The organism is Arthrobacter ipis, from assembly GCF_014694315.1.
Classification (GTDB): Bacteria; Actinomycetota; Actinomycetes; order Actinomycetales; family Micrococcaceae; genus Arthrobacter; species Arthrobacter ipis.
This window is the reverse complement of the sequence record NZ_JAAOXD010000009.1, coordinates 320575-415857: the sequence shown is the minus strand read 5'-3', so window position 1 is coordinate 415857 and position 95283 is coordinate 320575. Positions and strand designations below refer to the sequence as shown.

81 protein-coding genes and 4 pseudogenes are annotated in these 95283 nt (G+C 63.9%); 49 read left to right on the top strand and 36 right to left on the bottom strand.

From position 1 onward, the window contains the following. From G9E11_RS20645 to G9E11_RS21680, 7 genes and pseudogenes are all read left to right on the top strand, one after another. The coding region (locus G9E11_RS20645; protein WP_246469071.1) for a phosphopantetheine-binding protein at nucleotides 1-704 on the top strand (704 nt) is incomplete at its 5' end. Beyond that, entirely contained in the window at nucleotides 704-1711 is a 1008-nt protein-coding gene (locus tag G9E11_RS20640) for a TauD/TfdA family dioxygenase (protein WP_190609170.1), read from the top strand. The genes G9E11_RS20645 and G9E11_RS20640, both read left to right, overlap by 1 nt. Further along, nucleotides 1708-2775, top strand: coding sequence for a 2,3-diaminopropionate biosynthesis protein SbnB (gene sbnB / locus G9E11_RS20635; RefSeq protein WP_190609169.1), 1068 nt, complete (start codon nucleotides 1708-1710; stop codon nucleotides 2773-2775). Before G9E11_RS20640 ends, sbnB begins: the two co-directional genes overlap by 4 nt. A 39-nt stretch (nucleotides 2776-2814) precedes the next feature. Next, entirely contained in the window at nucleotides 2815-3336 is a 522-nt protein-coding gene (locus tag G9E11_RS20630) for a pyridoxal-phosphate dependent enzyme (RefSeq protein ID WP_190609168.1), read from the top strand. An 87-nt stretch (nucleotides 3337-3423) separates the two neighbouring features. Further along, on the top strand, nucleotides 3424-4593 hold the full coding sequence (locus tag G9E11_RS20625; RefSeq protein ID WP_190609167.1) for a LuxE/PaaK family acyltransferase: 1170 nt from the start codon (nucleotides 3424-3426) through the stop codon (nucleotides 4591-4593). Then, a complete protein-coding gene (locus G9E11_RS20620; protein ID WP_190609166.1) occupies nucleotides 4590-5219 on the top strand; it encodes a hypothetical protein in 630 nt (209 codons plus the stop codon). Before G9E11_RS20625 ends, G9E11_RS20620 begins: the two co-directional genes overlap by 4 nt. 1065 nt (nucleotides 5220-6284) lie before the next feature. After that, nucleotides 6285-7335, top strand: a pseudogene (locus G9E11_RS21680) (Rossmann-fold NAD(P)-binding domain-containing protein). A gap of 514 nt (nucleotides 7336-7849) precedes the next feature. Here the strand turns inward: G9E11_RS21680 and G9E11_RS20610 are convergent. After that, nucleotides 7850-8482: an MBL fold metallo-hydrolase gene (locus G9E11_RS20610; protein WP_190609165.1), complete on the bottom strand. Its 633-nt coding sequence runs from the start codon at nucleotides 8480-8482 to the stop codon at nucleotides 7850-7852. 811 nt (nucleotides 8483-9293) lie between these two features. On the opposite strand from G9E11_RS20610, the gene G9E11_RS21440 reads away from it, so the two are divergent. Both G9E11_RS21440 and G9E11_RS20605 read left to right on the top strand, forming a co-directional pair. Next, nucleotides 9294-9428: a hypothetical protein gene (locus G9E11_RS21440; protein WP_284691199.1), complete on the top strand. Its 135-nt coding sequence runs from the start codon at nucleotides 9294-9296 to the stop codon at nucleotides 9426-9428. 85 nt (nucleotides 9429-9513) lie between these two features. Further along, nucleotides 9514-9861 carry a hypothetical protein gene (locus G9E11_RS20605; RefSeq protein WP_190609164.1) on the top strand — a complete coding sequence of 116 codons (348 nt, stop codon included), beginning with the start codon at nucleotides 9514-9516 and terminating at the stop codon, nucleotides 9859-9861. Here the strand turns inward: G9E11_RS20605 and G9E11_RS20600 are convergent. Then, a complete protein-coding gene (locus G9E11_RS20600) occupies nucleotides 9858-10478 on the bottom strand; it encodes a hypothetical protein (RefSeq protein ID WP_190609163.1) in 621 nt (206 codons plus the stop codon). The genes G9E11_RS20605 and G9E11_RS20600 overlap by 4 nt on opposite strands. Before the next feature lie 145 nt (nucleotides 10479-10623). Between G9E11_RS20600 and G9E11_RS21340 the strand changes: the two genes are divergently transcribed. Both G9E11_RS21340 and G9E11_RS21335 read left to right on the top strand, forming a co-directional pair. Next, the gene (locus G9E11_RS21340; RefSeq protein ID WP_246469098.1) at nucleotides 10624-10854 is read left to right on the top strand and encodes a cysteine hydrolase family protein; all 231 of its coding nucleotides are present in this window, start codon (nucleotides 10624-10626) and stop codon (nucleotides 10852-10854) included. After that, entirely contained in the window at nucleotides 10773-11201 is a 429-nt protein-coding gene (locus tag G9E11_RS21335) for an isochorismatase family protein (protein WP_311764440.1), read from the top strand. Before G9E11_RS21340 ends, G9E11_RS21335 begins: the two co-directional genes overlap by 82 nt. Nucleotides 11202-11283: 82 nt before the next feature. Here G9E11_RS21335 and G9E11_RS20590 read toward each other — a convergent pair whose 3' ends face one another. Further along, on the bottom strand, nucleotides 11284-12876 hold the full coding sequence (locus G9E11_RS20590) for an IclR family transcriptional regulator (RefSeq protein ID WP_190609162.1): 1593 nt from the start codon (nucleotides 12874-12876) through the stop codon (nucleotides 11284-11286). A gap of 158 nt (nucleotides 12877-13034) precedes the next feature. Between G9E11_RS20590 and G9E11_RS20585 the strand changes: the two genes are divergently transcribed. Genes G9E11_RS20585 through G9E11_RS20575 form a run of 3 tightly spaced genes read left to right on the top strand, consistent with a single transcriptional unit; the run spans nucleotide 13035 to nucleotide 16024 of the window. Next, nucleotides 13035-14348, top strand: coding sequence for an MFS transporter (locus G9E11_RS20585; RefSeq protein ID WP_190609161.1), 1314 nt, complete (start codon nucleotides 13035-13037; stop codon nucleotides 14346-14348). Between the two features lie 10 nt (nucleotides 14349-14358). Then, nucleotides 14359-15348: a hydroxyacid dehydrogenase gene (locus G9E11_RS20580; RefSeq protein WP_190609160.1), complete on the top strand. Its 990-nt coding sequence runs from the start codon at nucleotides 14359-14361 to the stop codon at nucleotides 15346-15348. Nucleotides 15349-15382: 34 nt separating this feature from the next. After that, nucleotides 15383-16024 (top strand): RraA family protein, encoded by a 642-nt coding sequence (locus G9E11_RS20575; RefSeq protein ID WP_190609159.1) that lies wholly within the window; start codon nucleotides 15383-15385, stop codon nucleotides 16022-16024. 391 nt (nucleotides 16025-16415) lie between these two features. On the opposite strand, the gene G9E11_RS20570 is transcribed toward G9E11_RS20575, so the two are convergent. The 3 genes from G9E11_RS20570 to G9E11_RS20560 are packed head-to-tail and all read right to left on the bottom strand — an operon-like array spanning nucleotide 16416 to nucleotide 18454. After that, a complete protein-coding gene (locus G9E11_RS20570; protein WP_190609158.1) occupies nucleotides 16416-17183 on the bottom strand; it encodes an SCO1664 family protein in 768 nt (255 codons plus the stop codon). Beyond that, nucleotides 17183-17737: a DUF3090 domain-containing protein gene (locus tag G9E11_RS20565; protein WP_190609157.1), complete on the bottom strand. Its 555-nt coding sequence runs from the start codon at nucleotides 17735-17737 to the stop codon at nucleotides 17183-17185. The genes G9E11_RS20570 and G9E11_RS20565 overlap by 1 nt, the downstream gene beginning before the upstream one ends. A 24-nt stretch (nucleotides 17738-17761) precedes the next feature. Beyond that, on the bottom strand, nucleotides 17762-18454 hold the full coding sequence (locus G9E11_RS20560; RefSeq protein ID WP_190609156.1) for a histidine phosphatase family protein: 693 nt from the start codon (nucleotides 18452-18454) through the stop codon (nucleotides 17762-17764). A 128-nt stretch (nucleotides 18455-18582) separates the two neighbouring features. Here G9E11_RS20560 and G9E11_RS21675 point away from each other — a divergent pair. Further along, nucleotides 18583-18759, top strand: a pseudogene (locus G9E11_RS21675) (IS701 family transposase); the annotation flags it as partial. Nucleotides 18760-18924: 165 nt separating this feature from the next. Continuing rightward, nucleotides 18925-19262, top strand: a pseudogene (locus tag G9E11_RS20550) (integrase core domain-containing protein); the annotation flags it as partial. A gap of 46 nt (nucleotides 19263-19308) precedes the next feature. On the opposite strand, the gene G9E11_RS20545 reads toward G9E11_RS20550, so the two are convergent. Beyond that, on the bottom strand, nucleotides 19309-20724 hold the full coding sequence (locus G9E11_RS20545) for a ferredoxin reductase (protein WP_190609155.1): 1416 nt from the start codon (nucleotides 20722-20724) through the stop codon (nucleotides 19309-19311). After that, complete coding sequence (locus G9E11_RS20540) at nucleotides 20721-22022, bottom strand: aromatic ring-hydroxylating oxygenase subunit alpha (RefSeq protein WP_190609154.1); 1302 nt, start codon at nucleotides 22020-22022, stop codon at nucleotides 20721-20723. The genes G9E11_RS20545 and G9E11_RS20540 overlap by 4 nt, the downstream gene beginning before the upstream one ends. A 159-nt stretch (nucleotides 22023-22181) precedes the next feature. On the opposite strand from G9E11_RS20540, the gene G9E11_RS20535 reads away from it, so the two are divergent. Next, on the top strand, nucleotides 22182-23114 hold the full coding sequence (locus G9E11_RS20535; protein WP_190609153.1) for a LysR family transcriptional regulator: 933 nt from the start codon (nucleotides 22182-22184) through the stop codon (nucleotides 23112-23114). 1767 nt (nucleotides 23115-24881) lie between these two features. Here G9E11_RS20535 and G9E11_RS20530 read toward each other — a convergent pair. From G9E11_RS20530 to G9E11_RS20500, 7 genes are all read right to left on the bottom strand, one after another. Next, on the bottom strand, nucleotides 24882-25163 hold the full coding sequence (locus tag G9E11_RS20530) for a winged helix-turn-helix transcriptional regulator (RefSeq protein WP_190609152.1): 282 nt from the start codon (nucleotides 25161-25163) through the stop codon (nucleotides 24882-24884). Continuing rightward, entirely contained in the window at nucleotides 25160-25564 is a 405-nt protein-coding gene (locus tag G9E11_RS20525; protein WP_190609151.1) for a VOC family protein, read from the bottom strand. The genes G9E11_RS20530 and G9E11_RS20525 overlap by 4 nt, the downstream gene beginning before the upstream one ends. Nucleotides 25565-25839: 275 nt before the next feature. Next, the gene (locus G9E11_RS20520; RefSeq protein ID WP_190609150.1) at nucleotides 25840-26091 is read right to left on the bottom strand and encodes a hypothetical protein; all 252 of its coding nucleotides are present in this window, start codon (nucleotides 26089-26091) and stop codon (nucleotides 25840-25842) included. Between the two features lie 167 nt (nucleotides 26092-26258). After that, nucleotides 26259-27287 (bottom strand): 2-keto-3-deoxygluconate permease, encoded by a 1029-nt coding sequence (locus tag G9E11_RS20515; protein WP_190609149.1) that lies wholly within the window; start codon nucleotides 27285-27287, stop codon nucleotides 26259-26261. A 70-nt stretch (nucleotides 27288-27357) separates the two neighbouring features. Beyond that, nucleotides 27358-28401, bottom strand: a complete 1044-nt coding sequence (locus tag G9E11_RS20510; RefSeq protein ID WP_190609148.1) for a zinc-dependent alcohol dehydrogenase — start codon at nucleotides 28399-28401, stop codon at nucleotides 27358-27360. 55 nt (nucleotides 28402-28456) lie between these two features. Beyond that, nucleotides 28457-29755, bottom strand: coding sequence for a four-carbon acid sugar kinase family protein (locus G9E11_RS20505; RefSeq protein ID WP_190609147.1), 1299 nt, complete (start codon nucleotides 29753-29755; stop codon nucleotides 28457-28459). Between the two features lies 1 nt (nucleotide 29756). Continuing rightward, nucleotides 29757-31022 (bottom strand): RuBisCO large subunit C-terminal-like domain-containing protein, encoded by a 1266-nt coding sequence (locus tag G9E11_RS20500; RefSeq protein WP_190609146.1) that lies wholly within the window; start codon nucleotides 31020-31022, stop codon nucleotides 29757-29759. A 271-nt stretch (nucleotides 31023-31293) separates the two neighbouring features. Between G9E11_RS20500 and G9E11_RS20495 the strand changes: the two genes are divergently transcribed. Together G9E11_RS20495 and G9E11_RS20490 are read left to right on the top strand one after the other, a co-directional pair. Further along, nucleotides 31294-32160 (top strand): GntR family transcriptional regulator, encoded by an 867-nt coding sequence (locus G9E11_RS20495; protein ID WP_311764439.1) that lies wholly within the window; start codon nucleotides 31294-31296, stop codon nucleotides 32158-32160. A gap of 206 nt (nucleotides 32161-32366) precedes the next feature. Continuing rightward, a complete protein-coding gene (locus G9E11_RS20490) occupies nucleotides 32367-32768 on the top strand; it encodes a nuclear transport factor 2 family protein (RefSeq protein ID WP_190609145.1) in 402 nt (133 codons plus the stop codon). Between the two features lie 333 nt (nucleotides 32769-33101). On the opposite strand, the gene G9E11_RS20485 is transcribed toward G9E11_RS20490, so the two are convergent. Together G9E11_RS20485 and G9E11_RS20480 are read right to left on the bottom strand one after the other, a co-directional pair. Next, nucleotides 33102-35048 carry a transketolase gene (locus tag G9E11_RS20485; RefSeq protein ID WP_246469070.1) on the bottom strand — a complete coding sequence of 649 codons (1947 nt, stop codon included), beginning with the start codon at nucleotides 35046-35048 and terminating at the stop codon, nucleotides 33102-33104. Nucleotides 35049-35397: 349 nt separating this feature from the next. Further along, nucleotides 35398-36153, bottom strand: coding sequence for a class I SAM-dependent DNA methyltransferase (locus tag G9E11_RS20480; protein WP_190609144.1), 756 nt, complete (start codon nucleotides 36151-36153; stop codon nucleotides 35398-35400). Nucleotides 36154-36384: 231 nt separating this feature from the next. On the opposite strand from G9E11_RS20480, the gene G9E11_RS20475 reads away from it, so the two are divergent. Beyond that, entirely contained in the window at nucleotides 36385-36804 is a 420-nt protein-coding gene (locus tag G9E11_RS20475) for a DoxX family protein (protein ID WP_190609143.1), read from the top strand. A gap of 162 nt (nucleotides 36805-36966) precedes the next feature. Continuing rightward, nucleotides 36967-37305 (top strand): hypothetical protein, encoded by a 339-nt coding sequence (locus tag G9E11_RS20470; RefSeq protein WP_190609142.1) that lies wholly within the window; start codon nucleotides 36967-36969, stop codon nucleotides 37303-37305. On the opposite strand, the gene G9E11_RS20465 is transcribed toward G9E11_RS20470, so the two are convergent. The 5 genes from G9E11_RS20465 to catA form a co-directional block, all read right to left on the bottom strand. Then, entirely contained in the window at nucleotides 37295-38017 is a 723-nt protein-coding gene (locus G9E11_RS20465; protein ID WP_190609141.1) for an SDR family NAD(P)-dependent oxidoreductase, read from the bottom strand. The two genes, G9E11_RS20470 and G9E11_RS20465, sit on opposite strands and share 11 nt — an antisense overlap. Nucleotides 38018-39001: 984 nt before the next feature. Continuing rightward, nucleotides 39002-40282 (bottom strand): benzoate/H(+) symporter BenE family transporter, encoded by a 1281-nt coding sequence (locus G9E11_RS20460; RefSeq protein ID WP_190609140.1) that lies wholly within the window; start codon nucleotides 40280-40282, stop codon nucleotides 39002-39004. A gap of 138 nt (nucleotides 40283-40420) precedes the next feature. Continuing rightward, on the bottom strand, nucleotides 40421-40699 hold the full coding sequence (catC, locus tag G9E11_RS20455) for a muconolactone Delta-isomerase (protein ID WP_190609139.1): 279 nt from the start codon (nucleotides 40697-40699) through the stop codon (nucleotides 40421-40423). A gap of 25 nt (nucleotides 40700-40724) precedes the next feature. After that, nucleotides 40725-41825 (bottom strand): mandelate racemase/muconate lactonizing enzyme family protein, encoded by a 1101-nt coding sequence (locus tag G9E11_RS20450; protein ID WP_190609138.1) that lies wholly within the window; start codon nucleotides 41823-41825, stop codon nucleotides 40725-40727. A gap of 127 nt (nucleotides 41826-41952) precedes the next feature. Continuing rightward, entirely contained in the window at nucleotides 41953-42849 is an 897-nt protein-coding gene (gene catA / locus G9E11_RS20445; protein ID WP_190609137.1) for a catechol 1,2-dioxygenase, read from the bottom strand. Between the two features lie 319 nt (nucleotides 42850-43168). Between catA and benA the strand changes: the two genes are divergently transcribed. The 5 genes from benA (at nucleotide 43169) to G9E11_RS20420 (ending at nucleotide 50551) form a co-directional block, all read left to right on the top strand. After that, nucleotides 43169-44551, top strand: a complete 1383-nt coding sequence (gene benA, locus G9E11_RS20440) for a benzoate 1,2-dioxygenase large subunit (protein ID WP_190609136.1) — start codon at nucleotides 43169-43171, stop codon at nucleotides 44549-44551. 38 nt (nucleotides 44552-44589) lie between these two features. Continuing rightward, nucleotides 44590-45126 carry a benzoate 1,2-dioxygenase small subunit gene (benB, locus tag G9E11_RS20435; protein ID WP_190609135.1) on the top strand — a complete coding sequence of 179 codons (537 nt, stop codon included), beginning with the start codon at nucleotides 44590-44592 and terminating at the stop codon, nucleotides 45124-45126. Between the two features lie 130 nt (nucleotides 45127-45256). Beyond that, nucleotides 45257-46831, top strand: coding sequence for a benzoate 1,2-dioxygenase electron transfer component BenC (gene benC / locus G9E11_RS20430; protein ID WP_190609134.1), 1575 nt, complete (start codon nucleotides 45257-45259; stop codon nucleotides 46829-46831). Continuing rightward, a complete protein-coding gene (locus tag G9E11_RS20425; protein ID WP_190609133.1) occupies nucleotides 46831-47658 on the top strand; it encodes a 1,6-dihydroxycyclohexa-2,4-diene-1-carboxylate dehydrogenase in 828 nt (275 codons plus the stop codon). Before benC ends, G9E11_RS20425 begins: the two co-directional genes overlap by 1 nt. 61 nt (nucleotides 47659-47719) lie before the next feature. Continuing rightward, on the top strand, nucleotides 47720-50551 hold the full coding sequence (locus tag G9E11_RS20420; RefSeq protein WP_190609132.1) for an AAA family ATPase: 2832 nt from the start codon (nucleotides 47720-47722) through the stop codon (nucleotides 50549-50551). A gap of 27 nt (nucleotides 50552-50578) precedes the next feature. Here the strand turns inward: G9E11_RS20420 and G9E11_RS20415 are convergent, their stop codons facing one another. Continuing rightward, nucleotides 50579-51496 (bottom strand): LysR family transcriptional regulator, encoded by a 918-nt coding sequence (locus G9E11_RS20415; protein ID WP_190609131.1) that lies wholly within the window; start codon nucleotides 51494-51496, stop codon nucleotides 50579-50581. A 148-nt stretch (nucleotides 51497-51644) separates the two neighbouring features. After that, complete coding sequence (locus G9E11_RS20410; RefSeq protein ID WP_190609130.1) at nucleotides 51645-53036, bottom strand: MFS transporter; 1392 nt, start codon at nucleotides 53034-53036, stop codon at nucleotides 51645-51647. Between the two features lie 463 nt (nucleotides 53037-53499). Between G9E11_RS20410 and G9E11_RS20405 the strand changes: the two genes are divergently transcribed. Continuing rightward, a complete protein-coding gene (locus G9E11_RS20405; RefSeq protein ID WP_190609129.1) occupies nucleotides 53500-54198 on the top strand; it encodes a maleylpyruvate isomerase family mycothiol-dependent enzyme in 699 nt (232 codons plus the stop codon). Nucleotides 54199-54838: 640 nt separating this feature from the next. Here G9E11_RS20405 and G9E11_RS20400 read toward each other — a convergent pair. Continuing rightward, nucleotides 54839-55798 (bottom strand): 2-hydroxyacid dehydrogenase, encoded by a 960-nt coding sequence (locus G9E11_RS20400; protein ID WP_190609128.1) that lies wholly within the window; start codon nucleotides 55796-55798, stop codon nucleotides 54839-54841. Then, complete coding sequence (locus tag G9E11_RS20395; protein WP_190609127.1) at nucleotides 55795-56994, bottom strand: pyridoxal phosphate-dependent aminotransferase; 1200 nt, start codon at nucleotides 56992-56994, stop codon at nucleotides 55795-55797. Before G9E11_RS20395 ends, G9E11_RS20400 begins: the two co-directional genes overlap by 4 nt. A 172-nt stretch (nucleotides 56995-57166) precedes the next feature. On the opposite strand from G9E11_RS20395, the gene G9E11_RS20390 reads away from it, so the two are divergent. Beyond that, nucleotides 57167-57679 carry an RraA family protein gene (locus G9E11_RS20390; RefSeq protein ID WP_311764438.1) on the top strand — a complete coding sequence of 171 codons (513 nt, stop codon included), beginning with the start codon at nucleotides 57167-57169 and terminating at the stop codon, nucleotides 57677-57679. Here G9E11_RS20390 and G9E11_RS20385 read toward each other — a convergent pair. Both G9E11_RS20385 and G9E11_RS20380 read right to left on the bottom strand, forming a co-directional pair. Continuing rightward, nucleotides 57667-58254 carry a TMEM175 family protein gene (locus G9E11_RS20385; RefSeq protein WP_190609126.1) on the bottom strand — a complete coding sequence of 196 codons (588 nt, stop codon included), beginning with the start codon at nucleotides 58252-58254 and terminating at the stop codon, nucleotides 57667-57669. The two genes, G9E11_RS20390 and G9E11_RS20385, sit on opposite strands and share 13 nt — an antisense overlap. 154 nt (nucleotides 58255-58408) lie before the next feature. After that, nucleotides 58409-59998, bottom strand: a complete 1590-nt coding sequence (locus tag G9E11_RS20380) for an ATP-dependent DNA ligase (protein ID WP_190609125.1) — start codon at nucleotides 59996-59998, stop codon at nucleotides 58409-58411. A gap of 63 nt (nucleotides 59999-60061) precedes the next feature. Here G9E11_RS20380 and G9E11_RS20375 point away from each other — a divergent pair, with 63 nt between their 5' ends. Beyond that, nucleotides 60062-60664, top strand: a complete 603-nt coding sequence (locus G9E11_RS20375) for a dihydrofolate reductase family protein (RefSeq protein ID WP_190609124.1) — start codon at nucleotides 60062-60064, stop codon at nucleotides 60662-60664. 302 nt (nucleotides 60665-60966) lie between these two features. Here G9E11_RS20375 and G9E11_RS20370 read toward each other — a convergent pair whose 3' ends face one another. Then, entirely contained in the window at nucleotides 60967-61716 is a 750-nt protein-coding gene (locus tag G9E11_RS20370; RefSeq protein ID WP_190609123.1) for a dienelactone hydrolase family protein, read from the bottom strand. A 92-nt stretch (nucleotides 61717-61808) separates the two neighbouring features. Here G9E11_RS20370 and G9E11_RS21670 point away from each other — a divergent pair, with 92 nt between their 5' ends. Together G9E11_RS21670 and G9E11_RS20360 are read left to right on the top strand one after the other, a co-directional pair. Next, nucleotides 61809-62051: a recombinase family protein gene (locus G9E11_RS21670; RefSeq protein WP_190609220.1), complete on the top strand. Its 243-nt coding sequence runs from the start codon at nucleotides 61809-61811 to the stop codon at nucleotides 62049-62051. A gap of 59 nt (nucleotides 62052-62110) precedes the next feature. Next, nucleotides 62111-63034: a pseudouridine-5'-phosphate glycosidase gene (locus G9E11_RS20360; protein ID WP_190609122.1), complete on the top strand. Its 924-nt coding sequence runs from the start codon at nucleotides 62111-62113 to the stop codon at nucleotides 63032-63034. Between the two features lie 213 nt (nucleotides 63035-63247). Here G9E11_RS20360 and G9E11_RS20355 read toward each other — a convergent pair whose 3' ends face one another. Then, nucleotides 63248-64009, bottom strand: a complete 762-nt coding sequence (locus tag G9E11_RS20355) for a DUF429 domain-containing protein (protein WP_190609121.1) — start codon at nucleotides 64007-64009, stop codon at nucleotides 63248-63250. 209 nt (nucleotides 64010-64218) lie between these two features. Here G9E11_RS20355 and G9E11_RS20350 point away from each other — a divergent pair, with 209 nt between their 5' ends. Genes G9E11_RS20350 through G9E11_RS21325 form a run of 3 tightly spaced genes read left to right on the top strand, consistent with a single transcriptional unit; the run spans nucleotide 64219 to nucleotide 65892 of the window. Next, on the top strand, nucleotides 64219-64815 hold the full coding sequence (locus G9E11_RS20350) for a molybdopterin-dependent oxidoreductase (protein ID WP_311764437.1): 597 nt from the start codon (nucleotides 64219-64221) through the stop codon (nucleotides 64813-64815). 46 nt (nucleotides 64816-64861) lie between these two features. Beyond that, entirely contained in the window at nucleotides 64862-65563 is a 702-nt protein-coding gene (locus G9E11_RS20345) for a ferredoxin reductase (RefSeq protein ID WP_311764436.1), read from the top strand. Further along, nucleotides 65560-65892, top strand: coding sequence for a DUF6510 family protein (locus tag G9E11_RS21325; protein ID WP_311764435.1), 333 nt, complete (start codon nucleotides 65560-65562; stop codon nucleotides 65890-65892). The genes G9E11_RS20345 and G9E11_RS21325 overlap by 4 nt, the downstream gene beginning before the upstream one ends. A gap of 264 nt (nucleotides 65893-66156) precedes the next feature. On the opposite strand, the gene G9E11_RS20335 is transcribed toward G9E11_RS21325, so the two are convergent. Next, nucleotides 66157-67239 (bottom strand): SDR family oxidoreductase, encoded by a 1083-nt coding sequence (locus tag G9E11_RS20335; RefSeq protein WP_190609120.1) that lies wholly within the window; start codon nucleotides 67237-67239, stop codon nucleotides 66157-66159. A gap of 967 nt (nucleotides 67240-68206) precedes the next feature. Between G9E11_RS20335 and nhaA the strand changes: the two genes are divergently transcribed. After that, nucleotides 68207-69550, top strand: coding sequence for a Na+/H+ antiporter NhaA (nhaA, locus tag G9E11_RS20330; RefSeq protein ID WP_190609119.1), 1344 nt, complete (start codon nucleotides 68207-68209; stop codon nucleotides 69548-69550). A gap of 325 nt (nucleotides 69551-69875) precedes the next feature. Here nhaA and G9E11_RS20325 read toward each other — a convergent pair whose 3' ends face one another. The 3 genes from G9E11_RS20325 to G9E11_RS20315 all read right to left on the bottom strand — a co-directional run bounded on the left by G9E11_RS20325 (nucleotide 69876) and on the right by G9E11_RS20315 (nucleotide 74025). Beyond that, the gene (locus G9E11_RS20325; RefSeq protein WP_190609118.1) at nucleotides 69876-71261 is read right to left on the bottom strand and encodes an MFS transporter; all 1386 of its coding nucleotides are present in this window, start codon (nucleotides 71259-71261) and stop codon (nucleotides 69876-69878) included. An 81-nt stretch (nucleotides 71262-71342) separates the two neighbouring features. After that, the gene (locus G9E11_RS20320; protein ID WP_190609117.1) at nucleotides 71343-73298 is read right to left on the bottom strand and encodes an FAD-binding monooxygenase; all 1956 of its coding nucleotides are present in this window, start codon (nucleotides 73296-73298) and stop codon (nucleotides 71343-71345) included. Nucleotides 73299-73479: 181 nt separating this feature from the next. Next, nucleotides 73480-74025 (bottom strand): MarR family winged helix-turn-helix transcriptional regulator, encoded by a 546-nt coding sequence (locus tag G9E11_RS20315; protein ID WP_190609116.1) that lies wholly within the window; start codon nucleotides 74023-74025, stop codon nucleotides 73480-73482. Nucleotides 74026-74420: 395 nt separating this feature from the next. On the opposite strand from G9E11_RS20315, the pseudogene G9E11_RS20310 reads away from it, so the two are divergent. After that, a pseudogene (locus G9E11_RS20310) lies at nucleotides 74421-75185 on the top strand (MFS transporter); the annotation flags it as partial. A gap of 289 nt (nucleotides 75186-75474) precedes the next feature. On the opposite strand, the gene G9E11_RS20305 reads toward G9E11_RS20310, so the two are convergent. Further along, nucleotides 75475-76716 carry an amidohydrolase gene (locus G9E11_RS20305; protein WP_190609115.1) on the bottom strand — a complete coding sequence of 414 codons (1242 nt, stop codon included), beginning with the start codon at nucleotides 76714-76716 and terminating at the stop codon, nucleotides 75475-75477. A 132-nt stretch (nucleotides 76717-76848) separates the two neighbouring features. Beyond that, entirely contained in the window at nucleotides 76849-77874 is a 1026-nt protein-coding gene (locus G9E11_RS20300; protein WP_311764434.1) for a LacI family DNA-binding transcriptional regulator, read from the bottom strand. A gap of 235 nt (nucleotides 77875-78109) precedes the next feature. Between G9E11_RS20300 and G9E11_RS20295 the strand changes: the two genes are divergently transcribed. The 13 genes from G9E11_RS20295 (at nucleotide 78110) to uidB (ending at nucleotide 95160) form a co-directional block, all read left to right on the top strand. Then, nucleotides 78110-78958, top strand: a complete 849-nt coding sequence (locus G9E11_RS20295) for a sugar phosphate isomerase/epimerase family protein (protein WP_190609114.1) — start codon at nucleotides 78110-78112, stop codon at nucleotides 78956-78958. After that, nucleotides 78955-79965: a Gfo/Idh/MocA family protein gene (locus tag G9E11_RS20290; protein ID WP_190609113.1), complete on the top strand. Its 1011-nt coding sequence runs from the start codon at nucleotides 78955-78957 to the stop codon at nucleotides 79963-79965. The genes G9E11_RS20295 and G9E11_RS20290 overlap by 4 nt, the downstream gene beginning before the upstream one ends. A 204-nt stretch (nucleotides 79966-80169) precedes the next feature. Beyond that, nucleotides 80170-81693, top strand: coding sequence for an ABC transporter substrate-binding protein (locus G9E11_RS20285; RefSeq protein WP_190609112.1), 1524 nt, complete (start codon nucleotides 80170-80172; stop codon nucleotides 81691-81693). A 6-nt stretch (nucleotides 81694-81699) separates the two neighbouring features. After that, a complete protein-coding gene (locus G9E11_RS20280) occupies nucleotides 81700-82641 on the top strand; it encodes an ABC transporter permease (RefSeq protein WP_190609111.1) in 942 nt (313 codons plus the stop codon). Next, a complete protein-coding gene (locus tag G9E11_RS20275) occupies nucleotides 82638-84491 on the top strand; it encodes a dipeptide/oligopeptide/nickel ABC transporter permease/ATP-binding protein (RefSeq protein ID WP_190609110.1) in 1854 nt (617 codons plus the stop codon). The genes G9E11_RS20280 and G9E11_RS20275 overlap by 4 nt, the downstream gene beginning before the upstream one ends. A 5-nt stretch (nucleotides 84492-84496) precedes the next feature. Beyond that, on the top strand, nucleotides 84497-85372 hold the full coding sequence (locus tag G9E11_RS20270) for an ATP-binding cassette domain-containing protein (RefSeq protein WP_190609216.1): 876 nt from the start codon (nucleotides 84497-84499) through the stop codon (nucleotides 85370-85372). 28 nt (nucleotides 85373-85400) lie between these two features. Next, nucleotides 85401-86270, top strand: a complete 870-nt coding sequence (locus G9E11_RS20265; RefSeq protein WP_246469068.1) for a sugar phosphate isomerase/epimerase family protein — start codon at nucleotides 85401-85403, stop codon at nucleotides 86268-86270. A 59-nt stretch (nucleotides 86271-86329) separates the two neighbouring features. After that, nucleotides 86330-87496, top strand: coding sequence for a Gfo/Idh/MocA family protein (locus tag G9E11_RS20260; RefSeq protein WP_190609109.1), 1167 nt, complete (start codon nucleotides 86330-86332; stop codon nucleotides 87494-87496). 146 nt (nucleotides 87497-87642) lie between these two features. Then, on the top strand, nucleotides 87643-88704 hold the full coding sequence (locus tag G9E11_RS20255) for a LacI family DNA-binding transcriptional regulator (protein WP_190609108.1): 1062 nt from the start codon (nucleotides 87643-87645) through the stop codon (nucleotides 88702-88704). Between the two features lie 85 nt (nucleotides 88705-88789). Next, nucleotides 88790-90196, top strand: coding sequence for a glucuronate isomerase (uxaC, locus tag G9E11_RS20250; RefSeq protein ID WP_190609107.1), 1407 nt, complete (start codon nucleotides 88790-88792; stop codon nucleotides 90194-90196). Next, nucleotides 90193-91626 (top strand): mannitol dehydrogenase family protein, encoded by a 1434-nt coding sequence (locus tag G9E11_RS20245; RefSeq protein WP_190609106.1) that lies wholly within the window; start codon nucleotides 90193-90195, stop codon nucleotides 91624-91626. Before uxaC ends, G9E11_RS20245 begins: the two co-directional genes overlap by 4 nt. A gap of 214 nt (nucleotides 91627-91840) precedes the next feature. After that, nucleotides 91841-93664 (top strand): beta-glucuronidase, encoded by a 1824-nt coding sequence (gene uidA / locus G9E11_RS20240; RefSeq protein WP_190609105.1) that lies wholly within the window; start codon nucleotides 91841-91843, stop codon nucleotides 93662-93664. Between the two features lie 59 nt (nucleotides 93665-93723). Further along, on the top strand, nucleotides 93724-95160 hold the full coding sequence (gene uidB / locus G9E11_RS20235) for a glucuronide transporter (RefSeq protein ID WP_246469067.1): 1437 nt from the start codon (nucleotides 93724-93726) through the stop codon (nucleotides 95158-95160). Nucleotides 95161-95283 lie beyond the last annotated feature (123 nt).

Genomic DNA, 95283 nt, shown 5'->3' with positions numbered 1-95283 from the left:
GCAAGCTGGAGTACCTGGGCCGGCGGGACAACCAAGTCAAGATCTCCGGGTTCCGCATCGAGATCGGCGACATCGAGAACGCCCTGTTGCGGGTTCCCGGAGTCCGCGACGGCGCCGTCGTCGTCGGCGAGGGCGCCGGGCAGTCCAGGTTCCTGGTCGCGTTCTACTCCGGTACCCGGCCGCTCGAGGCCGATGACATCCGCAGCGCGATGGCTACCCGGGTACCGGGCTACATGGTTCCATCCGCGTACAGGTGGCAGGAGAACCTGCCCCTGACCGGCAACGGAAAGATCGACCGGAAGGCCCTGACCCGCATGGCGCGGGAGGTCCTCCCCGAGGCCGGCACCGCTACCGAAGCCCTCTCGGCCACCGAGCAGCGCCTCGCCCAGGCATGGGCGAGCGTGCTCGGCCTGCCGGCGGCCCGGATCGGCAGGCAGGACTCGTTCTTTGCACTGGGAGGGACCTCGCTGTCCGCGGTGAAGCTCGCCGTCCTGCTCAAGCGCGCAGTGTCGATCAAGGACATCATGCAGACGCCCATCCTGGCGGACCTGGCGGCCCTGCTCGAAGCCCCGTCCCTGGCGGACGCTGCCGTACCGCCCGCCCCGCGGCCGGCGGGAGCCCTCGCGGAGCCCGACTCCATGGCCCCGGTGGGAGGACCGGCCGGCCACTCCCACCCGCTACCCCTGAAACGAAAGGACCTCTGATGTCGACTCCTACACCCAGGACCCAGTTCGACGTCGAACGCCAAACCGGCCGGGCGCCGCTGCTCATCGTCGAGAACGGCCACGACCCCGCGCGGTGGGCCGAAGAGAACCGTGAGGCGCTGCGTGCGGCGGTGGATGAGCACGGCGCCGTCCTGGTCCGCGGCCTGGGCCTGCGCGATCCAGCCGAAGTGGCCGACGCCTTCCAGCAGCTGGCTCCAGGCGGGCTCATGCCGGACCGGGAAGCGTTCGCCGCAAGGCAGCCCTACCTGGACGGGGTGTACTCATCCCTCACCTGGCCCGCTAACCAGCCCATGTGCATGCACCACGAGCTCAGCTACGCGCTCGAGTTCCCCGGCCTGATGCTCTTCGCCTGTCTCCAGGCACCCAGCGTCGGTGGGGTGACCGGTGTGGCGGACGCCCACGCCGTGCTCGATGCCATACCCCCGGACATCGTCCGGCGCTTCGAAAACGAGGGGTGGCTGCTCGCCCGCAGCTACAACCAAGACATCGGGGCCACCTACGAGGAAGCGTTCGGCGTTTCGAACCGCGCCGACGTCGAGGAATACTGCCGCGCGCACGAAATCGAGTTCCAGTGGCAGAGCGACGGCGAGCTGCGCACCCGGCAACGGCGCCCCGCCGTGGTCCGGCACCCGGTAACCGGCCAGCGCTGCTGGTTCAACCAGGTCGCGTTCCTAAGCGAATGGACCATCGCGCCCGAGGTGCGGGAGTACCTGGTGGACGTCTACGGTCCCGACGGGCTGCCGTTCAACACCCGCTTCGGCAACGGCGAGCCGATCGGGGAGGACATCATCGCCCTCCTGAACGAGACCTACGAGACCCACACCCTCCGCACCCCGTGGGAGACCGGAGACCTCATGCTGGTCGACAACATCCGCATGGCGCACAGCCGCGAGGCCTATGAAGGACCCCGCGAAATCCTCGTCGGCATGGCCGAGCCGCGCAACATATTCGATCTCGAACCCCACGCCCAGGACGGTGCACGATGACAGCATTTGCCACTTCCCCAGCCACAACGGCCCTAGAGCCGAAGACGGTTCCCCCTTTCGCGGTCATTCCCGGGGCCCAGGTACAGCAGGTGCTCGAGGGACGGGAAAAGAAGGTCATCGAGCTGGTCGAGCAGACCTACCGCACGCACGCGGCCGGAGACTCGGTAAACCCCCCCTCCTACTTCCTGCGCTTCCCCGACCGGCCCACCTCCCGCATCATCGCCCTGCCCGCCTCGATCGGCGGACAGGTAGAGGTCGACGGCATCAAATGGGTCTCCAGCTTCCCGGACAATGTCGCCTCAGGCATACCCCGCGCCTCAGCGGTGCTGATCCTCAACGAAAAGACAACCGGGTACCCCCTGGCGTGCATGGAAGGCTCCATCATCAGCGCCTCCAGGACCGCTGCATCCGCCGCCGCGGCAGCCGACTGGCTCACCCGCGGACAAGGACGCCCACGAAGGATCGGGTTCTTCGGCGTCGGCCTCATAGCCCGCTACATCCACACCTTCCTGAACGCCGCCGACTGGTCATTCGACGAAATCGGGGTGTTCGACCTCTCCGCCGAGAGCGCAGAGGGCTTCAAGGGCTACCTCGAACGCAACGGCACCAGAGCCCGGGTCACCGTGCACCACGGCCCCGAGCAGCTGATCAGAAACAGCGACCTCCTCGTCTTCGCCACCGTGGCCGGCCAACCACACGTGCACGACACAACATGGTTCGACCACAACCCGCTGGTACTCCACGTCTCCCTGCGCGACCTCGCCCCCGAAATCCTGCTGGCATCGACCAACATCCTCGACGACGTCGACCACTGCCTGAAAGCCGGAACATCAGCCCACCTCGCCGAGCAGAAGGTCGGCCACCGGAACTTCGTGAACGGCACCCTCGCCCACGTCATGGAAGGCCGCGTCCCACTGGCGAACGACCGCCCCATCGTGTTCTCACCCTTCGGCCTGGGCGTGCTCGACCTGGCAGTAGGCAAATACGTCTACGACGAACTCGCCAGCACCGGCCAGCTCCAGGTGGTCGAGGACTTCTTTTCCGAGCTGCGTAGGTATGGCTAACGTGGAACGCTCGGACACGCGGAAGGAGGCGTATCCGGCATGGGCAGAGCGACAGGTTCAATCCGTACCTCCGGGTGCAAGTGGCTGCAGTACAACTATGGTCCCGGCTTGGTTCCGGAAGAGGGGCCAGGACCATTCGCGACGTGGCGGTACCGCCACCTCCTGCCCACGTCCGGCGGGCCGGTCCGTTATTCGCTGCCGATCGGCGGCGCGCCGCTGTTTCTGGCCCGGGCGCTGAGAGCCGCCTTGGGGACACCGTCCCTGTGGGTTAAGGATGAGACCTGCGGCTCGACGGCGTCGAACAAAGACCGGGCTACGGCGCTGGTGATTGAGGACGGGTTGCGGCACGGACTGGACACCATCACGACGGCTTCGACGGGCAACACCGGAGTTGCGAGGGCGTTCGCGGCGGCAGTTGCGGGAATGCGCGCATCCATCTTTGTATCGATCGATTGTCAGGAGGACAAACTCGCACTGATGACTCAGGCCGGGGCATGGGTGTTCCAAGTGCCTGATGGTTACGCGGCCGCTGTCGACGGCAAACGGCCGGACCACCGATGACTACGATGCCAGCGCGCGTGCTGCCAATCCAGTTCCACCAATTCGTGCCCATCTGGGCGACGACCGAGCAAACCGAGGAGTGACAGAATGCTCTCCCTACCGCAGATGCTGGGGAATGTGTCCAAGGCATACGTCCAGTCGCCTGATGACTGGGCACGGTCGGTCACCGATGTCCTGCGGGACGCCGCGATCTACCACCAGGCCGGAAACGGCTTCTACCGCGCCCAGTGTGACGCGTTGGGAGTCGATCCCGCCGCGATCAACGACATCAACGACCTGCAAGACCTGCCATTATTGCCGGTCGGCATGTTCAAGCGTCCCGACGCCCAGGTGCTGCTCACCTGCTCCCTGGCCGACGTCGAGACCGAAACCCGCTCCAGCGGAACCCGCGGTGTCCCGTCCGTCGCCCCCCGCAACAGCGAGACGTTGACGCTGGCGCTCATCGGCCTGATCGGGACCTACCGGGAGTTCTTCAACCTGTCCGGGGGCGCGGGACTTTTCCTGAACCCGTCGGACCCCGAAGCCTCGGAGATGGGACTGCTCAAGGACTTGAACATCCTGAACAGCGTCTTCGACCACCACACATATCTCGTTGCCGGTCAGGCGTTCGACGCCGGGGAGGCCCTGGAGCACCTGCGCCGGTGGGAGGGGCATATGACACGCCACATCGTCAGTCCGCCGTTCCTCATCGGCCGGCTCCTCCGGTTCCTTGAACGGGAGAACATCAATGTGCGCTTGGACCCGTACAGCATGATCATCACTCTTGGCGGCTGGAAGCGGCACACGGCCGAGGCCATCCCTGACGAAGGCTTCCGGGAGCGGTGCCACGACTTGCTCGGCGTGCGCGCGGTGAACGTGCGCGACATGTACGGGATGATCGAGTCGAACATGCTCGCTGTTGAATGCCACCTGCATCGCAAACACGTTCCGCCGTGGTGCTACATCTCCATCCGGGACCCTGGCCAGAGCGGCAAGGAGCTCGCCCCGGGGGAGACCGGCACCATCGCCGTACTGGACGCCCTCAGCACCAGCTACCCCGGTTTCCTCCTCACCGATGACATGGGCGAGGTCGAGACCGGCACCTGCGGTTGCGGCAGAACCGGCCAGGTCATAAACTTCCGCCGCCGGGGACAGAGCGGCGGGCTGGGCGACTGCCCCGTCAGCATCGAGCGCTACCTCGGGTCGGGCACAACCGCCGAGCCTGAGGTGGCGGCACCGCAGGGCCGTGTCACGGTGATGGAAGGGACAGGCCCATGAAAGCGGCGTCATCCATCGCCGGAACCCGCCCGTTCCTGAGTACGGCCACCGCCCAGCAGGAACCGGTACTGACGGTGGTCAGTCAGATGCATGACGTGACGACCGGCAGCAGCATGCCGCCCGCAGTGCAGACCGATCCGGCTGCGAATGTGCGGGCCGGCGTTACAGTCTATTTTCTGGGCGGCGAGCAGAACCTGCTCTACGTCGAGGTCAACGGGCAGTGGGTGGAATACGTCAAGTCCGCCCCGCCAGCGGAACCTGAGCCCCGAAACCACACCCAGCCTGGCCCTGAGCACTGGGCAGGTTATACCTGCCACAGTCCCGACGAAATGACGCGGGACCGCAAGCAACGGGTTTACTACGACCCGGCCGCTAGGCCGGACCTGTTTCCCGCTTTTCATGGGCAGCCGCCCACCCTGCCCCTGCCGGTCTTGAAGTTGACCGGCGACTCGGAGGACCCTGCACCGTGGCTCGACCCCGACACCGGGGAGCGGTTCTCCTCAGAGCGGGCCAGCCTGGTCCTGAGACTCCTGGGCTACTGCCCCCGAAAGTCGGTCACGACTCCCGCTCTTTGGGAACACACTGCTCGTTCACACGGAGGTTCCAGTTTTGGAAAAATAGCCTGATAACAGCGGCGTCCCGTCAGCGAGGCCCTCTGACAGCGCCGCCCGAAGCCCAGAGGTGGTTGAGCGCAGTGCATTCTGCAGAAGGTCACGGAAGCAGTCGGCACGTGGAGGACCCGCTCCGCGTGGTCCTCCACGTCGCGGAGACTGTGCTGCAGTTTCTGCGTCCGGCGCGAATTCGTCGTCAAACCCCTCATTGAGCTGCTGCATCATGACTGGCCAGCGGATGGATGGCCCGCTGGCACTGGATGACCTCGCGGGCGAGTTCATAGATGCGGCAGGGGACGCCGCCGCTCGGCACGATCCGGACGAATGCATCGCGGACGGTGATATCCCTCCCCGTCGCATTGTGCAGGCACTCTTTCCCGAATCCGCACCGTGGCTGTTCGATGCCCTCTGCGCGGTGAGGTTCGGGTCATGCCCGATTCGACTGTCTCGTCTAGGAGAAGTTCGAAGGAGGCCGCAACGCTATGACGCTCATTGCCCCATCCCTCGGCTTGCTCCGGACAGAAGAGCCCGACCAAGGTCGTGCGTCGATTCCGGCTCTGCCAGGGAACGTCGCCACAGTGGGGGAATGGCGGCCGGCGATGGTGAGGGGGTTTCCACGTCCGGAGGGACCGTCGCGTATGGATGAGTTGGGGCTCAAAAGGCTCACGAAAGAGGGTGTGGACAGTGTCCGCACCCTAGGCTCCGGATTCGATTGTACCGGCCTCGTTCTGGGCCGGACCGGGAGGTTTCGGGGGAGTGGCGGGGTTTCAAGGGGTGGCGCCCGGTTCGAGTCCCACCTCGGACACGTGTTTTCTCTGTTCAGGGGCTTTTTAGCCTCTGAGTGTGCACAAGTTGTTCACCTGTGGGCTCCTGTTTATGGATATCCGTGCCTTGGACAGCATGACTCGGAGTTAGCCAAAGGGGCGGGAGTACTCGCAGCTACGTTGCGTTGACCTTGGCACTAGCGCTCGAAGGGTCAGAACGGAGGCGGCTGAACATGATTTCTCCGTGGGTCGGCCCGTCTTCGCCGGGAGCGGAACGCTCTGTCCGCTATCAACCCGAGCGCCGCAGCGTGGCCGTGTGCGCATCCTGGTCCTTGGCGGCACTGCTTTCCTGTCAGCAGAAATCGCACGGCAGGCGGTTGCCTCCGGGCACAATGTCACCTGTCTTGCGCGCGTCACGTCCGTGAACCCGCCGACGGCGTTGCCTGGATCCGTGCCGCCCGCGCCGTGGGTGCCGCGGCCTACGCGGAACTCGACGGCGGCTGGGACTCGGTAGTTGACGTGCCACAGGATCCTGTGAAGGCGCGGGACCGTTGGTAGTAATGGGGGCCGGCGCCCCGCATTGGACGTTCGTCTCGAGTTGCTCCGTTTACGCGGACCATTGGGTTCCCGGGGCCGATGAGGGCGCCGCACTCCTTGAGCCCTTGCCCGAGGGCGAAGCGGGCACTCCGGAGACCTATGGTGAATCGAAATCGGCCATCGAGCAACTGACCTTCGGCCTGGTGGGGGACAAGGCTGACATTGTCAGGGCAGGGCTCATCGGAGGTCCGGGAGACGGTTCGGACCGCTACGGATACTGGCCTGCCCGCTTTGCGGCGGCCACCACGGATCCGGTCCTGGTGCCGGAGATACCCGGCGACGCGACTCAGATCATCGATGTCCGGGATCTTGCCGCCTGGATTATCCAAGCGGCCGAAGCCGGACTGACGGGGCCTACAATGCGCTGGTCGAACGTTGTGCCGTTCGGGGAGTACCTTGCCGAGTCGCAACGAGTGGCCCGCGCGACGGCTGACGGGGGGTGAGCCGGCTGAGAGGGGTGTGCACACTGAGGCGGGGATGCAGGAGGAGCCCGTATGGGCTGACCCTGAGTGGCTTCATGCCACGGCGTTCAATTATTGGGCCGGGCCCGACTCACCCCCCCTGTGGCTGCCACCGGACTACGAGGGACACTCGACGCGGTCAAACCGGGCAGCGAGGGAACGCGGCTTGTCCCTGCGCCCGTGGCACGAAACGCTTCTGGCAACCCTGGAGGATGAGCGTCAGCGTGGCTTGGACAGGGAGCGTAAACCGGCCTGGGCCGCGAAACCGAACGCAGGCTCGTGGCACTTTGGCGAGGGCAACAGCGTTAGGCTGCGTACGTCGTGGTGCTTGATTCGTGCAGCACCGGGAAGTTGAACTTGGCAACAGACAGGAAATGCCCAACGGAGGACTCAATGTCGTTACCCAAGGAATTAATTCCCGACTCAATGGAGCTTACGGCGCGCGAGGCCTTCCGTCTTATGCCTAACTTCATATGGAAATTCGCTCTAGGGCAGGCGACGACCTCATTACTCTGCGAGGCGACACGGATCTCGAGTCCAACGGTCAACCAACCGACCAAGCTGCTTGGGAGGACTGGCTGGAGAGCACAAGCGGATCAAATCAGGGCAATTCCCACATGGCTGGATCTGATCACCAACAGAGGCGCGGGTAGAGGCCCGCATTTCCATGCCTGCTACTCAGCGTCAGATGAGCGAATCTCTCCTTTAGCGACAGCCTAGATCAACGCCGATAATGGTGATTCCGTCAGCTGGCGCAGTTGGAGCCAAGTGGTTCCGCTTCAACATCTAGGTCGCCCGGATGACAATTTTCCGCGGTGGTGGTTCACCGAGAGGCTGTGGCTTCGGGTTTCCATGGCTTGTGCTCGTGCGCGAGCCAAACCATTTCAGGGTTCAGAGAGCGCACCAGTCGCTGTCCCTCTGTGCGGGGGTTCTCGAGTTCGTCGAACCAGACTGCTGTGTCTCCAGCGATAATAGTCGGGCGGTGGTCTCCGTCGATGACAATAATCTGTGAGCCCCGGGTGTGTCCTGGTGCCGAGAGGAGTCGCAGGCCGGGGAGCAGTTCGAACTCGCCATCTACCGGTACGTAGTGCGTCCCGGGCGCGTCCTCCCATTCGGGGATGGTGTAGTCATTCTGGTTGCGGGCGTCGTCGAGTTCCTGCCGCTGGACGTAGATGGGCTTGCCCGCGAAGAGGTGGTTGCCTCCGCAGTGGTCGAAGTGCAGGTGGGTGTTGACGATGATGTCGACACCTCGGATGTCGAAGTCCTGCTCGTTCAAGGGGAAAATGCGGGGATCCATATCGGCGACCGCCGGATGAAGCTCAGTCATGCCGGTGTCAATCAGCACACGCGCTTCGGGGTGGTCAATGATATGCACGTAGACGGGCATCGGCTCGCCTTCGGCAAGCAGTTCGGCCACACGAACGGCGGTGACGGGGATTGCAGCGGCTGAATTCATTTTCTACCTCAGTTCCACATGATGGTCTTTGACATGTCCCGGGAGCAATAAACCGTCCGGGCGAAGGCGGGGCGTCTGCTGCTTGAAAAACAGGGACCAGGCCCTGGCCCGGCGCACTCCAGTATTGCACCGCTCCCCAAGCCACCTTAAGGCCCTGACAACCGGCGTTTCGTCAATTAGACGGCGCCTCCAGGAAGTGCGCCGGTGCTGGCAGGAGTTCGGCCATACCGGTTCAACGCGCAACTTTAATGGGATCTTGGCCTAGGCGGAGCGCTGCCATTCGCGAGATCAGCTGCTGTAATCCGCGCCATGGCACGGCGGGGCGAGGTGACGTACTTGATGGGGCGGAGAGTCGGTAGAAGCGGAAGAGGAAGAGCGCGACCACCTGGTCAACCGGGGCCGGCCGGTCGTTCTGAAGCGGCGCGCCCCTGGTGGGCAGGTATCTTCAGCAGCCGGATAAATGCGTCAGGGCTGATGCGCGAAGACTGAGGCTCACGCGGTCTGAGCCGGGCGCTTTTCACCGTCTAATCGGCTTGCGGAAAGTTAGGAACCCTGAAGCAAAAAAAGCAGTACCTTGTGATTCAGCCACACCTTGTTGCATTAAGTTTTACGATAACAAGCTTTAGCCGAAAGAGACTCGAAAGGGTTCATCGCTCAAAACCCTGAAAGACTGCCTAACGGAGCCGCTCAACCTCTCTCGGCCTTTGCTGCCGCGGCGCGGCCCACCGAGACGGCACTTCTGCTGGACTGGCTAAAAAAATAAAAGTGGGTATGGTATCGGGTAACGCAAGCGAAGAAAGGCGTGATTCCGATGTCCGGAAAATCCCCCAAAAGCGGCACCGCTAAAAAAGAAGGCAAGTCCGTTCTAGAAAAACGGGCCGAAAAGAGAACCAAAAATGAAAACAGCGAACTCAACTTTGTAAAACCGCGCAAAAACCAGCGCTGACATGCCAGCGGGCGGCCAGTTCCGGGACTCCTAGCCCGGCCGGCCGCCCGCTCCACGGTGCGAACCTCGTTTCAAGGACTTGATCATGGATACCCTCTGTTACGCCCTCGTTGTCCCGGCCCGCCTCGCCCGCCCGGTGCACATCAAAGCTGTTGAACTGGACTTGACAGCACTTCAGCGGATGGTCACCGGGGAGGCCGGCGTCCTCGCCGGCCGAGACTGGCACGTCTACCTGGACAGGGAAGCGGACCGGGTCGCCGCCCAAAACCTCCGTGCCCAAGTACTCATCCGCGAAGCCGGCATCAATGTCGAGGAAACCCTCCACGGCACCGCCCTGTTCCTGGGCCACGGAAGTCCCGGTGAAGAGGCCGACGTGCCCCGCCACCTGATCAGGCTTGCCGAGCAACTGTTCGACCTGCCGCTCGCCGCCTAAGCAGAGTGGCACACAGGGACGCGGTGGAGGGCACTTGCTTTTAGGGACGTCCCACCCGAGGTCGAGGGAACGTCGATCCGGGAACTGGCGCGCAAGCACCACGTGGCGAGAAAGACCGTCCGGAAGGCTTTGAATTCCCCGCTGCCGCCGGAGCGTAAGATCCGGGAGCGGAGGTATGGGTGCTGGGGTCCTCTCCGTAATCCGCGCAGCTGGCCGGGCAGCTCGGCCGACCGTATGCGTTCGCGTTGCAGTTCGGCGACGCTGACATCGACGCCGCCATGAGTCTGTAACGTGAGAGCTTCCGGCCGGCCGACGTGCTCGCCGAGCCCCACACCCTCGTCGCGTGCCCGGGGGTGATTAGCGACGACCCGGCTGAGGCCAAAAGGCAGGCGATGCCGTCGGCGATGGCGATGCTGCGCATGTTCAAAGGTGGGGGTTACCTGCTCCTGCCTCCGGATGAGGTCGAGGCGTATCCGGCCACGGTCCAGGATCGGTAGATCCTCGACGCCCACACCAACCGCAGTTTTCATGGCACCGCCGCTACTGTCGCCGACCGTCGCGAGGTCCTGCACCAGCGCACTGGTATCGATGAGGTGATGCTCGTCGTGGGCGGCCATTCGGCAATCCTCGACCATTATGGAATCGCACTGATCGCCGAGCACTAAGCGCTCCCATACCTGCGAGCCCCGCTACTGCCCGCCGCGCTGTAGCGCACCTACCAACTTTTCACAGGTTCACAATCACCCCTTGAAGGAGAACCCCATGACCAAACCACGGAGAGCCTTGATGGTCATCGACTCCCAACAGGAATACTTCGACGGCCTGCTCCAAATTCAATACCCGGCCCGCGACGAATCCATTGCCAGCATCGAGACCGCGATCAACATCGCCCAGCAGAACGGACGCCTGTCGTGCTCGTCCAGCACGAACTCCCGGCCGAAGCAACGGTGTTCGCATCCGGGTCGGTGGCCTGGCAGAACCATCCAGAAGTGACTGCCCACGAGAACGCCGCAGCCAAGCGCATCAGCAAGCAGTTCTCTAGCATCTTCGCCGACACTGACCTCGAATCCTGGCTGCGTGAACAGGGCATCGACACGGTCACCCTCGTTGGTTACATGACGAACAACTGCGTGATCGCCTCCGCCGCGGCCGCCGAGCCCCTCGGCTTCGCCGTCGTAGTCATCTCCGACGCGACCGGAGCAATCGACCTCGCCAACGACGCCGGCGCCGCGTTAGCACGAGCGGTTCACGAGACCCTCATGGTATTGCTGCACTCAAACTGGGCCGCCGTTCCGACACCACATTCTGGACCACAGCACTTGGTGCAGGCACGCGGCTGACCAAGAGGGACCTCATCACCTCCGCGGAACAAGGCCGCACCACCCGGTAGAAAACCGGCCGGAGGGAGGGACTGTCCGATTGCTAGGTAGCAGGGGCCGGTATCTTCATTGCGCTAGGGGTGATTGCTGCGTGGTCGTGGCTTGAACGGATTGCCTTTGGACTTTTCACGGAAAGGAGACGTGAGAGGTTGCTGGCGGTCGCGACGACGGCGTCGGTTAGTTCGGCAGCGGGAGTACCGGCGACCCGGTGGTTGGGGACGGTGACGGCAACAGAACCTGCGATGGCGTCGTCGATGAAAAACGGGGCAGCGATGCCGCGGGCGTCGGGGACCCTTTCGCTGTCGGTGGCCGCCCATCCCTGGGAGCGGATGGTCTTGAGTTCCTCTAGTCCGACGGCCGGCTCTGCATTGAGACCCGCGCTGGCGTTCTCTGGCAGGTGGGCGAGGATTACCTTGCCGGCCGCCCCGGCTGTTAGGGGAATTTCGGATCCTTCTTCCAGTACGTATCGAACGTTCCTGGCACCGGCCCGCGTCCTGGCGATGTGTGCTCGTCCATTGCCGGCGTCGTAGAGGGCGAGGGTTGTGGTCTCACCAGTAATTTCGCTGAGGGCCTGAAGGTCTTCGTCGACAATTTCCGATAGATCGTGGTTTTTGCTGATGGACGCGGACCACCGCAGCAGAGTGGGGCCTATTGTCCACGCTCCGTCGTCCAGCCTAATCATCACGCCCACGTCGCAGGCCGATTCTGCGAGCCTGCGTGTGGCTACGGACCGTGTTCCCCAGAGCGAAGCCAGGTCGGTGAGTTTCAGTTCGGCCAGGGGTTCGGCGCAGAAGAACGTGAGGGCCGCGTTAATCCGCTGAATGAGCGAGTTGGACGCGGCTGCGGGAACGCCGGCCCCGGCAGCTGAACTGCGTTTTCGGCTTTTGAGGAGTGATTCAAGCTTGTCTGCAGCTTCTTGGAGCTTCTCTGCACCGGGCCCAATGTCTTCCTCTTTGAACTCATTGCGGGGCCTGGACAGGGAGAGGGATCCTAAGAGGTGTTCATTGATGGTGAAGGGGACCGCGATACCGGCGGCGTCGGGTATGTGTTGCCCGATGCTGACGACGGCACCGATGGACGCGTAGCTCTGCAGTGCGTTTTCGATGCGGGTGCGGCTATCGAGTGATTCTTCCGTGTACGTCTTCAGTTCCTCGGGCAGTCCTGCTGTCCCGCGCCGGACCAGAATTGCCGTTCCCAAGGCGCCGGCGTGGGTGGGCACGCTGGTTCCTGGCGAGAGGGTATACCTCACGGGGGCGTCGGGTTCCAAGGAGGCCAGGACGAAGCACTCTTCCGGGTTTCCCTTTTCGACGGCCATCAGTGCGGTAGCACCGGAGGCCCGGGAGAGGCCGGCGAGGATACGGGTCCCCTCGGTGAAGAGGGGGTGTCGCTTTTGGAGTTCAGCGGAGAGAACTTTCAACCGGGGCCCGAGGATGTACGCGCCGCTTGGGTCGCGCGAGACCAGGCGTTCCTCAACCAGGCGGGCAAGGACGCGGTTCACCGTGCTCCGGCTCGCCCCCAGCTCGTCGGCGAGTTCTCGGACACCCCAGCCGAAACCGGCACGTCCGATGATGGCCTCGATGATAGCCACAACTTCTTTCGAGCCGTCCCGCTGCGCTGCCTGGTCACCCTGGTCCATACCAGCAGTATTTCATGATCGGTCTCCTGCTTTCCGGGGCGCCCGCACTCACTGCGCCTGCCGCTTGACAGTGGTGCGGAACACAGGCATTCTATTAATCAATCCCCGTTAATGAGACAGTGTCCCATTTTTCTAATCTTAGACAGAGAGGTCTTCGAATGTCCACACCCACCATTGCCACTCCGGACCTGGAGCGGCGCGCCAAAGCGAAGAAGGCCACCGGCGTTGCCGCCTTCGGAACGTTCATCGAGTACTACGACTTCAGCGTGTACGGCTACGTGGCCGCGACGCTGGCCACGGTGTTCTTCCCGGGTGATGACCCGGTGATGTCGCTGCTGAACACCTTGCTGGTGTTCGGCTCGGCCTTCGTGGTCCGACCCGTGGGCGCAGTTTTCTTCGGCCGCCTGGGCGATCGCCGCGGCCGCCGTCTGAGCCTGATCGCGAGCATCACCTGCATGGGTGTCGCGGCCACGCTGACCGGCCTGCTGCCGGGCTATGCGCAGATCGGCATTCTGGCGCCGATCCTGCTGGTGGTGCTGCGCATGCTCCAGGGATTCTCCACTGGTGGCGAGATCGGCGGCGCCGCGGCGTACATCCGCGAGTGGGCCGAGCCGAAGCGCCGTTCGCTGTATGTCTCGATGATCCCCTCCATCGCCCAACTGGGTAAGGGCCTAGCGGCCGGCCTGGCGGCCCTCGCTGCCGCAGCCATGCCCGCGGCAGCAATGTCAGAGTGGGGCTGGCGGATCCCGTTCCTGCTCGCTCTTCCGCTGGGCATTCTCTGTCTCATCCTGCGCCTCAAGATCGAAGACAGCCCCGAGTTCACGGCTATCAAAACAAAGGACAGCACCTCGGAGAAGCCCTTCCGGGAAGTCCTGAGCAAGTACCCGAAGGCCCTGGCCAAGGTCACCACCATCTCCCTCGTCCAGAACCTCGGCACCTACATCGGGACCGTGTTCGTCGCCGTCTACTTCAGCGAAGTCCTCGGCTTCAAAAAGAGCGAAGCAGCCACCATCGTCCTCCTCGCCGTCTTGTTCGCCGCGTTCCTGATTCCCTTCGCCGGGCAACTCGGTGACCGCATTGGTGGCCGCAAAGTCCTCATTTGGTCTTACATCGCTTACGTCGTTATTTCCATTCCCTCGTTCGCGCTGATGAACCAGCACTCCTTCGGTCTGGCGCTGCTCGGGCTCGGTCTGGGCATCATCCCCTACGCCCTCTGCCAGGCCGGGACCTACGGTTCCATGCTCGAGTTCTACCCCACTCGCATCCGGCACACCGGTGTTGCCTTCGGCCACAGCGTCGGCGCGGTCATCGGTGGCGGAGCCGGCCCCTACTTCGCCACCTGGCTAATCGACCTCAGCGGCAACACCTTCATCCCCGCCTTCGTGCTGGTGGGCGCCGGACTCGTCGGGCTCCTCGTCGTAGGACTCACGGTCAAGGCCAACACCGACCCTTCCTCCCACCTCTACCGTTAGGCACCACACCGTGACCGCGATTTACATCTCTGACGTCATCCACGAAAACGTCATGCGGGACATCCGCAAGAACGCGCTGGTGCACGTCGGCTACGGGCCCAGCAAAGTGAACTACCTTGACGTCTGTGACACCATCGACGGCGTCATCCTGCGGGCCGAAATCTTCACCCGCGACATGATCGAAGCCTCCCCCCGCCTGAAGATCATCGCCCGGCACGGAGTCGGCACCGACAACGTGGACCTGGCGGCAGCATCCGAAAACGGCGTCTGGGTCACCAGCACCCCCGGCTCGAACAGCAACGCCGTCGCCGAACACGTCTTCGCCCTCCTGCTCTCCCTCACACGCCAGATCGTGCCAGCAGCAAACCGCGTCCTCGCCGGAAACTGGGCAGAAGGCCGCGGCGACCTGGTCGGCTTCGAACTGTCCGGCCGCACCCTCGGCATCGTCGGTTTCGGCGCGATCGGCAAACGCGTCGCGGCCATCGCCAAATCCTTCGGAATGCGCATCCTGGCCTCAGACCCGATCGCCGCGGCTCAAGACGCAGCCGCAGCCGGAGCAGACCTGGTGGAACTGGACACCCTTTACGACGGGGCGGACATCATCACTTTGCACGCCCCGCTGCTTCCGAGTACCCGGCACATGATCAGTGCCCGCGAACTGGGCCTGATGAAGAAGACCGCGGTTGTCATCAATACCTCCCGCGGCGGGCTCATCGATGAAGACGCCCTCGTCCAGGCCCTGCTGAATGGAGACATCGCCGGCGCAGCCATGGACGTGCTGGAAGCCGAAGGCATCGACATGAAGAACCCGCTGGCTCAGAACCGCATTCAGCTCAGCGAGGTGCCGAACCTGCTCGTCACCCCGCACATTGCAGGCCAGACGCAGGAAGCGTTCCTCGAAGCGGGAACCAAATCTTGGGCTGAAGTGCAGGCAGTACTCGCCGGTGACACACCCGCTTTCCCCCTCAACGCCAAAGACCTCCGCAAGCTCGTCGCATAGCGGCGGCCTAAACCCCAGGCAAGGAACCAATCCCGTGTATATCAAAGCCTCCGCCAAGAACATCACCGTCTACCCCGAGTGGCCCCGCCCCGCGCAGGACCTCGTCCAGTCCCTCGCGGGCTACCCACCAGCGCTTATCGGCGATGTTCGCAAACGCCTGGACATGATGTCCGCCGAAATCCGCTGCCTCACCCCCGGGGCACGTCTCGCCGGCTCCGTCCTTCCCATCCAGGTCTGGGAAGGCGACAACCTCGCCATCCACCGCGGCCTTGACGAGGCCAAGCCCGGCGACGTGCTCGTCATCTCCGGCAACGGCGTCACCAACCGGTCAGTCTTCGGTGGCATCCTCGCCGACATCTGCCTCCACAAAGGCGTCACCGGCGTCATCATCGACGGCGCCGTCCGCGATATCGAGGAAGTGACCCAGATGGGCCTGCCCGTCTTCGCCCGCGCCGTCGTCCCCGCCGGCCCCTCCAAAAACGGGCCCGGCAACGTCGGCAAACCCGTCGCCTGCGGCAACGTCGTCTGTAACCCCGGTGACGTGGTTGTCGGCGACCAGGACGGCATCGTCGTCATCCCCCAATCGGAACTGAATGAAACGCTGCGGTCCCTCCCGGCACAGGAAGACATCGAACGCCAGATCCGATCCCGCATCCGAGAAGCTGCCACGACCTAAAACCGCCCACCCTTTCAACACCACAAGAGTGGTGGCAGCCAACACCTGGCCGCCACCACTCTTGGCCCATACCCGGAAAGCCCATCACACTAAACCGAGCCACCACGCACTCACGTTGAATGGAGCCTGCTAATCGACGCCCTAGTGGAAATCCGCCACAACGGATGTTCTGCTTACTCATGGCGCGTCCGGGGGAGGGCGACATGACTCGTGCCAATCTCTAGGGGATCGGTGCCGGCGGGCTCCCACGATCGGTCTGACGCGGGTTACAGTGCCCGACGGGGAGCTGACACCGTCCTGCATGTGGCCCATGCTGCTCACCGCCTAGCTCCGTCAGTACCTTAAGATCCCTGCCGTGACAGAGCCTGCGAGGCCTGCAGCCGTAATTCCCTTAGAACAGCGGCCAGGGCACGGCCGGCATCTCACCGCCCGGAGCCGGAAACCGCCCTGCCCAGTGCAACCGGGCACAGCGCGCGGCGAGCGAAGCGATTTCGTCGGCGCTGAGCAAGTCCGCTAGGTTTCGGCCCAGCTCACCGTGCAGTCCTTCGCTGACACGGCTGATGCCGTCGCGTTCATCGGTGGTCAGAGCGTCTCCCAGCCACCCCCACAGCATCGTGCGCAGCTTGGGGTCACGGTGAAAGGTAAGCCCGTGGTCCACGCCGTGCCGGTGTCCGTCTGGCATGGAAAGAATGTGGTCGCCTTTGCGGTCGGCGTTGTTGACGACCACGTCGAACACCGCCATGCGTCTGAGCGCTTGCGAGTCTTCGTGAACGAGGGCGACCATCCGTCCGTTCTCATCTCGTCCCTCGAGAACGTGTTTCCAGCCCGTCTCCGGCACGTGGTCCGGCGCCATCAGGTTCACGGCGCTTTGGGCGGGGTCTTGCTCCTGCCAGAGCTGCACCATTCCTTCGCCCATCGGACCATCGCGCAGCCAGGTGTGCGGCACGACATCCCAGCCGAAGAGCTGAGAGACGAGGTAGGCGGCGACCTCCCGGTGAGCCAGGGTGCCGTGGGGAAAATCCCACAGCGGACTTTCGCCTGCTATCGGCTTATAGACGACCACCACTTCGCCGATGCTGCCCAGAAATGTAGCGTTTGAAGCCGTCGTGATGCGGCCAGTGAGCGTCAGCTCGGCGGTCACGAGGTCCGGCGCTGGCATCAGACCTCGGGAAGGGTGCAGGTGTGCCCGTCGGCGTCTATGGGGTAGCCGCAGAGCGAGCAGATCGGACGCCCGGCGCCCACGACCTCACGGGTGCGCTTGGCGAATGCGCGGGCAGTGCCGACCGGCATCCGCACCAGCAGCATTTCGGTCTCGTTAGCGCCGTTCTCATCAAGGGATTCGTCGTTGTCATCAGCATCGACATCGGTGATGGGGTAGGCCTCTATAACGACCTGCGCCGTCGTTGGGTCCCAACCCAAGCTCATGGCGCCGGTCCGAAACTGCTCCTGAACGGCCTCGAGCTGGTCATTGTCGACAAGTTCAATGGGTGTACTCGTGGGAACGCTGAAGGGGTTGCCCTCGACGGTGATGAGCTGGTCGAGAATTTCGTCGATCTTTTCCGCGAGCAGGGCCGACTGTTGCTTCTCCAGGGCAATGCTCACGATCTGCGTCCCCGCGCGCACCTGCAGGTAGAACGTGCGGGCCCCCGGAAGGCCAATGGTGCCAACGACGACCCGATCGGGCCAGGCAAACTCGTGAACAAGTGTAGGCATGTCAGTATTTTAGGCACGTGCGGTTCATGGCGCCTTTTGCCCTGCACCGCCGCCCACCGGCGCATCGTCAGAATGGTTGCCGTTCGACAGCCACGACAGATCCCCCGCGTCGGTGTTGGTCGCATAGACGCTCGGCCGACTAGCGCCGTAGCGCACGATCGAAACGGAGGCGGGGCCCACGTTAATACGCTGGAACAGGTCAAGGTGCATGCCGAGCGCGTCGGCGAGGATTGACTTGATGATGTCACCGTGACTCACCGCCACCCACACGGCCCCTGGCCCGTACTCGGCTTCGAAGGCTGCATCGTGGCGTCGAATCGCTGCCACCGACCGAGCCTGCATCGCGGCCATGGATTCACCGCCGGGAAAGATGACGGCGGACGGTTGCGACTGCACAACCGACCACAAATCCTCGGTCGCGAGATCACTGAGCGTGCGGCCCTGCCACTGGCCGTAATCGCACTCGGTGAGATCGAAATCGACCGGCGCGTACGGGGTGCCAGCCTGGCGATCGAGGATGAGCTGGGCGGTCTGCTGACAACGCTCAAGAGGGCTTGACACCACCCCGACTACGGGCACGGCTGCGAGCCGGTCCCCGGTCAAAGCTGCCTGGTCGCGGCCGATCTGGTCCAGGCTGACGCCGCCGGCCCGACCGGCCAGCAGTCCAGTGGCATTGGCTGTGGTGCGGCCGTGCCGCACGAGAATAACTGTCGCCATCCACCCAGCCTAACCACCGGCTCGATGGCGGTGTGAACCGTACCGGGTTTGATGCCGCGACATACGGACGGCGCTTAGTAGTACTTGGTTAGGTCCTTTCACCGGCGGGTATCCGTTAACTTCGCTGGATGAATACCGATGAGATCACCGGAGTCCGCGGTCTGCTGGATGAATTCGTGCAGGAGGTGTTCGCGTCGCTGTTCCGGAAGGATCAGCGCGGCAAGGGCGGGCTGTACCTTGTAGGGCTGATGCTGGACGGCCGGCTTAAGTCGTCGATGCAGCCCATGGGCGAACGGCTCGGCATTGATTTCCAGCAACTGCAGCAGTTCGTTTCCTCTTCGCCGTGGCCGGTCGAGCCGGTCCGGCTGGGTGCTGGTAACCAGGGCCGTGGAGCTGATCGGTCCACGGGCGTGGGTCATGGACGACATCTGGTTAGGAAGGACGGCCCTTCGTCTGCCGGGTGGCCCTTCGCCTACACAGAGATACTGGCGGACGAGAAAAAGGAAACCGCCGCGGCCTTCTGGGAAAGGGCCAACGCCGCCGTCGACGCCGCCGGCATCACAGTACGCCGGGTCCTGACAGACAACGCTTGCTGCTACCGCTCCTACGCATCAAGGACGCCGTGGGCCCGGACATCAAACACAAACGGACCCGCCCCTACCGGCCCCGGACCAACGGCAAAGTCGCACGGTTCAATTGCACCATGCTCGACGAATGGGCCTACGCCCGCCCCTACACCTCAGGGGCCGGGCACGTCGCCGCCTTCCCGGCCTGGCTGTACCACTACAATCGCGACCGAGGCCACACCTTATTCAACCGCCAGCCGCGTCATCAACCTCCGTGGGTAAGTACATCTAGGCGTCGATCACCAAATCGGTCCGCGCTATGGAGCAGCAGGGCAGGAACTTGCCTGCATCGATTTCCCGTGCCCGGATCCCGCCCTGGTGGTTCATCTCGACCTCCCCGGAAAGCTTGACGACCTTGCAGGAGCCGCACATGCCTTCCTTGCAGTTCGCGCCGATCCTGACACCCGCACGCTGGGCCACCCCGAGGATGTGTTCGGTGGGGTCGATGCGCACGTTGATCCCGGTGCGCATGAAGGACAGGGTGAGGCTGCCTGTTCCGACCGTGTCGAAGCTCGAGGCGTCAGGGGTGGCAGCTTCTGGCCGCACGTCGGGGCTGCGGTCGGAGGCTTCGGAATGGGGCGCGTCCGGGTCGGCGGTTTCCAGTGGCAGCCCCGTGGCCTTCACGGGTCCTTCGGCGTCGTAGCCGGGCTCGTAGAGCCCGAACGCGGTGGGCTGGCTTTCATAGTAGTCCTCGGCGGAATCGGCGATTTCCTCGGCGATTTCCTCGGCGATGTCCACTGCAAGGGCGATTTCGGCCTGGTATTCAAGGAGCGTCTGGCGGTCTCCGGAGAAGAATTCCATGTTGATGGAGGTGTCGTCGACGCCGACCTTCCCGAGGAGCTCGGTGGCGGTGTTCAGGTAGCCCTCGGGGCCGCACGCATAGACCTGGCGGCCGTTGGCATCGGGGGCAACTTCGTCGAGCATGGCCGCCGTCAGCCTTCCGCTGAGCCATTCCCACCCTTCGGGTTTGCTGCGGTCGCCCAGGGCGTAGAAGACCTTGACGCGGGAGTCCACGGAGGTGATGTAGGCCAGCTCCTGGTGGAAGGCGAATCCTCCGGCTTCCGCTCCGTGGTAGAGCACCACGACATCGGCCTGTCCGGGCAGGGAGTGGATGGTCCGCAGCATCGACATTACGGGGGTGATGCCTGCGCCGGCGGCCAGCAAGAGGTACCGTGCCCGCCGGTCGGCGTCGGGCAGGTGGAATGCCCCGACCGGTCCGAGCATCTCGAGGACGGTGCCGGGTTTGACGTTCTCGTGCACCCACGGTGAGACCAGTCCCGTGGGGTCGCGTTTGACGGTGATGTTGAAGGTCCACGGCTGCGTGGGGGAGCTGGACAGCGAGTAGCTGCGGTCCACCGGATCCTGGTCCTCGCCGTTCACGGGAAAGGCGACGTTCACGTATTGGCCGGCACGGAACGCCAGGGGCGCACCGTCGCAGCGGCGGAACACGAAGGTCATCATGCCGCCTGCCTCGGGAACGGTCTCGACACATTCGGCCATGAACTCCTGCGGATGCCAGGGGCCCAATGCGTGGGCGGCGCGGGCGGGTCCCTCGGTGCTGCCCATCACCCGGTTCCACGGCATCTCAAGTCCGCGAATGCGCTGCGGTTCGTGGATTGCCGTCTCGGTGAGGGGTTCAATCATGCCAAGTGCTCCTGCACGCGCTGCACGTACCAGTTGATGAACGCCTCGACCTGGTATTCGCTCTTCATGTAGGGGCCGGGCTCGTAGGCGGGGCTGCCGGCGCCCTTCTGGCACAGCTCCACGAAGGCCTTGTCCTGCAGGTTTGTCTGCTTCCAGGTGTAGGTGAGTTTCTCCAGGTCGTAATCGACGCCTTCCTCGGCGTCGTCAGCCACCAGCCAGGTGGTGCGTACCAGTGTCTGGTGCTCGTTGATGGGGAAAACACCGAACGTGATGACGTGGTCCCCGAGGAAATGGAACCAGCTGTTGGGCTGCAGGTGCATCGAGCAGCGGCCAAGGCGGAAGTCCCGCAAGTCACCGAGGAGCTTCTTGGAGAGCCTGCGCCCGTCGGGCGAGAACGATTCGCCCTCACCGTCGAGCGATTCCCGTGAGATGCGGATTCCCGCTATGCGCGTGTCAAGCTCCTCGACGACCTCGTAGGGAAGGCCATAGCGGCGGCAACGGTCCTCGAGCGAGGACTGCGCTTCCTTGTTGCGGTCCCACACCTCCTCGAGATGGGCCGGGACCAGGCCCTCCGTCAGGCCCCAGGTGGGAAAGAGGGAACAGGCGAGCTCCGGGTGGCCATCGCAGTGGTAGCACTCACGGTTGTTCTCCATGACGAGCTTCCAGTTGCCCTCCTCGACGATGTTCTGCTGGTAGGCGATTTTCGTCTTCGACAGGTCGTGGGGCGCCAGGTAAGGCTCGAAGATCTTTGAGGTTTCGTCGAAATCCGTGGGCGGTTCGTCCGCGATGCAGACGAAGATTAGCCCTGCAACCACGCGGCTGTGGGCGCGTTTGAGCCCGAAGCAGCCCTTGTCGAACTTCGTTTCCCCCGGCGCGGAGGCATGAATCAGATCGCCGCTGGGCGAATAGGTCCAGGAGTGATAGCCGCATACCAGGTTGCCAGTTGACCCCGCGGGTTCGGTCAGGACGCGGGCGCCGCGGTGGCGGCACACGTTGTGCAGGACGTTCACGCCGCCGTCGTCGTTGCGCAGCACGATCAGGGAGTAAGGCCCGTAGTCCACAGTGACGTAGTCGCCCGGCTCCGGGAGCTCGGCGGTGCTGGCGGCAAAGATCCAGTGCTGGCCAAAAATGGCCTGCATGTCGATATTGAAAATCGTCGGATAGGTGTAGAAGGGAGCATCGAGGGAATATCCCACGCGCCGGAGATCGAACAACCCGGCGATTTCCGCCAGCTGCTCGGCAGGCAATGATGAAGCGAGTTTTCCGCGTGAATTGAGGGGCAAGACTGGAGCAGGCATGTGGTTCTTCCCGGGAGACGTGGGTAGTGAGCGATTCTTGGCAACCACGGGTGCGTGGGTGCAAGCGGCGTTGTCGAAAACCTTGTAGTCATGAGGTTAGGGACGATTGGACTGCAACAAAAGCGCAACATTTAGAAGATAACCGTGCACAATAGGTGCATGATTGATCAAAGGCTCATCACACTTCGGGTCTTTGCCCGGTGCGGCACTATAGGCGCAACCGCGGAGCTCACAGGTTATTCTCCCTCTGCCGTGTCCGCGCAATTGCGGGAGCTCCAGCGCGTGCTTGGGATGCAGCTGCTGACGAAGGACGGCCGGGGTGTGCGGCTGACCGCCACGGGCCGCTTTCTCGTGGCGGGCTCGGACACCCTCATTGCCGAATGGGAGAACCTGCGCGCCGCTGCCATGGAGGCCGGCGACCAGGTGCAGTCCCATTTTGGCCTCGGCGGATTCTCCACTGCGGCCGCCCAGCTGCTCGCGCCGCTGGCCGCCGCCCTGCGCTCAACACGCCCCCTGCTGGAGGTGCAGGTACTCGAGGCCAACCCGGCCCGCTGCTTCGACTTGTTGGTTGCCGAGCGAATCGACCTCGCCGTCATCGTCGCCATGCAGTCCGACACGTCTGTTGAGGATGATCCGCGCTTCGAGCAGACCATTTTGCTCGACGATCCCCTGGACGTGATCATCCCCTCCGACCATCCGTTGGCATCCCGGGAGACGGTGACGCTCGAAGAGCTGGCATCGGAACCCTGGATCACCGAGGCCGCCGGTTCCACCTACCATTCCCTTTTCGTCGCGGCGTTCACGGCAGTCGGGGTGACGCCGCGGATTGCCCATGAGGCCGTCGAATGGGAAACCCAGATCGCATTCGTTGGTGCCGGCCTGGGCGTGGGCCTGCTGCCGCGGCTGGCTCCCCTGCGTAGTGCCGAAAACGTGGTTCGACTGCGCATTACTGGCAAGGGGAAGCCCGCGCGCCGTATTGTCGCTGCGGTGCGCAGGGGCAGTATCGCATCGCCCCTGATTCAGGAGTCGCTCGGCATCCTGCAGGTCAGCGCCAATCGGATCCTCGCCGCCCGACCCGAAGACGATCTCTGAAATCGCACAGTCCGATTCGTAGCCGACGGACCAGCAGGTGGTGACACGTCCGCGCCGCCACCGGCTTACGGGCGCGGAAGTCGCCTCCAGCAAAGGTTTCCGCCGGGCCGGCTGTAGCGGGGGAGCGTTTGCCGGCCCGGCGGACTGGCCCGGAGGGCGCTTCGTAGGCCAGATGCCAGGATCCTGTCACCGGAATCTTGAGGAAACCCAACGGACCCTATGGACCGATACCCCTCACTCAGAAATCGCGGCAGAATATGGCGGGTGCTCCGCACTGGCCGGCGGCATGAGGACGGGGTCCCGCAACGTTCCAAGGTCTGCCGGGAATGCCTCACCGCGCCGCGGCAGACTAGAAGCAAGGCAAGTGAAGGGTGTCCCCCGAGAGACCGGGTTGGCCTGCGCCGCCTCCGATGGGGTGACCGAAGTGCCGACGTGGCGGGCGAAAGAAGGAACCGCTGCTCTGGTTCGCCGGCTTGTACGAGTTCTGGGCTGATACATCCTGTTCCTGAGGGGTATCCGGGCCGCTGATTGCTCAGCTGTACCGTGCTGACCACCACGACCGAGGACGCCTTGGGGCATGCGAGACATAGTTAGTAGAATCGTCGATGCCCAGAATTCGGCAGTGCCAATCATTGTGGTCGGTCAGACAGTGAGACGTCTCGTGTTCGAAGGGGTACGAGGCGTCTCAGTCCTTCGCAGAGGGTGGTCATGACTCCGCTGGTGAGGTCGCTTTAGCGGCACCGAGGTAAAACGAACCTGGTTTTTCCGGAGTGGTCCGGCGATAGACGGGGTCAGTTCGTGGTAGACAGAGCAGACCATGAACACTGGGGGACGTTGTGATGGAACCGGTTAGATTTATTGATCCGTGTGAGGTTGAGGAGCCGGCTTCGGTGGCGTCTGTCCCAAAACCAGCCCCCCGCTGTCCCGCCGGACCACCGGCGGCTCCTGTCTTTTCTTCCCAGGGCCGTGAACGCGAAGTGCAGCGACTCATCCACGACCTTGCCATCCTGGCGACCACGCAGCAGCATCCGCCCGTCGGGTAGGGCCCGGGCAGTTGGGTCCGAAGTGTGATGGATGATCTCCGGACGATAGGTCTTCTCGTGGCGTTTCTTGGCACGTTCACGGTGGCGGCGCTGATGTTCCTGCTCCATGTCGCTGCTCTTTGCGTCTTGCTCGCTCTGACGGGGACAGGCCGACTCCTCACCTGGGTCTTCAGGGCCAGCAAGCCGGCAAATGAAGCAGGAAGGGCAGAGCGCCCGTTGATCGTGACGCAAGAGGGGCGACACTACCGCTCGGCGGGAGCTGGAAGCAACAAGATCAGATAGACGTTTCGCTTCGGTTGCCCGTCGTTGTGGGGGTCGGCGAAGGTGCCACTTGGGACGTTGAACTGAAGACTCCGTTCGCGGCGGCGACGACGAGTGCGGCGCCTAAGAGGATGCCTTGCGGCAACCGAACCCTTCTCTAACCGAGGTGTGTCTCATTACCCAGGTGGCTCGAAACACTAGGGTTTTGAGAAAATTTGAGGGTGTAGCGTTTAGGGCACCTTCACCGTGCATTTCATCGCGCGGGGTAAACGTTCATATCGAGGTTAGGTACGGTCCCGGGGGACTGCCCGCGGGTGTCTTAGGAAGCTTTAAGTTTCTGAGGCGCTCTTTAGGCCGTGTTGATCGAGTGTGATTTGATCCAGATCAGGGTGGCGGCACGACTGGCGTCGGCACGGTAGCCGCGGAGGAGTTCGTCGGAGCGTACCGCGATTCCGCGCCACGCCTAGGCCTCCTCGCTACCCCAGCGTCCTAGCGCGACGATCGCTTCACGCAAGGCAAGCCCGCGATCGGTGAGCGCGTAGGCCCGGGTGTTGTGCCGGAGGGGCAGACGGGACAGTACCCCGGCGGCTTCGAGTTCGCGCAGGCGGGTCGCGAGTATGTTCGTCGGCACTCCGAGGTCGCGCTGCAGATCGCCGTAGCGCTGCGGCCCGTCGAGCAGCCGCTCCACGACGAGCAGGGCCCACCGTGCTCCAACGACATCGAGGGCCGCGGCGAGGTCGCTCACACGGTCGGATCGGCGTCCGGCTTCATCCAGAACGGCGAGTAGTGGTAGCCGTCAGGGTCGTCGAACTGGCGCTGGTACATGAAGGGGAAGTCGTCGATATCACCGATCCGCCCGCCGGCTGCACCGGCGCGCTCGACGAGCTCATCGACCGCCTCACGGCTGCCGAGGTCGAACGAGACCGAGACCTTCGAGGGGGTGTCGGGTCCGCCGACCAGCTCCTCGGCGCCGCCGACGCTCGCATACATCTCGCGGCTGCCGAGCATGAGGTACTGCTCGGGCGCGATCGCGAAGCATGACACGTTGTGATCGGACATCTCGGGGTTGAGGGTCCAGCCGAGGGCGGTGTAGAAGGCCGTCGCGCGCTCGACGCTCTCGACCGGGCAGGTGATGAAAAGGCTCATGCGGCCCATACTTGCAAAATACAAGTATGGCGTCAAGACCCGGCCGCGCGGTCCGCACTGGCGGGCGTGTAGGAGCACCTTCAAAGGTGGGCACCAGTCGCGCGTTCGGCATTGGTGCAGACCGGGATGCCCTTAGGAGCAGCTGCCCCCTCTTTTCCGGGGCCATGTGTCTCATTAGCCAGGTGGCTCGAAACACTAGGGTTTTGAGGCGTTGTCTTATCGCAAGCCGGGATGACCCGCGGAGGTGAAAGGCTAAGGAAGGACTTGGTGAAAGGCTAAGGAAGGACTTTGTGAATGGCTGACCCATCGCCGTGAAAGATCAGAATTCGGCTTTGGCCGTCGATCCAGACCCAGAAGTAGCTGGCGTCATCGCTGACTTCGTCCACGGTGCCTTGTTCAGGTGCGAATCCGCTCCGCTTGACGATGATTCTGTCGCCCGGGTTGAGGTGGATCCAGTTGTGATAGCTCTGTGGGCGAGCTCCGGCTGAAATCGTTGGCGAATCGGCCACTTGTGGGTCCGCAATCATTGTTGTTCCTTTTATGACTGGCTTTCCGCACGGCGCCTAGCTTCAGTACGGATGCTTCGCGACCCGGGCTTCCGCATTGACTGGGCGGCATTTCTTGGCGGATGCGGTGAGAACGAGTGGGGCGTGCATAGTGCACGCCCCGCTCGCTTACTCAGTGCTGGCCCGGTTCAGTTCTGGGGTTCTACCGCGTGCCTGGGTACCAACTTTTCCTCGGTCGGGTTGTTGTTCATCTCTTCTGCGATCAATTTCTTCTGCACTCTCTTTGCCCATGCTGAGGTCACGAGTGGGCAGAGCACTGCGGAGACGACGACCGAGGCTGCGACCAGGACGGTGGCGTGTTCTGCTGCCGGAGCGTAGACAGGGTTGGCTGTGGCGATGATGGCTGGAACCAGGGCGGCGTTTCCGGCTGTGGTTGCTGCGGCAAGGCCCGCTACGCCATCGCCGCCGGTGAGTTTGTCGGCGAGGAGCAGCACGGCGCCGCCGACGAAGACCACGAACAGGCCAAGGGCGATGCCGAGCAGTCCGGCTTCGACGACGGCGTTGAGGTTGATGGTCAGGCCGAGGGCGAGGCCCAGGAACGGCACCATTGCCGGTACCAGCGGGGCCAGGAGATGACGCATGTTCTTGTCGAGGTTTCCCAGGAGCATGCCCAGTGCCAGTGGGAGGATGGCGCCGACGAGCGCCTGCCAGGGGAATGCGGCGAGACCGGCGATTCCCAGTGTGACCATGGTCAGGAAGGGGCCGGATTCGAGGGACAGGATGGAGTACGCACCTGCATCGCGCTTACGCCCGAACTGTCCCATCAGTGAAATGTAGAGCCCGCCGTTGGTGTCGTTCAGGGCTGCGACGAGTGCGAGCGTTGACAGGCCCGCCAGGATCCCGGATTCAATGGGGGCTTCTCCGAGGAAGCGGCCGGCGATTATGCCGATCAGGATGGCGAAGAGGATTTTGGAGCCGAGGAGTACGCCGCCCTTTTTGAGGATGTAGGGCGTTGATTTGACCTCGAGTGTCGCGCCAAGGCAGACAAAGAACACGGCCAGCAGCGGTGCCAGGCCGGTGAAGAAGGCCCCGGTGAAGGACCCGAAGAACTTGCCGGCGTCCGGCGCCAGGGTGTGGATGACGGCGCCGATGCCAAGTGGCACCAGCATCATTCCGCCGGGGACTCGTTCAAGGGCTTTCTTGATGGGAATCGTCATTGATTTCTCCTGTGTATAGCTGAGTGGTTGGGAGCTGCGGTTCAGACCGTCAGTTCCGTTGCTTTTGGGGTTAGCCGAGGCCTGGGATGAGCAGGACTTTGCAGGCATCACCGGTGAGCAGCTCTACGGCTTCGTCGATTTCGCTGAGCTTCTTGCGGTGGGTGATGAGCCAGTCGAGCTCCAGCCGGCCGGAGTCCAGCAGCAGCAGGCTTTGCTCCCAGGTCTCCCAGAGCCGGCGTCCGAAGATTCCGCGCAGGGTGATGCCTTTTTTATTGATGTAGGCGGCGATGTCGACCTCGGCCGGGCGGCTGGGGTGTCCGACGGTGATGACGGTCGCTTCGCGGCGCACGGCTTCGAAGAGTGTGGTCAGGGTACCCGGCGCTCCGGAGCATTCGAAGGCGACGTCGAAGCCGCCGCGGCGGCCGGTGAGTTCGCGGCAGCGTTCAACGATGCCGTCGTTGGGGTGCAGGGCTGTCGCGCCGAGTTTTTCGGCTTGGGCACGGCGGTAGGGGTTGGGGTCGACGGCGATGACGTGGGAGGCGCCCATGAGCAGTGCCAGGTTCACGACAACGAGGCCGACCGGTCCTGCGCCGCTGACGAGCACTGCCCGTCCGGCGACGGAGTAGTTGGCGCGCTGGATGGCGTGGACGGCGACGCCTGCCGCTTCGAGCAGGGCACCGGATTCGAGTGACAGGCCGGTGGGGAGCTTGACGCAGATGTCCTGCGGGACGGCGGCGTATTCGGCGAAGACGCCGTCGATGTGCATGCCCAGGATCCCGGTGCGTTCGCACGTGTGGGCGTCACCGGTGCGGCAGGGAAAGCATTGTCCGCAGGTCAGGTGGCTTTCGAGGGCAACCTGGTCGCCGACCTGCAGCCCGGTGACGCCGGGACCGACCTCGACGATGGTGCCCGCGCCTTCGTGGCCGAGGGTCACGGGGAGGTTGAGGTTGAAGGCCTGGGCGGAGGGGGTCCATTCGTAAAGTTCCCGGTCGGTGCCGCAGAGGGATGCGGCACCTACCTCGATGACGACTGAGCCTTCTGTTGCCTTGGGGTCGCCGGCGTCGGTGACGTACGTGACGCCTCGCTCTGCTGCGTTTTTGACTACTGCCCGCATGGGGGGCCGCCTTTCGTTGGTTCTGGAGATGCTTGGAGGATGCTTGGTGGGGTATTTAGCCGGAGATCTGGCCGGCGAAGCGGCGCAGGATGTCGGTGGGGCCGACCTGCCCGCCCTTGAGCAGCAGGCGGCATCCGGCGACGGCGGACGCGCCGTCGGCCCGCAGTATGGGGCCCGCGGTGACGAACTGGTCGGAGACGCGTAGCTGGCTCACCCCCATGGCGATGAGTGCGTGGCTGGAGGTGTCCCCGCCGAACACGGCGATGTCCCGGGTGAGTCCGGCGCCGGCCATCCGGGCGGCGATGCCGCCGATGAGCGCTCCGACGTAGCCGGCGTCCACTGGCCCGGTGACTCCGTAGCGTGGGTCGCCGGCGCCCCGGGTGGTGTGGACGACGACGTTGCGGCCGGATTGAAGTGCGGCCGAGACGCGTTCGTCGAGGGCAGCCACGGCAGCCCCGTCGTGGTCCTGCAGCAGCTCGGCAGGTACCGGAACGTCCTCCCAGCCACGGGACAGCGCGTCGTTGATCTGCTCCGCTGTGGTGCTGGAGGCTGAGGCGCTCACGGCCAGCACGGGTCCCGAGGGCTGCTGCGGTCCTGGTGTCCGGGGAGCCTGGTCGGAGATGGACCGGGCCAATGCTGCCATGATGCCGCCGGATCCCACCACGATGGAAGGACCGTGACCATGTTCCTCGCGCGTGAGTGCTTCGGCGACGGCGTCCATCTGGCGTTCGTCCACGGCGTCGACCACGAAGGCCTGCGCCCCGGGTTCCCGCCGCCGGTCCGCCCAGGCGTCCTTGAAGGCGCCGTCATCATAAGCGGGCAGATGGATGGCCGCCGGCACTTCTCCGCCGCCGAGCTGTTCGGCCAGGACCAGGCGCAGGTCGGCTTCGTGCATGGGGGTGGAGGGGTGCTGTGACATGACTGGGTGGCGGTCCAGCCGGTAGATCTGGCCGGCGTGGGTGGCGTAGTGGTTGCTGAACGCGGTGTAGCGGCCGAAACCTGGCTGGGCGGGCACCACGGGGATAGCCCCGTGCAGGGCGAACTGCTCATGGAGCAGCTGGATCCCGCGGCCGATGCTGCCGACAGTGATGGAGCTGTCGAACGTTGAGCAGACCTTGTACAGCAGCACCTCCAGGTTCAGAGCGGCGATGCCCGCCAGATCCCTGCTGACCAGATTGTCGAACGCGGTTCCGGACAGGGAGCGCGCGGGTCCCGCGAATCCGACGACGTCGGTGTCTGCGGGCAGCGGTGCGTCTCCGATGACCAGGGCTGCTTCCAGTCCGTAGCGGTGGGACTGGGCGAGGACGTCGGCGGCTCCGGTGAGGTCGTCCGCGACGAAACCGAAAGCGGGCATGTCAGGCGCCTTTCCCGAAGGTCTGGACAGCGTGCAGGAGTGCATTGTCCCCGGTTCGGGCCAGCTTGTCCGCTGCAGTCTGCAGGGGTACGCCCTCCACAGCCGCTTCCCATGCCTGGCGAAGGCTATGCACTCCGGCGCCGGGGCCATCCGGGTGGGCGGCGACACCGCCGCCGGCGAGCATCATCAGGTCCGTGGAACCCACCGCGTCAAAGGTGGGGCCCGGAGTGGTGACGTTCTGCCCGGAGGACAGGACCGGAAGCGGTGTAATCGTCTCTCCCAGGGGTTCGAGCAGGCTACGGATGTTCGACGCGACCTCTTCGTCGAGTTCGTAGAACTTGCTGCCCAGCCCACTGGCGTGCAGGTGGTCGGCGCCGGCGAGGCGGGCCATCTGCTGCCAGACCCGGTAATCCATGCCCAGGGCCTTGGACCGCATGGAGGCGGCCAGGCCTGCCCGGTGGCCGTGGATGGGAACCTCGGCGAAGCTGCGCAGGAGGGCCAGGGCCGGCATCCCCATCACGGGGATGTTCAGCATCACGCACCGGCCACCGGCTTCAACCACCAGGTCGTGGCGCTTTTGCAGTCCGGCGAGATCACCGGTGATGTTGAAGGCGTACATGCTGGGGTGGCCGGTGACCTGCTCGGCGGCGCGGATTTCCTCTGTGGCGACCGCGACCCGGCGTTCCAACGGCAGATAAGCCGGATCGGTCATGAGCTCATCGTCCTTGATCAGGTCGATGGATGCCATCGCCAGATCCCGGACCACCAGCCGGAATTCCTCTTCGGAAAGACCCACATTGGGCTTGACGATGGTGCCGACCATCACGCCCTGAACATCACCGATGAGCTTGCGCGTCCCCTCGATCCCGAAAGCCGGGCCGGGGTGGGCCGCTACGAAGTCCTCCGGCAGAACAATGTCCTGCAACCGGCAGGCGTAAAGATCGCCAAGCTCGAAGAGATTGCCTGCGATTGCTGTCTGCAGGGTCGCCAGGTCGGTGCCGACGTTCTCCATCGGAAAATCGACGGTCACCAGAGCCGAACGGACCTTCTCGGGGTTTGCCCGTGACGGCAGGGAGGGGCGGCAAAAGCCGAGCTCCTGAACATCCACGAGGCGCGCGGCGTGCCGCTCCCGGATCCGGGCGGATTCGCCCGGCACCGGCAAGAACGTGCCACTCGACTGCTCGCCGGCCATGATGGCCGCGGCCTTCTCCGGGTCAATTTCGGATTCTAGGTAGTAGGTGCAACGCACCGAGCGCGGATCGCGCATGGACTCTCCAATTCGGGGGGACTTGAAACTTACGTATCCGACTGTCATCTGCAGGTACTTTCACTTCGCTCACGCGCCGATGCGGGCTCAAGCAGGTGACTTCGGGCTTCGGTTTCACGGCATTTCCTGTGATCCAGGAACCAAAGTTGTACGTACCTTTGATACGTACAATAATGGGAGATGTAGGTCACGTCAAGGCCACCTATCGTCACCGCCCAGCCAGGGGCAGCAGCGAGAGGGCTAAGATTTGCACAGCGGCAGAGGAGTCAACGTGAGCTTGGAACCAGCAGAAACAACAGCAGAGCAGGCCGGACGCACCAGCCCTCTGAACCGGGAGGACGGAGGTCCTCTCCACGCCCAAATCCGGGACATCCTGCACCGTCAGATCGTAGATATGGGGCTGTCCCCGGGCTCTTCGTTGCCTACCGAAGAGGAGCTGCAAAGGCAGTTCGGCGTCTCCCGCAGCGTGGTTCGCCAGGCTTTGTCCGGCCTCGCCGACCTCGGCCTGATTCGCCGGCAGCGCGGCCGAGGCAGCGTCGTAGCCGCAACACCAGTCCTTCGCCGACACGTGCAGCGCGCCGGCGGCTTGGACGAACAAGCCGCAGCACACGGCCAGCGCCTGCGCACTCACGTCCTCGCCGTGGAACCATCGGAGCCGCCCCTGGCCGGCGTGGAGGCCCTCAACACCACCAATACCTGGAAAATCGAGCGGGTTCGCTACCTCGATGACCTTCCCGTGGCTTTCATGCGAACTTGGGTCCCCCGCGACTTCTTCCCGCATTTCACTGTAGAGCTGCTGGAAAACGCGTCACTCCTAAGCCTGATGCGCGACCACGGATACCACCCCGCCGGTGGACCCCGCCAGGTTCAGGCAGTGTCTTCAGATCATGACCTGGCCCGGAAGTTGAACATCAACACCCGGGAACCGCTGCTCCTGCTTCAAGGCGTTACCCGCGACGCTCTCGGCCACGGTCTCGAATGGTTCAACGTCTGGCATAGCCCCAACACCGTCTTCGACGTCGATGCACAAGTCACAACGCAACCCGGGCGCGTCTCCCAAGAGAACATCCGGCGCCTAAGGAACCTGACCCAGCAACTCGAATCAGAACTAGCCGATCTCGAGCGAGGAGCACACTAGAAAGCAGCCATCCCTCTACTGCGACGCTCCTCGCGGCGTTTCAAGGCGGGAAGGTTGCGAGACTCTGATCGCCTAGGAGGAGAAGATGGCCGGGCGCGGGCTGAAGGGGTTCCGGAGCAACTTGGCGACGAATGGAGACCCGTACCCCGCCGCAGGTGCTTTTCAAAGCCATTGCATGGGCGGTGCGGTGCGGGTAGATTGGCGGGATGACCGACCGAGACGATTTTCTCGCATGGGTCAAGACAACGCTTTATCAGGCAGAGCTTGCCCTTCACAATGGCGATGCCGCCCCACGACGGGCAATCTGGTCCAGCAACGAGCCCGTCAGCATCCTAGGTGCACTCTCACGCAACTCCTACGGCCTGCACGAAATCGAAGAGACCTTCATCTTCCTTGAAAATCGCTTCTCCGACTGCACGTCGTACGCGTTCGAGCTTCAAGCGTATGACGTGGCGGGTTCCATGGCCTACACCGCTGGCTTGGAGCACACCTCGACCTCCATCAACGGTGAGCCGAGCAGATACACCTTGCGGTCAACCCAGGTGTATCGGCGGGAGGGTGGCGAGTGGAAAGTGGCCCATCGCCATGCCGATACTGTGACCGAGTGATAGACCGGATCAGCGCCGGGAGCAGAGACACCTGTTGGCACGCCGCGACCTGGTTAACCTGAAGCTTTGCGTGGCCAGCAACTGTCGCGCATTCCGTCGGGGAAGGACCTGTCTCAAATTCCGCTGGTTAAAAAGTGAAGCGCAGCGATATATGGGCCGTTATCTCGCGGCGCTTACTTCCCCGAAAGGCTGAGACTTGAGTGTCCACAGCCCAGAAGATCTCGCCACGGTCGCTGCTGACCTCAACCGGCGCCCGTGCGGGGTCCTGTCCCATGAAGGTCGGCCGCCGGACGAGCTTCTCGCTTCCGTCCGGTGTCTCCGATAGACCACGGTTCAAGGCTTTTGGTCAGTAAGGGCCGGTCCATCGGGGCCGACGAGGATGCCTGCCTTGACCAGGTGTCGGGCTGCCTCGGCGATGTGCTGGGCGTCAACGCCTGCCCAGGCGAGGAGCTCCTGTCCGGTTCCGGACCCGGGCATGCCGCGGACTGCCAGGTGCGCAATGGACAAATCACTTGGTGGTGGTGCCATGAGTAATGCGTCCTTGACCGCCGATCCCAGGCCGCCTTCCGGGTGGTGGTCTTCGGCGACGATGACGCGCCCCTGTGTCTCGCCTGCGGCGGTGAGCAGCGTTTCTGCGTCGATGGGCTTGATGGAGTAGCAATCGATGACGCGGGCCCGGATTCCTTCTTCGCTGAGGATTTCTGCCGCCTTGAGGGCTTCGTGAAGGGTGACCCCCGCACCTATGAGGGTGACGTCGTCGTTGGCGGAGGACCGGAGGAGTTTTGAACCGCCGACTGGGAACTGCTCTGCTGGGCTGTAGAGGACGGGGTAAGCGCCGCGGGTGGTTCGGAGATAGCTGATGCCGGACGTCTCCGCCATGCTTTGCACCAGGGCAGCTGTGCTGGTCGCGTCGGCGGGGTAGAGGACAGTGGAACCATGCACGGCCCGCATGATTGCCAAGTCTTCCAGTGCCATCTGTGAGGGGCCGTCGGCGCCGATCTCGACGCCGGAGTGAGAGCCGGAGAGGCGAAGATCGACGCCGGAAATGGAACCCATGCGGATGAAGTCATAGGCGCGGGTGAGGAACGCGGCGAAGGTGGAAGCGAAGGCTTTATATCCCCGGGTGCTGAGCCCGGTTGCGGCGGCGATAAGCTGCTGCTCGGCGATGTACATCTCGAAGTACCGGCCGGGAAACGCCTTGGCGAATTCGTCTGCATGGGTTGAATTGCTGACTTCGCCGTCCAAGGCAACAACGGTGGGATCGTTGGCGCCGAGGGCCGCCAGAGCGTCGCCGTAAGCTTTTCGCGTAGCGACCTTCTCTCCCGTTTTGTAGCTGGGAAGGGTTGCCCCCGGAGCATCGATGTTCGCTTTTGACCCTTCTTCTGGAAGAGGCCCCCGCAGGGTCAGCGTTCTTTGTCCGCCGAGTTCGGCGATCGCCTTCTCAGCCATATCGGGCGGGAAGGGTTTTCCATGCCAGTCCGGGCTGTCTTCGATCTGGGCGAAACCCTTTCCCTTGACGGTCTTGGCCAGGATGACAACCGGCTTGTCCTCGGGTGCTTCTGCCGCGGTAGAGAAGGCCTCGTCGATCATGCCGAGATCGTGACCATCAACGATGGCGGGCTGGGCGCCGAAAGCCCGAACCCGACGGGCATATGCCTCCATGTCCCAGCCGAGTTCGGTCTCGCCCCGCTGTCCCAGCCGGTTTACGTCGACGACGGTGGTCAGGTTCGTGAGGCCATAGTGGGAAGCCTTGTCCAGGGCTTCCCAGATGGACCCTTCCGCCAATTCGCTGTCACCGCACAACACCCACACCCGATAGGGGATCCGGTCAAGGTATTTCCCGGCCAGTGCGACGCCTACACCGTCGGGGAGTCCCTGCCCCAGCGAACCCGTCGCGACATCCACCCACGGGAGCACCGGCGTCGGATGCCCCTGCAGGCGCTGGCCGAAGCGGCGGTAGCCCGTCATGAGCTCCTCGTCAGAGACGACACCCACCGCTTTAAAGACGGAGTACAGCAGGGGAGAGGCATGGCCTTTGGAGAAGATCAGGTGATCGTTCGCGTCCAGGTCCGGGTTGTCCCAGTCATAGCGCAGATGGCGGGTGACGAGGACCGCCAGCAGGTCGGCGGCGGACATGCTCGACGTCGGATGGCCGGATCCAGCGGACGTGCTCGACCGGATGGAGTCCACCCGAAGCTGCGCAGCGAGTTCAGCGACCCTTGAGAGGTGCTCACGGAAGTTGTCCTGGTCTGCCGGGCCCATGGTGGTGGTCCTCTTCATCGATGAAACTTGCCGGACCCCTGCAGAGTGGCCCCGGGAGGGGGAGACAGTCAAGGCCCTGCAGTTCCGGCGGCAGGAAGGTCTGCTACGCCTCATTCACTGGGAGGCGGAACAATGCATACCCAGAAGACCGCGGCGCCACTTACCAAGCCGGACAGATTCAGGCCGCAGTCGTACAGTAGCTGGGCGGCCCGCAGCATTGAGGGAAGACTGCTGATCATTCCTTCGGCGTTCAGGCAGACTTGCCAGTCGCCGTGGATGACGGTCTCGAGCGGGCCGCCAACGAGGAGCTGGAGTGCGTCGGGCGGGGTGTTGATCCTCGTTGTGCTCGTGAACCCAACAGAATCCCTTAGTGCGCTGCGAGCCGGTACACCGACACGTGACTGCGAGATTCCGCGGAGAATACGCTCCGGTCCCAGTCTGCCCACCTGGATTCCAGCTCAAATCCGGCCAGCCGGGCCATGAGATCGAGCTCGCTGGGCCAGATATATCTGTGCGGTGTCCGTGCGATCCGGGCATCCCGGCCATCAGACAGCTCCGCGCCGAAACGCACGTGATGCGAGATGACGTGCTGGTGGAGCACATCGTAGGTATCGACCAGGAGATACCCGGGCTCGCTCACCTCGACGGTTCCGCCATGTCCGGGTGGTAGCGAACGCAGTTGTGGCACCCAGAGTTCAACGACGAAGCACCCGCCAGGTGCAAGGTGGCGGGCGGCGTTCTGGAAGCAGCGGATCTGTTCTTCCTGGGTCAAGAGGTTGGAGATGGTGTTGAAGACAAGGAATGCAAGGGAAAAGTTCCCACCCGCACCGGCCTCCGTCATGTCACCCTGGACCACGGGAATGCGGGCTTCTCCGACCTTCTGACGGAGACGGGCGATCATCGCGTGAGACAGTTCGATACCGCTGACAGGGACCCCCGTCTCCGCGAGGGGGATGGCTACACGACCCGTGCCAATGGCAAACTCAACGGCCGGACCGTCGCCCGCGAGCTTTGACAGGACCTCTACCGTCGGGCCAAGTACCTCCGCGGAGAACATTCCCTCGCCTGGCGTGTCGTACCGTTTCGCGGTGTCATCGTCCCAGAGCTGTTGCTGGTTGATCATCCTGTCACTATTGCACTCCCCTTTGTGGCATATCTACCGGTCAACGTCACCCAACTGGAGTCACTGCTCTGGATCAGGGCAGTCCCTGAGGAACATTAGCGACCCACCGGCTGTTGATTCTGATAGGCACGGCGGTACCGCCGGGAGCGCTGCGACCCCTGCCGGATCGGCGGGGTGGCGCGGGCTGCCGGTGCGCTTGGGCGGTGAATGGAGACTCTTCAGGAGGTTCCGATGGGCATTCTGGTTGTAATCGGGCGGCTGCTTTTTGCGGCGCTGTTTCTGGTGTCGGCCTACGGGCACCTCACCAGGCGGAAGATGATGGCCGGTTACGCCGCTAGCCGCGGGGTGCCAGCAGCGGAGTTTCTCGTGGTCGCTACGGGCGTCCAGATGGCCGTTGGTTCGCTGATGGTTGTGCTTGGGGTATGGCCGGACCTCGGCGCGTTGATACTCTTCCTGTTTCTCATGGTGACCGCCTTTTGGATGCACCCCTTCTGGAAGGAAAGCGAACCCCAGAACCGCGCCATGGAACGGGTGCATTTCTACAAGGATCTGGCACTGGCCGGGGCCGCACTTGTGATGTTTGCAGCGTTCGCCGCCTTAGGCGCTGGCACTAATCCCGGCATCACCGGCCCACTCTTCAACATCAGCTAATTCCGCGAATGTCCCCTGTCTGCCGCATATTCGGGTCGCTGGTCCGGCACTATGCTTCCCGGGAATTCTTTGAGTTGCCTCCGACCAGCAAGATTGAAACACGCGTTCGCCACGACACTCCGCCATCTGATGCGACACCCTGGGTTTACCCGTCACGCCCGAGTGACTCCCGGAGAGGATGAGGGTACGGAGGACAACACCGTGGCCTTCGGTGCACCGCGTCGAGTACCTAAGTTCGTCGTTGGTTCAGACCAGCCGGAGATGAACCGGTTGCAAAAGTCGTTCCACCGCCGCGTATTCCTGCCGTCCCTGGAGGCTGACGACCCGATGAACGTGCAGGCCGCACGTGACCGCTTTGTTGAGGATCATTCGTCTGACCCCAGCCGCTGGTGGCACCACACCCCGAGCGCGAGGATGACCCGCCGGTCATCGGGCGCATATATGGGCGCCAGGTCGGCCGGTGGTCGTTTCGGACGTCTCCTCGACGCCGTCACTTCCTGACGTGGAAGGCAGGTGTTCCCGCGTGCCTGCCGCCGTCGACGGTAAGAACGGTACCGGTGACAAACGAGGACTGGTCCCAGCAGAGCCAGAGTGCGGCGGCAGCAACATCGCCTGGGGTGCCGATCCGGCCAAGCGGAACGGTTGAGGCCACGTGCTCCTGGGCGGCTTGGCCGGCCGCAGCGAGCCGGTCGGTGAGTATCGGTCCGGGAGCGATCGCGTTGATCCGGATTCCTTGGGCGGCGTAGTCGAGTGCGGCGACGCGGGTGAGGCCCGAGACACCGAACTTGCTGGCTGTGTAGCCGCTTAGCTCGATTTCGTACTTCATGCACAGGAAGACTCCCCGTAGGTTCACCGCTATTGCGCTGTCGAAGTCCTTACTTGCCCAGTCGCCCAGGGGCGCCGGAGTGCGTCCCCCGCCCGCGGCGTTGTTCACCGCAGCGTCGAGGCGTCCGAAGCGCTCCTTGATCCCTGTCAACAGAGTTTTCACCGAGTCCTCATCGGTGACATCAACGCGCATGGCCGTGACTTGCCCGCCGGAGGATGTAAGGGTCTGGACCTGCAGGGCCAGGGCGTCCACATCGCGTGCGGCCAGTACGACGTGCGCGCCGGCTTCTGCCAGTGTGGTCGCGATGGCGGCACCGATACCGCGACTGGCCCCGGTAATGAGTGCAACCTTCCCGGACATCTGGCTGGTGGGCTCGTTAGTCGTCATCGCCTGCTCCTTTTCTTGGGGAACCTACAGGATCGGCCCAAACGCCACCTCACCCTGTGGCAGCGGGTCTCACGAACTCTAGTTCCAAGGGAGCGTCCGCCTCCAGCGCGACAATGCACCTTTTTCGTCGTCAGTCCTGTGCCACAAGTCGGTCTCACCGCGGTGTGTCAGCACGCGTTAGGGAGACACGAGACAGACAGAAGGGAAGGCAATGAGGATCAGCACCAATCGTCAGGACGCCTCGATGCAGATCTGAGCGCTCACGGAAGCCGGCTCTGCCGAAATCATGCTGGAACGCGCCGAACCCCTTCCCTGTCGGGCGCGCTCTCTGGGGCGGCGTGCGCGCCATGCCTTCTGCTGTGGTCTCCGCCCATGAGATGTTGGAAGGAGGTCGCAAGGCTATGACGTTCATTGAATCCGGTCCCTCGGCTTGCTCGGGACAGAAGTGCCGCGCCGGATTCAGCGCGAGCCCGGGAACGTCGGCACAAGTGGACAACGCGACGGCCGGTGACGGCGAGGGAATCACAACACCCAAAAGGCCCGTCCCACTCGAATGGTGGGGCTCAAAATGCCCAAAAAAAGAGGGTGTTGACACTGTCATATCTGTTCATCGCCAGCCTGTTGGGCGACTACATGGCGGAACGCAGAGACGTCCCGGAGCACCCGTGAGCCGATAAGAACCCATATGACGGCTTGGTGAGCTGGGCAGCCAGAGCTGCCAGTTAGGCCAGGCTGCGTGGCTCCGAATACAGAGACGGCACCGCGCACGGTCCCGATTCGGGTCGGGCTTCACCATGATGAAAGTCCCCCGACGAGCAGGGTCCTCGCACCATCAGAACCTAGTGAGATCGCTCAGTCAGAAACGAGTTCTAACTCTTCCCGGCCGGCCGTCTGACTGGCGTGCAGGGGGGGCGATCATCAGTGCTTTTTACTCGTGCAGCGAGGGCCGGCACTGGTGGGGCTATTGCATCAGGCACGGCGGCGTCAGTTCGTAGCGTGGTCCTGGCGCTCGAGCAGGCGGGATGCGCCGTAGCCGATGACCACGCCCCAGAACGCGGCATGGATGTTGAAGAGGTCCAGACCGGAAATCGTGACGACGAAAGTCACCAATGCTCCCAAGGTGAAGTTCGTGGCAAAGGCGGTGATGAAGGCTTGTTGGAGGGCCCGCAGCATGGCGATGCCGCCCAAAGCCAGGATGAATGCTTCGGGGGTGGCGAGCATGAGGCGCGTGAGTGTGGGTGCCATCAGGGCGCAGACCAGAGAAAGCAGACCATAGACCACCGCGGCGGTGTACTGGCGCTGTTTCTCGCCGGAGGAGGTCAGCAACGCGTTGGTCGGTCCAGTGACACAGGCCGAGACAGCGCCGAGGGCGGCATTGAGCAGGGAGAACACCCCGGAGCTCACCGCAAAAACGTTGATCGGAGGGCGGTGGCCTGCGGCCTTGAGCACAGCCGCCCCCTGTCCGTTCTGTACCACCAGTACGGTGAGCGCCAGAGGAATTACCAGTTCCAACTGGGCGGCCCAAGTGAACTCGGGGGCAGTGAACACGGGGGCGGCGAGGATCGGTCCTCCACCCTTCATTGCGAACCGGCCGCTGAGCGCGACGGCGACGACGCCCGCCGCCAGGGTGCCGATTACCGGAGGGAGATGCCTCCCCAGTGCGGGCACGGCGGCGAGCACGAGGAACGCCACCACCATCGGTGCCGCCACTGCGGGGTCGGTCCGGGTGGAGGAGACGATGTCCGTTCCGAACCGGAGGAACACGGCCGCAACCATTGCCATGACAATCGGTACGGGAATCGCGGCCATGATCGGGCGGACTGCTCCGGTGGCACCGAGGGCCAGGATCAGCACTCCCGCAGAGAAAAACGCCCCGACCACCTCCGGGAAGGACAAATGCTGCAGGGACGGCCCTAGCAGTACGGTCCCCGGTATGGACCAGGCGAAGCCCAGCGGCTGGCGATAAATCAGTGACATGAGCAGGGTCGCCGCGCCGGCCGATAGGAAAATGGCGAAGACCCAGGAGGCGAGTTGGGCCTGCGTCAGTCCGCCGAGCGAACCAACAGTGAGGGTGACCGCGATCGGCCCGGAGGCGGAAAACGCCAGTCCGACGACCCCGTTCGAGGCGTAATGGGCGCCGATGTCCCGGAGAAAGTCGCGTATCCCGGCCGGGCCAACCCCGGGCCGCTCGAAAAGCGGTTGGGCTCCGTGGGCCGGACCCGGTCCCTTGTTGGTCGTGGACTGGGCCTTCGCGGGTTGGGGCATGGTTGCTCCTGAGGCGATGAAAAGAGTGCAGAAGGATGGCAAAGCATGGGGGAGCAGGTTCTAGCATCCCAAAACGCACGGCCTGGCTCCCTCCAAAGCCCATGAAACAAGAGTCGCTGAAGATCCCGCTGAGATCCGTTAGCGGACGGAGTTGGGATGTTTGGCGAGCGGTGTGACCTTGATCTTCATGTAGGGGTACATCGGGAAGCCGCTGAGGACACCGTGGAGCTCGTCGTTGGACGCGACGTCGAACACCGAATAGTTTGCGTACTCGCCGACCACCCGCCAGATCGAGGTGAGGCGGCCTTTCTGTTGCAGCGCCTGGGAGTACTCCTTCTCCAGCCCCTGCATGCGGGTGACGTCCTCGGGGGAGAGATGCGATGGGAATTGCACGTCCATCCGGGCCAAAAACAACACTACTTTTCTCCTTGGTGGTTGGGGGCTACGACTGGCGGTACTTCGCGAGCTTGTCGTCGTCGATCTCTGCTCCGACGCCCGGCAGATCCCGTACCGCAATCGTGCCGTTGCTTATGCGGAGTGGGTCGGCCAGCAGATCATCGGCCATGTCGAGGAAGTTGGACAGTTCGCCAGCGCGGCGGCTGGTGGCCTCGTGGGCAGCACCGAAGGCGATGGTCGCAAGCGAGCCGACCTGTGTGTCGATCTGGTTACCCATGGTCACATCCACGCCGAGCCCGGTGCACAGCCCGAGGATCTCCGTGGCCTCCGTGAAGCCAGAGCGTGCGGTCTTGATGCAGATGGCATTGCAGCCGCCGGAGAGCAGTTCCCGTGACGCGTCACCGGCCGTCGGGACGGATTCGTCGCCCACTACCGGGATTGGGGATTTGTCGACGAGGCGGCGGCGACCCATCGCTTCCTTTGCGTCACATGGCTCCTCGAGCAGGGTGAGCCCGAAACCCTCGGTCCGCCGCAGCACCTCAAGGGCTTCGTTTGCGGTCCAGCCGCGGTTCGCGTCCAGGTAGATCTCCACATCGTCACCCAGCCCCTCGCGCAGCACACGGCATGCCTCCACGTCCAGTGACAGCGGCCGGCGGCCCACCTTCAGCTTGAAGGTGGTGATGCCGTATTCCTCTCCAAAGCGCAAGGCTTCCTCGAGGAGTTCCTGCGCGGGCAGGAAGCCGAGCATATGGCTGACCCGCATCCTGTCCGTGTACCCTCCGAGCAGCTTATGCACCGGTGTGCCGAGTGTCTTGCCGAGCGCGTCCCATACGGCAATGTCGACGGCGCCCTTCGCTACCTGGTTGTGGATCGTGCGGCGCAGCACCGCATGAATCTGCTCGCGGTCTAATATCTCGAGGCCGATCAGCTGCGGGGCAAAAGTCTTCTCGATGATCGTCCCGATGGACTCCTGCGTCTCGCCGTAGGTGTAAGGGCGGGGAGGGGCGTCTGCAACTCCCACGACGCCGTCGTCCGTGTACAGCCGGATCAGCACGTGGTCGGCATTTGCCACCTCGCCGCTCGCGAACTTTAGGGGATGCGTGTAGGGGATGGAGTAGGGAATCACTTCAATCCGTTCGATTTTCAACGGCGCGTTTCCTTTCGGGTCAGACGAGGCGAAGCCTATTGGCGGAAGACGTTAGAAACGCCCAGAGCTTTTGCTCTGGGACGCTTCTTTGGCCGTGGCCGCCATGGCCAAGGCATACGGGAGTCCGCTACTTGGACTGCCCTACCTTGGCGAGGACGTAGTCGTAAACGGCTTCCTCGCCGGCCGCGCCATCGGGGCGCGGCTTGGGGTCGAGCATCAGCTCGGGCTTGACTGCCGAAGCGATGTCATCGGCGTTGTGCGGGTCACCGGGGAAGTAAAGCTGCTGCGTCACCGGCCGGTATCCGGGCGCGGAGACCTTGATGTGGATATGGGCCGGGCGCCACGCGTGCCACCCAGCGGCATTGATCAGCTGCCCGCAGGCTCCGTCAGTGGGAATCTGGTAGGGGGCCGGTCGCATTGTGTGGATAGTGAACTGCCCATCGTCATCCGCCTTCACGGTAGCGCGGAAGAGCCACTCCGGCAGGCCCGGAGCGTACTGGGAGTAGAACCCGGCCGCGTCCGCGTGCCAGATCTCGACCTGTGCGCCCTGGATCGGGTTGCCGTCGGTGTCGGTGAAGCGGCCGCTGAAGCGCAGCGGTGTGCCCTCCTCGCCCTCACGCATTTCCACAGTAGCCGGGGACTCGAGCACCGGCGAGTTCGGTACGTAGTAGGGGCCCTCGATGGTGCCTCGGGTGCCGGGGCGGTCCTGGGAATTGACATCTTCCACCGTGTGTTCGAGCCACACGTCGAGGAACAGGGGCCATTCCCCATCGGTGCCGACCTTGATCAGCCACGCCTTGAGCGCGTTGTACTCCTCATAGGTGACTTGGTGCTCAACGACGATGTCGTTGGCAGCCTTGATCAGGGCTCCGGCGAGCAGGCTCACACGCTCCTTGGGTACGCCCAGGCCGGCGATCTTGCCCGAGGCGGCGAAGCGCTCGGTGGCCTTCGACCCGGCCTCTACGGCAGTGCCCTCATTCTCTTTGCGGATGTCCGCCTGAATCTCGGTCATGGTGATCTCCATATCATCCTTGAATCCGGGACAGGAGGGGCTCCTATCCCGCCGCGACGTGCCGGCGCAGGCTGGGCCCGCCGGGCCATCGGCTTCACGTGACGTCCATCTCAGGTTACGTGCGGGATAAGGACGAAACAAGTATCTATTAGCGCTCCTTTCGGTATCAAAACTTACATAAAAGGACCCTTGGTCGAACCTAGGGGTTTACCTGATGTGAGAGCTGTCACGCTGGGCAAGAATGGCTCACATACCTTTTCCTCAGAGGGCAGAAGCCCTGTTCCCCCGGGACGCCGCTTGCCGCCCCCAATCTCCGAAGAAGGAGCACGTGATGACCGAGAACCTGACCCGTGTCCGTGAGGTCCTTGCCGACGCCGTGATTGATGATCGTGAGAACGGAGTCATCCGCGCAAAACGCGAAATCTTCACTGACCAGGAGATATTCGAACTCGAGATGAAGCACATCTTCGAGGGCAATTGGGTCTACCTCGCACATGAATCCCAGATTCCCAACGTGGGCGACTACTTCACTACCTACATTGGGCGGACTCCGGTGATGATCACCCGGGACAAGGACGAGAAAATCAACTGCATCGTCAACGCCTGCTCGCACCGGGGCGCGATGCTGTGCCGCCGCAAAACTGACAACAGAACCACCTTCACCTGCCCGTTCCACGGCTGGACCTTCAAAAATTCAGGGGAGCTGCTGAAGGTTAAGGATTCCCGCAATGCCGGATACCCGGAGACCTTCAACAAGGAGGGCTCGCACGACCTCACCAAGGTCGCCCGCTTTGACTCGTACCGCGGATTCCTGTTTGGTTCCCTGAATGCGGACGTCCTTCCGCTCGAGGAACACCTGGGAGACGCGACTAAGGTGATCGACTCAATCGTGGACCAGTCTCCGGAGGGACTCGAAGTACTGCGCGGGTCTTCCACTTACACCTACGACGGCAACTGGAAGGTGCAGGCAGAAAACGGCGCCGACGGCTACCATGTCACCGCTGTGCACTGGAACTACGCCGCGACCACAGCCCGCCGCAGTGCCGGTGACTCCGCCAACAAGACCAAAGCCATGGACGCCGGTAAATGGGGGAAGGTCAAGGGCGGCTTCTATTCCTACGACCACGGACACCTGCTGCTCTGGCAGGAGTGGACCAACCCCCAGGACCGTCCCCTCTGGGACCGCCGCGACGAGCTCGTCGAGAAGTACGGCGAGGAGATGGCGAACTTCATGATCAACATCTCGCGCAACCTTTGCCTGTACCCCAACGTCTACATCATGGACCAGTTCTCCTCGCAGATCCGTCACTTCCGGCCGATCTCCGCTGACCAGACCGAGGTCACGATCTACTGCATTGCCCCCAAGGGGGAGTCCCAGGAGAACCGCTCAAAGCGCATTCGCCAGTACGAGGACTTCTTCAACGCGACCGGTATGGCGACACCGGACGACCTCGAGGAGTTCCGCTCCTGCAACAAGACCTACTGGGCCACGTCGGCGCCGTGGAACGACATGTCGCGCGGCTCCACCCACGAGATCACCGGCCCTGACGAACAGGCCACGGCGCTGGGCATGACACGGGTAATCGCCTCTGGCGTTCGCACTGAGGACGAAGGGCTCTACCCGATCCAGCACGGGTACTGGAAGGAAGTTATGGACAAGGCTCTCACGGAGGCGGAAGCGTCCACCAACGAAACCGTGTCGGTCACTGTCTAACAAAGCGCCCCGACTCACAGAGAGATTGCAGAACATTAATGGTCAACCTACTTAACCCCCTGCCCGCGCTGAAAAGCGCGGAGGACATCGCCGCCCTCGAGACCGTGCGTGCGTTCCTGTACAAGGAGGCCCGCCTCCTCGACGACCGCCATTTCGACGAGTGGCTCCAGTGCTACCACCCGGACTCCGAATACTGGATGCCGGCATGGGATGTCGATGATCGGCTCACAGAGGATCCTCAGAACGAGATCTCGCTGATCTACTACGACAACCGTGGCGGCATCGAGGACCGGGTGTTCCGGATCAAAACGGACCGTTCCTCGGCGACGTCACTGCCCGAGCCCCGCACCGGGCACAACATCACGAATATTGAGATCCTGGAGCACGACGGCGACCAGGTGAAGGTTCGCTTCAACTGGTTCACCCTGTACTTCCGCTACAACACCACAGACACATATTTCGGCACGAGCTTCTACACCATCGATCTCTCCGGCGAAGAGCCGGTGATCATGAAGAAGAAGGTTGTCTTGAAGAACGATTACATCCACCACGTCGTGGATGTCTACATGGTCTGAGGCCATGCCGTGCCGGCCGTGGCCGATGGCACGGCCACAGTCAGGAGCATCCTGACCGGCATCACCGTCAACGAGATAACAGCACTAACTTTCGGGGTTGCGAGGACGCAGCCCCAGCCAGGAGGAAATCATGGGCCATCAGGTAGCCCTCAGCTTCGAGGACGGCGTCACCAAGGTCATCAAGGTCGGCGACTATGAGACCGTCATGGACGCCGCATACAAGGCGCGCATCAACATCCCCTCAGACTGCCGCGACGGCGCCTGCGGTACATGTAAGGCCTTTTGCGACTCAGGCTCGTTTGACCCTGGGGACTACATTGACGACGCCATGACCGAGGAGGAGCTCGAGAAGGGTTACCTGCTCACGTGCCAGGCCGTCCCGGAATCAGACCTCGCCATCCAGATCCCAGCCACTTCGGAATCCGCCAAGACCTCCGCCGCCACGTTCACCTCGACCCTCAAAGAGCTGGACAGGCACTCGGAGTCCACGATCTCCTTCGCCCTGGAGGTGCAGAACCGGGACGCCCTGGCGTTCCTGCCCGGCCAGTACGTCAACATCAAGGTCCCGGGCGCCGACGCCGAGCGCTCGTACTCCTTCAGCAATGGTCCCGAGGGGGCGGACGCGTCCTTCATGGTGCGCATAACCCCGCAGGGCGCGATGTCTGAGTACCTGCGTGACCGGGCCGCAGTCGGGGACACAATTGAGTTCACCGGCCCCTACGGTTCATTCTTCCTCCGCGAACCAAAGCGCCCCCTCCTTCTGCTCGCAGGCGGCACCGGACTCGCGCCCCTCCTGTCAATCCTGGAAAAGCTCTCCGAAGACCCGCCGGCCACCGCGGTCCACCTGATTTACGGCGTCTCCCGTGAGGCCGACATCGTCGGGCTCGACTGGCTGCGCACCTACGAAGCGAAGCTGCCGGGCTTCACCTGGGACTACATCGCCTCCGAGGCCGGTACCTCCGCCCCGCACACGGGATATGTCACCCAGATCATTCAGCCGTCCCACCTGAACGACGGCGACGTCGATATTTACCTGTGCGGTCCGCCGCCCATGGTGAACGCCGTTTCCAAGTGGCTGGACACCGAGGACATCCGGCCGGCCAACTTCTATTTCGAGCGTTTCGCCCCGAAGGAAACCACTGGCGGCGACGACGAGACAGGCGCGCCGGCGCCGGTGGAGAAGCTGGAGACCGAAGGAGACACGGTCAGTCGCGTCCAGGCGATTTCTTCACTGGAGACCGGCCGGCTTGAATTCCGTAAGGAGGACAGTTTCGCCCACCTGGAAGCGCGGATGGGCCTTGAACTTGCGGTGACCGAACTGATGGTGGGCCGCCTCAGCGAGGAGCAGCTGAACCAGTTCCGCCGCCTCGCCGAGGCGACCACACGCGCCGTCGACTTGGGCAGGGTCCTCGACCCGGAACAGTACGTAAGGACCAACGAAGAGTTCCACGAGTACCTCTTCACGATCTGCGATAACCCGATGCTGCTGGAGTCATACCGACGGCTCGACGTTCACGCACAGATGGCAGCGACCTTCGTGAAGGGCACAGAAATCTTCGAGCGGGTCGCCCAGGACCACCTCGAACTCGTGGCCGCATTCGAGCTCCAGGACAAGGAGCGCGCCCGGGAAGTCATTATGGCTCACGCCCGCGACGCCAAGGGCACTATGTCCGGGGCTATCGACGCCAAAGGCAAAGTTTCCTGATGGTTACGACCTACGCCGGACAGTTCGTCACGCCCGGCCGCTTCGCCGGCAAGGTGGCGGTTGTAACCGGTTCAGCCCAAGGTATCGGCCAAAAGGTCGCCGAGCGGATCGGGGCAGAAGGGGGCGCCGTCGTCCTTGTGGACCGCGCCGACATCGTTCACGAGGTCGCCCAGGAGATCCGGGAAGCCGCGAACAGGTCAGGGTCCGGAGGGTCCGCCATCGCCGTGACCGTGGACCTGGAAACCTTCACGGGCGCACAACAGGCCGTGAGCGCGGCGCTGGACCTTCACGGCAGGATTGACGTACTCGTCAACAACGTGGGGGGAACCATCTGGGCCCGCCCCTACGAAGAGTACGACGAGGAGAAGATCGAGAGGGAGATCCGGCGTTCGCTTTTCCCGACCCTATGGTCCTGCCGCGCCGTGCTCCCGGCCATGCTCGAGCAGGGGGCGGGCACCATCGTCAACGTCTCCTCAGTCGCCACCCGCGGGATGCACCGCGTCCCCTACGCCGCGGCGAAGGGCGGCGTCAACGCCCTGACCCAGTCCTTGGCCATGGAGGTCGCCGCGCACGGTATCCGCGTTGTCGCTACCGCCCCCGGTGGCACGGAAGCCCCGCCCAGAAAGGTCAAGCGCGGACCGGAAGCACAGTCGTCGACCGAAAAGGCGTGGTACCAGACCATCGTGGATCAGACCGTGGAGTCCTCCCTTCTGAAGCGATACGGCACCCTGGACGAACAGGCTGCGCCGATCGTGTTCATGGCATCCGACGAAGCGTCGTATGTGACGGGCAGCATCCTCCCGGTGGCAGGCGGGGACCTCGGTTGAGTATGCCGTGACGGGAACGCGCTGGCGGGGGCAAATGCCGCGCTCGAGTAAGCTTGCCAGCATGATCCCCGGCCCTCACCACGGCGACAGCGAGGAAGATCTGGCGCTCCTCGGCAGGGCTGAGGTCTTGGAGAAGTTGCTGGAGGCGCTGCGCACCGTGCGCAAGGGGGCCGTACGTTCAGTGGTGCTCAGCGGCCCACGGGGATCCGGCAAGACTGCTGTGCTGGATCACTTCCTGGAGCACTGCCGCGCCGTGGCACGTGGTGTGCGGGTGCTGTCCGCTACCGGCGACGAGTGGGAGGCGCAGTTCCCCCTCGCTGGCTACTCCCAGCTCATGGTCACCCCGCCCCTGCGCTCGGCCAAGGACCATGATCGGGCCGCGGCGCCGGCATCGGATCTGGCCGGTGCTCTTAGCCCTGCCCAAGTGGCCAACTACGCCTCGACTCTCAATGCGCACCTCGATGGGCTTCAATCGCACGGGAGCGTGGTCGTTGCCGTCGACGACATCCAGCACCTGGATGCAGAAAGCCTGCACGTCCTCGTGTTCGTTATGCGACGGCTCCGCTCCAAGCGAATCCTTTTCGTAGTCACTCTGGACCCCACTCAAGCACAGTTCGTACCCGCCGGCGTGCTCGCCTTCCTCACCGGACATCAAGTTTCCCGCCTTCCGCTGGAACCACTGTCACCGGAGCAGGTTCAGGAGCTCGCCCTGCGCCAGTTCGGCATCGACATGAGCGCGACGGCGGCCCACGGCGTAGTGCAGCATACCGGTGGTTTGCCCCAGACGGTTGTGGAGCTCCTGGCTGAGCTTCCGCCGGAAACCTGGCAGACGTGGTTTTCGTCCCTGCCGCCTAGTTCCCGCGTGCGCGCCCGAGTGCGCAGTCTCCTCCACGCAGCGTCTCCGGAGCTGGTCGCCGTGGCGGAGGCCGCGTCTGTGCTTAGAAGCAGCGCGGGCATAGCTGAGGTTGCCTATGTCAGCGGAGTCGCGTCTGTGATGGATGCACTCGACGAGGGCCATCGAGCCGGATTGCTGGGCCTTTCAGTAGAACAGTCACGCTCGGTGGTGACATTCTTTGAGGCTGGCACCACGGAGTCCGTCTATGAGCAGATCGTACCCAGCCGGCGGATGGACCTGCACCGACGGGCTGCGAAAACCGTGCAGCTTGAGGGCGATCGCCTGGGCCACCGCGTGTCCGCTACACCAGGCGCTGACGAAGAATTGGCCGCGGAGCTGGAAGAGTACGCCCGCCAACAGGCTGTCGTGGGAGCCTGGGGCGATGTCTCGACGGCACTGTTCTCCGCGTCGAGGCTCTCCGCGGACCCCCGCACCATCCATGATCGGCTCCTTAGAGCAGTAGACGCCCTCGTGGGTTCCGGCAACATGGCGCAGGCGCAGATGTGGGCCGCGGCAGTCGACGCCATGGCGCCCTCACCGCTGCGCTCCTCCGTGCTTGGCTACCTCTCCACGGCGTCGGGACAGAACCACAGTGCCCAGACCCAGTTGGAAATGGCCTGGAGAACGAGCAATCCGGAGCGGGACCCGGTGGCCGCCGCGCAGGTGGCCCAACGCCTGGTTCTGCACGGGGTGGCTTCGTGGGACGGCCGGCTCATCACCCGTTGGGCGGAGCAGGCAATGACCCTCACGAAGCCAGGCACCCCGGCCCACATCGAATCCGAGGCCATCTACGGGCTGGGCCTTTACGCCCAGGGCCGGCTGTCCGAAGCAGAGGGTTCCTATCGCAGGGCCTTCGAGCACGCCTCCGAGAATGCCCAGAAGCAGCGTGTGCAGATGGGTGCCGGCTGGCTGGCCTTGCGCCTGGACGACGCCGAGACAGCGCTTGTAAACTTCGAAGCCGCTGCCCCGACTGAGTTCCGGGGCGGATCATTGCGGATCTCCCTGTGGGCCGAGGCGTGGCTGGCCCGCACCCACCTCGTGCTCGGTAACTGGGATGCGGCCGCCGCCACCGTTGCCCATGCTTCGGTGCGGCTCGAGACCTCGCGGATGCCGCTGATCCGCCCTTTGTTGTACTGGACCGCCGCTGAACTGTGGTCCATGCGTGGGGATTGGGACCGGGCGCGGTACTACGTCTCCCAAGCGGCCGTGCAGCCGGGCACTTACCGTGCCATGCAGGTACCGGCCAGTCTCGCCCGGGCGCGTTTCCATGAAGCACGTGCGGACTATGAAAGCGCTCTGGCCGTACTGCAGCCCCTCACGGAGCTGGATCCTTGGACAGAGAACCGGGTGTCCTTCTGGCCCTGGCAAGACACCTACGTCAACGCCCTGGTCATGACGGACCAGCTTGACCTCGCCGACACGTTCCTCACAGCCTTCGAGCAGGTGCGGCGGGAGCGGGCAGTGCCCTCTGACCTGGCACGCATGGCGTGGGCCAGGGGCCGGCTCGTTGCCGCCCAAGGGGATCCCGACACGGCCCGGGAGCACTTCGAGGCGGCACTGGGACATTTGCGCGGGCTTAACCGGCCGTACCTGCGCGCAAGGGTGAGCTTTGCCTTCGGGCAGAGCATGCGACGGGCCGGTAAGAGACGCCTGGCATCCTCAGTGCTTCGCGTGGCAAGGGATCTCTACGATTCCCTGGGCGCTGTCACGTACGTGGACAGATGCGACCGGGAGCTGAAGGCGACAGGGCTTGATGTCGGCAACCTGCCCGACCCTTCTGACGCCGTGCTCGCCGCCGTGACCCGCCCGCAGGTCCAGCTCACGGCCCAGGAGCAGGCTGTGGCCGAGCTAGTGGCCGCGGGCGCAACCAACAAGGAGGCTGCCCGTAGCCTGTTTCTGGCCGAGAAGACCGTGCAGTACCACCTGACGCGCATCTACGGGAAGTTGGGGATCCGCTCCCGGAGTGAACTGGCGGCACGGTTTCGGGCCGCGGACTGAGGACAGGTCATGTCCATGAGGCAACCGTTATCGCGTTCCGGGAGGGGAGGAAACGTGACTACTGGGAAGATCTGTCGTCGCTGTGCGCACGACGCCGAGAAAATTGTGGAGCAGCGCGGATCGGTCCTCACGCCGCCAAGCGACGGCGAGTTCAACTTCGGGGGCTTCCTCAATGTCCCGATACACCACGCCCTCAAGCTGAAGGGCACGGATGCTTGCTGGAATGATGGCTACACCACCACCGGCGGCCACCAGGGAGAGCATCGTGGAGGTCTCACTGATCACTTGGGAGATGCGCGGCTGGAAACCGGCCTTGCGGCAAATGCCTGAGGTGGTCCGGTAGAGAACAGAATCCGGGGGATAGGCAATGAACGCTTGGTCTTGAAGTTCGTGCACTGACACTGGCCGGTCCACCGCAAGGGGACTGAAGGAGGGCAGCGCCACGATTAGCGGCTCACGCGTCACCACGTGGTACTCGATCTCCTGCGAGGCGACAGGTGGACGCAACAGCGCCGCATCGAGGGTGCCATCCCGCAGTCCTTCCTCCATTGCCGGGGTCAGCATCTCGCCATGCAGGGTGAGCGACAGTCCCGGAAGTTCCTGCTTGGCCCGGCGGACGATCGGGGGCATAACCCCATAGGTCGCCGAGCCGGAGAAGCCCACGCGCAACACCCCGGCAGCACCCTGTCCGACCTGGTACACGTCCGCCCGGAGGGTTCCGACGGCGTTGACAATCTGCCGCCCCCGGGTCAGCAGCTCCTGCCCGGCCGCCGTGAGCTCTACCCTACGGGTAGTGCGGTTGAGCAGGCGCACACCCAACTGCTCCTCCAGCTGGCGGATTTGCTGCGAGAGGGGCGGCTGAGCCATGTGGAGGCGCTCAGCGGCCCGGCCGAAGTGGCGCTCCTCCGCTACGGCGATGAAGTAGTTCAGCTGCCGTATCTCCATTGTGGATGCCTTTCCTCCGCCCGGTGTATCCGGTCCAGGACCGAACGCCATTAATTCACAGAGTAACCATAAAATGGACAACTAGTACATGCGTCAGACCTAATAGCGGAGTGGTCGCGCACCAGGGCGGCAGCTGCCAGCGGTGCGGTCAGTGATGGGTTGTGGAAGTAGCGGCGATGTGGTCTTCTGATGGGTGCTCCGTCATCTCCTCGACTTTGTGCTCGGCCTCTTCCAGCTTCCGCTGGTGGGGGACCAGAACCGTCACCACGGCCCCCACCAGGGCCACGCCACCAAAGATGTAGAACGCGGTAGCCCCGCCGATGCCTGCAACAGCCAACCAGCCACCGATGATCGGTCCCAGTATGCCGCCGCAGCGGCCTACGCTTGCGCACCATGCGACGCCGGCGGCCCGGGCATTGGTGGTGTAGTAGTTGGACTGGAAACCGTAAACCAGCACCTGGGTGCCCAGCGTACCTACTCCGGCGATGGCGATGCACAGGAACAGCAAGGGCAGCGGGAAGCCAAAGGTCATCAGAACCAAGGAGATGGTGGCCACTACGAAGGTGAAGGCTATGACTCGCTGTGGACCGCGCTTATCGGCGAAACGTGAGAGCAGCAGGCCTCCCGCCACAGCCCCGAGGTTCAGCGCCAGCGGGAAGAACAGGGCGTACGTTCGCCCGTAGCCGTAACCCTCCATGATCTTCGGCAGCCACGTGTTCAAGCCGTAGGTCAGCAGCAGGCCGGAAAAGGACATCATGCCCAAGAGGATCGAGGGCAGGGCGAACTGACTGGAGAACACAGCCGCGAAGCCGGCCTTCTGGGGGGCCGCGCCCAATTGCCGAATAAGCCGCTCTTCCATAAGCGGAACGCCCGTCCGTCTGGCGGCTGCCTGAGCCTCCTCCTCACGGCCGCGCGCCAGCAGCCAGCGCGGGGATTCGGGAAGCCTGAACCACGCAATGGGCACGAGCAGGACCAGGGGGAGGGCGCCGATCATGAACAGTCCTCGCCAACCGATGTTATTGAGGAACAGGATGCCCATGATGGAAGCGAAGACGCCACCGGCCGGGATGCCCGAGTAGACGATAGCGTTGTAAAACTGGCGCCTGCCTGCCGGTGCGAACTCCGCCATGGTCGCACCCGCGCTGGCAAGGACAATGCCTAGTCCCACCCCGGTTATGAACCGCATGGCGCCGAAGGCCTCTACGGTCGTGGTGAGCGCCGTGATGAACATGCCTACCGAGAACCAGGTGATGCCCAAAAGCATGGGCCGGCGGCGGCCGAAAAAGTCACCGACGGCGCCGCAGATCAGCGACCCGACCAGCACCCCAATAAGTGCCCACGAGCCCAGGAGGCCGGCTGCGGCGGCATCGAAGGCGCCAATCTGGGTTGGGTCGGCGAGCAGCCCCGGCAGGACGGTGCCGTACACGACGAGGTCGTACCCATCGAATAAGAGTGCGGCGCAGATGACGAACGCCACCCAGTTTGCAGTGCGCGCCTCTGTGCGCGGATCTTCGGCGACGACGTCACGCGACTTTGCCATATGCCTGTCCTCTCTGACGGAGCATGAAAGTAATGCGGTAGGGGTACGCAGGTTGCACCCGTCGTCCAGTGTGGCAGCGCTGTGAGGCTCGCCATATGAGGAAATTACCCGGGTTCGGGCCGGGGGGTGATCTATACATTGGCCATATCAATGAAGAGGGCACGACAGTCGCTGCATAAAAATAGGAGCGAGGAGGCCGGCACTGGAGTTGGCCAACGCGAGCGACTTCGGGCTCTCCAGCTCAGTATCCACCAGAACCTAGACCGCGGCGTGCAGAGCCTGGGAGCTCTTCCGGTTCAACGGCGACTGGCTATCGAGGAGTTCACAACTTGCGTGCTGCGGCGGGGCAATGCCGTCTGCGACTTACACAAGTACCCGACTCGTCCGAATCGGTACGAATTCAGTATGGATATGAGGCGTGGACCGCTGGTTGGCGCGCCGTGCCAATCGATAGGGTGAATAGATGATCAACCCCGCACGCCTGCACTCGGACCTGTCCCGCCTCGGCAGGGAGACCGACATGTTAATGGCCACCGTCGAGTCACTGTCCGCCGATGAAATGACTGTCCCTTCCCTGTGCGAAGGGTGGACACGGGCCCACGTCATTGCCCACCTCGCCTCGAACGGCCGCGCCTTGGTCAACCTCATTAGCTGGGCACTCACTGGCGAAGAGCAGCAGCTGTACGCCTCGAAGGAGGCACGCGCCCAGGACATTTCGGACCTTGCCAATTTGCCCCGTGAGGAACTGCTTGGCCGGCTGCGCGAGTCCGCTCAATACTTTGCGGAGCAGGCCCAGCAGCTGGGAGGGGAGCTCGCGGTCGAGGAGGTGCACCTTCACGGCAAGCAGATCCCCGCGACATCAATCGTGGCGTTGCGGATCGCCGAGGTCGTCGTCCACCATCACGACCTCGACACCGCCTGGACCATCGAAGAGGCTGACCCGGACTCGGTGCTCAACGCCATTGAGGCTGCCGTGCGCACGATGCGCGCCAAAGGAGCGCCGGGAATGACCTTGGTGACGGAGGAACGCGACGAGTGGGTGATCGGGGATGGTGCCCTGCGCGTCTCGTCCGACCGCGAGGGACTGCTCGAGTGGCTGGCTCGCGGCGCTGCCGAAAACGTCGAGGCTGACGGCCCCCTGCCGAACCTGCCGTCCTGGTAACCGGAGCAAGTAAGGGAACGGCGCAGTGTGCAGGCACGCTTAGCACCGTTTCTCTTACTTCTTAGTGTGGCTCAGCTGCCTCGGCGTCGATTGCTAACGGGCACTGCTGCTCAGCCGCGACGACGCGCTCCTCGGAATTCGTGTAGAGCAGGTGTCGGGATGTGTCCGGCCCTGCCACCAGGTCGATCCTTCATATCTGTTCATGCCATCCCTGCTGGATGACTACATGGCGGACTGGTGAGACGTCGAATCGCCCGTTGGCCGATAAGCCCCGTGGCGGATGTGGTCATCGTCGGGGCTGGACTCGCTAGCCCGTCGGCAGCATGGCGGCTGCGGCACTGGGAGACAGTTGTTGTGGAGTCGGGCGGGCGGACCGGTTCGAAGCGTGCGGGTCCCCTGCCTGAACTCACACCAACGACGGCGTTGCCCCCATAGGTGATGCCCTCACCCGTCGTTGCCGTTGCAATCCGGTCAATCAGTTGGCGCCGGACTCCCAAGTCCGGCGCCAACTTTGTTACTGAGGGCACAAACCCCGAAGTAGACACGATAAGTGAGTCGGAGGATGCGAAAGCTGGCCCATTATCTCGCCTCCAGGACCGGCGCTTCATCCAGGCCCACCGGTACTACTTGTCCGTCCTTACTAACCGATCGGTGTGGGCGGCTGCTCGCCCCGGAGCACGGCGAGGGCGTTGTCGGCGGCGAGTACTGCCATGGCGGTGCGCGTCTCGACGGTGGCCGAGCCGAGGTGCGGCACGAGCGTCACATTCTCCAGGTCCAGCAGTTCGGGGTGGACCTTAGGCTCGTGCTCGAAGACGTCCAGCCCGGCACCGGCGATGACGCCCTCGCGCAGCGCGGCCGCGAGCGCTGCTTCGTCGACGATGGGTCCGCGTGCCGTGTTGACGAGATAGGTGGAGCTCTTCATCGCTGAAAGCTGCTCAGCGCCGATGAGGTGGTGCGTTGCCGGTCCGTAAGGGCAGTGCAGCGAAATGACATCGGAAACAGTCAGCAACTCGTCGAGGTCGACCCGCCGGGCGCCCAGTTCCGCGGCGATGGCGGGGTCGATCTCGCTGCGCGACTGGTAGACGATGTCCATACCGAACGCCTTGGCCCGGCGTGCTGTCGCCTGGCCAATGCCGCCCATCCCGACGACACCAAGGGTCTTGCCCTGCAGGCTGCTGCCGAGCAGGAAGAACATGCCCCACTTCCACGCCTGGCCGGCGCGGATGAGCCGTTCGCCCTCACCGAGCCGGCGGGTTGCCATGAGGATGAGCCCGAACGCGATGTCGGCCGTCGCCTCGGTGAGAACACCGGGTGTGTTGGTGGCGACGATACCCCGTTCCGTGCAGGCCGGCACGTTGATGTTGTCATAGCCGACGGCGACATTAGAGACAACCTTGAGCTGGGGGCCCGCGGCGTCGAGCAGTTCGCCGTCGACGCGTTCGGTGAGCAGGCTCACGATGGCATCGGCACCCGCCACGCGGCGCAGGAGCTCCTCGCGGCCAATCGACTCGGGACCGGCCCAGGCATCGACCTCGTGCTCGGCACGAAGCTTTTCGAGCGCGGCGTCGGGCACCCTGCCCGTAACGACTACCCGGCTCATGCCGTCACGATCCATTCGCGCAGGCGTCCGAGGCCCTCGCGGATAGCTGCCGCCTCGATGCCCGAATAGGCGAGCCGGATGTACTGCCGGTCCTCGCCGGGCAGTCGCCGGCCGAAGTGCTCCCGCGTGCAGAAGGAGACGCCGGTCTTGTACAGGGCGTCAGAGGCGAAGTCGCCGACTGCTGCGTAACCCATACGCTCCATGACCTCGGTGACGTCGGGGAACAGGTAGAACGTTGATTGCGGCACGGCGACGTGCATGCCGGGGATGGAATTGACGAGCTCGCACGCGGTGTCGCGGCGCGTCTGCAAGGTGTCGAGCATCTGCTGCACAGAATCCTGGGGGCCGCGGAGCGCTTCGACGCCGGCCCACTGCACGTAGTGGGTGGTGCAGGACTCGTCGTTGGTGTTGAGAGTGCTGAGCACCTGGGCGATTTCACGCGGGGCGACGGCGCAGCCGAGGCGTGAGCCGGTCATGGCGAACTTTTTGCTGAACGTGTAGAGGATGACAGTACGCTCGGCCATGCCGGGAATCGAGGTGATCGAGCTTGAGAGACCCTCATAGCGGGTCTCGAAGTAAGCCTCGTCGGAGAGTACCCACAGGTCGTGTTCGATCGCGAGCTGCGCGACGGCCTCGCGCTCAGCGGCAGTCGACTCGGCTGAGATGGGGTTCTGCAGGTCGTTGTAGATGATTGCGACCGTGTTCGGGGTGATCGACGCGCGGATCTGCTCGAGGTCGATCGCGAAGCCCGTGCTCGTGGGCACGTAGCGGTACGGCACCGCCGTTCCGCCGAGGTACTCGATCTGCGATTCATAGATCGGGAAGCCGGGGTTGGGGTAGAGCACTTCCTGGCCGGGGTTCATGACAGCCTGCAGGAACTTCGTGATGACGGGCTTGCCGCCGGTCATCACCACCACATTCTCGGGGGAGAACTCAATACCGCGGCGCGAGCCGATATCGTCGGCAAGGGCTTCACGCAGCTGCGGGATGCCGGGGCCGGGGCAGTAGCCGGTGTAGCCGTCAGCGATCGCCCGGTTCATCGCCTCCACGATGTTCGGGGCGGTGGGGATGTTGATGTCGCCGAGATGGAAGGGGTAAACCAGGTTCCCCTTAGCCTTCCAAGCGGCCGCGGCTTGGGCCACGCTGAAGGCGGTTTCGGTGCCTAGGCGTTCAAGCCGGTGCGCGAGTTGCTGCATATTTCCACTCCTCATCGAGTTGGCGTTCGATCTTTATTGACCACATCTAGTATAGGACTAATATATTAGACAGCGGAAGCTGATCGTGGGTTGAAATTTCACTGAACAGCCGCGCTTTGGCCGATCGGTCCATTCTGCGAACTCTTTTCCGCTTTGCAGATCTCCCCCCCATGTGATCTGTCCGGAAGCGTTCAACGACGCCGCGCGGAGGGGGTCGCATGCGCTCGCGGCTAGAAAATCCCGCAAATCATACTCGCCTCCTTGCGGCTGCCGTCACCTCGCTCCGCGCCAAGGCGCAGAAGGACCTATCATCGACGGCGGCTGCCGCGACGTAGAGACGCTCCAGCAGATGGACTTTCCCGTCTTCAGCCGCACCATCAACTCCAAAGGCACCGTCAAAGCCACCATCGGATCGGTCAACGTTTCCGTCGCTTGCGCCAACGCCCTCATCAACCCCGGCGTCGTGATCGGTGACGTCGACGGCGTCGTGATAGTCGTCCCAGTCGCACGCGCAGCCGAGGTTGCCGCCGCAGCCCGAACCCATGAGGACAATCAAGAAGCCAAGCGCCGGTGGCTCGCCCCCGGCGAACTCGGCCTGCACATCTTCCCTTCGACCTCCCGCACCCAGCTACCTCCTCCTGTCGTACCGGACCCGCGGGAATTAGTCGAAGGTCAGTCCCGGTGAGCCCGGGTGACGAAATGCTCAACCCGGCGGTCAGGAATTAGCCAGATCAGGGCCACGATGGTGTAGACCGCAACCCCAAGCAGTGGCTGGACTGCGCTCAGGCCAAGGCCTGCGAGGTAAATCAGTGGCGACGTTTTGCCTTTCCAGTCCCGGCCAATTGCCTGCGCGAGGGGGCCATCCCGGCCCTGTTGGCGGATCAGTGCCTGTTCCAGGATGAAGTAGGCGATCGCGGCGCACAGCAAGTTGATCCCGTACGTCAGCACCGGGATCTGCACGAAGCCGGACTCATCCATCCAGCGGGTGGTGAACGGGATTAGTGAAAGCCAGAACAACAAGTGCAGATTGGCCCAGAGGATCGCGCCGTTGACCCTGCTTGCCAGATGGATCATGTGGTGGTGATTGTTCCAGTAAATTCCGACGTAGACGAAGCTGAGCAGGTAGCTGAGGAACGTGGGCAGGACGGACCCCAAACCACGCCAGGTCGGTTCGTCCGGCACACGGAGTTCCAGCACCATGATCGTGATGATGATGGCGAGCACACCATCACTGAACGCCTCCAGACGGTTCTTGTTCACTGGCCTCCCTCCATCAAAGCAACTTCCTAATAAGGATCCTCAGCCAGGGCCCGGAGAACTCGGCACGTGACGATCGCCGGCTACCATGACCTTCGCCGCTGCTTGGACCTGAAGTTCCTGCACGCGCCGGCACCGATAACGCTAAACCATCAATTTACGCAAGTGTGGCGTCTCCTCCCGAATCTGGCTCCGCCGGCGCGGGCGATGCCTTTCCGGCCGGTGGGGTACGCAGCAGGGCGCGCAACGTCTGGATGGTGTCGGCCTCCGCGGCCGTCTTGTCGTCACGGTAGCGCTTAACGCGTGCGAACCGAAGGGCGATTCGACCCGGATAGCGGGGAGACTGCTGGACGCCGTCGATGGCGATCTCGACCACGGTGACCGGCTCGGTCCAGACCGTGCCCGCCGTACGCCGCACCTCCAACTCCTGGAACCTTTCGGTCTGCCATCGCAGCAGCGCGTCGGTGAGGCCCTTGAAGGTCTTGCCCACCATCACGTAGCCGCCGGGTTCGCCGAACTCGCCGACAGGGTCCAGGGCTCCGAGGTGCAGGTTCGACAGCAGCCCGGTGCGCCGTCCTGACCCCCATTCGCAGGCGAGCACCACGAGGTCGTAGGTGAGCACCGGCTTCACCTTGATCCAGTTCGAACCCCGCCGTCCGGCGGCGTAGGCCGAGCCCACCGCCTTCACCACCACACCCTCATGGCCCGCGGCAAGCGCATCGCGCGACACTCTCTCGGCAACAGCCGCATCCGCAGTGATTTTCCCCGGGATGCGGTGCCCGGGGGCGATGCGCTCGAGCACGCCGACGCGCGTGGACAGCGGCTCGTCGAGCAGGTCGCGCCCGTCGATGTGCAGCACGTCGAAAAACCACGGATGCAGCAGCGTGGTGCGCACCGCATCCGCCCCGAACCGGGACATGGTCTCCTGGAACGGCCTGGGGCCGCCGTCCTCATCGAGGGCCAGGGTCTCTCCGTCGAGGATCACATCGCGCACGGGCAGTCCACGCACCACCTCCACCACCTCAGGCAGCCGGTGTGTCACCTCGGCCAGGGTGCGGGTGTAGATGCGCACATCGTCGCCGGCACGGTGCACCTGGATGCGTGCGCCGTCGAGCTTGTATTCCACCGACGCTTCCCCCGTCGCCTCCAGCGCCTCGCCGGCACTGGCCGCGGTTGCGGCGAGCATGGGCTGCACGGGACGCCCAACGACGAGGCCGACCGCGTCAAGCTGGGCCGCGGTGCCCGTGATCGCCAGCAGGGCGGTCCCGCCGAGATCGCCGGAGAGCATCGCTGCGCGGCGTACGGCCTCGACCGGCCGGCCGGCGGCGCGGGCGACCGCCTCCGTCAGTACGCCTTCGAGTGCACCGGTGCGGAGTTCTCCGAGCAGCACGCCGGCGATGAAGGCCTGCTCCCGCTCCGTGGCTTCCGCCATCAGAGTCCGAAGGGTGGTGGCGCGTTCCGCGGTCGAGCCAGCGCCTTCGGCTGCCAGCAGCCGGTCCAACGCAGCGTCGAGGTGGGCGATAGTGAGATTTGGCTCAAGAGCCGGCTCGCCCCTGGCCGCCCTCATGCCGCTCCAGCCGATCCCGACTCTGCCCTGGCGAGGCTTGGCGGTGAGCAAGCCGACCGCCGTCGGGATGTCGGCGGGGTCGAGCCGGAGCAGGAGACCTGCCAGTTCGTTGACCTTGGCGAGCCGGGAGCGGGTGGCCGCGACGGATTCCGAGGTCCTCACGAGCTCGTCGAGCAGCATGGCACCAGTCTGTCACGGCCGCTGGCTATGGACACTGATTAGACCCTGTTCCAGAATGGGCGCGTGGGAATCATCGTCGCCAACCTGTTTGTCACCCTCGACGGCGTCTATCAGGCGCCGGGCGGCAGCGAAGAAGATACCGCGGGCGGATTCGCCTTCGGTGGCTGGCAGGCGCCGGTGTCCGATGACGAGGCCGGCGCTGCCATCGGCGAGGAAATTGGCCGCATCGACGCCCTGCTCCTCGGTCGGAAGACCTACGACATTTTCGCGGCCTATTGGCCGCACCAGTCCGGCGAGATCGGCGGCACGCTCAACCGGGTGCCCAAGTTCGTCGTCTCCAATTCACTGGTTGATCCGGCGTGGGCGGGCACCAAGGTGCTGCCAAACGCGGCGGCAGCGGGCCGGCTCCGTGAAGAGTTCGACGAGGTGCACATGTTCGGCAGCGGCGTCCTCATCCGGTCGCTGCTGGCGGCGGACGTGCTCGACCGCCTCCACCTCTGGCTCTATCCCATCACCCTCGGGCAGGGCAAGCGCATCTTCGACGCCGGGACCGTCCCCGCCTCCTTCCGCCTCGCCGAGCCGGCGCGCACCTTCCCGAAGGGGGCAGTGTCGCTGGTCTACGAGCGCGCGGGCAGCGTGGAGACGCAGGACATGCCGGGCGCCTGATGGGCAAGGTTGTCGCGGCCATCACCACGTCCGGGAACCCATAAGCCAGGCATTGGTGGGGCCTGTCCCTTTAGGAAGCCTGCGACGGCCGCGACGAGGCTTTCCGGTGAACAGGGTCAGCTCATCCATGCCCGCGGCGGCCGCCGGCCCGACGGAGGAGAGCGACGGATGATGATGGCTGCACCTATCTCCCGCGTCTGCAGTGCCGGTTCGGGGTCGTTGGACGGCTGGCTGTATGGTCGGCCCTGACCGGCCAGCGATTCGAATTGGCAGTCCGGCCGGGGGCGGTAACCGCGGGGTGCTCAGCCCTTGAGCGTCCCGTCGAGCAAAGCCTGCAGCTCCTGGAAGTGCCGCTCCGTGGCTTGAGGGTCGAAGACGGGGGTGTCGCCCATGGTGTACCCGTGGGGCGCCCCTGCATAGATTTCGTTGGACGCCTCAAGCCCTGCGGTCTGTAGGGCTTCACCGAGCCGGGCGACGGCGTCCGGAGCCATGCTGCGGTCGTGGTCCGCGTGGCCGAATACGAACCGGGCGCGTGCGTTGCCAAGCTTGAGGTGCGGGCTGTCAGGCTCGTCCGTGGCCAGTCCGCCGCCGTGGAAGCCGCCGCACGCTGCCACCACATCCGGGTGGGAGGTTGCGGTGCGTACAGCCAGCCGGGCGCCCATGCAGTAACCGGTGGTCCCGATCGGGCCGGGAGCCACGCCGTCGAGCCCGGCCAGCGCGGACACCCACGCATCGATGTCCGGCAGCGCCTTGTCCGGCGTCAGGCGGCCAACCCGGGGGAAGGCAGCCTTGCCTGCGGCTTCCCTGCCCTCCTGGGTGGACATGTCCATGGCCGGGGCGAGCTCGGCCATGGATCCTTCACGGTAGAAAACGTTCGGCGCTAGCACGACGTAGCCCCAGTCGGCGATGCGCTGGGCCATCTCCTGGATTCGGGGGCGCAGGCCGAAGGCGTCCATGTAGAGGATGACGCCGGGAACAGGGCCGGTTGCGCTGGACGGCCGGGTGACGATGGCCTCAGCGGTGCCTTCTGCGGCAGGGATTTCGATGGGCATGGGCCCACACTATCGGAGCTCAGGAGTAATGCCGCGTCACGCTCCCGCCATGAAGTCGGGATGCGAAGCGATGCTCCTATGTTCTCGACGTCCTGAGCACGGTCAGCGGTTTCAGGTCCAAGGGGATCCGGCTGCACTCGATCGTGTACCGGTTGGATCCTTCCAGTCCTCAGGGGAAGCTCCAACTGACTTTGCTGGCCAGCATGGCTGAGTACGAGAGAGCTCATCAATACGCGGGTCTGGGCCGGGCCGATCGCCCCGCAGAAAACGCTATGACGTTCGGTCCGGCGCCGCTGGAAGACGCCGTCGCCAGGGAGGCGATGTCTTGTTGTTAGTTCTCGCGTGCGGGAACCTTGGTGAGTCAGGTCAGATCACGTTCTACCGGGAGACCACCGTGTCATCCACCCGCAGCAGGGTCGCATTCCACGTCTCAGAGCAAGTGGCCGCGGCCGTTGCTGGAGGGCGCCCTGTCGTCGCTTTAGAATCGACCATTTTCACGCACGGCCTTCCGCGTCCTCGCAATCTCGAAGTTGCTTTGGAAGCCGAGGAATGCCTCCGCAGTCAAGGGGTGGTTCCTGCAACGATCGGTGTCTTCGCAGGCGCTCCGACGGTAGGACTCGATCTTGAGCAGATCACCTCGCTCTCCAACGACGGGGCAGTGAAGAAAGTAAGCCTCCGCGATCTTCCCGTAGCCGCTGCTCTTCAGCTCCACGGCGGCACCACCGTAGCAGCAACGGCGTTCCTGGCACACCGCGCCGGCATCAGAGTGTTCTCAACCGGCGGCTTGGGTGGAGTTCACCACGGTGCGGCAACATCCTTCGATGAATCTGCCGACATGACTACCCTGGCGGCCACCCCGATCATCGTCGTCAGCGCCGGTGTGAAATCCATCCTGGACGTCGCGGCCACCCTCGAACGGTTCGAAACGCTGAACATCCCGGTCGTCGGTTACAAGACCAAGAAGTACCCCGGCTTCTACGTTTCCGACTCGGGGTTTGCGATCGAGTACGCGGTCAGCACCCCGGACGAAGTTGCAGCAATCTGCAGCGCACGCGATGACCTGCACATCGAATCTGCCATCCTGTTGGCAAACCCGATCGCAGAGGACAAGCAGTTCCCTCCGGCCGAACTCGACGACATTCTCTCCCGGGCGTGGGCGCAGGCAGAGAAGAACGGGATCAGCGGCAAGGACACCACACCGTTCCTTTTGGACTTCATCCAGAGCGATACGAATGGCCGCAGCGTGGATGTAAATGTCGATGTGTACCGAAGCAACGTGTCCCTCGGCGGCGAAGTCGCGATCGCGCTGACCCGCTAACCCGGAGGAATGACGATGCTAGGTGTCATTCGATTGATTCTGGCCGCCGGCGTTCCTTGAGCGCAGGGCCTCGTCATGTCCGTTTCCATCCGTGCGCTCATGAAATGTCCAAGGAGGTAAATCGTCAATGCGTATGAGGGGAGTGAAATTGACGGTGCCCGCTAGAGACGGGGGAGGGCGACACGACTTTGCCCACGGGTGATAGGAGATCGATCAACGGGCATGGCGCTGTCCACGACATTCACCGACTTTTACAGGAGTCGGCCTAATTTGTTCAGCTCGCTGAGCGAACCGGTGGGCAAGCCGGGCAGCAGGGTGGCCTGGCTGGCGGCAGCGGGCTGTGAGGGATGCGATGACCGAATCGAGCAGATCATCCGAGGCGATCAGCTGGTCGCGGTATGCGTCAAGGTCCAGCCAAGGGGCTGCGGCGGTGAGCTGCCCGAGAATGTTCTCGCGGATTTCGGACTCCGGCGTGCCGCGGCCTTTGTACCTGCGGGCGGAGATACCCCATATCCTCAGGGAGGCAGCAGGGTAGACCTCGATAAGACGTCCTGTACCGTCCCGGGGTTGAATGCCCGAGGCACGGGCTATTTTGGCTTGAATCACGGCGCAGCGCATGGCCGGGTGCGCTAGCCGGTCCGCCGAGACGCTTAACGGGATCAGGCCCGTTTGGTGCGTGACGAACAGGTCGGTGGCCCGGTAGGCAAGCTCGCGACGCCCGGCCAACCCGTCATGACGGAGAATGGCATCCGGATCGTCGCGGGAAAGACCGAGCAGGAATAGCAGGAAGGGGCGGGGCCAACCAAGAGGACAGTCGATGCCGGTCACGTCTGATGCTCCGAAAAGCTCGACGACGGTTTCGTCGGTGACGCCGAGTGCCAAGTGGACAAGCTGCGCCTGTCCTTTATGCCATTCAATGACCCCGGCAGCGGTTCTCTTCGGATCCGCAGCCAGATCAATCCCCAGTGTCTTCACGCATTCACTCTAACCAGGGCAGAAAGCCCAAACCCCGGCCCCCTCCTGGCGGGGCGCCACTCGCCCGCCGACAGCTTGTTCCCTTCAACCAGGCATTGGTTTTGCTTGACGCTCCGGCCGAGTCCCGTTGATGCCTAGACCACGCCCAGACGTTGCCCTATGGTTGGGGCAACAACGGCCGTTGGGCCGGGTGGAGCTCCACTGCGGAGGTGCATCATGGGTATTATTTCTTCCGGTTTCCGTGGACGGCGGTCCGAGATCCTGCACTGCCTCCTGGGCAGCATGAAACGCAGGACTTTCCCGTCCTGACGGCGGGGCCCGCTCCGCTTATACCCATCGACGAATGGGAGTTTTTCATCACCACGGAGAATGGCCTGCGGCTCTCCTGGTCTTGGGATGAATTCTTGGCCTCGCCACAGGAGGAAATCACTAAAGACATTCACTGTGTGACCAGCTGGTCAAAACTCGGAATGGTGTGGCGTGGAGTTTCGTTGGACACGCTCTTCGAAAACGTGGAAACGCCTAGCGACTTCGCGACGGCGCATTCGTTCGGCGGCTACACAACCAATGTTCCGCTTTGGGACCTCCTGGGCGGCAAGGCATGGGTGGCCTGGGAGTTCGATGGCGAACCTCTTGAACGGGCCCACGGCGGTCCGGCACGGCTGTTGGTGCCGCATTTGTATTTCTGGAAAAGCGCCAAGTGGATTCATGGTTTGGAACTGACAGGGGAAGACGTTCCCGGTTTCTGGGAATCGAACGGCTATCATCTTCACGGCAATCCGTGGCGCGAGGAGCGGTACGCGTGAGGCTCTTGCCGTGAGCTCCGTATGGCATGTCGCTGAGGTGGTGGGCGTGGTACCTGAAAACGCCACAACCCGGACCATTCGGATGCGCGTGGATGGCTTGATGGGACATCTGGCCGGCCAGCACATTGACATCCGCCTCACCGCCGAGGACGGATACACCGCCATCCGCTCTTACTCGGTGGCATCCGCAAGTACGGGTGAGCACCTGGAAATCACCGTTGACGAGCTGCCCGACGGCGAAGTGTCGCCTTACCTTGTCCGGGAGTTGTCCGTTGGGGACCAGTTGGAAATCCGGGGGCCAGTGGGCGGCTGGTTTGTCTGGCGGCCAAGCAATGGGCACCGGGTGCAGCTGATCGGGGGAGGGTCAGGTGTGGTGCCGCTGATGTCGATGATCCGCGCGCATCAGGCTTCCAATAATGGGTCCCCTTTCAGGTTGCTCTATTCCCTCAGGTCCCCGGACGCTTCGATTTACAGCGACGAGCTGCGTCGATTGGACCAGGAATCAGCCAAGCTGATGGTCGACTACGTCTATACGCGTTCGACGCCGGAGGGCTGGCCGGCCACGCCGGCGCGCCTTACTGCGGACACCCTTTTGGGCAAGATCTTCCCTGCTGAGGTGAATCCTGATGTGTTCGTTTGCGGTCAAACAGTTTTCGTGGAGACCGTTGCGGACTGGCTTGTGATGGCCGGCTATTCGCCGGAGTCGATAAAGACCGAACGGTTTGGCGGGACGGGAGGTATCCGGTGAACGGCGCCGACGACTTCGCTGTCCCCGACTCGGAAGATCAGGACATTGCAGCATCTCCCCATGACCCGATTCCGTATGTGGACGGGAACGCCACGGCTGGGGCCCTGTCCGAAGTGTTCCGCATCGACATCATCGCGGCGCTCGGACGCTGTAGGCATTGCGGCTCAGCCAGGGCTTTTGGCGAGGCCATGGTCTTCACCGACGCGCCCGGCATTGTGGTGCGGTGCCGCGACTGCCAGGGCGTGCTGCTGAGATTGGTGGAAACGCCAACGCGATACTGGTTGGATTTGAGCGGGCTTAGCTACTTGGAGATCGACCGAGAGGAATAGGCCAGGGGGCACCGGGGTCGACCCAGGGGAATCTCCCTTCGCCGCTTCAAGATGCCGATAGCCGACATCTCGTCAGCCTGGGAACGCAGTGGGCCTTTTGGCTGTCCGCGGCTCCAATGTGTGACGCGTTGGGGGACCGGCTTACGGGCAGGCCTGCGAGGATAATGATCGGATCCGACCGCGAGAGCAGGGATCGGGCGAATCGGATGAGCAGGCTTTAAGTCGAAGGGTGAACCGTGATCGCAGCAACCGGCTCGTTGGCGGTCAGGGGATTATCTTCTCGGCGCGGTAACGGTCGAAAAGCCGCCGGAAGGAGTCTTCGGTGCGCCTGTAGCCGGTAAAGCCGGCAAGGCGGCTCTTGCTCATGTCCGCGAGAACCTCCATGTTGCGTCCCAGGTCGGCGTCCGTGTGCCACCATGATGCCACGCGTGACAAGTCGGCCTCGGCGAGACCGTGAGTGGCGGCAATTTTGCCCCATTCTTGGCTCATGCCGTGCATCTGTTCCTCGAGCGGCCGTGGCGAGCCCTCGTAGCCTTCGGCTATTACGCCAAAGTAAGCAGCCAGCTTCGGCCACATCCAGCGCCACCTGAAGACGTCGCCGTTGACCACGTTGTAGGCCTGGTTGCCCGCGTTTTCTGTGGTAGCGGCCCAGAGCATGTGCTCAGCAAGGAGTTCGCCGTCGGTCATGTCCGTAAGACTGTTCCATTGCGTCTCGGAGCCGGGGAAGACGAAGGCCTTGCCCAGTTCCCTGCATAAGGTTGCCTGGGCCGCCAAGGTCAGGCCCATGTTCATCGCGTTACCCACGGCATGGCCGATCACGGTGTGTGAACGGTGCACGGACCAGCGGAACCCCTGCCGTTCTGCTGACGCCCAGAGCTCGTCTTCTTGGGTGTAATAAAAGTTCGGCGCCGGCAGCCGGGGCTCTTCCTCGCGGAAGGGCGTGTCGGGAACTGGGCCGGCCCCGTATGACTCGAACGGGCCCAGGTAGTGCTTCAGTCCCGTCATCAGTGCCACGTGTTGGACGGGGGCACCGTTCAGGGCGCTGAGCAGGTTGCGAAGCATCGCTGTGTTGACGGCGATGTTCTCTTGCTCGCTGTCCTGCCTCGCCCAGGCGGTGAAAAAGACGTGTGTGGGTTTCTCATCGCTAAGTGCCAGGGTGAGGCTGTCCGCTGACAACAGATCCGCGGAGATGTGCCTGGCGGGCGAACCTTCGACCGGATTCCTGGAGAGCGCTAGAACCGTCCAGCCACCGCTCCGATCCAGTTGCTCGACAATGGCCGAGCCGGCGATGCCGCTTGCGCCGACAACCAGCGCAGTCCTGTTGTGATTGATGGTGGGGGAGGTCATTAGTACCTGACTTTCTTGACGCTTGGGCAGCGTGAAGCGCCCGTGCTCGAATCTCTAGGGTATCTACGACACTAGAATCCCCGAGCCGGTGTCCCTGGCGCCAGAAAGGGGGCGGGCGCCGTTCGTTCCGGTCAGTCTGCGATCGAGGTAAATACGGTCGTCAGGCACCCCGACGGCGACGAATCGGTTCCCTCGGGCGGGGAGCTTCTGCCCGTAGGCGAACCCCCGGGCGTAGCGGACAAAGTTGGCGCTTATGCCCACCAGCTTAGCGTTCTGGTGCGGCCACTGTTCAGGGGCCGCCGCGGCAAAGGCGCCGGTGTGCCGCCCCGTACGCGAGCGAGGGTGTCAGTGGTGGACGGAGCGGTTTTATGTCGACGACGTCCTCCAGTGAGGGCGCGGAGATGCGGGAACCGAAATGATCCATCAGACAGTCGCGCGTGCGCGGGGCATCGGTCCGGTCCGCCGCAGCCAGTGCCGGCTCCAGGTCCTCGAGGCCGAGGTCGGTGCAGTATGCGGGTGAGCCCGGCTGCTGGCGCCAGGAGTCGGCGAGTACGCCGGAGTAGTCGAAGGGGTCGAAACCGGCTCGTCCACGAGGTGCCTGGCCACGCGCTGTGCCTCATCGCAGTCGGCGCCGACCGGGATGGGGATGCGGCCCGGGGGGTTCCCGCCGCGGCGCCCGTGGCCCTCACCCCACCATCATCACATCCTGCCGCCATCAGTGGGTGGCGCAGCCTTGCAAGGGACAAATCATGAAAATGGCATAATCGGCATGGGCTCGATCGGAGCGACTTTGGCGCGCAAGCTCCCTGCCCGACCGTCGTCGACCCACGGCGACCAGATCTCGCCCGAGACGTCTGGGATGCCGTCCACGAGCGATGGGGTGACGTTAAGTGGGTAGACTGGCTGAAGGTGAGCCGGGAAGTCTGGTCGGCATGTTCTTTGTCGACCCCATGTTTAGGACACCTTCATGAATGACCATCCGTCTGCTCCTCCGCGCTCGTCCGTTTTGGGGCGGGGCAGCTACGGCGAAGTGCTGCGCATCGGCGCGATCCTGCGGAAGGAAACCGTTGGCGGCATCCTGCTGGTCGCTGCAGCAGTCATCGCCCTGATCTGGGCAAATTCCCCGGTTGCCGACAGCTACTTCGCGCTGCGCGACTTCCGCATCGGCTATGAGCCGTGGCATCTGGAGCTAAGCCTCGGGGCCTGGGCTGCCGACGGATTGTTGGCGATCTTCTTCTTCCTCGTGGGCCTGGAACTCAAACGGGAGTTCGTCGCCGGAGACCTCCGCCAAATCAGTAAATCCGTCGTGCCCGTCGCGGCGGCCGTCGGAGGCGTGGCGGTCCCGGCAGTTATCTATGCGCTGATCAACCTCACCAGTCCCGAGACCCTCCGGGGCTGGGCCATCCCCACGGCAACGGACATTGCTTTTGCTGTGGCCGTGTTGGCCATCATCGGTTCGCACCTGCCGAGCGCGCTGCGGATCTTCCTACTGACGTTGGCAGTGGTCGATGACCTGATCGCGATTAGCATCATCGCCATCTTCTACTCCAGCGACATCCAGGCCGGCCCGTTGCTGCTGGCGCTCATCCCGCTGGCTGTTTATACGTTCCTGGCCCAAAAGTACCGCCGTTTTTTCAGGACCAAACCCGTCGCGGCATGGGTCATCTTGCTTCCTCTCGGCGTGGTCACCTGGGCGCTGGTGCACGCATCCGGCATCCACGCCACTGTCGCCGGTGTGCTGCTGGGGTTCGCCATCCCGGTGATCCGATCGCAGGCCAGCGGCGGCCCCTCCGCGGGTCCTGGCCTCTCTGAGATATTCGAACACCGGTTCCGGCCTATTTCCGCCGGCATCGCGGTCCCGGTCTTCGCGTTCTTCTCCGCCGGTGTCGCCGTGGGCGGCTGGGACGGTCTGATCTCGGCCGTGACCGACCCGGTGGCCATCGGCATCATCGTGGCGTTGGTGCTGGGCAAACCGGCAGGGATCCTCGGGACCACCTGGCTCCTCACCAAGGCCACCAGAGCATCCCTGGACCGCTCCCTGAAGTGGATCGATGTGTTCGGGATGTCCCTCTTGGCGGGGATCGGCTTCACGGTTTCGCTCCTCGTAGCGGAGCTGAGCTTCGCACAGGGCAGCGCCCACGATGACCACGCCAAGGTAGGGATCCTCGCCGCGTCACTGCTGGCCGCGCTCCTGGCATCGGCAGTTCTGATCACGCGGAACCGTCAGTACCGCGCCGTGGAGGCTGAAGAGGCAATCGACACTGACAGGGACGGCATCCCGGACGTCTACGAAGAAGACCGCCACCTATGACCGGATCCGGCCCTCCATCTTTATCGCTTCCGCGGAATCAGCGGCAGGCACCAAGTTCCCCACCGAGGCGTTGGCGGATCCGGACGCTGGCATGTGACTGAGTCCGATGATCTTCACCTCTATGCCCTGATGGCGCGCATGCCAGTCCCTCTCCGAGTTCCAGGAGAAAGCGGTCCGCCGGGGCCAAGATGGCCCGCAACCTTGCCCAGGCTGACGAGTCATCCAGAGGCTCAACGCTAAGCCGTGACGGGCGTGGAGTCCTCTTCTGTTGTGCGTCAACTCCCTCGCCGGCTTAAACGGATCGCCGTGCGAGGACGGGGAGTGATCAGTTGGTCCGGGCGGCCTCGTTCGAGGGGGTGGCGGTTCGGCGGTCAAAGATGAGTGCCCCGACTTCCTGTTCGGCTTGGTTGCGGATGGAAAGGTCCAGGCCTGAGCGGTCGCGGACCAAGGAGACGGCCACGAGGGATACAAGGGTCATCCCGACCAGATACAGGGAGACGGCTTCGGTTCCGCCTGTGGCCTGGACCAGAGCTGTGGCAATTGTCGGGGCGAAAGCGCCGCCGAGGATCGCACCAAGTGCGTAGGAGATGGAGACGCCGGAGAAACGCACCGAGGCGGGAAACATTTCTGAGTACAGCGCGGCCTGAGGGCCGTAAGCCAATCCCAACCCGAAGCTGAAGATGGTCAGTGCGAGATAGAGCATCGGCAGGGATCCGGTGTTGATCAACCAGAAGAGCGGAAAGCAAGCCAGCAGTTGAGCGCTGAATCCAACCAAATAGGTCCGCTTACGGCCGATTCTGTCAGAGAGGTACCCGGCGAGGTAAGTGCAGGCGAGCCAGACGGCAGCGCCATAAGCGATTCCGACGAGCACATCGGTGCGTCCGTGACCAACCGCGGGGCTGGAGGCGTAGCTGGGGATGAAACCCCCGGTTGCCATGTAGCCTGCAGCGTTGTTGCCTGCGAAGATCAAGGCCGCGATGATCACGAGCAGTCCGTGGCGCCGGAACAGCTCGACGATCGGTATTCTGGGCTGCTTCTTGGCTGCGGCGATTTCCTGGAAGACGGGGGATTCGTCCACCGCCCGGCGGACAAAGTAGCCCACGACAATCAGCACGATGCTTAGCAGGAAGGGAACCCGCCATCCCCACTCGAGGAACGCCGCTCCGGGGGAGACTACACCGGTCATGAGCGCCGTAACACCGGATGCCAGGAGCAACCCGAGCGGAACGCCCAGCTGGGGGAACGCGCCGGCCCGTCCGCGGCGGTCACGGGGAGCGTGCTCGACTGCCATCAGGACAGCACCTCCCCATTCACCGCCCGCGGAGATACCTTGCAGGATCCTCAGCATGAGGAGCATGACTGGGGCGATAACGCCAGCGGTCGCGTAAGTCGGCAGGAAGCCGATCAAGGTAGTTGCCGAACCCATGAGGACCAGTGTCAGAACGAGCATGGCTCGGCGGCCGATTCTATCGCCGTAGTGGCCGGCCAGAAAGGCGCCGAGGGGCCGAAAGAGGAAGCTGATCCCGACGGATGCAAATGACAACAGGAGACCGATGGAGGCCCCGGCCGGTTCGAAGAATAATTGCGCGAACACCAGGCCGGCGGCCGTGGCGTAGATGAAGAAGTCGTACCATTCGACGGTGGTGCCGATGACGGTGGCGAAGGCGACCCGGCGTTGGTTCGTCTTCGAACTGTGGGTGGACATGCTCATGGTTCTCCAGTTGGTGGGAGCGGTGTAATCCGGGGAGGCGGATGAGGTGGAGTATTTGCCGGTGAAACCTGACAGGCTTGGTCAGACGGAGAACGAAATAACGGGAGCCGTGGCGGGCCCACCGGGCAGATCCGCGGAAAGAAGCTCCCTCTGTTGCTGTGGCTGCAGAAGGGGTGCAAAGAACGCGGCGAGCTCGGCCGTTGCGGTCAGTGGCAGGACGTTTGCCACGTACTGGTCCGGGCGGACCACCACGACGACGCCGCCGCGGTTGAGCCCGCGGAGGTCGAAGATGTCCGCCTTTTGGTCTGCGGCGTAAACCTTTTCGTAGTCCGTCAACCTGAACGGGCCCACCTCGGGCTTGAAGACGGCGGGAACGGCACCGAAGTCGATGTCGTGGTGGCTCTGCTGGTAGATCACCTTCAGGTCGAACCAGGCATCGGGGTCGGCCCCTGCCGGGGTGATGGCAAGGGGGGACTCCAGTGAGGCTGCGAACCATTCGGCGAGTTGGTTCGTGGCTGAGGCGGTTCCGGGCTGGGCCGGGTCGGCGAAGACATAGATCCGCCAGCGACCGTCAGCTTTAGCGTGGTGGCCCAGGTGCACAGGGTTGGCGTCCGCCACCCGCATCACCGGCGCGGACTTGAAGCGCTTGCCCACCGGGAACCCCGTGGCCAGGTCCTGGTGCTCAGCCTTGCCTACCAGCATGGACGGTGCGTACTGGGTCATGAAACCCGCGGGGAACTCGGCGGTCCGCACGTAAAAGTCCTCCAGCTCCGCAGGATCCTCGAATTCCTCACGCTTTTTGGCCATCAGGGTTGACCATTCCTTGTCGAAGTCGATCAGGTTCTTGGCCACCACCTGGCGTTCCTCCGAGTAGGTGGAGAGGAGGCCTTCCGGGCTGCGGCCCTCGAGGACGTGCCCCAACTTCCACGCGATGTTGAAGCCATCCTGCATGGAGACATTCATGCCCTGCCCGGCCTTGGCGCTGTGGGTGTGGCAGGCGTCGCCGGTGATGAACACGCGCGGCGTTCGGGTACCGCGCTCCTCCGGCAGGACGTCGTCGAACCGGTCCGTGAGTCGGTGGCCCACCTCGTAGACGCTGTGCCAGGCCACGTTGCGCACGTCCACCGTGTAGGGGTGCAGGATCTCATTCGCCTTGGAAATGATCTCCTCGATGCTGGTGCTGCGCACTGCCCCCTTGTTGTGCGGGTCTACCTCGCCCAGGTCAACGTACATGCGGAACAGGTGTCCACCCTCGCGGGGGATCAAAAGGATGCTGCCTTTTTCACCCTGGATGGCGCACTTCACGCGAACATCGGGAAAGTCTGTGGCCGCCAGTACATCCATGACGCCCCAGGCATGGTTGGCCTGATCGCCGGCGAGCGTGCATCCGATCGCCTGGCGCACCTTGCTGCGCGCACCGTCCGCGCCAACAACGTACTTCGCCTTGACGATCCGCGCCTGGCCCTCGTTCGGGCCCGCAGTGGAAAGCAGCGTAACCGTAACCGGGTATTCACCCTGGCCCGCCACCTTCAGTCCTTGGAACTCGTAGCCGTAATCGGGCTTCATTCGTGTGGGCGAGTTGGCCATGTATTCGGCGAAGTAGTCCAGCACGCGGGCCTGGTTAACGACGAGGTGGGGGAACTCGCTGATTTCGGCGGGGTCATCCGGGGTGCGGGCCGTGCGGATGATGCGGGAGGGGTCTGCAGGGTCCGGTTTCCAGAACGCCGTCTCGGTGATCCGGTATGCCTCGGCAGTGATTCGCTCGGCAAACCCGAAAGCCTGGAAGGTTTCGACTGTGCGACACTGGATTCCATCGGCCTGGCCAATAGCGAGCCTGCCGGGGCGTCGCTCGATGATGCGGGTGGTGATGTTCGGGAACTGCGACAGTTGCGCAGCGGCAAGCATTCCTGCGGGCCCCGTGCCGACAATCAACACATCGACCTCGTCCGGAAGCTCAGCCGGCCTGTTAATGCCGACCCCTGCAGCGGGCTGGACACACGGGTCCCCGGACACATAACCATGATGGTGAAACTGCACGGATTCCTCACTTCGTTGTAAGCGCTCAGCGTCGAAGCTCGACGGAACGCGACGCCTGATATTTGAAATGTAACTACTTGCCCTTGCCCAAAGGTTGTGCGGACTGTTCAGGGATCCGTCCCGGCTACTCCTGCTTGTTGCCGGGTTTCACCGCGACCGTGCTTTATCAGGGGCGACGGATTTAAGGTGCCTCAAAGTTCTGGGGACGAGGCGGGTGGTGTAGTAGAAGCTTCCGTAACAGTTCAGTCAGGATGGTCGCTTCGGTCCTCGTAAGACCTTCTGCCCAGTCGCTTTCGCGCAGGCTGTTCTTACGCGCAAGCTCTGTTACACGCCCCTCCCCAAGTGGCGTGAGCCGAACAAGCGTTTTGCGCTTGTCAAAAGCGTCTGCCTCCCGGGTCACCAACCCGTACTTTTCCAAGGTGTTGAGCAGGCTCGACATAGAGGCGCTTGAAATGCTCGATAGCCTTGCCAGCTCATTGGGATAGCCTGCTCCAACCGCCCGAATGGCGAAAAGAAGCCTGAAAGCAGAAAAGCTGAGGCTTCCGGGGCGGTGGACGCTGACTTCCAGGTCGGCGGTGATCCTGTTAGCGAGACGTATCAGGTTGAAGCAAAGGGCCATCGCGCCCTCGTCGTACTCAGGAAACATCTCCCTCATGGAGTCGTTCGCCAGCTTTTCGAACGCGGCGCCACTGAGTCGCGCATCCTGTGGGGTGGTCGATTCGTCCATCGCTTCAGTCAAAGCTCCTAGAGTGATCCACGCTTCGCGCTCCTCGCTGTCCCTTTACTTGTCTATGTTCTCGAGGCTGCATCCAGCCCCACTAACAGCTCGGGCGCAAGTAGCGGAACCTCATCACTCAACAAGTTACTAGATGTCGAGCAAATTAGCAATGCTACTTTCAGCTTGAGCGAGCGTGCGGGATTCAATCGACCGCCCAGTACCAGCTGGAAATAGGTAGACTTCTTACGGTACCGGGGACCTCCCTCCCAACGCCTTCCACCTGCCGGTGGGCCGGCCGGTCAGGCACAAGATCTACCGCGACGCGCATCACCGGTCCCGACTGGTTCTGCCCTTTACGCTCGGCGGAGGCAAGGGGAAGTAGCCGTTACGAAGCTCTCATATGATTGTGGGATGGACAGCCCCCCGCCCTGTGCCTGGCGCTCGGAGCTTTCCTGCTGCTGGACGGCCGCATCGCGGACTTCTGGGGGCGAAAGCGCGCTTTCATGACAGCGTCCGCCGGTTTTGCAGTGGCCTCCCTGGCGGGCGGACTCGCCCAGGCGCCTTGGGAACTCATCGGCGCCCGCGCCCTCCAGGGCCTCTTCGCGGCGTTGCTGGCTCCGGCCGCACTCGCCCTCCTCACAGTCTCCTTTCCGGGCGGAAAGGAACGGGGCACGGCATTTGCAATCTTCGGCTCCATCAGCGGCGTGGGTGCCGCGGCCGGCGTCCTGCTGGGCGGCTTCCTCACCGACTACGTATCCTGGCGCTGGTGCTTCTTCGTCAACGTCCCTATCGCAGCAATAGCACTGGTCGGCGTGTGGAAGCGCGTGCAGGAGAGCAAGGCCGGCGGAGCCACCGACTACGACTGGCCCGGTGTGGCCCTGGCGGCACTGGGGCTAGGCTCGCTGGTCTACGGCTTCACCAATGCCGAACATGGCTGGGCCGCGCCGGAAGCCTGGGGATTTATCCTGGCCGGCGCCGTGCTGATGGTGCTGTTCGGGGTGGTCGAAAGGCGGGTCAAGCAGCCCTTGCTGCCTCTGCGGGTTGCCACCGAACGCAACCGTGCAGCTGCCTTCCTGGCATCTTTCCTGGCCGGAGCCGTTCTCATTGGCGGTATCCTTTTCATCAACTTCTACATCCAGATCGTGCTGGGCTTCGCACCGTTCGCTGCAGGGGTGGCGTCACTGCCCATGACGGTGGTGCTGATTGCCACGGGAGGCATCGTGGCCAAGCACCTGCCGGTACTCGGCGCGAAAAATTCCCACCGCTGTCGGGCCTCTCTTCATCTGGGCGGCAGGAGATGCCATCCTGATTGCTCCCATCGCGTTGCGGCTGATCAACATCAGCCGCAAAACCTTCAGCGGCACTGCTTCCCCCGACGCCCCCGCAGTTCATCTGTAAAACGCGGTCTAGATGCAGAACGGTCCGGCAACAGCGGGTCAGGACATCGTCCCGCGGCGTTCACCGGGAATCAGTTGGCTGGGACAGGTACGATAACGCGGCCACCACGTGGGCCTGTACGCCGAGTGACAGCGTCGGGTCGACCAGCGGGGCGAAGGAGGGGGAGTGATTGGCAGGAATGTCCTGGAACACGGTTCCGTTGGCGACGGCGGCACGGTAGGTTTCCGGTTCCACCCCACCGAGGAGCCAGAAAGTGTAGGGAACGCCGAAGGCCTCCGGAATGCGGCTGAAGTCCTCGGATGCCGTCTGCGGCAAGGCGTGCTGAATGGCCGTCGCGCCAAAGTGGGAGGTGAAGGCAGCCGTGACGCGGTCCGTGACGGCGGAGTCATTGGTAGTGAGCGGGAAGCGGTCGTAGTACTCGAACTCGGGTTCCCGCGGGGAGCCGGCCGTAACGCATTCGCCCTTCACGATCCTTTCGATCGCCGCGAGGACCGCCGACCGGACGGCGTCGTCGTAGGTGCGGATGTTCAGCAACAGCGTGGCCCGGTCCGGGATGATATTCGCTGTGGCCCCGGCGTTGAAGGCCCCCACGGTGACTACCGCGAATTCTCCCGGCCTGGTCTCCCGGGAGACGACCGTTTGCAGCCGAAGCACGATCGAGGAGGCCAGCACCACCGGGTCGACGGACATGTGAGGCATGGAGCCGTGCGCGCCGGTCCCGTAAACGGTGATCTTGAGCGAGTCCGCCGCGGAAAGGACCGGGCCCGGCTTGATGGCGATGGTCCCGGCCGGAAGGGGCATCACGTGCTGGGCCAGTGCGACATCGGGCCGCGGTATTTTCGTGGTCAGGCCGTCCTCGACCATGACTTTGGACCCGGCGCCTACCTCTTCCGCTGGCTGGAACAGCACGATGTAGGTCCCGGACCACGCGTCGCGGCCGTCCGCCATGAGCTTGGCGGCACCCAGCAGTGTGCTGACGTGGACATCGTGGCCGCAGGCGTGCATCACCCCGCCCACTTCCGAGGCGTAGGGCAGTCCTGTGGCTTCTGTGACCGGCAGCGCGTCCATGTCCGCCCGCGCCAGGACTGCGGGTCCGTCCCCGCTGGCCAGTACGCCCACAACGCCGGTACCTCCAATGGGTTTCACTTCGTACCCGAACGCCAGAAGCCTGTCCGTCACGAGTTTGGCGGTTTGGTGTTCCTCCAGGCTCAGCTCCGGATGCCGGTGAAGGTTCTGGTAGATTTCCCGGACCCAACCGAGCTCTGCCTCGATGCCGGTCAACACTGCGCTCACGTTACTCACATTGATCACTCCTGATCAGGGCGGCTGGCCCGCCAGACGTTGGTAGTGAAGCTCAGGATAGACCTGGGAACCGGGAGCCTGATGAAAGTCCATGTCCGCGGTGACGCCCTGTCCGTCGCGGAAGCAGAGTGCCTATCGCATTCCCGGCGCTGGTCCCGTGGAGCCCCGGACCGTGAGGTGGGTGGGCATCACGGAGCGGCTGCGTGTAACGCCGCCCGCCACAGGGCTGAGCTGCGCGAGCAGCATGGACACCGCTACGCGGCCTGCCTGCTCGATGGGCGATGCCATGGTTGAGAGCGGCGGGTTGCAGAAGTCGGCGCCGAAAATGTCGTCGCAGCCCACGATGCTCATGTCCTCCGGGACACGGATGCCGCGTTCGCGGAGGCGCTGGAGCATGCCGATAGCTATGAGGTCGTTGAACACGATGCAGGCCGTCACGCCGCTGTGCACGGCGGCGTCGGCGGCGACTGCGCCGGACTGTGTCTTGGGCGCGAACGGTCCGAGCGCGCGCACTTCCACCCCGCGCTCCTTGGCTGCCTCCGCCAGGGTAGTCCAGCGGCGGGTGCTGGACTGTGAGGTGAGCGGCCCGGCCATGTAGGCGACGTCGGTATGGCCGAGTGAGATGAGGTGGTCAAGGGCCTGGGTGGTGGCGGATGGGGTGTCGATGAGGACTGCGGGGACCCCGGGGACGTCGCGGTTGACCGTGACCATCGGCATCTTCGCTGCAGCGGCAAGCAAGGCCTCGTCACTCAGCCGGGAGGCAGCCACGACGATTCCGTCCGCGCTCTTGCGCAGCTGCTCCATGGCGCTGGCTTCGACTTCATCGGATTCCTCCGTATCCACCAGCAGCTGCGTGTACCCGGCGGCCTTGAGCTGGAGCTGGGTACCCCGGATGAGGTCGAAGTAGAACGGGTTGGTGATGTCGGGTACCAGCACTCCCACGGCACCGGTCCGCCCGGAGCTCAGCGCCTTGGCCTGGCTGTTGGGGATGTAGTTCAGTTGCGCTGCGGCCGCCTCGATCCGCTGGCGCGTCCGGATATTAACGCGGTCCGGGGTGGAGAGCGCCCGGGAAACGGTGGAGGCCGCCACGCCGCAGAGGGCTGCGATGTCGTGGATGGTGGGCGGGCGGTCCACTGCTGCTGCTTGCGTCGTAGCCACGGCGCTCCTCTCTGAACGCGGCCGGGCCGTTCTGGCCAGGTCAAATGGGCTCCTGTGGCTGCCGCCACAGAACCTGTCAGCCAAGAATGCCACAGCTGACAAGGATTTGGCAACCGGTTGTCATTTCGTCGCAGCCCTGGCTAAGCTGGGGGGACATTGTTTGTAAACTGCCTCACCGCACTGGAGCTGGAACGCGAGCTGCCCGCGCGGCGGCCGCGAAACCCAGGAGACCCGCGTGAGCAAAACAACAACAGCAGTCTGGCCGCTCTCAGGCTTCGGCGATGAGATACATCCGGACCCTGCGGTGCAGTGTGCGGTATTACTGGCGTTGGGCGCAAGCCACATCGAGGTGCGCAGCGCCTGGGGCACCAATGTCTCGGAGCTGGAACCGCAGCAGGTGGCCGCGCTCAAGGAGATCCTCGATGAACAAGGCCTGAAAGTCTCGGCCGTGGCCAGCCCCATTGGCAAGGTGGACGTGGGCCTCCCGATCGAGCACGAGCTGGACAGGCTCCGCCAAATCGTCTCCGTAGCCAACGGCCTGGACACCAAGTACATCCGCGTCTTCTCCTTCTTCCGGGCCGAAGGCCAGAGCGCGGAAGACATCCGCGACGACGTCATGGTGCGCATGGGCGCGCTTGCGGCCCTCGCCGCGGAAGCCGGCGTCGTGCTTCTGCATGAGAACGAAAAAGGCATCTACGGCGACACCCCGGAGCATGTCCTGGACATCATGAAGACCGTGGACTCGCCGGCGCTGCGGATCGCCTGGGACAACGCAAACTTCGTTCAGGTGGGCATCAAGCCCTACACCGAGGGTTACGCCATGCTGCGCCCCTACCTCGAGTACTTCCAGGTCAAGGACGCACTCGCTGCCAGCGGGGAGGTGGTGCCCTCAGGCGAGGGCGACGGCGAACTGGATGCCACCATCGCCGCCCTGAAAGCGGACGGCTTCACCGGCTTCGCCTCACTGGAGCCCCACCTGGCCAGCGCCCACGAGCTCGGCGGCTTCTCGGGGCCGGCCGCCTTCGGCGCCGCAGCCCGCGCCTTCGCAGCGCTGGCCACGAAAAACGGGATTGAACTCTCTTGAGGACAACGGCGGCTGTCATCGGCTGCGGCGACGTTTCCACCGTGCACTTCGAAGCGGTGGCAAAGCTCGACGGCGCCGCGCTCGTTGCGGTGTGCGACGCGGACCCGCAGCGGCTGGCCTCCGCGATGGCCACGTGGGGCGTCCCCGGCTACGCCGACCATCTGGCCCTCATAGAGGCCGTTAAGCCTGACGTGGTGCACATTTGCACTCCGCATGACCACCACGCGGCAGTGGCAGTCGACTGCCTGGAGCGCGGCGTCAACGTCATCGTGGAGAAGCCGCTGGCCCACACCCTTGCGGAAGGTCGGCGCCTGGTCGAAGCCGCCTCGGCCGGCCGGGCCAAAATCGCCGTGTGCTTCCAGAACCGGTACAACGCGACGTCGCAGGCCATGCACGCCCTGCTGTCAACGGGCGAACTGGGGGCCGTGACGGGAGCGTCGGCAACAGTGATGTGGCAGCGCTCCGCCGAGTACTACCAAAACCGGCCGTGGCGGGGGACCTGGGCCGGCGGCGGGGGAGGCCTGCTGATGAACCAGGCCATCCATACCGTCGACCTGCTCCAATGGCTGGTAGGCGACGTCGTCGCGGTCACCGGCAACGCGTCAACCCGCTTCCTGGGCGAGGCCATAGAAGTAGAAGACACCGCGGAGTTCGTGGCAGAGCATGCCGGCGGCGCCCGAAGCGCGTTCTATGCCACCCTGGCCAATGCCTTCAACGCCCCGGTAACGCTCGACGTGGTCACCGAGAAGGCGGTCCTGAGCCTCCGGGGCGACCTCACAGTAAAGTACTCTGACGGACGCGTGGACATCGTTCCCGAGCGCGCGAGCGGCTCCGGCGGCCGGTCCTACTGGGGCGTTTCCCACGAACTGCTGGTCAGCGACTTCTACGCCCGCCTGCACGACGGCGATCCGTTTTGGATCAGCCCTGCCGAAGCGGAAAATTCGCTGCGCATCATCAAGGAGATCTACCGGCAAAGCTACCCGGAGTCCACCCATGCGGTCTCCTGAGCCCGTCATGGAGCAACCGCGCCGCGTCCACTGACCTGACCGGGTGCTGCCCAGCCGGCCAATACGAGGTTGTTGCTGCTTTTTTGACAATCGGTTGCCAAACGCGGCAACAATCCGTATTCTGAATGTGACCCGGCCGGTGTGGTCCACGCCACACCGGCCTTCGTCTGCAAGTATCACGTTCCACAGATTCAGGAGCCAACAATGAAGTTAGGTCCCAAGGCGGCAGCAGCCGCCCTTGTTCTCAGCGCATCCCTCGCGCTGAGCGGTTGCGGCGGTGCTGCCAACTCCGGTTCGGCCGCCGGTGCTGCCACAGCATTGACCCTTGGCACTGTCCAGGACGTGCGTTCGTGGGATCCCGCCCAGGCGCACGTCGGCCATGTTCTGCAGCCGTACCAGGCGGTGTACGACACGCTGATCCTGCGCGAACCGGACGGCAAACTCAGCCCGATGCTGGCCACGGCGTGGAAGTACAACGCCGGCAACACCAAGCTCACCCTGGACCTGCGCACGGATGTGACCTTCAGCGACGGCGCCAAGTTCGACGCCGAGGCTGTCAAGGCCAACATGGACCACTTCAAAAAAGCCAACGGTCCACAGATGGCGCAGCTCGCTTCGGTCAGGGACGTGACTGTGGTGGACGCCGACACCATCGACGTCAACCTCACGGCGCCGGACCCCGCGCTGGAATACTTTCTGAGCCAGGCCGCCGGCCTGATGGGCAGCCCGAAGGCCCTGGACACCGAAGGCATCAAGACCGAACCGGTCGGCTCCGGCCCGTACGTGATGGACAAGGCGGCGTCGGTCAAGGACTCACAGACGGTTTTCAGCGCCCGCAAGGATTACTGGAACAAGGACCTGCAGAAGTACCAGAAACTGACGTTCAAGGTCCTGACCGACCTCACCGCCCGCACCAACGCCCTGGTCTCCGGGCAGGTGGACGCTACCATCCTGGACCCCAAGAACGGCAAGCAGGCCGAGGGCGCCAAAATGAAACTGGCTGCCAACGAGGTTGACTGGCAGGGGCTGCTCCTCCTGGACCGTGAAGGCGCCAAGAACCCGGCGCTGGCAAACGTCAAAGTCCGCCAGGCCATCAACTATGCATTTGACCGCAAGACCATCCTGGACCAGGTAATGCTGGGTCAGGGCACCCCGACGTCGCAGCCGTTCGGCAAGGCCAGCGGCGCCTGGACGGAAGAGCTGGAAAACTACTACACCTACGATCCGGCCAAGGCCAAGCAGCTCCTGAAGGAAACAGGCTTTGAAAAGGGCGTCACCCTGGAGATCCCGAGCGTGCCCGGGTTCGAAACCCAGATTTCCGTCATCACGCAGCAGCTGGCAGATGTCGGTATCACCCTGAAGGTCGGCGCGGCGCTGACCAACACGTATACGGCCGATATTGCCGCGCAGAAGTTCACCACCATTTTCTTCTCGCTTTTCCAGGGCCAGCCCACGGTTGCCATGGACCAGATCGTCTCCACCAAGGCGCTCTACAACCCCTTCAAGAACTCGACGCCGGAGCTGGACGCCAAGATCGCGGCCGTGCGCAACGGCGGCGCCGATGCAGGCAAACTGGCGCAGGAAGTGAACAAGTACGTCGTTGAACAGGCGTGGTTCGCTCCGCTGTTCCGGGTCAACCAGATGTACTACCACAACTCCAAGGTGAACGTGACTCCGCAGATCCAGCAGGCCGTTCCGTCCATCTACAACTACTCCCCGGCCAAGTAGGACACCATGATCAGGTTCATTGCGAAAAGGCTGGGCAGCGGGCTGGTGGTGCTGTTCGTTGTCTCGGCCCTCACGTTCTTCCTGCTGTACGTCTCCAGCGGGAGCATCGCCAGGAACATCCTTGGCGACCAGGCCACTGCGGAGCAGGTGGCGATGAAAGAACACGAGCTGGGGTTGGACCAGCCGCTGGTGGTCCGCTATTTCTCCTGGGTAGCCGACGCGCTGAGCGGAAACCTTGGTGCCTCGTGGTTCACGTCCGAGCCGGTGGCCAACTCGCTCGCCACCCGGATTCCGGTGACCATGACCATGGTCTTCGCCGCAATGATCCTGATCGCAGTCTGTGCCGCTCTCATTGGTGTGGTCGCTGCCGTCAAGCGCGGCTGGGTGGACAGGGTGGTCCAGGTTGGCGCCATCATCGGAGACTCCATACCGGGGTTTGTGATCGGCGTCATCCTGGTCACCATCCTGGCCATCCAGCTGGGCCTCTTCCCGGCAACCAGCACCATCTCGCCGGAATCCGGACCAGAGGCGTGGGTCTATTCCATGGCCCTTCCGGTGATCGCCCTGTTGGTCAACGGCGTCACAGGCGGCGCGCAGCAGATCCGCAGCGCCGTCATCAAACAGCTCGAGCGGGACTACGTCCGCACCCTGCGCAGCCGCGGCATCGGCGAGCGGGAGATCCTGTTCAAGCACGTGCTGCGCAGTGCCGCCCCGGCCGGCCTGACGGTCCTCAGTCTGCAGCTGGTCGGCATGCTTGGAGGTGTGGTCATCATCGAGCAAATCTTCGCTCTGCCGGGCATGGGTCCTCTGGCGGTCGCTGCCACCGGCCAGTCAGATCTCCCGGTGGTGATGGGCGTCGTGATGTACACGGTGGTGGTCGTCATAGTGGTGAACCTGCTGGTGGACATTCTCAATGGCTGGCTCAACCCGAAGGTACGTGTGTCATGAGTGACTCTGTAGAAACGGCGGCAGTTGCCGCACCTGCGCCCTCCCTTAATACCGGGCAGAGCGGCACAGTGGTCCGCTCCACCGTGATCCGGCGCCTGCTCAGGAACCCGCTGGGCATCATTGCCATGGCCATCTTGCTGGCGATCTCGCTGCTGGCCATCCTGGCTCCGGTTCTGGCACCGTTCCAGGAGAACTATTCCAACATCGCCAAAACGCTGGCCGCCCCCGACTCGGTAAATATTTTGGGAACGGACAGCGCCGGGCGCGATGTCTGGAGCCGCCTGCTGTTCGGTGCGCAGCTGACGCTGCTTTCCGCCTTGCTCTGTGCCGGCGTCGCCATTGCCATCGGGCTGCCGGCAGGACTGATCGCCGGTTATTACGCCGGCAAGTTCGAGGCAGTTTCCAACTGGATGGTCAGCATCCTCATGAGCCTGCCGGGCCTGATTGTGCTGCTGACCATCCGGGCGGCTTTCGGCCCCTCGGTATGGATTTCCATGATCGCGTTCGGCATCCTCATCAGCCCGTCCTATTTCCGGTTGACCCGCACCGCCGTCCAGTCTGTGCGCAACGAGCTGTACGTTGACGCCGCCAGGGTTTCCGGGCTTTCGGACCTGAGCATCATCGCCCGCCACATCTTCTCCGTGGTCCGGGCACCCATCATCATCCAGACGGCGGCCATTGCCGGCGTGGCCATCGCCATCCAATCCGGGCTGGAATTCCTGGGCCTGGGCGATCCCACCAAGGCAACCTGGGGCGTCATGCTCTCAGAGGGCTTCAAGAACGTCTACCTGAACCCGACCCTGCTCTTCTGGCCGGCACTCGCCATGGCGTTGACGATCGGCGGGCTGGTCCTGCTGGGCAATGCCATCCGCGACGCCCTTGAAGACGGCGAAAAGATCAAGCACCGCAAGAAAGCGGCCCAGCAGAAGGGCACGACGGCGGCACCCGCCAGGGCGGGCCAGCAGCGCCAGTCCATGGCCGCCGTCGAGCTTGGCACGGAGCACCACCTCGTGAAGGTGACCAACCTCGGCGTCGGATACCCGCAGGCCGACGGTTCCGTCAAAAAGGTGGTGGACGACGTTTCCTTCCACGTGGACCGCGGGGAAATCCTCGGCATCGTGGGTGAATCCGGTTCAGGCAAGTCCCAGACGGCGTTCTCCATCCTGGGATTGCTTCCGGATAACGCCCGCATTGTGGCGGGCTCCATTCAGTTCGACGGCAACTACACGGTCGCCCCGGGTGAGGAACGCGTCGATCAGGCACGGCTGTCCAGGCTTCGCGGCAAGAGGATCTCCTACATTCCGCAGGAACCCATGAGCAACCTGGACCCCGCTTTCACCATCGGCTACCAGCTCGTGACGCCGATGGTGCGCGTCCTGGGAATCCCCAAGGAAGAAGCCCGCAAGCGCGCGCTGAAGCTCCTGGCCGACGTCGGAATCGCCAACCCCGAACGGACCTTCAGCGCCTACCCCCACGAAGTCTCCGGGGGTATGGCCCAGCGTGTGCTGATCGCCGGTGCCATCAGCTGCGAACCGGACCTGGTGATCGCCGATGAGCCCACCACGGCTCTGGACGTCACCGTGCAGGCCGACGTGCTCGACCTCCTGCGCGAGCTCCAGCAGCGGCTGAACATCGGCGTCATCCTGGTGACCCACAACTTCGGCGTGGTGGCAGACCTCTGCGACCGAGTGGCTGTCATGCAGAACGGCCGCCTGGTTGAGGAAGGATCCGTCCGCGACATCCTCCGCAACCCCAAAGAGCAGTACACCCGGACCCTGCTGGCATCCATGCTCGAAGGCAAAACCCCTATGTCCATGCTTGTATCCAGCCAGAAGGAGCCAGCCGCATGAGCACTATGGAAGCTGAAGAAAGCGCCCCGCTCCTGACAGTAGAGAACCTGGTGGTTGAGTACCCCAGCAAGAAGTTCCGCGCCAAGCCGTTCCGGGCACTCACGGACATCAACATCTCCATCGGCCAGGGCGAGACCCTTGGCCTGGTGGGGGAGTCCGGTTCGGGAAAGACAACCCTTGGCCGTGCCGTCCTCGGCCTGGCCCCCGTGACGGACGGAAGGATCACGTTCGAAGGCCGCGACATCAGCCACGCCACCCGCAAGCAGCGGCGGACCCTGAGCCGGGACCTCCAAGTGGTCTTCCAGGACCCGTACACCTCCCTGAACCCGGCCCTCGAGATCGGCGCCATCCTCGCCGAACCCCTCGGAGTGCAGGGCCTGGAGCAGACAGCGGCCAGGAAGCGCGTCAAGGAACTGCTTGACCAGGTGGGGCTGCCCTCGGACGCCATCCACCGCCTGCCACGGGAGTTCAGCGGCGGCCAGCGCCAGCGCGTCGCCATCGCCCGGGCACTCGCGCTCTCACCGAAACTCATCGTCTGCGATGAACCCGTCAGTGCACTTGACCTGTCCACCCAGGCACGTGTCCTTGACCTGTTCCTGCAGATCCAGAAGGACACCGGAGTTTCCTACCTCTTCGTCTCCCACGATCTGGACGTCGTGCGGCACATCAGCCACCGCGTGGCCGTCATGTACCACGGCGAAATCGTCGAACAGGGACCGGCCGCGGTGGTAACCCGCGACCCCGAGCACCCCTACACCCAGCGTCTCCTGCTGGCCTCCCCAGTACCCGATCCGGACCGGCAGGAACAGCGCCGGGCCGATCGTCACCGGCTGCTCGACAGCCAGCGGCATCAGCACGAACAGGCCGGCGCCGTCGCCTGAGGGCACCGTCAAAACTGAAAGGACCACCATGGCCAACACAGCCACAATTGGCGTACAAGCGATGATGCTCAAAGAGAGCTTCACGGAACTCGGGGCGTTCGAGACGCTCCGGAAGGTCAGCGCGATCGGCTACAACGCCGTCGAAATCTCCCAGATCCCGATGACAGCGGAGAACGTCACCGAACTGGACCGGTCCCGCAATGAACTGGGCATGGACATTGCGGCGTTGTCGGTCGCGATGGAAACCCCCAAGGGCATGCCCGGCGATTCGCTCAAGGACCATTTCGACAAGATCGTTGACGACGCGAAACGACTCGACACCAGGCTCCTGCGGATCGGGATGCTTCCCTTCCCGGCCATGAAGTCGATCGGCGCCGTGGTGGACTTCGCCAAAGAAGCCAACGGGTACGCCGAGCGCCTGCAGCAGCACGGCATCGGCCTGTACTACCACAACCACCACATCGAGTTCGCGAAGTTCGACGGCAAATACATGCTGGACATCATCGCCGAGAACTCCCCGGCCATGGGCATGGAAATCGACGTCCACTGGGTGCAGCGCGGCGGACTTGACCCCGTCCGGACCCTCGCGAAGTACGCCGGACGCACCGCCATGGTGCACCTGAAGGACTACCGCATCGGCGAGCTGCCCCAATCGGCCTTCGGGCTCCTTGAATCGGGGGACGTCACCGGCTTCATGGCCGAGTTCAAGGACGTGGTCCAGTTCGCCGAAGTGGGCGAAGGCAACCTGGACTTTCCGGCCATCATCCCGGCCGCCCAGGCCGCCGGCGCACAGTACATGCTCGTGGAGCAGGACCAGCTGTACGGCCGCACCGTCTGGGACGCGCTGCAGACCTCCCACGACAACCTGGTGGCCATGGGCCACGCCGACCTTTTCTAACCCTGAATCTCCACCATCCGGCTTTCGGCAAGCTCAACCAAAGAAAAAGGAAACAAACTGTGAGTAAGAAAGTACGCCTCGGCATCATCGGCCTGGGCCAGCAGGGCGGCGCCTACGCCAAATTCATCACCGACGGACTGGTTCCCAACATGGAAATCGGCGCCATCTGCGACACGGACCCCGCCAAGAAGGAACTCGCGGCTTCCCAGTACCCGGACGCACCCTTCTACGAGGACTACATCGCCATGCTCGAAAGCGGCGACGTCGACGCAGTAGTCACGTGCGTCCCGCACTTCCTCCACCCCGAAATGGGCATCGAAACGCTCAAGCGCAACATCCACGCACTCGTCGAGAAACCGGCCGGCGTCTACACCAAGCAGGTCAAGGAACTCAACGAGTTTGCCGCAAGCAAGCCCGAGCTGTCCTTTGCGATCATGTTCAACCAGCGCAACAACCCGCTGTACCAGAAGCTCAAGGAAATCGTCGAGAACGGCGAGATCGGCGCCATCCGCCGCACCAACTGGATCATCACCAACTGGTGGCGGCCGCAGGGGTACTACAACTCCAGCGAATGGCGGGCCACCTGGGGCGGCGAGGGCGGCGGCGTCCTGGTCAACCAGGCACCACACCAGCTGGACCTGTGGCAGTGGATCTGCGGCGTGCCGAAGTCTGTCTACGCGAAGGTGGCCTACGGCTTCCGCCGCGACATCGCCGTCGAAGATGAAGTCACAGCGGTGGTGGACTACGGCAACGGCGCTACCGGCGTTTTCGTCACCGCTACCCACGACCTGACCGGCACGGACCGCTTCGAGATCCTGGGCGACCAGGGCAAGATCGTCGTGGAAGGCTCCAAGACTGCCACCGTGACCCGCCTGGTCAAGCCTGAGCGCGAACTCAGCGACGGCATGGACATGGACGATGTCCGCAAGCTCTTCATGGGCGAGCTGAACCCCGAGGAGTACTACGCCACCGAAGTAGTGGAGTTCGAATCCGCCTGGGGCGCCCAGCACTCCGGCGTCCTGGCGAACTTCGCCGCCAACATCCTGGACGGCACCCCGCTGCTGGCACCGGGGTCTGACGGCATCAACGGCGTCCGCCTGGCCAACGCCATTCACCTCTCCAGCTGGACCGGCAGGGAAGTAGGCTTGGACTTCGACGAGGACGTATTCCTCGCCGAGCTCAACAAGCGCATCGCCGAGGAAGGCAAGTTCCCCGAGCGCTCGTAGGCCGGCGCCATCTGGCCAGACCCGGCAACCGCTGGCCACCCGTGGGGCAACTCCCGCCCAACTGACTCGCACATAATGTCGTTTTGAGCGTTCAAAACGACAACTATTGCCAGTCGGTTGGGCGGGTTCGTCGTTAGGATGGGGCGGTGACTGAACCCAAGAAGCCGGACGCGCCCGCAGCAACGGGCCGGGCCAATAAACACGCCCGGGACGGGAAATCCAACCCCACCATCTACGACATTGCCAAGGTTGCCGGCGTGAACCCTTCCACCGTGTCACGGGCCCTCAGCAAACCCGGCAGAGTCAGCGCCAAGACCCAGAAGCTCATTGAGGATGCCGCCGCCGAGCTCAACTACCAGGTCAACCCCTTCGCGCGGGCCCTGCCCACCGGGCGGACCAACACCTTCGGGCTGATCGTCGCGGATATCACCAACCCCACGTTTTTCGACATCATCCGCGGGGCAGAGACCACGGCCACGCTGCGGGACTACACACTCGTGCTGGCCGAGTCCGCTGAGTCCGCCGTCACCGAACTGACCGCGGCCCGCCGGCTCATGGCTACCGTGGACGGCCTCATCCTCGCAAGCCCCCGCACGGACGACGACAACATCCGCGCACTTGCCCGCGACAAACCGGTGGTGGTCATCAACCGCGAGGTCGAGGGCGTGCCCTGCGTGGTTCCGGATGTGAACAAGGGCATCAGCGAGGCTGTGCGCAGCCTCGCCGCCAACGGGCACACCAAGGTTGCCTTTGTTGCCGGGCCGTCGCAGTCCTGGATGTCCGCCCGTCGCTGGGAAGGCGTCCGGGCGGCCTGCGAATGGTCACGACTGGAGGCCGTGAGGCTGGATTCCACCAAACCCACGGTCGACGGCGGCAGGCAGGTGGCGCGCGACGTCCGGGCCAGCGGCGTCACTGCCGTGCTGACCTACAACGATCTCCTGGCCATCGGACTCATGCAGGAACTCCAGGCCGCCGGCATCGTGGTGCCGGACCAGATCAGCATCGTGGGCTTCGACGACATCTTCGGCGCCGACTTCACAACGCCGCCGCTGACCACCGTGCGCTCCCCGCTGGGGGAGTGCGGCGCGGGCGCGGCCACCCTGTTGCTTGACCTCCTGCACGGCATGGGGGAACCTGCCGGCACCCTGCGTGTGGAGACGGAGCTGGTGCTGCGCGGCTCAAGCGGCCGGCTGCTGCCCGCACGCTAGGTCCGGCTGCAGGGCCAAACCGCGGGTTTTGGCAATCTATGGCAACCGGTTGACAAAAGCGACGCAAAAGCCGGACCATAGAGCTATGTCACAGTCGATTGCCGCCAGCCCAGACCGGCTCCTGCCCGCGGATCCCGGAACGCGCAGCATTGCGCGGGACCTCCTGCAGCGCGTCCAGGACCTCCCCATCATTTCCCCGCACGGGCACGTTGACGCCGCAGTCATCGAGCACAACAGCCCCTTCCCGGACCCGGCGGCGCTGCTGGTCAGTCCGGACCACTACGTCACCCGGCTGATCCATGCCAGCGGTGTTCCACTGGACCGGGTGCGCGGCTCGAAGGCCGCGGAACCGGATTCCCGCGCCGTCTGGCACGAGTTCTGCAAGGCCTGGCCGCTGTTCGAAGGCACTGCCTCCGGCTACTGGCTCCGAACCCAGTTCAGCAGCGTCTTCGGCCTCCCGCAGGAGATCAGCGCCGAGACCGCCGACGCCAGCTACGACGCGATTTCCGCCAAGCTGCTCGAGCCCGGCTTCCGGCCCCGCCAGCTCTTCAAAGACTTCAACATCGAGGTGCTGGCCACTACCGACGATCCACTGGACAGCCTGTCCAGCCACAAGGCGATCGCCCAGGATCCCACGTTCCACGGCCGCGTCCTGCCCACCTTCCGCCCGGACGCCTACCTGAACATCGCCCACCCGGAATGGCAGGCCAACGTGGACCGCCTCATCGCGGCAGCAGGCGACGGCGGCACAGGCTATGCCGGCTATCTCACCGCCCTTGGAAACCGGCGTCGTTATTTCGTGGAACACGGCGCAGTCTCCGCTGACCACGGCGTCCGCACTCCTGCAACGCTCAAGCTCGACGACGGGGCCGCGGCGAAACTCTTCGACCGTGCCCGCTCCGGCCAGGCCACGGCGCAGGACCGCGACGACTTCGAGGCCCACATGATGTACCAGATGGCCCGGATGTCCGTTGAGGACGGCCTGGTCATGACCATCCACCCCGGCTCCTACCGGAATCACCATGAACCAACGTTCAACGCGTACGGTGCAGACACCGGCCACGACATCCCGTTCGCCGTCAACTACACCGAGGCCATCCGCCCGCTGCTGCAGGACTTCGGCACCGCCAAGGACTTCCACCTGGTGCTCTTCACGCTGGACGAGACCGTGTTTTCCCGCGAACTCGCGCCCCTTGCGGGCTTCTACCCGTCCGTGTTCCTCGGAGCCCCGTGGTGGTTCCTGGATGCGCCGGACGCCATGCTGCGCTTCCGTTCGGCCGTTACCGAAACCGCCGGTTTCTCCCGCTCGTCCGGCTTCATCGACGACACCCGCGCGTTCTGCTCCATCCCCGCGCGCCACGATGCCTCCCGCCGGATCGAGGCCTCCTTCCTGGCCCGGCTTGTGGCGGAGCACCGCGTCAGCGAGGAACGCGCCCATGAACTGATCGTCGACATCGTCGATGGCTCGCCCAGAAGGGTCTTCAAGCTGTGAGTACCGAACTGCCCTCCGCGGCCACATCCGCCGTCGACCTTCCCCAACTAAGCCGCAGCCTGCGGCCTGCCGCCAAGCCCCCGGTCCGCATCGTCCACCTGGGGCTGGGTGCCTTCCACCGCTCACACCAGGCCTGGTACACGCACCAGGCGGGCGACGCCGCGGACTGGGGCATCGCCGCCTTCACCGGCCGCCGCCCCGACGCCGCGCTGGCCCTGGCGGAGCAGGACGGCCTGTACACCGTGGTGGAACGCGCCGATGGCGGCGACTCGTTTACCGTAGTCAGCAGCATTGTTGAAGCGGTAGACGGCGCCGACATGCAGCGTCTGGCGGAACTGATAGCGGCCCCCGCTACCGCCGTTGTCACCCTCACGATCACCGAGGCGGCATACCGGCTCGGCGCCGACGGGAAGCTCGACCGCACGGCCGCCGACGTTGTGGCAGACCTGGCACTGCTGGAGGCCGGCAACGGAACCCCGACGACGCCGCTGGGCCGGCTGGTGCTGGCCCTCGCCGCCCGCCGGACCGCCGGTTCCGGCCCGCTCGCCGTGGTCTGCTGCGACAACCTCTCCAACAACGGCACCGTAGCGCACAACGCCCTGGTGGGTATGGCCGGGGCGTGGGACGAAAGCGTGGCCGAATGGATCGACGCCACCATCAGCTTCGTCAGCACCTCCGTTGACCGCATCACTCCGCGCACCACGGAGGCGGACCTTGCTGCCGTGGAAGCCGGCTGCGGCTACCGCGACAATTTCCCCGTGGTAGCCGAACCCTTCACCAACTGGGTGCTCAGCGGGGACTTCCCGGCCGGCCGGCCGCACTGGGAAGATGCGGGTGCTGTCTTCGTAGACGTCATTGAACCGTATGAGAACCGCAAGCTGTGGCTCCTGAATGGCGCGCACTCCCTGCTGGCCTACGCTGGCCAGCTTCGGGGACACTCCACGGTGGCCCAGGCACTGGCCGATCCGGTGTGCCTGGGGGCTGTTGAAGCGTTCTGGGACGAGGCCCAGGCCAACCTCGCCGGAGCGGAGGGCGCTGCCGCTGACCTGCAGATCCCGGCGTACCGAGCTGCGCTGTTGGCACGCTTCAGCAACGCCCGCATTGCCCACCATCTTGCGCAGATCGCCATGGACGGCAGCACCAAGCTGCGGATGCGCGCTGTTCCGGTGTTGCGGGCCGAGCGCGCCGCGGGCCGGTCAGGTGCCGCCGCCGCGCTCATGATTGCCGCGTGGATGGACTACAGCGCGGCCGTCGCCGAGGTCCGGGATCCGCTGGCCGACGGCGTTGCTGCCGCCAACCGGCTGAGCGGCGCGGAACGGATCCAGGCCCTTTTGGAGCTGGTGGACCCCGTCCTGGCCGCCGACGGCGGCGTCGTCGACCTGGTTGAAGGCTTGTGCGGAACGTTCGGGAAGCGGTCTGTATCCCGGTAGCGACTATCCGCACACGCACGGCTGCCCGGTTCCGCTTGCCATTAGGAGCCGGGCAGCCGTGTTTCATGAAGTTTCAAGTAAACTTCTGGCAACCGCTTGCCATTTGATTGCCAAGTGACTAGGATTACAGTACGAGCAGAAACCCGGCGCACTGCCGGTCTTCCCAAGAATCCCCCTCCGGCTCAGCCCGCAAAGACGCGTTAGGACCCCCAGAATGCTCAAGCCCCAGGCCAGCGAAACCCGCGAGTTGGTAAACCTCGACGGCGTCTACCGCTTCAAGGTGGACTTCGACCGTGCGGGCCACCGCCAGGAATGGTTCAAGACGGCGCTGGAGACCGACCTCGAAATGGGTGTCCCGGCCAGCTACAACGATGTCTTCCCGGACAAGGCAGTCCGCAACCACGTGGGCTACGTCTGGTACCAGCGCGAGGTGCGCGTTCCCCGCGGCTGGGCAGGGGAGCGAATCCACCTCCGTCTCGACTCCGCCACGCACGAGGGCATGGTCTGGGTCAACGACGTGCTGGTGGCCGAACACACCGGCGGGTACATGCCGTTCAGTGCCGACATCACCGAGCACGTGACCCCTGGCCAGATCTCCCGGCTGACCATCTCCGTGAACAACGAACTCACCCAGGCCACCATTCCGCCAGGCAGCATCACCGTCAGCGAGGACGGACGCCGGCAGCAGAGCTACCTGCACGATTTCTATAACTATGCCGGGCTGCACCGCAGCCTCTGGCTTTACAGCACCCCTTCCGTCACCGTGGATGACATCACGGTGGTGACCGGCTTCGAAGGCACCACCGGCACCGTCGACTACACGATCGCCACCGCGAACGGCACGGGAATCGAGGCCATCCGGGTCACCCTGCGCAATGCGGACGGCGCCGAAGTCGCCGCAACAGAAGGCGCCGAGGGCACCCTGGTAATTGACGGCGTCGTGCTCTGGAAACCCGGGGCGGCCTACCTGTACAGCCTCACCGCTGAGATCCACGACGGCGGCCGGCTGGTGGACAGCTACACCCTCCCCGTGGGAGTCCGGACAGTCGAGGTCAGCGGCAAGGAATTCCTCATCAACGGCGAACCCTTCTACTTCACCGGCTTCGGCATGCACGAGGACCACGTGGCCATCGGCAAGGGCCACAGCAACGCCCAGATGGTCAACGACTTCCAGCTCCTGGACTGGGTTGGCGCCAACTCCTTCCGCACCTCCCACTACCCCTACGCAGAAGAAGTCATGGAGTTTGCCGACCGGCACGGCATCGTGGTGATCGACGAAACGGCGGCCGTCGGGCTGCACCTGGGCTTCGGGGCCGTGTTCGGCGGCATCGCAAAAAAGACGTATGTCGAGGGCGGAGTGGACGCCAACACCGCGGCAAACCACCGCCAGGCCATCACCGAGCTTGTGGCCCGGGACAAGAATCATCCCTCGGTCGTGATCTGGTCCATCGCCAACGAACCCAACGGCTCCGAGGAAGGCGCCCGGGAATACTTCCAGCCCCTGGCCGAACTCACCCGGCAGTTGGACCCAACCCGTCCCGTAGGCTACGTCAACGTCATGTTCGACACCCCGGACAAGGAACTGCTGGGCGACCTTTTCGACGTCATCATGCTCAACCGCTACTACGGCTGGTACCTGAACAACGGGGACCTCGAAACCGCCGAGCAGGTTCTGGAAAAGGAACTGCGCGAATGGGAAGCCAAGTACGGGAAGCCCATGATCATGACCGAGTACGGGCCGGACACCATGCCGGGCTTCCACTCCATCTATGAGCAACCCTGGAGCGAGGAATACCAGGCCGCGTTCCTGGCTATGTACCACCGGGTCTTTGACCGCGTGGATGCCATGGTGGGCGAGCAGGTCTGGAACTTCGCGGACTTCCAAACGTCCAACGGCATCATGCGCGTGGACGGCAACAAGAAGGGCGTGTTCACCCGGGACCGCCGGCCCAAACCCGCAGCGTATGCCCTCCGCCAGCGCTGGACCGCACTGGCCGGCGTCAAAAACGGCAGCGACAAGACGATCACCAACCCGTAGCATTTTTCACTATTTTTGGCTGCCCCCTGGGCAGACACTTGGGTAAAGGAGCCCACCTCATGAAAAAGCTGAACAAGCTCAGCATCATCGGCTACGGCGCCGGCGATGCCGCCAACAACCTGGCCTTCACCACCGCCACCATGTTCCTGCTGGTCTACTACACCGACGTTGCGGGTATTTCCGCGGCAGCCGCAGGCACACTCCTGCTGGTCGTCAGGATCTTCGATGCGTTCGCCGATGTCTTTGCCGGCCGCATGGTGGACCGAAACTACAGCAAACGCTTCGGGAAGTTCCGTCCGTTCATCATGTTCGGCTCCATCCCGCTGCTGCTCCTGAGCGTGGCAACCTTCTCTGTCCCGCAGTTGGGTGAGTCCGGAACCCTGCTCTACGCCTACGTCACCTACGCAGCCCTTGGCCTGGCCTACAGCTTGGTAAACATCCCCTACGGCTCACTCGCGGGCGCCATGACCCAGGATCCGGGCGACCGGGCCAAGCTGGGATCGGCCCGTATGGTGGGCGGTCTGCTGGTGGGTTCGGCGCTCGGCATCTTCGTGGCACCCCTCATCAAGCCGGGCGCTGACCTGCAGGCAACCTTCACCACCATCACCCTTGTATTCGTCGGGATCGGCGCCGTCCTCTACTTCTTCACCGTCCTCACCGCCAAGGAACGCGTTCACCGCGCCGTACCGAACGTTTCCCTCAAACAGAGCATGGAAACCCTGAAGGGCAACAAGCCCCTCCTGATGCTCTGCATCAGCTCGTTCCTCTTCCTCTCCGGCTACCTGGCATTAACTTCCGTGCAGCTGTACTACCTGCGCGACGTCCTCGGCCGCCTGGACCTGTACCCGGTGCTGTCCATCATCCAGCTTGTCCTGACCTTCGTCCTGGCCGCGTTTATGCCCAAGTTGGTCCGCAACATCGGCAAGAAGCACGTCTACATTTACTCCTCCCTGATCACTGTCGCCGGCGGTGTGGTTATTTTCTTCACGCCGGCAAGCCAGATCATGATCGGCTTTGCCGGCCTGGTGCTCAGCCTCGTGGGTGTCCTCGCAATGAGCATCGTGGTGTGGGCCCTCGAGGCCGACACCGTGGAATACGGCGAATGGAAGACCGGCGTCCGCACCGAAGGCATCACCTATGCGCTGTTCTCCTTCACCCGCAAGACCGGCCAGGCCGTGGGCGGAGCCCTCGCCGCGTACGCACTCGCATTGGGCGGTTACAAGTCTGGCGGGGTCGCCCAGACCCCGGACGCCGTGTTCGGCATTCAGATCGCCGCGGGTGCACTGCCTGCCGTACTGACAATCCTCGCGGTATTGGTCATGAGCAGGTACACGCTGACCGATGCCAAGCACGCCGAGATCCTCACAGAGATCCGGGCCCGCCGCGAAAGCGTCGATGCCCCCAAAAAGGCCGATATCGCCGCCGAGCCCTCCGAGGACGACACGGCCGGCACCACCGAAACAGCCACCCAGCCGCACCCGGCGCCCACCAACTGACCCCTGAACCAGTCCATCCGAAAGGACCTGTTGTGAAAATCATTGCCGCGGAAGTCTTCGTGACAAGCCCCTCCCGTAACTTCGTGACCCTTCGTATTACTACGGAGGACGGCGTGACCGGCA

Coding starts and splice junctions, on each gene's coding strand:
- G9E11_RS20545 (WP_190609155.1), bottom strand. CDS start 20,724: ATGATTGAACCCCTCACCGAGACGGCAATCCACGAACCGCAGCGCATT.
- G9E11_RS20560 (WP_190609156.1), bottom strand. CDS start 18,454: ATGGCGACAGTTATTCTCGTGCGGCACGGCCGCACCACAGCCAATGCC.
- G9E11_RS20590 (WP_190609162.1), bottom strand. CDS start 12,876: ATGGACCAGGGTGACCAGGCAGCGCAGCGGGACGGCTCGAAAGAAGTT.
- nhaA (WP_190609119.1), top strand. CDS start 68,207: ATGAATGACCATCCGTCTGCTCCTCCGCGCTCGTCCGTTTTGGGGCGG.
- G9E11_RS20625 (WP_190609167.1), top strand. CDS start 3,424: ATGCTCTCCCTACCGCAGATGCTGGGGAATGTGTCCAAGGCATACGTC.
- G9E11_RS20280 (WP_190609111.1), top strand. CDS start 81,700: ATGATCAGGTTCATTGCGAAAAGGCTGGGCAGCGGGCTGGTGGTGCTG.
- uidB (WP_246469067.1), top strand. CDS start 93,724: ATGAAAAAGCTGAACAAGCTCAGCATCATCGGCTACGGCGCCGGCGAT.
- G9E11_RS20505 (WP_190609147.1), bottom strand. CDS start 29,755: ATGCCCGCTTTCGGTTTCGTCGCGGACGACCTCACCGGAGCCGCCGAC.
- G9E11_RS20500 (WP_190609146.1), bottom strand. CDS start 31,022: ATGCGCGATCCGCGCTCGGTGCGTTGCACCTACTACCTAGAATCCGAA.
- G9E11_RS21440 (WP_284691199.1), top strand. CDS start 9,294: ATGTCCGGAAAATCCCCCAAAAGCGGCACCGCTAAAAAAGAAGGCAAG.
- G9E11_RS20315 (WP_190609116.1), bottom strand. CDS start 74,025: ATGGACGAATCGACCACCCCACAGGATGCGCGACTCAGTGGCGCCGCG.
- G9E11_RS20475 (WP_190609143.1), top strand. CDS start 36,385: ATGGGCATTCTGGTTGTAATCGGGCGGCTGCTTTTTGCGGCGCTGTTT.
- G9E11_RS20520 (WP_190609150.1), bottom strand. CDS start 26,091: ATGATTGCGGACCCACAAGTGGCCGATTCGCCAACGATTTCAGCCGGA.
- G9E11_RS20630 (WP_190609168.1), top strand. CDS start 2,815: ATGGGCAGAGCGACAGGTTCAATCCGTACCTCCGGGTGCAAGTGGCTG.
- G9E11_RS20370 (WP_190609123.1), bottom strand. CDS start 61,716: ATGCCCATCGAAATCCCTGCCGCAGAAGGCACCGCTGAGGCCATCGTC.
- G9E11_RS20585 (WP_190609161.1), top strand. CDS start 13,035: ATGTCCACACCCACCATTGCCACTCCGGACCTGGAGCGGCGCGCCAAA.
- G9E11_RS20410 (WP_190609130.1), bottom strand. CDS start 53,036: ATGGCAAAGTCGCGTGACGTCGTCGCCGAAGATCCGCGCACAGAGGCG.
- sbnB (WP_190609169.1), top strand. CDS start 1,708: ATGACAGCATTTGCCACTTCCCCAGCCACAACGGCCCTAGAGCCGAAG.
- uidA (WP_190609105.1), top strand. CDS start 91,841: ATGCTCAAGCCCCAGGCCAGCGAAACCCGCGAGTTGGTAAACCTCGAC.
- G9E11_RS20515 (WP_190609149.1), bottom strand. CDS start 27,287: ATGACGATTCCCATCAAGAAAGCCCTTGAACGAGTCCCCGGCGGAATG.
- G9E11_RS20420 (WP_190609132.1), top strand. CDS start 47,720: ATGATCCCCGGCCCTCACCACGGCGACAGCGAGGAAGATCTGGCGCTC.
- G9E11_RS20570 (WP_190609158.1), bottom strand. CDS start 17,183: ATGCCAGCGCCGGACCTCGTGACCGCCGAGCTGACGCTCACTGGCCGC.
- G9E11_RS20285 (WP_190609112.1), top strand. CDS start 80,170: ATGAAGTTAGGTCCCAAGGCGGCAGCAGCCGCCCTTGTTCTCAGCGCA.
- G9E11_RS20620 (WP_190609166.1), top strand. CDS start 4,590: ATGAAAGCGGCGTCATCCATCGCCGGAACCCGCCCGTTCCTGAGTACG.
- G9E11_RS20490 (WP_190609145.1), top strand. CDS start 32,367: ATGACCGACCGAGACGATTTTCTCGCATGGGTCAAGACAACGCTTTAT.
- G9E11_RS20535 (WP_190609153.1), top strand. CDS start 22,182: ATGATTGATCAAAGGCTCATCACACTTCGGGTCTTTGCCCGGTGCGGC.
- G9E11_RS21340 (WP_246469098.1), top strand. CDS start 10,624: ATGACCAAACCACGGAGAGCCTTGATGGTCATCGACTCCCAACAGGAA.
- G9E11_RS20605 (WP_190609164.1), top strand. CDS start 9,514: ATGGATACCCTCTGTTACGCCCTCGTTGTCCCGGCCCGCCTCGCCCGC.
- G9E11_RS20465 (WP_190609141.1), bottom strand. CDS start 38,017: ATGACGACTAACGAGCCCACCAGCCAGATGTCCGGGAAGGTTGCACTC.
- uxaC (WP_190609107.1), top strand. CDS start 88,790: ATGTCACAGTCGATTGCCGCCAGCCCAGACCGGCTCCTGCCCGCGGAT.
- benA (WP_190609136.1), top strand. CDS start 43,169: ATGACCGAGAACCTGACCCGTGTCCGTGAGGTCCTTGCCGACGCCGTG.
- G9E11_RS20510 (WP_190609148.1), bottom strand. CDS start 28,401: ATGCGGGCAGTAGTCAAAAACGCAGCAGAGCGAGGCGTCACGTACGTC.
- benC (WP_190609134.1), top strand. CDS start 45,257: ATGGGCCATCAGGTAGCCCTCAGCTTCGAGGACGGCGTCACCAAGGTC.
- G9E11_RS20400 (WP_190609128.1), bottom strand. CDS start 55,798: ATGAGCCGGGTAGTCGTTACGGGCAGGGTGCCCGACGCCGCGCTCGAA.
- G9E11_RS20540 (WP_190609154.1), bottom strand. CDS start 22,022: ATGCCTGCTCCAGTCTTGCCCCTCAATTCACGCGGAAAACTCGCTTCA.
- benB (WP_190609135.1), top strand. CDS start 44,590: ATGGTCAACCTACTTAACCCCCTGCCCGCGCTGAAAAGCGCGGAGGAC.
- G9E11_RS20275 (WP_190609110.1), top strand. CDS start 82,638: ATGAGTGACTCTGTAGAAACGGCGGCAGTTGCCGCACCTGCGCCCTCC.
- G9E11_RS20565 (WP_190609157.1), bottom strand. CDS start 17,737: ATGCCTACACTTGTTCACGAGTTTGCCTGGCCCGATCGGGTCGTCGTT.
- G9E11_RS20485 (WP_246469070.1), bottom strand. CDS start 35,048: ATGAAGAGGACCACCACCATGGGCCCGGCAGACCAGGACAACTTCCGT.
- G9E11_RS20600 (WP_190609163.1), bottom strand. CDS start 10,478: ATGGCCGCCCACGACGAGCATCACCTCATCGATACCAGTGCGCTGGTG.
- G9E11_RS20325 (WP_190609118.1), bottom strand. CDS start 71,261: ATGAGCATGTCCACCCACAGTTCGAAGACGAACCAACGCCGGGTCGCC.
- catA (WP_190609137.1), bottom strand. CDS start 42,849: ATGGAGATCACCATGACCGAGATTCAGGCGGACATCCGCAAAGAGAAT.
- G9E11_RS20640 (WP_190609170.1), top strand. CDS start 704: ATGTCGACTCCTACACCCAGGACCCAGTTCGACGTCGAACGCCAAACC.
- G9E11_RS20405 (WP_190609129.1), top strand. CDS start 53,500: ATGATCAACCCCGCACGCCTGCACTCGGACCTGTCCCGCCTCGGCAGG.
- G9E11_RS20270 (WP_190609216.1), top strand. CDS start 84,497: ATGGAAGCTGAAGAAAGCGCCCCGCTCCTGACAGTAGAGAACCTGGTG.
- G9E11_RS20380 (WP_190609125.1), bottom strand. CDS start 59,998: ATGCTGCTCGACGAGCTCGTGAGGACCTCGGAATCCGTCGCGGCCACC.
- G9E11_RS20610 (WP_190609165.1), bottom strand. CDS start 8,482: ATGAATTCAGCCGCTGCAATCCCCGTCACCGCCGTTCGTGTGGCCGAA.
- G9E11_RS20525 (WP_190609151.1), bottom strand. CDS start 25,564: ATGAGCCTTTTCATCACCTGCCCGGTCGAGAGCGTCGAGCGCGCGACG.
- G9E11_RS20460 (WP_190609140.1), bottom strand. CDS start 40,282: ATGCCCCAACCCGCGAAGGCCCAGTCCACGACCAACAAGGGACCGGGT.
- G9E11_RS20335 (WP_190609120.1), bottom strand. CDS start 67,239: ATGACCTCCCCCACCATCAATCACAACAGGACTGCGCTGGTTGTCGGC.
- G9E11_RS20480 (WP_190609144.1), bottom strand. CDS start 36,153: ATGATCAACCAGCAACAGCTCTGGGACGATGACACCGCGAAACGGTAC.
- G9E11_RS20395 (WP_190609127.1), bottom strand. CDS start 56,994: ATGCAGCAACTCGCGCACCGGCTTGAACGCCTAGGCACCGAAACCGCC.
- G9E11_RS20265 (WP_246469068.1), top strand. CDS start 85,401: ATGGCCAACACAGCCACAATTGGCGTACAAGCGATGATGCTCAAAGAG.
- G9E11_RS20425 (WP_190609133.1), top strand. CDS start 46,831: ATGGTTACGACCTACGCCGGACAGTTCGTCACGCCCGGCCGCTTCGCC.
- G9E11_RS20415 (WP_190609131.1), bottom strand. CDS start 51,496: ATGGAGATACGGCAGCTGAACTACTTCATCGCCGTAGCGGAGGAGCGC.